The 115,343-nt window shown below is 52.4% G+C and carries 91 protein-coding genes and 4 pseudogenes (1 of these 95 running past the window's edge); 67 read left to right on the plus strand and 28 right to left on the minus strand.

Annotated features, from left to right (window positions below):
* The 3 genes and pseudogenes from CEK60_RS00540 to CEK60_RS00560 form a co-directional block, all read right to left on the minus strand.
* A pseudogene (locus tag CEK60_RS00540) lies at positions 1–577 on the minus strand (IS110 family transposase); the annotation flags it as partial.
* Positions 578–870: 293 nt separating this feature from the next.
* Positions 871–1,708: pseudogene (locus CEK60_RS22570) on the minus strand (IS3 family transposase); the annotation flags it as partial.
* An 18-nt stretch (positions 1,709–1,726) separates the two neighbouring features.
* Positions 1,727–1,972 (minus strand): HU family DNA-binding protein, encoded by a 246-nt coding sequence (locus CEK60_RS00560; RefSeq protein WP_089037356.1) that lies wholly within the window; start codon positions 1,970–1,972, stop codon positions 1,727–1,729.
* A 252-nt stretch (positions 1,973–2,224) separates the two neighbouring features.
* Here CEK60_RS00560 and vapB point away from each other — a divergent pair, with 252 nt between their 5' ends.
* Both vapB and CEK60_RS00570 read left to right on the plus strand, forming a co-directional pair.
* Positions 2,225–2,455, plus strand: a complete 231-nt coding sequence (gene vapB / locus CEK60_RS00565; protein ID WP_089037357.1) for a type II toxin-antitoxin system VapB family antitoxin — start codon at positions 2,225–2,227, stop codon at positions 2,453–2,455.
* Positions 2,452–2,865 carry a type II toxin-antitoxin system VapC family toxin gene (locus CEK60_RS00570; protein ID WP_089037358.1) on the plus strand — a complete coding sequence of 138 codons (414 nt, stop codon included), beginning with the start codon at positions 2,452–2,454 and terminating at the stop codon, positions 2,863–2,865. The genes vapB and CEK60_RS00570 overlap by 4 nt, the downstream gene beginning before the upstream one ends.
* A gap of 234 nt (positions 2,866–3,099) precedes the next feature.
* On the opposite strand, the gene CEK60_RS22575 is transcribed toward CEK60_RS00570, so the two are convergent.
* Together CEK60_RS22575 and CEK60_RS00580 are read right to left on the minus strand one after the other, a co-directional pair.
* Complete coding sequence (locus CEK60_RS22575; protein WP_157697971.1) at positions 3,100–3,276, minus strand: hypothetical protein; 177 nt, start codon at positions 3,274–3,276, stop codon at positions 3,100–3,102.
* A 90-nt stretch (positions 3,277–3,366) separates the two neighbouring features.
* Positions 3,367–5,529, minus strand: a complete 2,163-nt coding sequence (locus CEK60_RS00580; RefSeq protein WP_089037360.1) for a TonB-dependent siderophore receptor — start codon at positions 5,527–5,529, stop codon at positions 3,367–3,369.
* 341 nt (positions 5,530–5,870) lie between these two features.
* Here CEK60_RS00580 and CEK60_RS00585 point away from each other — a divergent pair, with 341 nt between their 5' ends.
* The 3 genes from CEK60_RS00585 to CEK60_RS00595 are packed head-to-tail and all read left to right on the plus strand — an operon-like array spanning position 5,871 to position 9,414.
* Positions 5,871–6,635, plus strand: coding sequence for an ABC transporter ATP-binding protein (locus tag CEK60_RS00585; RefSeq protein WP_198361437.1), 765 nt, complete (start codon positions 5,871–5,873; stop codon positions 6,633–6,635).
* Complete coding sequence (locus tag CEK60_RS00590; protein ID WP_089037361.1) at positions 6,632–8,062, plus strand: ABC transporter permease; 1,431 nt, start codon at positions 6,632–6,634, stop codon at positions 8,060–8,062. The genes CEK60_RS00585 and CEK60_RS00590 overlap by 4 nt, the downstream gene beginning before the upstream one ends.
* The gene (locus CEK60_RS00595; protein WP_089037362.1) at positions 8,059–9,414 is read left to right on the plus strand and encodes a DUF3526 domain-containing protein; all 1,356 of its coding nucleotides are present in this window, start codon (positions 8,059–8,061) and stop codon (positions 9,412–9,414) included. Before CEK60_RS00590 ends, CEK60_RS00595 begins: the two co-directional genes overlap by 4 nt.
* 87 nt (positions 9,415–9,501) lie before the next feature.
* Here CEK60_RS00595 and CEK60_RS00600 read toward each other — a convergent pair.
* From CEK60_RS00600 to CEK60_RS00615, 4 genes and pseudogenes are all read right to left on the minus strand, one after another.
* A pseudogene (locus CEK60_RS00600) lies at positions 9,502–9,639 on the minus strand (helix-turn-helix domain-containing protein); the annotation flags it as partial.
* Between the two features lie 180 nt (positions 9,640–9,819).
* A complete protein-coding gene (locus tag CEK60_RS00605) occupies positions 9,820–10,041 on the minus strand; it encodes a hypothetical protein (RefSeq protein ID WP_089037364.1) in 222 nt (73 codons plus the stop codon).
* A gap of 256 nt (positions 10,042–10,297) precedes the next feature.
* Positions 10,298–10,840, minus strand: coding sequence for an RES family NAD+ phosphorylase (locus CEK60_RS00610; RefSeq protein WP_198361438.1), 543 nt, complete (start codon positions 10,838–10,840; stop codon positions 10,298–10,300).
* Positions 10,837–11,196, minus strand: coding sequence for an XRE family transcriptional regulator (locus CEK60_RS00615; RefSeq protein WP_089037365.1), 360 nt, complete (start codon positions 11,194–11,196; stop codon positions 10,837–10,839). Before CEK60_RS00615 ends, CEK60_RS00610 begins: the two co-directional genes overlap by 4 nt.
* Before the next feature lie 495 nt (positions 11,197–11,691).
* On the opposite strand from CEK60_RS00615, the gene CEK60_RS00620 reads away from it, so the two are divergent.
* Positions 11,692–11,958 (plus strand): hypothetical protein, encoded by a 267-nt coding sequence (locus tag CEK60_RS00620; RefSeq protein ID WP_089037366.1) that lies wholly within the window; start codon positions 11,692–11,694, stop codon positions 11,956–11,958.
* A gap of 137 nt (positions 11,959–12,095) precedes the next feature.
* Here the strand turns inward: CEK60_RS00620 and CEK60_RS22755 are convergent, their stop codons facing one another.
* On the minus strand, positions 12,096–13,391 hold the full coding sequence (locus CEK60_RS22755) for a methyl-accepting chemotaxis protein (RefSeq protein ID WP_089037367.1): 1,296 nt from the start codon (positions 13,389–13,391) through the stop codon (positions 12,096–12,098).
* A 276-nt stretch (positions 13,392–13,667) separates the two neighbouring features.
* Here CEK60_RS22755 and CEK60_RS00630 point away from each other — a divergent pair, with 276 nt between their 5' ends.
* Complete coding sequence (locus tag CEK60_RS00630) at positions 13,668–15,680, plus strand: sensor domain-containing diguanylate cyclase (RefSeq protein ID WP_089037368.1); 2,013 nt, start codon at positions 13,668–13,670, stop codon at positions 15,678–15,680.
* A 744-nt stretch (positions 15,681–16,424) separates the two neighbouring features.
* Here the strand turns inward: CEK60_RS00630 and CEK60_RS00635 are convergent.
* The gene (locus tag CEK60_RS00635) at positions 16,425–17,306 is read right to left on the minus strand and encodes a LysR substrate-binding domain-containing protein (RefSeq protein WP_089037369.1); all 882 of its coding nucleotides are present in this window, start codon (positions 17,304–17,306) and stop codon (positions 16,425–16,427) included.
* A 106-nt stretch (positions 17,307–17,412) separates the two neighbouring features.
* Between CEK60_RS00635 and CEK60_RS00640 the strand changes: the two genes are divergently transcribed.
* From CEK60_RS00640 to CEK60_RS22590, 3 genes and pseudogenes are all read left to right on the plus strand, one after another.
* Positions 17,413–18,117 carry an SDR family oxidoreductase gene (locus tag CEK60_RS00640; RefSeq protein ID WP_089037370.1) on the plus strand — a complete coding sequence of 235 codons (705 nt, stop codon included), beginning with the start codon at positions 17,413–17,415 and terminating at the stop codon, positions 18,115–18,117.
* 80 nt (positions 18,118–18,197) lie between these two features.
* A complete protein-coding gene (locus tag CEK60_RS00645; RefSeq protein ID WP_089037371.1) occupies positions 18,198–19,106 on the plus strand; it encodes a DMT family transporter in 909 nt (302 codons plus the stop codon).
* 208 nt (positions 19,107–19,314) lie between these two features.
* A pseudogene (locus tag CEK60_RS22590) lies at positions 19,315–19,504 on the plus strand (ISL3 family transposase); the annotation flags it as partial.
* Between the two features lie 410 nt (positions 19,505–19,914).
* Here CEK60_RS22590 and CEK60_RS00650 read toward each other — a convergent pair.
* The 5 genes from CEK60_RS00650 to CEK60_RS00670 all read right to left on the minus strand — a co-directional run bounded on the left by CEK60_RS00650 (position 19,915) and on the right by CEK60_RS00670 (position 23,800).
* Positions 19,915–21,228, minus strand: coding sequence for an arsenic transporter (locus tag CEK60_RS00650; RefSeq protein WP_089037372.1), 1,314 nt, complete (start codon positions 21,226–21,228; stop codon positions 19,915–19,917).
* Positions 21,229–21,243: 15 nt separating this feature from the next.
* The gene (gene arsH / locus CEK60_RS00655; protein ID WP_089037373.1) at positions 21,244–21,972 is read right to left on the minus strand and encodes an arsenical resistance protein ArsH; all 729 of its coding nucleotides are present in this window, start codon (positions 21,970–21,972) and stop codon (positions 21,244–21,246) included.
* Complete coding sequence (arsC, locus tag CEK60_RS00660) at positions 21,959–22,381, minus strand: arsenate reductase (glutaredoxin) (RefSeq protein WP_089037374.1); 423 nt, start codon at positions 22,379–22,381, stop codon at positions 21,959–21,961. Before arsC ends, arsH begins: the two co-directional genes overlap by 14 nt.
* A gap of 6 nt (positions 22,382–22,387) precedes the next feature.
* A complete protein-coding gene (locus CEK60_RS00665) occupies positions 22,388–22,738 on the minus strand; it encodes an ArsR/SmtB family transcription factor (protein ID WP_089037375.1) in 351 nt (116 codons plus the stop codon).
* A gap of 534 nt (positions 22,739–23,272) precedes the next feature.
* Positions 23,273–23,800, minus strand: coding sequence for a hypothetical protein (locus CEK60_RS00670; protein ID WP_089037376.1), 528 nt, complete (start codon positions 23,798–23,800; stop codon positions 23,273–23,275).
* Between the two features lie 213 nt (positions 23,801–24,013).
* On the opposite strand from CEK60_RS00670, the gene CEK60_RS00675 reads away from it, so the two are divergent.
* The 6 genes from CEK60_RS00675 (at position 24,014) to CEK60_RS00695 (ending at position 34,320) form a co-directional block, all read left to right on the plus strand.
* The gene (locus CEK60_RS00675) at positions 24,014–24,511 is read left to right on the plus strand and encodes a superoxide dismutase (RefSeq protein WP_332459883.1); all 498 of its coding nucleotides are present in this window, start codon (positions 24,014–24,016) and stop codon (positions 24,509–24,511) included.
* Between the two features lie 222 nt (positions 24,512–24,733).
* A complete protein-coding gene (locus CEK60_RS00680; RefSeq protein WP_089037377.1) occupies positions 24,734–25,855 on the plus strand; it encodes an IS3 family transposase in 1,122 nt (373 codons plus the stop codon).
* 101 nt (positions 25,856–25,956) lie between these two features.
* Complete coding sequence (locus CEK60_RS00685; protein ID WP_232471440.1) at positions 25,957–27,807, plus strand: TolC family outer membrane protein; 1,851 nt, start codon at positions 25,957–25,959, stop codon at positions 27,805–27,807.
* A 69-nt stretch (positions 27,808–27,876) separates the two neighbouring features.
* The gene (locus CEK60_RS22595) at positions 27,877–31,464 is read left to right on the plus strand and encodes a hypothetical protein (RefSeq protein WP_232471441.1); all 3,588 of its coding nucleotides are present in this window, start codon (positions 27,877–27,879) and stop codon (positions 31,462–31,464) included.
* The gene (locus tag CEK60_RS00690; protein WP_269768704.1) at positions 31,364–33,892 is read left to right on the plus strand and encodes an Ig-like domain-containing protein; all 2,529 of its coding nucleotides are present in this window, start codon (positions 31,364–31,366) and stop codon (positions 33,890–33,892) included. The genes CEK60_RS22595 and CEK60_RS00690 overlap by 101 nt, the downstream gene beginning before the upstream one ends.
* 104 nt (positions 33,893–33,996) lie before the next feature.
* The gene (locus CEK60_RS00695; protein WP_089037379.1) at positions 33,997–34,320 is read left to right on the plus strand and encodes a tryptophan synthase subunit beta like protein; all 324 of its coding nucleotides are present in this window, start codon (positions 33,997–33,999) and stop codon (positions 34,318–34,320) included.
* Positions 34,321–34,373: 53 nt separating this feature from the next.
* Here the strand turns inward: CEK60_RS00695 and CEK60_RS00700 are convergent, their stop codons facing one another.
* The 3 genes from CEK60_RS00700 to CEK60_RS00710 form a co-directional block, all read right to left on the minus strand.
* On the minus strand, positions 34,374–36,278 hold the full coding sequence (locus CEK60_RS00700; RefSeq protein WP_089037380.1) for an EAL domain-containing protein: 1,905 nt from the start codon (positions 36,276–36,278) through the stop codon (positions 34,374–34,376).
* Positions 36,279–36,292: 14 nt separating this feature from the next.
* Entirely contained in the window at positions 36,293–36,997 is a 705-nt protein-coding gene (locus CEK60_RS00705; RefSeq protein WP_089037381.1) for a transglutaminase-like cysteine peptidase, read from the minus strand.
* Positions 36,998–37,125: 128 nt separating this feature from the next.
* Positions 37,126–37,797 carry an arylesterase gene (locus tag CEK60_RS00710; RefSeq protein ID WP_089037382.1) on the minus strand — a complete coding sequence of 224 codons (672 nt, stop codon included), beginning with the start codon at positions 37,795–37,797 and terminating at the stop codon, positions 37,126–37,128.
* On the opposite strand from CEK60_RS00710, the gene CEK60_RS00715 reads away from it, so the two are divergent.
* The 4 genes from CEK60_RS00715 to glyA all read left to right on the plus strand — a co-directional run bounded on the left by CEK60_RS00715 (position 37,796) and on the right by glyA (position 44,069).
* Complete coding sequence (locus tag CEK60_RS00715) at positions 37,796–38,647, plus strand: ABC transporter ATP-binding protein (protein WP_232471442.1); 852 nt, start codon at positions 37,796–37,798, stop codon at positions 38,645–38,647. The genes CEK60_RS00710 and CEK60_RS00715 overlap by 2 nt on opposite strands.
* Complete coding sequence (locus CEK60_RS00720; protein ID WP_089037383.1) at positions 38,640–41,204, plus strand: ABC transporter permease; 2,565 nt, start codon at positions 38,640–38,642, stop codon at positions 41,202–41,204. The genes CEK60_RS00715 and CEK60_RS00720 overlap by 8 nt, the downstream gene beginning before the upstream one ends.
* Positions 41,205–41,255: 51 nt before the next feature.
* Complete coding sequence (locus CEK60_RS00725) at positions 41,256–42,647, plus strand: hypothetical protein (RefSeq protein ID WP_089037384.1); 1,392 nt, start codon at positions 41,256–41,258, stop codon at positions 42,645–42,647.
* 156 nt (positions 42,648–42,803) lie between these two features.
* Complete coding sequence (gene glyA, locus CEK60_RS00730; RefSeq protein ID WP_089037385.1) at positions 42,804–44,069, plus strand: serine hydroxymethyltransferase; 1,266 nt, start codon at positions 42,804–42,806, stop codon at positions 44,067–44,069.
* A 106-nt stretch (positions 44,070–44,175) separates the two neighbouring features.
* Here the strand turns inward: glyA and CEK60_RS00735 are convergent, their stop codons facing one another.
* Together CEK60_RS00735 and CEK60_RS00740 are read right to left on the minus strand one after the other, a co-directional pair.
* Positions 44,176–45,612: a phosphomannomutase gene (locus CEK60_RS00735; RefSeq protein ID WP_232471443.1), complete on the minus strand. Its 1,437-nt coding sequence runs from the start codon at positions 45,610–45,612 to the stop codon at positions 44,176–44,178.
* A gap of 158 nt (positions 45,613–45,770) precedes the next feature.
* The gene (locus tag CEK60_RS00740; RefSeq protein WP_089037386.1) at positions 45,771–50,474 is read right to left on the minus strand and encodes an ExeM/NucH family extracellular endonuclease; all 4,704 of its coding nucleotides are present in this window, start codon (positions 50,472–50,474) and stop codon (positions 45,771–45,773) included.
* A 216-nt stretch (positions 50,475–50,690) separates the two neighbouring features.
* Between CEK60_RS00740 and CEK60_RS00745 the strand changes: the two genes are divergently transcribed.
* The 18 genes from CEK60_RS00745 (at position 50,691) to CEK60_RS00830 (ending at position 76,333) form a co-directional block, all read left to right on the plus strand.
* Positions 50,691–53,030 (plus strand): DUF4214 domain-containing protein, encoded by a 2,340-nt coding sequence (locus tag CEK60_RS00745; RefSeq protein ID WP_089037387.1) that lies wholly within the window; start codon positions 50,691–50,693, stop codon positions 53,028–53,030.
* A gap of 148 nt (positions 53,031–53,178) precedes the next feature.
* Entirely contained in the window at positions 53,179–54,948 is a 1,770-nt protein-coding gene (locus CEK60_RS00750; protein WP_089037388.1) for a type I secretion system permease/ATPase, read from the plus strand.
* Complete coding sequence (locus tag CEK60_RS00755; RefSeq protein ID WP_089037389.1) at positions 54,945–56,324, plus strand: HlyD family type I secretion periplasmic adaptor subunit; 1,380 nt, start codon at positions 54,945–54,947, stop codon at positions 56,322–56,324. The genes CEK60_RS00750 and CEK60_RS00755 overlap by 4 nt, the downstream gene beginning before the upstream one ends.
* Complete coding sequence (locus tag CEK60_RS00760) at positions 56,324–57,778, plus strand: TolC family outer membrane protein (protein WP_089037390.1); 1,455 nt, start codon at positions 56,324–56,326, stop codon at positions 57,776–57,778. The genes CEK60_RS00755 and CEK60_RS00760 overlap by 1 nt, the downstream gene beginning before the upstream one ends.
* A 9-nt stretch (positions 57,779–57,787) precedes the next feature.
* The gene (locus CEK60_RS00765) at positions 57,788–59,164 is read left to right on the plus strand and encodes an undecaprenyl-phosphate glucose phosphotransferase (protein WP_232471444.1); all 1,377 of its coding nucleotides are present in this window, start codon (positions 57,788–57,790) and stop codon (positions 59,162–59,164) included.
* Positions 59,165–59,302: 138 nt separating this feature from the next.
* Positions 59,303–60,742: a mannose-1-phosphate guanylyltransferase/mannose-6-phosphate isomerase gene (locus CEK60_RS00770; protein WP_089037391.1), complete on the plus strand. Its 1,440-nt coding sequence runs from the start codon at positions 59,303–59,305 to the stop codon at positions 60,740–60,742.
* 139 nt (positions 60,743–60,881) lie between these two features.
* Positions 60,882–62,057: a glycosyltransferase gene (locus CEK60_RS00775; RefSeq protein ID WP_232471445.1), complete on the plus strand. Its 1,176-nt coding sequence runs from the start codon at positions 60,882–60,884 to the stop codon at positions 62,055–62,057.
* A 41-nt stretch (positions 62,058–62,098) separates the two neighbouring features.
* Positions 62,099–62,350 carry a hypothetical protein gene (locus CEK60_RS00780; protein WP_089037392.1) on the plus strand — a complete coding sequence of 84 codons (252 nt, stop codon included), beginning with the start codon at positions 62,099–62,101 and terminating at the stop codon, positions 62,348–62,350.
* Positions 62,343–65,240, plus strand: a complete 2,898-nt coding sequence (locus tag CEK60_RS00785) for a glycosyltransferase (protein WP_198361439.1) — start codon at positions 62,343–62,345, stop codon at positions 65,238–65,240. The genes CEK60_RS00780 and CEK60_RS00785 overlap by 8 nt, the downstream gene beginning before the upstream one ends.
* A 51-nt stretch (positions 65,241–65,291) precedes the next feature.
* Positions 65,292–66,143: an ABC transporter permease gene (locus tag CEK60_RS00790; RefSeq protein ID WP_232471446.1), complete on the plus strand. Its 852-nt coding sequence runs from the start codon at positions 65,292–65,294 to the stop codon at positions 66,141–66,143.
* A 48-nt stretch (positions 66,144–66,191) separates the two neighbouring features.
* Positions 66,192–67,385 (plus strand): ABC transporter ATP-binding protein, encoded by a 1,194-nt coding sequence (locus tag CEK60_RS00795; RefSeq protein WP_089037395.1) that lies wholly within the window; start codon positions 66,192–66,194, stop codon positions 67,383–67,385.
* On the plus strand, positions 67,382–68,143 hold the full coding sequence (locus tag CEK60_RS00800) for a DUF4214 domain-containing protein (protein ID WP_089037396.1): 762 nt from the start codon (positions 67,382–67,384) through the stop codon (positions 68,141–68,143). The genes CEK60_RS00795 and CEK60_RS00800 overlap by 4 nt, the downstream gene beginning before the upstream one ends.
* Complete coding sequence (locus CEK60_RS00805) at positions 68,140–69,168, plus strand: glycosyltransferase family 4 protein (RefSeq protein WP_089037397.1); 1,029 nt, start codon at positions 68,140–68,142, stop codon at positions 69,166–69,168. The genes CEK60_RS00800 and CEK60_RS00805 overlap by 4 nt, the downstream gene beginning before the upstream one ends.
* A 551-nt stretch (positions 69,169–69,719) precedes the next feature.
* Positions 69,720–72,752, plus strand: coding sequence for a DUF4214 domain-containing protein (locus tag CEK60_RS00810; protein ID WP_089037398.1), 3,033 nt, complete (start codon positions 69,720–69,722; stop codon positions 72,750–72,752).
* A gap of 133 nt (positions 72,753–72,885) precedes the next feature.
* Positions 72,886–73,674 (plus strand): SapC family protein, encoded by a 789-nt coding sequence (locus tag CEK60_RS00815; protein ID WP_089037399.1) that lies wholly within the window; start codon positions 72,886–72,888, stop codon positions 73,672–73,674.
* A 202-nt stretch (positions 73,675–73,876) separates the two neighbouring features.
* On the plus strand, positions 73,877–74,437 hold the full coding sequence (locus tag CEK60_RS00820; RefSeq protein WP_089037400.1) for a hypothetical protein: 561 nt from the start codon (positions 73,877–73,879) through the stop codon (positions 74,435–74,437).
* Positions 74,438–74,536: 99 nt separating this feature from the next.
* Positions 74,537–74,749, plus strand: coding sequence for a DUF6447 family protein (locus CEK60_RS00825; protein ID WP_089037401.1), 213 nt, complete (start codon positions 74,537–74,539; stop codon positions 74,747–74,749).
* A gap of 405 nt (positions 74,750–75,154) precedes the next feature.
* Positions 75,155–76,333 carry an O-antigen ligase family protein gene (locus CEK60_RS00830; RefSeq protein ID WP_232471447.1) on the plus strand — a complete coding sequence of 393 codons (1,179 nt, stop codon included), beginning with the start codon at positions 75,155–75,157 and terminating at the stop codon, positions 76,331–76,333.
* A gap of 78 nt (positions 76,334–76,411) precedes the next feature.
* On the opposite strand, the gene CEK60_RS00835 is transcribed toward CEK60_RS00830, so the two are convergent.
* From CEK60_RS00835 to CEK60_RS00845, 3 genes are read right to left on the minus strand one after another with little or no spacing between them, the layout of a single operon-like run.
* Positions 76,412–77,248, minus strand: coding sequence for a glycosyltransferase family 32 protein (locus CEK60_RS00835; RefSeq protein WP_089037402.1), 837 nt, complete (start codon positions 77,246–77,248; stop codon positions 76,412–76,414).
* A gap of 41 nt (positions 77,249–77,289) precedes the next feature.
* Positions 77,290–77,883 carry a FlgO family outer membrane protein gene (locus CEK60_RS00840; protein ID WP_089037403.1) on the minus strand — a complete coding sequence of 198 codons (594 nt, stop codon included), beginning with the start codon at positions 77,881–77,883 and terminating at the stop codon, positions 77,290–77,292.
* A 4-nt stretch (positions 77,884–77,887) separates the two neighbouring features.
* A complete protein-coding gene (locus CEK60_RS00845; RefSeq protein WP_089037404.1) occupies positions 77,888–78,598 on the minus strand; it encodes a hypothetical protein in 711 nt (236 codons plus the stop codon).
* A 160-nt stretch (positions 78,599–78,758) separates the two neighbouring features.
* Between CEK60_RS00845 and CEK60_RS00850 the strand changes: the two genes are divergently transcribed.
* From CEK60_RS00850 to CEK60_RS00900, 11 genes are all read left to right on the plus strand, one after another.
* Entirely contained in the window at positions 78,759–79,772 is a 1,014-nt protein-coding gene (locus CEK60_RS00850; protein ID WP_089037405.1) for an OmpA family protein, read from the plus strand.
* Positions 79,773–80,118: 346 nt separating this feature from the next.
* Positions 80,119–81,078, plus strand: coding sequence for an HAD-IIB family hydrolase (locus CEK60_RS00855; RefSeq protein WP_089037406.1), 960 nt, complete (start codon positions 80,119–80,121; stop codon positions 81,076–81,078).
* On the plus strand, positions 81,075–82,295 hold the full coding sequence (locus CEK60_RS00860) for a glycosyl transferase (RefSeq protein WP_089037407.1): 1,221 nt from the start codon (positions 81,075–81,077) through the stop codon (positions 82,293–82,295). The genes CEK60_RS00855 and CEK60_RS00860 overlap by 4 nt, the downstream gene beginning before the upstream one ends.
* Positions 82,296–82,606: 311 nt before the next feature.
* Positions 82,607–83,473 carry an MBL fold metallo-hydrolase gene (locus CEK60_RS00865; protein ID WP_089037408.1) on the plus strand — a complete coding sequence of 289 codons (867 nt, stop codon included), beginning with the start codon at positions 82,607–82,609 and terminating at the stop codon, positions 83,471–83,473.
* A 27-nt stretch (positions 83,474–83,500) separates the two neighbouring features.
* On the plus strand, positions 83,501–83,692 hold the full coding sequence (locus tag CEK60_RS00870) for a YgaP family membrane protein (RefSeq protein ID WP_089037409.1): 192 nt from the start codon (positions 83,501–83,503) through the stop codon (positions 83,690–83,692).
* A gap of 18 nt (positions 83,693–83,710) precedes the next feature.
* Positions 83,711–84,172, plus strand: a complete 462-nt coding sequence (locus CEK60_RS00875; RefSeq protein WP_089037410.1) for a YeeE/YedE family protein — start codon at positions 83,711–83,713, stop codon at positions 84,170–84,172.
* A 10-nt stretch (positions 84,173–84,182) separates the two neighbouring features.
* On the plus strand, positions 84,183–84,605 hold the full coding sequence (locus CEK60_RS00880; protein WP_089040813.1) for a DUF6691 family protein: 423 nt from the start codon (positions 84,183–84,185) through the stop codon (positions 84,603–84,605).
* A 181-nt stretch (positions 84,606–84,786) separates the two neighbouring features.
* Positions 84,787–85,488 carry a response regulator gene (locus CEK60_RS00885; RefSeq protein ID WP_089037411.1) on the plus strand — a complete coding sequence of 234 codons (702 nt, stop codon included), beginning with the start codon at positions 84,787–84,789 and terminating at the stop codon, positions 85,486–85,488.
* The gene (locus CEK60_RS00890) at positions 85,485–86,831 is read left to right on the plus strand and encodes an ATP-binding protein (protein ID WP_089037412.1); all 1,347 of its coding nucleotides are present in this window, start codon (positions 85,485–85,487) and stop codon (positions 86,829–86,831) included. Before CEK60_RS00885 ends, CEK60_RS00890 begins: the two co-directional genes overlap by 4 nt.
* Positions 86,832–86,917: 86 nt before the next feature.
* Positions 86,918–87,613 carry a c-type cytochrome gene (locus CEK60_RS00895; RefSeq protein WP_089037413.1) on the plus strand — a complete coding sequence of 232 codons (696 nt, stop codon included), beginning with the start codon at positions 86,918–86,920 and terminating at the stop codon, positions 87,611–87,613.
* The gene (locus CEK60_RS00900) at positions 87,610–88,665 is read left to right on the plus strand and encodes a c-type cytochrome (protein ID WP_198361440.1); all 1,056 of its coding nucleotides are present in this window, start codon (positions 87,610–87,612) and stop codon (positions 88,663–88,665) included. The genes CEK60_RS00895 and CEK60_RS00900 overlap by 4 nt, the downstream gene beginning before the upstream one ends.
* A gap of 141 nt (positions 88,666–88,806) precedes the next feature.
* Here CEK60_RS00900 and dsbG read toward each other — a convergent pair whose 3' ends face one another.
* The 3 genes from dsbG to CEK60_RS00915 all read right to left on the minus strand — a co-directional run bounded on the left by dsbG (position 88,807) and on the right by CEK60_RS00915 (position 92,349).
* Positions 88,807–89,586 carry a thiol:disulfide interchange protein DsbG gene (gene dsbG, locus CEK60_RS00905; protein ID WP_089037414.1) on the minus strand — a complete coding sequence of 260 codons (780 nt, stop codon included), beginning with the start codon at positions 89,584–89,586 and terminating at the stop codon, positions 88,807–88,809.
* A gap of 71 nt (positions 89,587–89,657) precedes the next feature.
* Positions 89,658–90,473, minus strand: coding sequence for a TlpA family protein disulfide reductase (locus tag CEK60_RS00910; RefSeq protein ID WP_089037415.1), 816 nt, complete (start codon positions 90,471–90,473; stop codon positions 89,658–89,660).
* A gap of 106 nt (positions 90,474–90,579) precedes the next feature.
* The gene (locus CEK60_RS00915) at positions 90,580–92,349 is read right to left on the minus strand and encodes a sugar phosphorylase (RefSeq protein ID WP_089037416.1); all 1,770 of its coding nucleotides are present in this window, start codon (positions 92,347–92,349) and stop codon (positions 90,580–90,582) included.
* 238 nt (positions 92,350–92,587) lie between these two features.
* On the opposite strand from CEK60_RS00915, the gene nrdR reads away from it, so the two are divergent.
* The 12 genes from nrdR to CEK60_RS00975 all read left to right on the plus strand — a co-directional run bounded on the left by nrdR (position 92,588) and on the right by CEK60_RS00975 (position 107,437).
* On the plus strand, positions 92,588–93,091 hold the full coding sequence (gene nrdR / locus CEK60_RS00920; RefSeq protein ID WP_089037417.1) for a transcriptional regulator NrdR: 504 nt from the start codon (positions 92,588–92,590) through the stop codon (positions 93,089–93,091).
* Positions 93,091–94,257, plus strand: a complete 1,167-nt coding sequence (gene ribD, locus CEK60_RS00925; RefSeq protein ID WP_232471448.1) for a bifunctional diaminohydroxyphosphoribosylaminopyrimidine deaminase/5-amino-6-(5-phosphoribosylamino)uracil reductase RibD — start codon at positions 93,091–93,093, stop codon at positions 94,255–94,257. Before nrdR ends, ribD begins: the two co-directional genes overlap by 1 nt.
* A gap of 72 nt (positions 94,258–94,329) precedes the next feature.
* Positions 94,330–95,496, plus strand: coding sequence for a bifunctional 3,4-dihydroxy-2-butanone-4-phosphate synthase/GTP cyclohydrolase II (ribBA, locus tag CEK60_RS00930; protein WP_089037418.1), 1,167 nt, complete (start codon positions 94,330–94,332; stop codon positions 95,494–95,496).
* Positions 95,497–95,500: 4 nt separating this feature from the next.
* Positions 95,501–95,989 (plus strand): 6,7-dimethyl-8-ribityllumazine synthase, encoded by a 489-nt coding sequence (gene ribH, locus CEK60_RS00935; protein WP_009721753.1) that lies wholly within the window; start codon positions 95,501–95,503, stop codon positions 95,987–95,989.
* Entirely contained in the window at positions 95,986–96,489 is a 504-nt protein-coding gene (nusB, locus tag CEK60_RS00940; RefSeq protein WP_009721754.1) for a transcription antitermination factor NusB, read from the plus strand. Before ribH ends, nusB begins: the two co-directional genes overlap by 4 nt.
* Before the next feature lie 35 nt (positions 96,490–96,524).
* Complete coding sequence (gene thiL / locus CEK60_RS00945) at positions 96,525–97,502, plus strand: thiamine-phosphate kinase (RefSeq protein WP_089037419.1); 978 nt, start codon at positions 96,525–96,527, stop codon at positions 97,500–97,502.
* Positions 97,499–97,972 carry a phosphatidylglycerophosphatase A family protein gene (locus CEK60_RS00950; RefSeq protein WP_083006254.1) on the plus strand — a complete coding sequence of 158 codons (474 nt, stop codon included), beginning with the start codon at positions 97,499–97,501 and terminating at the stop codon, positions 97,970–97,972. The genes thiL and CEK60_RS00950 overlap by 4 nt, the downstream gene beginning before the upstream one ends.
* Positions 97,973–98,100: 128 nt before the next feature.
* Complete coding sequence (locus CEK60_RS00955) at positions 98,101–99,348, plus strand: DUF945 family protein (RefSeq protein ID WP_089037420.1); 1,248 nt, start codon at positions 98,101–98,103, stop codon at positions 99,346–99,348.
* Between the two features lie 178 nt (positions 99,349–99,526).
* Positions 99,527–101,986, plus strand: a complete 2,460-nt coding sequence (gene lon / locus CEK60_RS00960) for an endopeptidase La (RefSeq protein WP_089037421.1) — start codon at positions 99,527–99,529, stop codon at positions 101,984–101,986.
* A gap of 151 nt (positions 101,987–102,137) precedes the next feature.
* Positions 102,138–104,303, plus strand: coding sequence for a methyl-accepting chemotaxis protein (locus CEK60_RS00965; RefSeq protein WP_089037422.1), 2,166 nt, complete (start codon positions 102,138–102,140; stop codon positions 104,301–104,303).
* A gap of 139 nt (positions 104,304–104,442) precedes the next feature.
* Positions 104,443–106,287, plus strand: a complete 1,845-nt coding sequence (ilvD, locus tag CEK60_RS00970; protein WP_089040816.1) for a dihydroxy-acid dehydratase — start codon at positions 104,443–104,445, stop codon at positions 106,285–106,287.
* 97 nt (positions 106,288–106,384) lie between these two features.
* Positions 106,385–107,437 (plus strand): oxidoreductase, encoded by a 1,053-nt coding sequence (locus CEK60_RS00975; RefSeq protein WP_089037423.1) that lies wholly within the window; start codon positions 106,385–106,387, stop codon positions 107,435–107,437.
* 163 nt (positions 107,438–107,600) lie between these two features.
* Here the strand turns inward: CEK60_RS00975 and nudE are convergent, their stop codons facing one another.
* Positions 107,601–108,215: an ADP compounds hydrolase NudE gene (gene nudE / locus CEK60_RS00980; protein WP_089037424.1), complete on the minus strand. Its 615-nt coding sequence runs from the start codon at positions 108,213–108,215 to the stop codon at positions 107,601–107,603.
* Between the two features lie 70 nt (positions 108,216–108,285).
* Between nudE and yrfG the strand changes: the two genes are divergently transcribed.
* From yrfG to CEK60_RS01010, 6 genes are all read left to right on the plus strand, one after another.
* Positions 108,286–108,963 (plus strand): GMP/IMP nucleotidase, encoded by a 678-nt coding sequence (gene yrfG / locus CEK60_RS00985; RefSeq protein ID WP_089037425.1) that lies wholly within the window; start codon positions 108,286–108,288, stop codon positions 108,961–108,963.
* Positions 108,963–109,352 (plus strand): ribosome-associated heat shock protein Hsp15, encoded by a 390-nt coding sequence (gene hslR, locus CEK60_RS00990; protein WP_089037426.1) that lies wholly within the window; start codon positions 108,963–108,965, stop codon positions 109,350–109,352. Before yrfG ends, hslR begins: the two co-directional genes overlap by 1 nt.
* A 58-nt stretch (positions 109,353–109,410) precedes the next feature.
* On the plus strand, positions 109,411–110,286 hold the full coding sequence (gene hslO / locus CEK60_RS00995) for an Hsp33 family molecular chaperone HslO (RefSeq protein ID WP_089037427.1): 876 nt from the start codon (positions 109,411–109,413) through the stop codon (positions 110,284–110,286).
* A 310-nt stretch (positions 110,287–110,596) separates the two neighbouring features.
* Entirely contained in the window at positions 110,597–112,153 is a 1,557-nt protein-coding gene (locus tag CEK60_RS01000; protein ID WP_089037428.1) for a phosphoenolpyruvate carboxykinase, read from the plus strand.
* A 142-nt stretch (positions 112,154–112,295) separates the two neighbouring features.
* A complete protein-coding gene (msrB, locus tag CEK60_RS01005) occupies positions 112,296–112,793 on the plus strand; it encodes a peptide-methionine (R)-S-oxide reductase MsrB (protein WP_089037429.1) in 498 nt (165 codons plus the stop codon).
* A 529-nt stretch (positions 112,794–113,322) separates the two neighbouring features.
* Positions 113,323–115,343, plus strand: the 5' portion of a protein-coding gene (locus CEK60_RS01010; RefSeq protein ID WP_089037430.1) for a Tex family protein. Its footprint extends 355 nt past the window's final position; the window shows 2,021 of its 2,376 coding nt (coding positions 1–2,021); the start codon lies at positions 113,323–113,325; the stop codon falls past the right edge of the window.

The following is a 115,343-nucleotide window of genomic DNA, read 5'->3' on the forward strand; positions in this document are numbered from 1 at the left end:
CGTGACATCCCGGTACCCGTTCAAATCGGGACGCCATGCCGCCAGCGCCCGAAGCAACTGTATTCGCGCCATGTTCCTCGACAGATCGCGCAGCTCCCCTGGTGCCGAGACCACTTGAGTCTGGATCATCTGGAGGGCCACACGGCGAGCCGCGACCGCAGTTTTTCGGCAAACCTTCCGGACACGTAAGGACTCGATCATTCCGACACGTGTCTTCGGGGTGACAGTGCGAATACCCGCATAGGCCGCATGAGCGGCATTCTCTGCATCGATTGCGTCATCCTTGCCGCGCTTGCGCCGTACGGTCTTATTGAGTGTCGTGACTTCCAATATAGTGATGCCTGCGCGCTGTAAGTAGCGCAGCAGGCCAGCTCCATAGGTGCCGGTGCATTCGATTCCCACCCGGCTGAGATCGCCGAAGGAGCGCATCCAGGTCAGCATAGTCTTGTAGCCATGCCGGAAAGCTGTCTGTGCCAAGCACACGGTCATGGACATCCAAGACGGCGGCTACATGCAGCTCTTTGTGGGTATCAACACCGCCGATAATGACTGAGCGATCACTGGGTTGCTGACTCATAGTGGATCTCCAAGCTATTGATTCAGGATGGCTTCACCGAGTTCGATAGCCTGGACAAGACAGTAATGAGACAGGCTGTCAGGCCCTTCTTGAGTCACATGCTTCGACGAGGCGAAACCTCGCCGCCAGTGCTCCCGGGTCACCGACAGGTCCAGGAAAAGACACACTACCCGGGTTGAACGGAGTGTGGGTCAGGAGCCCCGGGAGCCCTCACGGCACCAGGTCTTCAGAATAGATCGATTACTATAAGTGCCTGATCAACCCAGAAACACCTGGCACCTTGTAGTCTTACTATCCGAATGCATCATCACCGCTCCTTGTAGCTTGCGTCGCCAGACTGCTGATAACAAAGCATCCAGTACCAACTCCGTGGTCATGCGAGACTTCATCGACCAGCCAACCACTTGACGAGAAAACAGGACGATAACTACCGCTAAGTAAAGCCAGCACTTCGTAAGTGCGGATGTACGTGATGTACGTCACCCAAGCAATATTTGGCGCTGTTACTTAAAACTGGCGGCCTAAATGGTTAGGGAATGCAATAGTCGGTTTTCCACCGCCATAAGCCGCCAGGGCATCGTCGATAGCCCGTCTGAGAGCGTAAACCTTCCTACTCATAAGACGCGCTAAACGGTGCTTCCCGTAAGCTTCGCCAGCTTCATGCAAGTCCTGGTAGACCTCGCGATAGCCATATACACCGCCGCTTTCAAGCCAGGAGTACTTGATCAATCCCAGCAGGCGCTCATCTTCCCGAGCTCGATTAGAGAGCGCTTTTTTACACCATGCTTAGTAACCGCTGGGATGAACTTCCATCATCTGGCACAAGCAACGTACCGAATATTGGCTCGCATTATGTTGAATAAACGCGTACCTCAGCCGGACTCCCTGGCGAAGTACGCGGTGGCCTTTTTTAATATATCTCGCTCTTCTGATATGCGTTTGAGTTCTGCCTTCAAACGACGGTTTTCAGCTTGGAGATCATCATCTTCTTGTCGTTGTTCTACCGGCTTATCGTAGCGCTTGGTCCAGTTGTACAGGCTGTGACCTGACACGCCTAGCCGCTCAGCGACCTCGGCCGCGCTCTATGACGGCTTTGATTTTGAACTCTTCAGTGTAGCGGGGATGGCTCATGGTCCCTCCTAGATACCTTTAGTATAAGGCCTGGAGGTGTCTATGAAACCTGGGGCGTTTCACCTGTCCTGTCCGCGGGTTACGACCAATACGTGCATCGCGTTGACGAGTTTCTAAGGTGCCAAAGCCAATTAATAAAAGCTTGCCACCATTGGCCATCGTGGTTATTACAGCCTCGATGAAAGCGTCCGAGACCCTGGTTGCTTTAGCTTTAGAAACATCTGCTGAAACAGCAATGTGGTCTACAAGCTCTTTTTTGTTCATGAGCCCAGTCCTTCATTTGACTTAATTTTTGAGCCACCCAGTGAACAATATATCGGTGGGTACGAGATGGGACAACGATCTGTAACCGTGTTTAATTTTTCGAGAATAGCCGTGGTTATCGATCTAAGCTTGGGTCGAGCCACTGTAGGAGGGGGCCTGCTGTGCGGAACGGGCATGCTGGAGCCTGATAGCTCATGAAATCATGCATATGCATGGTGTGGCTGCTACAGGGCATATGCGTGAGGTGGAAGAATGCGTACCGTGTCAATATTCAAGAATGGCAAGAATCAGGCAGTCCGGCTACCTGCGGACATGGCCTATGAGGAGATTGGGGAGCTGGAAATCACAAGGAAGGGTGATGTGATCACGCTTCGGCCTGCACAGCCCTCCTGGACGTCGCTGCATGACCTGCCGAAGGCTGACGACGACTTTCTGCAAGAACGGCCGACTGCCATGGGCGATGAAGGCAGGTTTCATCTATGACTACCTGCATGCTCGATACTTGTATCTGCTCATTCAGCATGCGAGGGCATCTAGCCTCGGTGATCCAGCGCTTGTCCCCAGAGGTTGAGAAGGGCAATCGAATAGTCGTTTCTGCTGTTACCTACGCTGAGATGCGATACGGCCAAGTCGGCAAGAGGGCATCACCAAAGCATAAGATGTTGATCGATGAGTTTGTGAAGCGACTTGATAGCGTGTTGCAGTGGGATCAGTTGGCAGTGGATGCGACAGTGGAGATAATGCGTGATCTGGCCGGTGCTGGCACGCCCATTGGGCCCAACGCCACTGCGATAGCAGGTCACGCAATTGCATCTGGTTGTACGCTGGTGACAAACAACGTTCGTGAATTTGGCCGTGTTAAAGGCTTGGTTAACGAAGATTGGGTTCATTAACAAGTGAAAAGTAAGGAGAGCACAATGGGACCTATGTCAGCAAAGCTAAGAGAACGGTACCAGAAGTACAGCCATGTAGTAGCAGTACCCCACGAGGCGAATTGGGCCATAGAGATCGGCACGGGTCGCCGGGGAGTGGAATTACTGAGTGATGATACAGGCAAAATACTAGAATTTTTGAGTGAGCAATCCGCATGTGGATATATCGCGGAAGCACTGGAAGGTCTGTAAGCCTCACGGACCATATAAGGCTGTCGCAGGCTTACCAATTTGGAAGTCAGCATCCGCCATGAATACCATGGCGATACCACCACCAGAGCATAGTTCGTGCCAGTATCCTGGCGATTGGGCGCTGGTCATGGTGACATGACCAGCGCCGATAAAAATGGCCCCAACAGGATTGCGATGCACCCAATCCAGACGGTGATATGCCGAGAGGGGCTAAACCTTGTGGGGATCATTCCGGCATATTACTTAAGCTTTCATACGTAGGGCCACGCCTCAAAAGCTGAACTTGGCAGACAGAAACATTTCACGACCACGGCCCACTTCCAGACCTCCGCTGTAATAGACCCCGGCGTAGTAATACCTGTCGGTCAGATTCCTGGCATGCAGACGGAAGGTTGTCGGCGTGTTGCCCAGCTCGGTTTCGTAGCTTACGCCTGCATCCCAGAGTGAATAGCAGGGAATGAAGCCACTGTTTTGCGCATCAACCGGACGGCTGCCTGCGTAGCTGAGCATCGTATCCACTGACAGGCCCGGCACCTGGGCGAAGTCATAGCGTGCGCCCAGGGCACCTTTCCAGCGTGGCGTACCTTCGCTGCGCTTGCCGAGTGTCGTGGCATCGGTGACGTCCTCCAGTTTGGCATCCAGATAGGCCAGGTTGCCCAAAACGGTCAACCCTGACGTGACACGTGCCGTGGCATTGAACTCGATGCCACGATGATGAAAACGCCCGTTACTGACAAAAGTATTGGCCGTGTTGAGATAGCTGGCATCACGCTCGATATCGAACAGCGCTACACCCAGATTGATATTCTGGTTGATGTCCGCCTTTAAACCGATCTCGTACTGCTCGGACTCGATGGCATTGGTCGGCTGATTCGCATTGTTGGCGTTGTAGGGAGCGTAGTCACCCTTCTCGAAGCCGCGCGAATAGCTGAAATAAGTCATCACGCTGTCGTTGGGACGGTAGATCAGCGCGCCAGTGGGCGCGAAGACGTTCTTGTCCTGGGGAAGTGCATCGGCCGACAGGTTGTCCGCCTTGTACCAGATGTAGCGCCCACCCAGCAGCACCTGGAACTGGTCGTTCAACGTAATCAGGTCACTGGCGAAGAGCGAGCTTTCCTTGATACGAGAATTGAAGTCGATCTCTTGTTCAGGGCCGAAGTCCCAACGCGGAGGCTGCATCGGATTACGGATGTTGCCCACTGAGATGTCGCCGACGCTGATGCCGCTGGCGCTTTCCACGAAGTCCCAATACGGACTCTTGTCTCGGAACTGGCGATATGACGCACCGACAAACAGGTCGTGATAGAGACTTCCCGTAGCGAACTCGCCTGCTAGGTAGGATTGCATCGACCAAGTGGTGAATACTTCACCGCGCGACTGGTACAGGTCGGCATAGCCGATGTCGCCATTGGGCTGGATATTGAATAGATCAACGTAGCCGCCATGGCGCTCGGCCCGCGAATAGTTGGCCTGGGTGACGGATGTCCAGTTGTCGTTCAAGGTGTAGTCGAACTTGGCTTCAAGGTTGTGAGCCTCAGTCACATGCCGGTACCACGAAGGCGACAGCGCGTCACGGCGATCGAACTCGGGCGGCAACACATAGCTGGATGGGTCCAGAGGGTCGGCGCGGCCGCTTTGATCCGTACGCAGCAGCGGATCTGACATGGCGCTCTTCCAGCTCCAGTCCGCATTAAATTGCAGCAGTGCACGATCACTGATTCTAAAGTCGGTGGCCAGGCCAGCAAACTTGCGTTCTAGATCACCGAAATGGTTGAAGTTGCCGATATTCTCGTAGCCAGCATTCAAACGGTAGCCCACTGCACCATCGGCCAGTGAATTACTGGTATCCACCGCTATGTAGCGCCCCTGCAACGACGAGCCTTGCAGCGTCAGGTTGGTGAACGGGTCACGTGTGGGGCGCTTGGGGATGTAGTTGATCGTGCCGCCGGGAGAGTTGAAACCGTACAGAAAACCCGATGGCCCCTTGAGCACATCCACGCGTTCGACTAGCTCCAGCGGTACGTCGTAATGCGGCGCCAGTGCCATGCCATCGCGACGGATTGTGTTGAAGTTATCCATCGCGAAGCCGCGCAGGCGGAAGTTGTCAAAGCCGCCGCCATAGTTGGAGGTCAGGACCGACGGATCAATCGCCAACACATCGCGCACCGTGCGCGCCGACGTGTCGGAGATGGCTTGAGCTCCGTAACTCTGAATAGCCAGCGGCACTTCCATCGTGTCCTTGGCACCGAAAGCACCAGCATTGACCTCGAATGCATTGTTCAACGGTGGTGCAGCGACCGTGACCGTATCAAGTTCCAGGATGTTGTTCTGGCCGCTGTTCTGAGCATAGGCAGGTGAGCCAGTAATGCTTGAAACAAGTCCTGCGAGCAGCGTTTTGCGCCAGATAGGAGCAATGCGTTCATGAGCCTTCATGTCAACCTTTCTTTTGATGAGTGAGTGAGGGCACCGTCTGACGGCGCGGGCACCGCTGTGATCGGAGGACAGGAGGCTGAGCACGGCGCACTGAGATGGTGCATTTTTATATGTTACGATATAACATTGGTATTATTAATTGCAACAAAGTTGCAATAAGCGTGACGAAGTCCGAGGGTCGGTTTTGCTGCGTGATGTTTTGCCCAGCGCCACGAATCAACAGCATGTGTTCGGTGATCTATCCGAGTTCTCGCAGTGACCAGAGGCTGAACCGAGGGTGCCTTGCCACACCATCAGCGCTTGCTTGCGCTCCCCCATCATTGATAAAAAGGTCTGGATTTTTGAGTACCCAACGTAACACTGCCACTACCGTTGAAGATCACCGTTATGTACTGGATGCAAGCGCAGTCATCACCGGCTACGGCAGCAAAACCATCTTGCAACAACTGGATTTGCACATCCGTGCAGGCGAAACCTATGCCTTGCTTGGGGCCAACGGCGCGGGCAAGTCCACCACGCTGAGCCTGTTCCTGGGCTTCCTGGCACCGCGTTCCGGCAGCGTCCGTGTGCATGGCATTGATCCCATCGCGCAGCCCGCTGAGGCGCGTCGTCATATTGCCTATATTCCCGAGAACGTCGCACTGTACGAGCATCTGAGCGCACGCGAGAACGTCGCCTATCTGCTCGATCTTGCTGGCCAGAAAGAGCGTCAATCTGTCATCGACAATGCGCTGATGGCGGCAGGCTTAGATGCTGCCGCGCTTGATCGTCGTGTGGGCGGCTTCTCCAAGGGGATGCGCCAGAAAGTCGCTATCGCCCTGGCGCTGGCCCGTCAGGTGCCTGCACTATTGCTGGATGAACCAACCTCTGGCCTGGATCCACAGGCCACTACCGAGTTCAATCGTCTGCTGGGGCTGCTGAGCGAACAGGGTGTCACCATCTTGATGGTGACGCATGACTTGCTCAGCGCTGCAGATGTAGCAGATCGTATCGGCTTTCTAGATGCGGGGCGTCTGGTCGAAGAAGTAGCTGCCACAGGAGAAGACCGCTTTGATGTACGTGCCTTGCACCGCCGCTATGCGAGACAGGCGGAGCGAACAGCATGAGTGGGGTTACGCGTATCGCCCGCGAGGAATGGCGATCTTTGTTTCGTGACAAGGTGGTCCTATTTGGCTTGCTGTTGCTGACCATGCTGATGCTGGTGGCCGCGCTGAGCGCTTGGGAGCATCAGCGCAATGCCAATGCCGAACGTGCTCGTTATCAGGCACAGGCCACTGATGAGTTCGAGGCGCAGCCGGATCGCCATCCGCATCGTGTCGCGCACTATGGGCATTTCCTGTTCCGACCACTTAGTACTTTGGCATCCTTTGACCCTGGTATTGATGCCTACACTGGCAACACCCTGTTTTTGGAAGCACATCGTCAGAACAGTGCCAACTTCGGCGATGTGCGGCAGTCCTCATTGCTGTTGCGTTTCGGACAATTGACACCGGCTTTTGTCTTGCAGGTGCTGGCACCGCTACTGCTGATCTTCGTGGGGCACGCGGGTGTCGCCCGCGAGCGTGAGACCGGCACCTTGCGCGTGCTGCTGGCTCAAGGTGTGGGGAGCCGCCAGATCGTGTTGGGCAAGCTGCTGGCACTGAGCGGTTTTGCAGGACTGGTATTGATGCCGGCAATGCTCGCGCTTGCATTGATTGGCACGATTGGCCAGGCACCCTGGGCGCTCGCACTGCTACTGACCATCGGCTATGCAGGCTGGCTGTTGCTGTGGTCGTTGATGGTGGTGCTGGCCTCCAGCCTATTCGCACGCGGCTGCGATGCTTTGCTGGTACTGCTAGCGGTGTGGGCTGTGCTGGTGATCCTACTGCCACGCTGGGTGCCTGATGTGGTGAACAGCGCCATCGAGTTGCCCACCCGTTTCGAGAACGAAATCCATGTTGAGCGTGAGTACCTGGCGCTGGGCGATGCCCACAATCCCGATGATCCGAAATTTGCTGCGTTCCGCGACAAGGTGCTGCAGGAATACGGCGTCTCGCGCATCGAAGACCTGCCCGTCAACTTCAAGGGGCTGGTGGGCATGGAGGGCGAGCGCCAGTCCAGTCAATTATTCAACCGTTATGCAGCGGCGGCCCTTGATCTACAGGCACGGCAGAATCAGAGGGTCGACCACTTTGGCTGGCTTAGCCCTTCGCTCGCCCTGCGGCGTTTATCGATGACGGCGGCGGGCACCGACCTAGACAATTTCCGACGCTTTCTGGAACAAGGTGAAGCCTATCGCTACGATTTGATTCAACGACTGAATCGTTTGCAGGCGGAAGAATTGACTTATACCGACGATACCAATCCCAACAATGAAAACCGCATTGCCCACAGCCATTGGCAAACCTTCCTGCCATTCCAGTTTCAACCTGAATCTACAACGCAGACACTGCAGCGCACCCTGTCGGCAAGCGGCATCTTGCTGTTGTGGCTGACAATACTGTCAGGACTGGTTTGGGTACAAGGCGGGCGTTTGAGGAAGGTTGCGCGATGAGTTGGCTCACTTACGAATGCCGCCTGTTGCTACGTTCGCGCCTTTCGATGGTCGCGCTGCTGTTGTTGCTAGTGATGACCAGCGTAGCGGTATGGTCGGGTCTGCATGAAGTCGAGCGCCAACAGCAGACTATTGCCCGACTGGCCCCACTGCACGAGCAGGATGTAGCTGCCGTGGCAGCGCAATATCCAGAAGGTGGTGATGCAGGTAGTCTGGCCTATTACACCTTCTATAACACATGGGATGCACCATCCGATGCGGCGTTCCTGGCGCTGGGCCTGCGTGACGCCGCGCCCTATGTGCTGCGCGTGCGCGCTCTGGGCTTGCAGGCGCAACTCCATGAGGGTGAAATCTTCAACCCCGAATTGACACTGGCGGGCAAATTCGATTTTGCCTTTGTGCTGATCTATCTGGCTCCGATTTTTGTCATTGCCTTATTGCATGATCTGGTCTCGGGCGAACGCCAGTCAGGGCGCTTGCGACTGCTGCTCTCGCTGCCTGATGGCGGCATCATGTGGCGGCGGCGTGTGTTGCTGCGCTATGCACTGCTGTTTACCTGCCTGCTCATACCGGTGTTGGTTGGCGCGGCGGTGGCTGGCACGGCCGCGCTCTCGGTGGGTATCACGCTGGTGGTGGCATCCAGCTATCTGGCCTTCTGGGTAGGGCTTGCGCTGCTGGTCGCCAACCGGGAGTGGCGTTCGGTGGCCAACGCCACTGCGCTGATGGGCGTATGGGCCATCCTGACGCTGGTACTGCCAGCATTGGCAAATGTAGGATTGGTGCGCGCCATTCCGGTGACGCAGGGCGTGGACCTGATGCTAGCGCAACGTCAGGCGGTGCATGGTGCCTGGGAAGTCCCACGTGAAGAGACGATGCAGCGCTTCCTTGCCAGCCATCCTGAGTGGAAAGACACAGCGCCGCTGCCAGCGGGTTTCCATTGGAAGTGGTATTTCGCCTTCCATCAACTTGGGGATGAGAGCGTTGCAGATCAGGCACGGGCCTATCGGACGGGACTACTGGCCCGCCAGACGTGGAGCGATCGTTTGGGTTGGTTGCTACCTGGTGTGGGCGTGCAAGCGGCACTGCACCGAACTGCCCATACCGATCTGCCGGCGCAGTTGGCCTACCAGGATCGCATTGCGGATTTCCATCGACAAATCCGCGAGTTCTATTACCCCTATATGTTTAACGATCGGCCGTTCTCCACGGCAGACTTCCAGCATCGGCCTGCATTTAAGCCGCTGACGCATGAGGCACAATGGCTTGGTGCGAATGTACTGGTCTTGTTGCTGGTGTGCTGGCTGCTTGCCGGATGGGGATGGTGGCGTATAGGGCGACTTAGATCGAATTGATACTGCTCGGCATATCGAACATGAGAACGGCACTTCGGTGCCATTCTCATTCCTACTTTTTGGAAGCTCAGCGATTCAGGTCAAGGCTTGGTTACGGAGTATTTCACGAGAGATGGTTGAAGGAGCTCGCCCCAGGAGCTGGGCAATATGCAGAAGGCTCATCCCTTGGGCTTGACCCACTTGGATGCTGGCACGTTCTTCAATACTGAGTTCGAGGTAAGACATGGAACAACACCTTAACGAAATGCTCAGGTGTTGCACTCAGTTTCTGCGGCCAAGCGGTTTATTGCTCTTGCTGTCGACAGGTTCCTGATAGGAAGAGTAGGCGGTTAGCTTTTAATGTTCTGCAAGTACGAGTTGCCAGAGGAAATCAAGCGTGGTGCCTGCGAAGTAGCCGCTAGAACATTAAAAAGCATTGTAAGTGCGCAAAAGCTCTTTTCGATGCTCCATGATGACCTTGACCGCTTTTTCATGGGCCTGACGTCGTGCCGCTAGCAAAAACACAGGATCTTGAAATACGGAAGCTTTCGCCTCAGGCTTTCCAATTATAACTGATTGACCTGAAACACCAATCACTTGAATGGGCTCATGTATTTCACTCCTGGGATTAGCTTTTTTATAGGTCATCAATGCCTCCAATTAACAGGTGCGTCACCAATAGAGCGTAGCAACTAGCTATTAATGATACATCTTTAGGTGACGCCGTCTCTCCACGTCAGGTACCTGGACTTTGGCTTTGACAAGCTGCCCATTAAGCGCATAGAGATAGATCCTTCCCCCGTCAGACGATGATATCAAAGTTTTATTTGATTATTTTATGCATTTTGGGAAAGATGGCATGGCCGAATGAGTACTAATACCTCTCAAGTATTGGCTAAGATATTTAAGGAGTGTTCGCTGGTTCACTTGGCAACCGTTCTTCATCATCTATCACCCGAACTTTGGTAGGCACTTTTTGTGACCACTTCCAGAATACGATGTTAATGTCACGATGGGTTGCTCCCTTTGCTTGAGATGGCACGCGAACGCCGGTGAAACCCTCTTCAATCAGCTGCGTGGCGATCTCCCAAGCAATTACTGGCTCGCGTCGAAGCTTCTTGTCCAGCCAGGCTTCGTGCATCCACTCCTTCGGATTAGGGCGCACTCGCTCTTGAATTGCTGGATCACAAAGATCTAGTAGGGGGCCGCAATCAACATTGTAGGTACAAAGCGTCAGTGGTTGGGTCTTGAATGGGAAGCCTTGCTGAGCCTCAAGCCAGGCGGTTTCAAAACGCTCACTGGTGTACAAAGCGGGGAGGCCAATTGGGTTCCAACGCCCCCCATTCCTAGCCGCGCCCTCCCCGGATTCAGGCGCATGTTGCCATCTAGGATTGTGGCCACGATAGACGATCCCTTTGTACTGAAACCCCAGTTTCAGCAGACTCACGCATAGCCTCCCTCTGCAATGTGAGAGATATAAGCTCGGACATCATCAGCACGACCATGGCTGACCAATTCTTCTGCCGTGAGGTCTCCAAGAGGGGGGATCGGGTAAGTGCGGTACCATGACCATGCCCCACTGATCGATCCAGCCCACGGTTCGATTCGCTTGAGGATCTCCATAGTTTGGCGTAGGCGCTGTTGCGTGGAGACTGCATGAAGACGGTCCTTGCGGATAATAGCGCTATGACTCAGACCGATCGCGTGAGCGAACTCACGCTTAGTGATATGCAGCTCATTCAAGAGGGCTTCTGCCATGATAAAGCCCTCATGGTCCACGACGTCTTTAATTTTGATGCTCATTTTTGTCACCTAAATTGACGCATATATATGCCATTCTATGTGGCAGGTTAGATTTCGTCAAAGCTATTGAAGAGCATGTGGTGCATCGCCAGTCGACCTTACTCGCTACAGCTGAAACTATGTGGTGAGGAAGGCTATTGAATCCCCTGCTAGCTGTATTGAGGAAAAGGAACAGGCCTAAAAGGCCAAATGGAACCGATCAATGGAATGGTTTTGAAGGGGAAGGGGCTTACCCATGAAAGAATAGTTTATTGGAAACCCCAAAAGGCCGAAAGGGTCTATGACTCCGTTAGCGGGTGATTCCAGCGTCAACAATTGTTTTACGACTGACGCAGACAACGATCTTTGGTCATGTCTCTGTCAAACGTCAGGGGGCGGGATTTTCTTCCTCTCTGGGTTTGATGATCCACAAGAGACTAGGTTTGATAACGCCCCTGCTCAAGGGGCCATTGCAATCGGATCAGGCGCATCAGCACACAATACTAATGCTATGATATGGGCACTGAGGCAACTGCTTCTGGCCAGAAGAACATTAGCATTGGCTATGCTAATACTGTTTCAGATAACCGCTCGGGCGCTTTTGGTAGTGACAATACGCTAAATGCTACTGGTGCCTTTGTGATCGGTAATAGTTCAAGCTTTACCCAGGCCGGTGCCGAATACACTTCTAGAACTACTCCTTCGGAAGTCATAGAAACACCTAATTCAGAAAATGCCTTTGCAATTCGACATGGCGCAAAATCGTTCTCTATTACCCGCTGATATGTCATCAGGAGGCTATGTCCCACGAACAGCTCAATATTTGCTATTGGCACTGGTGCCTCTGTAAAGAACTCCCCACACGCATATACCATCTGAAAAGCTGCCTTTGTAAATAGCTCACCCAGCGCCTACTTTCCTCATGACAAGCGTTCAACACTTGTCATTACATTTTGGGCACCGATATGGATGTCTTGGACGATTTTTTCGATGTCCAGTATATGCTGTTGGATCTGTCCGCTTTTTGCAGTCGCGCTCTCCATGCTGGCACTGGTCTCCATGACCATTGCGCGGTGCTCTGCTAACACAGCAGCAATGCGTGTGGCGGCTTCCCCCGAGCGATATGCTAACTGACGCACCTCGTGAGCGACCACAGCAAAGCCCTTGCCTTGCTCTCCTGCGTGAGCTGCCTCGATGGATGCATTTAAAGAAAGCAGTTTGGTATGTTCGGCAATTTGCGAAATGTCTTGAGAAAGTGATCCGATATTTTTTGCATGGTTGACTAAATCGGCAGAGTACTCGCGCGCCTGCACCATCTCAGCGACTGAGTCCTGGCACTCCTTTATAATGTCGTGAAGTTGCTCTAAGCCGACTGTCGCGATCTGCTTTGTCTGAACGGCGGTTGCTTGGGCCGAGACTACCGCTTGGTGGGTAGCCTTCGCGATTTCCTCATCGCGGGTCACGTCTGTAGCGAACTTAACCACGCGGATAACGTGCCCTTCGGGGTCGAGAACGGGGTTGTATGTAGCTTCAAGCCACAAGGTATTCCTGTAGGCGTCGATCCTCTCATACTTTCCTTGCCGGTATTCTCCAGCAGATAGGCTGTTCCAGAAGTCATGATATTCGGTGCTGCTGGCGTAATCAGCGTGACAGAAGATTCGGTGGTGCTGCCCCTTTATCTGGTCGTGATCATATCCAGTAGCGGCCAGAAAGTTACTGTTGGCCTGGATGATAGTTCCATCTGGTTTGAATTCAATGATCGCCATCGACCTGCTCAGAGCATTGACGGTGGCCTGCGCCGCCAGATGAGCTGTCTGTTTCTTTGTCACATCATTGGCGATTTTAACTATTTTAGTGACCCGCCCATCGCGGGGATAAATGACTGGCATGTAGGTGGCTTCAATCCACACATCTTCACCATAACGATTGATGCGGCGAAAGGTGCCTGACTGATGCTCTCCCCGTATTAGCGCATCCCAGAAATATCGGTATTGTTTGGTTTCAGAGACGCCTGGTGGACAGAAAATCTGGTGATGACTGCCAACCACATCGGACAGACTGTATCCCATAATATCTAGAAAAATCGGACTTGCATCGATGACAGTGCCATTGGGCTTGAATGAGATGCAGGCCATATTCTGAGAAAGTGCTTGTTCCAAAGGAGTCCTTGCGACCGTTGATGCGCTCGTTAGTAACAACGTCAGGAGGTTTTTCATAGGAATCTCATGCTGTTATCAGTGGAGTATGGTTGCGCAGTTTATAATATTACTGCTGAAAATTATTCTAAAAGCCCACTATCGAGGGAGCCTAGAGCTGGGTGCCTGCCAGTTTCAGTGAGCAAACGGAAAGTGCGTGTGATTACTCGGTACGAACAGGTTATAGTTGAAAGCTTCAGGCAATCAGGAAAAAGCTGGTAAACGCAGAAAAATCAACAATATTCCACTAGTATCTTAAAAATTAACGCCCACTTTATTCATGAATAAATAAACCCAATGTCGCTATCACCACAAAATAAACGCTATATCTACTCGCGCTTCGGGAGTTTTTTAAAGAAGTTTGTAATGTTCTCTTTTACTACTCTCCGGGGGCGCTTGCTGCTAGGAGCCGCTGCGTTATGGGGTTTATTGTGCGTAATACTGCTAACATCCGGTTGGCAAGCGGGACGGCTTCTAGTTAATGAGACTAATCACCAGCATCTGCGTTACGAAGCCGAACTCATTAGTAATACCATCACTTTACAAGTTAATGAGAGATTGACTGAGCTTGGCCGTTTAGCTCAGGGCATTTCTATGCCTATAGAGGGTGCCCTAAACGCGCAGCATGCACATATCTGGGGAAATCTTTTCGAAGCGTTGATTTTATTCGACCTTCAGAGCCAAATCGTTGATGAGTGGCCTGTCGATGGCGGACGCAAGGGAGCTGTTCTTGCCGACCGTGACTATGCGCGCTTTATGCAGGCTTTCAAGACGCCACATATTAGTGAACCCCTCATCGGCCGCATCACTGGATCCCCTCTGATTTTGATGTTAACTCCTTTATATGATGCAGAGGGCAGCTACACCGGATTTTTAGGTGGTTTGGTCAATATCAAGGAAAGTCGACTTTTCAAAAACTTCGATAGCCTGCGTCTAGGCGATGATGGTTATGTCACTATTACTGCTGCTTCCAGACAGCGGATTTATGCACCTCATCAACAGGAAGCCATTGTTACTCTTCCTAAAAATATTTCGCCAATCCTTGAGCAGGCTCTCATTGGCTGGGAAGGAGAAAGTGTCGAGAATTCGCTATCTGGAGAGCGTCAGCTAGTCGCATATCGCCAAGTCTGGCCAGCCAACTGGATCGTGGGTGTACACCTACCACAAGCCCAGGCTGAGGCTCCGCTTATTGCCGGGATGGAGAAAATTTCTTCCTATGCCTGGGGAGGGCTGATACTTATCTTTCCCCTTGTAGGAGGTGGAATTTGGCTTGCGCTACGCCCACTATCTCAACTCGCTAAACAGGTCCGTGAGCTTCAAGCCGAACGACGGTCGTTAGTGGATATCCCGACGCGTATGTCTGAACTCCGTAGGGTAATCGATGTGATTAACGAGACGGAATCCGCTCGTCAAACTAACTTACGCAACTTGGCTGAACGAAAAGCAGAATTACGCGCAACGCTCGCTGTAACTCCTCAGGGAATGTTTATCACAGATAAGCAAGGAAAATTAACCTTTATTAATGATGCGCTATATCAACTTCTGGGTGCCGACGTACCTCACGACTTATTTGCATGGAGTGAGCGAATCCACACTGATGACGATCAACATGACATTCGGGATGCGTGGCTCGAAAGCCTGTCTAATCAAAGTAATTTTACACGGCAGTTTCGTTTTCAGGGGGCTGGTAAAGAGCTCTATTGGCTTGATGTCCATACAGCCGCAATCCATGTAGAAGGGGGATTTATCGGCATTGTCGGGACGGTACGTGATGTCACTCAACACCAGCAAGATTATGCCCAGAAACGCTGGGAAGCGGAACATGATCCATTAACCGGACTCCTTAATCGTCGGGGATTGACACGACACCTGGAAGAGGCGCTATTTCAGTGGAAGACAACGGGCAAGCCTACTGCTGTTTTTCTTTTCGATCTCGACCACTTTAAACCTATCAATGATAATGGCGGGCACTCTGTAGGCGATCTTATGCTGCAACAGGTCGCAGAAACTATTCAGAGTGTGGTTCGCAGCAGTGATCATGTGGCACGGCAGGGGGGAGATGAGTTTGCTGTACTGTTAAATGGCTGCACCTTTGCTCGTGCAGTAACCATCGCTGAGACACTGCGGTCAAGAATTGCCTCTTGTTCGGTAGAATTCGAAGATCAGCGTTGGTGCGTTACTGCTAGCATCGGAGTAAGCCACTTCCAAGCAAGTGATGAAACAATAGAAGCTGTTCTTGATCGTGCTGATGCTGCTAGCTATCAAGCTAAACATGGGGGCCGCAATAAAGTAGTGAGTGACAGTATGTAGGTTTGAGAAACATTCTGATCTTCAAAAATGTGTGCTCACGATACAGGGGGCTATTGGCTCTTCTCAGCTATTAAAACACCTCACCACCTAATGGCAAGTAAGGAGTTTGTTAGAGTGCTGTATAGCATAACCGCGCGTTAGCACCCACATGCTTTAAACAGCCCGAAAGGTGAAGCAGAGGGTGGGTGAGCACTATTCCAGGTGTTGTCGGGGGAGCACACACGCCATCCGTTGTGCCAAGCGTCGTGGTGCCTTCAGTGATCGTAGGCAGCGCGCTCAGCTAGCTGGGCGTTAACACTGTTGCGATACTCAATATGTATGGTAGCTGCTGAAAATTTACAAAATAATAAAAAACATCACCATTTAGTGACGTTTGAAATTACCCATAACCAGAGTCGCCAGCACATTAGTTTAACACCGGCAACAACTCCAGTATCTTCCGAGTAGTTGCCACTGGCGCGGGAGAGAGCTGTAGTGTCGCCGTACTCTTTCTCCCAACAGGTACCGATAAAAGTGATTGAGACGCTATTTGAAAGTAGTGGCCTGACAGAAATGTGGATGGTCTGTAGTAATTATCATAGACATACCAGGAACGCCCGGATCTCCCAGATTAGCTGGCTGCCCAACAAGCTGCAATGTCAGATATACGGCAAGTCTCACGAGGTCTTTCTGGTTGATAACTTATTTTGAAGGTTTCCCCAACTGTTAACAGTAAGGCCACCGAAAAGGCTGCATCTAGCACTGCTAATCGACACGGAGCGCGAGCTGAGCCATGCACCAGTCCCATACCGCATTTTTCGGATCGAGATGCAGGGGTGACCGCTTGCGGACTAGGAAATAGCTGGGCTCTTTAATCATGGCCTCGTCCGTGACCTGAATTAGACGCCCAGTCTTAAGATCCCCCGCCACAAACGCTCGGCATGCCAAGGCCACCCCCTGGCCAGCCAGGGCTGCATCCAGGGCTAGTGTCGTCTGGTTGAATACCGCACCGGGCAGCTTGCCGTCGGCACGCAGAAACATCGGCCAGTGATCGTGCGCGTCATGCAAGAGCGGAAGCTCCCTAAGCCGTTCGGTAGAGAGGGGAGGCGGTAATTCTTTGACCAGATGGGGGCTAGCGACCGCGACCAGCTCCTGGTGGAACAGCAGCTCAGTATCCAGTCCGGATGGGAACGGAGGGCGGGTTAGCCGCACTGCGATGTCCACCTGGTCGCGCTCAAAATCGGAGAGCGCCTCGGTGGCGACCGTGCGCAATTCCACGCCGGGTAGAGCGGCGTTCAGCTCGGCTAGACGAGGGATCAGCAGCTTCGCGGCGAAGGTCGGCGTAACACTGATCGTGACAGTGTCCGGTCGATTCAGGAGTCGTCCGGTGGCGTCCCCGAGCGTATCGAAGGCGCGGGTCACGTCCGTCAGGTAGGACGCGCCCTGTGGCGTCAGCGCGAGGCCACGAGGTAGGCGCTGGAACAGGGCCTGGCCCAGATGTTCTTCCAGCGCGCGCACCTGCTGCGCAACGGCACCTTGAGTGACGCCCAACTCCTCGGCGGCGGCCCGGAAACTCAGTCGGCGGCCTGAGACCTCGAAAGCACGCAGGGCATTGAGAGGAGGGAGCTTGCGGCGGGATGGCGTCATGGCGTTGGCCTATAGTTTTTCTACAGTCTTACACGTTTATTTATCACGCGAAACTTCGGCTGTCACTTGACACAATACCTCCAGAACCTGACCAAAGGAGGTTGTCATGGCTGAAGAAAAAGTGGCTCTTATCATGGGCGGTGGTTCCGGCATGGGTGCCGCTACCGCACGCAAACTGGCTCAAGAAGGCTATCGTATCGCCATCCTTTCCTCGTCGGGCAAGGGCGAAGCCCTGGCCAACGAACTGGGCGGGGTCGGTGTCACCGGCTCGAACCAGTCACTCGATGACGTGAAACGGGTCGTGGATATGACGATGGCGTCATGGGGGCGAATCGACGCTCTGGTCAATTCCGCCGGCCATGGCCCACGCGCACCGGTCCTCGACATCCCCGACAAGGACTGGCACGAAGGCATGGACGTCTATTTCCTGAGTGCCGTGCGTCCGACCCGTCTGGTCGCGCCGATCATGGAGGCGCAGGGTGGTGGCACCATCGTCAAGATCTCAACCACCTGGGCTTTAGAGCCATCCAGCGTATTTCCGACCTCGGTGGTGTTCCGGGCAGGCCTTGCTAGCTTCACCAAGCTCTTCGCGGATGCCTATGCGGCGAAGAACGTGCGCATGAACAACGTCCTGCCCGGCTGGATCGACAGCCTTCCCGAGGTCGACGAGCGGCGCGACAGCGTGCCGATGGGCCGCTATGGGACCGTCGACGAAATCGCAGACACCGTGGCCTTTCTGCTGTCGGACGGCGCAGGCTACGTCACTGGCCAGAGCCTTCGCGTCGATGGCGGCGTGACCCGATCCATCTGACGACGCCTGTCCTCCCGTCACAACGAGCCGCCTTTCCTCCGGGAAGGCGCTCGTTGCACTTTTCCCGAAGGAGATACGCCATGTTGCGTGCCTATGCTGTGCTCGCCGCGCTCGGCATCATCTGGGGCTCGAACTTCATCTTCATGAAGTGGGCCACCGACCTAATCTCACCCATGCAGACGGTATTTCTGCGTGTGCTGTTCGGCTTCCTTCCCCTTGCCCTGGTGGCCTGGCGAGCCAGGGCCATGACGCGTGGTCAGTTGCGCCATCTGCCGCACTTCGCGGTCATGTCGGTGATGGCGACGACGTTCTACTACTACGGCTTCGTGGCCGGTACCGCCCTGCTGCCATCGAGTATCGCCGGGCTCCTGAGCGGTTCGATCCCTATCTTCACCTTCATTTGTGCCTTCCTGTTCCTGCGTCAGGATCGCCCGACCGCACAGATGGCGGCTGGCGTTGCCCTGGGCTTCATCGGTATTGCACTGAGCGCCCAGCCCTGGGAGGGCTCTGATGGCGTGGCGCTGACCGGGGTCTTTTGGATGCTGGCCGGGACGCTGAGTCTCGGGGTGTCATTCGTCTATGCACAGCGGTTTCTGTCGCCGCTGAAACTGCCCCCGCTGGCATTGGCGACCTGGCAGACGGGACTTGCGCTTATGACCCTAGTGATACTGACCGACTTTGACGGCATGGCTGCAATAACGACGGACTCGCGCGCACTCTTGGGAGCGGTTCTTGGCCTAGGTGTGCTAGGTACCGGCGGGGCCTTTTTCAGCTATTACTTCATCATCGAAAAACTCGGTTCCGTGCAGGCATCTGGTGCGACTTACATCGCCCCGGTGGTGGCCGTGATTATTGGCGTTGCGGTCGGCGAGGAAATCACCGGTGCCGCCATCCTTGCGCTGGCACTGATCCTCGGGGGCGTGTTGCTGATCCAGACGGGGAAGCGCAGTACCACATCTGCTCCCGTTCAGCACCAAGCTGAGGAGTAGACTGATTTCGGGGCGGCTTTTGCTGCTTCTGATAGCATTAGCGTGTCCATGAGGACAAGCATCAGGCCCAACATTCTTCCACTCCGTAAGCGAAGTGCTGGAACTGCCGCCTCATCTTATAGATAGAACGAGAACTAGCCCAGGCTGAGTGAGTGAGCCGGACTCTTCCGGCTCTGATAGCGCTTGGTCACCACAAAGAGAGCAATGCATGAGCAGTAGGCCCGACAACAACTCCACTTGCCGAATATCACGTTCTGGGCACCAGCATGATCTCCACTTTCAGGTTGAAGCTCCAGGCCCTGTGGCCTGCGAGGAATGCGGAGTAGAGAGAGCTTGTCAAATTCGGTAGGCGAGGTGTCACGTATTGTGACCTGCCCATACATAGTAAACGAGTCACCACTCTAAGTGGTTCGCCGTAGTACAGCTGTTGGGCGCGATGAACGAGGCTATTCGTTTGAGGTGATGCGAATCAGGATGTTCTATATCACCAAGCACTGAGTAGATCACCGCAGACTAATAAATCTCTGGCCACCATAACCTACAGCACTGTTTCCCCGAGCCCGAGAAGAGCTTCGGTGTTCATCTATCAGTCTTCTGAGGAAGTTAAAGGCTCGGGTGAGCAAGGACCTCTATCAACCACTTAATCCGGTTGCCTCTTTTATTTTAGGTTTGAACGCATTTTTGGGCGGTTATAAAGATGCTTAGTTACCAACTTTATTTAGACACCTCTGCCGCCTGAACCAGTGCCTCCTAGGTTGCAGGCGGCTATCGAGAAAGAGTGATCTCTCTTACTTACCAAACTGTAAGCCTATACGGAGGGTAATAAAACTGGTAGCCAGAAAGCCAAGGCGACTAGGGTGGCAAGTAATACTGGTGGTGTAATTAACAAACCTATTTTCATGTACTGGCCCCAGCCAATTTTGTAACCTTTTCCCGCTAGCACATGCAGCCAGAGTAGGGTGGCGAGACTGCCAATCGGGGTAAACTTGGGCCCCAGGTCATTACCAATGACGTTCGCGTATATCATCAACTCCTGCGTTACCGCAGGTACATTTGCCTGATCGATAGCCAGTGCACCCACCAGTGTTGAAGGCATGTTGTTCATGATGGATGCCACGATGGCCGAAAGGAACCCCGTACCAATGGTCGCTATGAAGTCACCTTGTTGTGCCAGCCACTCAAGCACCAGAGCACCGTAATGAGTCAAGCCTGCATTACCTAGTCCGTAGACGATGAGATACATACCGATCGAGAACAGCACAATTTGCCAAGGTGCATCGCGCAGCGCCCCCGTTACGGAGACAGTCGCGCCACTTCCCGCTTGCCACCAGCGCCCGGCAATGGCCATCAATAGAATAGCTCCTGCTCCCGTTACAAATGCAATAGGAATGCCTAGCGGCGCAGTCACAAAGTAGGCGATCAGCAGCGTACCCAGAAGTGGAAAAGCCGCACGAAATACCAGCAGATCTTTAACAGCTGAGCGCGGCAGGTCAAGATTCTCGAGGCTATAGTGCTTGGGTATTCGACGGCCAAACGCAATCCAAAGCACCATCAAAGTGGCCACGATGGACACAAGGTTCACCGGGACCATGACCGCCGCATAACGGTCAAAGCCAATATCGAAATAGTTGGCACTGACGATATTAACGAGGTTAGAGATGACCAATGGCAGGCTGGCGGTATCGGCGATAAACCCGGTCGCGATGATAAAGGCCAGCGCTGCAGGCGGCTCAAAATTCAGGCGTAGAAGAATTGCGATAACAATGGGCGTCAGAAGTAGGGCTGCACCATCATTGGCGAAAAAGGCGGCAATGACCGCCCCCAGTATTACGACCAGAGGGAAAAGCAAATGGCCGCGTCCATTACCCCAGCGTGCCACATGTAGCGCGGCCCAGGCGAAAAAACCTGCCTCGTCTAAAATCAGGGAAATAATGATCAGCGCGACAAACGTAAACGTGGCGTCCCAGACAATATCCCACACCACAGCAATATCGGATAAATGCACCACACCCACGAATAGTGCTACTAACGCGCCGCCCAGGGCGCTCCAACCGATACCCAACCCTTTGGGCTGCCAGATCACCAGAACCAGAGTGGCGACAAAAATAGCCAGTGCCAACATGAAATGACTTTAGCCTCAGTGAGTGTTTTGGTTAACGCGGCGCGAGAGTTCTTCTGCACTCTCGACACGCTCTGAGTAGCGGTCGGTAAGATAGGCGGACCTGTTCCGCGTCAGCCAGGTAAACTTCACAAGCTCTTCACACACATCGACAATACGCATATAGAACGGTGACGGCTTCATGCGTCCTGCATCGTCAAATTCGGTGAACGCCTTGGGGACAGAGGATTGGTTAGGGATGGTGATCATGCGCATCCAACGCCCGAGGATCCGCATCTGATTAACGGCATTGAAGCTTTGACTGCCGCCAGACACTTCCATCACCGCCAACGTCTTACCCTGAGTTGGCCGAACGCCGCCCAGCGATAGGGGGATCCAGTCTATCTGCGTTTTCATTACGCCCGTCATCGCACCATGCCGTTCGGGGCTGACCCACAGCATCCCTTCGGACCACTGGGCTAGGTCGCGCAGTTCCTGTACTTTTGGGTGATCGGCTTCTGCGTCATCGGGGAGCGGCAAACCCGAAGGATTAAAGGTGCGTACCTCGCAGCCATACCAGCGCAGCAGTCTTGCTGCCTCTTCTGACGTCAGGCGCGAAAAAGAGCGCTCGCGCAGTGAGCCGTAAAGCACTAGAACTCTGGGCGGATGGTGCGGCGCATCGTGTCCTGTAAGCGCACTGGTATCAATTGGATGAAGCTTTTGTGGGTCAATGTTGGGCAGCTCATCAACACAGTTAAGACTGCTCATTGGTATCACCAGTGATGTGCACAACTTCACCATCTTCTTTGGTAAATGTCGTTACCGGGTGGGCTAAAATCTCGAGCACGCGTTCTGAAGGCCTGCATAGCCGCGCGCCTTTTTCTGTTATCACGATCGGGCGGTTGATAAGAATAGGGTGCGCCATCATGGTATCTATCAGTTGATCATCACTCAGCGCCGGGTCATCCAGGTTGAGTTCTTCGTAGGGGGTGCCCTTGCGGCGCAGTAGCTCTCTTGGCGCAATCCCCACTAATGAAATCAGTTCAACTAGTCGCTCACGACTAGGTGGCGTCTTTAAATATTCAATGACGTACGGGACCTCACCAGATGCTTCGATCATCGCTAGCGTATTACGGGAGGTTCCGCATGCTGGGTTGTGATAAATGGTTGTTTCCACGTGTTTTCATTCCTTGCTATCAGTGAGGGGGGATTCATTAAAGGCTGCTATAAACGGCACGCAAACTTCGGGATGACCTGCACAGCAATCGCGAATCAAGAAATCCAGAGTTTGTTGCATGTGACCGAGATTGGCACGATAGATAACTGAGCGACTCTGCCGACGGGATGTGACCCATCCTGCCCGCGAGAGCACCGATAGGTGTGCCGACATGGTGTTATGTGGCACTACTAATTGGCGTGCGATTTCTCCAGCAGGAAGGCCTTCGGGTTCATAGCGCACAAGAAGCCGAAAGGCTTTGAGTCGAGTCTCTTGAGCTAGTGCGCCAAAGCTATCAGTAATGTTTTTTATATCCATTTGTCTAGCATAATGGACATGTTTTATATTTTCAATCTGTCATTACTGTCTGTTGGTCTGTCTTCATAACGAATTATTTAGGGTGCTGGAGAGGCATCCGTGATGCGTTTAAGGGCTCATGCGGTAGGCAGTCAATAGCTCGCACCCTCATGGTAAGCCGTACCTCGTATCCTGAGTGCTATACTGTCTTCTGTTTAGAGTGATGTTTTGGATATACGTATTTCATAACGATTTTTCAGTTCTGACGGTATTGATGAGGAGATCACCGATATCGTACCGGGCCTAGAAGAAGACTGAGTTTTATATGCGTAATCAGTTAAAACAATAATAAATTTAGTCAACAGCCATCCAGATAATAACGTTGGATTTAGTCTCAGGTGATACGGTATCGAATCATGGCTGTTTGGAGTTAACAGTCCGAATCAAGTCTTCTGACAACACCCAGCTGAGTTAGAAAGGATGAATGTGTTGGTAGCTGTCGCAGACGTGCCGCTGAATACGTCAATATCGACAGACTATCCACTCGGCCCGCTCTCAATGGATGATCGCTCCGCGTTCGGATGCTGAAGGGATACTGTATAGCCCTGCACGAACATCGAACTTGCGTTGTAATAAGTCAGCATTCGCAACCAAAACGCGATAATCAGGATGGGTTTGTGCCCCCGGGAAGAGTTGTTCAAGTGTGATGACCGCACGACCCAAATGTTGTATGCACTGCAAGCGTAGTTCCTGCGGCACGTTACGCTGTTCGGCAACCTCGATCAGGTGCTCCAATGCAGAGCGTGCGTAGCGGTGCATCATCTGTTTGTTACCGAGCTCATTAAATAGAGTGGCAAGATTGAATGCAGCGATGTTGTAAGTCATTGGTGCATAGTGGCAAGCAGCACTTTCAGAATGAGCCTTATCAAACATGGCACTAGCTTCAGTTAGCGCCCTCTCATAGTACCGTTGTGCATCGAGTAGGTTTCCGCGCTCAAGCGATTCGTTACCTGCTTGCGTAAACCTCGCCCACTGGCTGTCGATACTATCTCTGGGCATTGCGTTTTGAGTTGTTCTACGCATCGTAAACTCCTCTAGATTTGAAGATTCGATAGGCGCTTTCGACATTGGGGGTAGCGCCAACTAAAAGATCCCTTTGCTTTAAAAGTTAGCATTGGCTAAACTTTTTAGCAAAGGTTGAATTAATCTTTGGCAACAGACCTCGATAGCAATGGCGAAAGCGGCCCCGGCTGGTCACGTCGGGTACCACCGCTGATAGGAATCAAGGAGACTCACATGGCTTTTTTACTTCCCGAGCTGCCCTACGACCGTAGCGCCTTGGCACCGCATATGTCGCTCGAAACGCTCGATTACCATTATGGCAAGCACCACAACACCTATGTCACCAAAGCAAACGAGGCGATTAAGAACACCGCCGATGCATCGCTAAGCAACGCTGACTTGCCCGAGCTCATGATTCGCGAGAGAGAGGGATTTCTCTTCAACCAAGCTGCGCAAATCTGGAACCATACTTTCTTCTGGCACTGCCTAACCCCCGGCGGCTCCTCGCCTACAGGTGAGTTGATCCGAGAGCTGGACCGATATTTTGGCTCATTAGAAGAGTTCAAACAGCAGTTCTCGGATGCTGCACAGAAGGTCTTCGGCGCAGGATGGACGTGGCTGGTCATCGATGGAAATAGTCTCAAGATTGTCAATACACCCAACGCCGAGAATCCGTTGCTTAACGGGCAGACACCGTTGTTGACCGTGGATATGTGGGAACACGCTTACTAGATCGATCACCGCAATGCGAAGCCGAATTTCCTTGAAAGTTTTTGGGCACTAGCGGATTTTGAAAAAGTGGCACGGCATCTAAACCACTAATTGCACAAGGTCTAGACGGAGGGTTACGGGACCAAAGTTCCCGTAACTTTCACCGATATGCCGGCGACGTCACTCCCCAGATTGAGTAGCGCTACACTTTAGAGTCCGATCCTATGCGTAAGGAGATTGGACATGAAGAAGCGTTTCAGCGAAGAACAGATCATTGGGTTCCTTGGCGAAGCCGAAGCGGGGCTGCCCATCAAGGAGCTCTGCCGTCGGCACGGTTTCTCAGAAGCCAGTTACTATTTATGGCGTAGCAAGTTTGGTGGCATGAGCGTACCCGATGCCAAGCGACTCAAAGAACTCGAAGCCGAAAATACGCAATTCAAAAAAGCTGCTCGCCGAATCGCTACTGGAGATGGAAGTCACTCGCGAGGCGCTGGGAAAAAAGTGGTAAGTGCCCCTGCACGCCGAGACGTGGTGTGCTTTATAGTGTCACGTGGCCTCAGTGAGCGCCGAGCGCTCCGTGTCATCCGTATGAGTGCCAGTGCATTGCGCTATCAATCGGCTCCTGACCGTAATGAGGTATTGCGTGAACGCATTGTTGCCTTGGCCCATCGGCATCATCGCTATGGCGCTGGCATGATCTACCTGAAGCTGCGTCAAGCCGGTGAACGGGTCAATCATAAGCGCGTCGAGCGTCTCTACGCCGTGGCTCGGTTACAGGTGAAGCGACGCAAGCGCAAGAAAGTTCCCGCGTCTGAACGAAAGCCCCTTGGCCGCCCTTGTGCCGCCAACCAGGTCTGGTCGATGGATTTTGTGTTTGACCGTACGGCGGAAGGTCGCGTGATTAAGAACCTCACCGTTGTCGATGACGCCACCCATGAAGCCGTGGCTATCGTGCCTGACCGTGCCATTGATAGGCTTTCGTTAACACGGATTCTGGATCATCTGGCTATACAACGTGGCCTGCCAAGCGCCATTCGTACGGATAATGGAAAGGAGTTCTGCGGACGCGCCATGCTGACGTGGGCTCATCAGCGTGGTGTTGCCCTGTTTTTAATCGAACCTGGAAAACCCAATCAAAACGACTACATTGAATCGTTCAATGGCCGTTTTAGAGACGAATGTCTAAATGAGCACTGGTTCACCAGCCTGCATCACGCGAGAGTCATTATCGAGGCGTGGAGACGGGAATACAACGAGGAAAGACCGAAGAAAGGACTTAGAGGATTAACGCCTTCCGCCTATGCCGAGCAACTGGTTTTAAAACACGATAAAGTAACGTCAGACTCTAAACTCGGGTGCTACTGAAGATGGGGTGACGTCGGGGTGAGGAGAATTTAAATTAGCAAGTGCTTTATTTTGTCTATCTATAATATTGATTTATAACATATTTTCTCAGGAGTAAGGGAATGTTTCAGCGTGTGTCGGCCTTCAAGCTCAACCCCATGTCATTTATGCTGGCAAAGCAGGGGCTGGTAACCATTGCTTTGTCACTCATGGTGAGCGGCGTATATGCGCAAGAATTATCAGCCTCTTCACGGCAGTCCGCTATTGCAGACAATGTAACTGACGTTGTCAAAACTGCGATCGAGTACAACCCCCAGGTCAAAGCAGCGTGGAATGAGCTGCAGGCGGCTGAGCATGATGTTGATGTAGCACGTGGAAACTACCTACCTTCTATTGATGCGACCGCTGGTGTGGGGCGGGCTGATCGTGAAGTAGATGGCGTCGGTAGCTATTCAACTAGCTTTGCTGAATTAACGCTTAACCAGATGATTTGGGACGGGTTTGCGACTCGTAATGACGTTGAACGGCTAGACCGTGCAAAGTTAGTTAGTTATTACGAACTGTTAGGTGCTAGCGAGAACGTCGCATTAGAGGCAGTACAAGCCTATCTAGATGTGGAACGTTATCGCGAACTGGTTCGCTTGGCTCAGGAAAACTACCGTCAGCATCAGCGTGTTTATCAACAAATCGAAGAGAGGGTTCAGAATGGCGCAGGCAGAGGCGTTGATTTAGAGCAAATTACAGGCCGCTTAGCATTGGCTGAGTCGAACCTAATGACGGAAGCATCTAATTTACATGATGTTTCTGCGCGGTATCTGCGAGTTGTCGGCCAATTACCAACAGACAGTTTAGCGCCTATGCCAGGGCTTGAGGATGACTTGCCTCCATCGGTGACTGAGGCAGTTAATTTGGCTTTTGAAGGTAATCCTGAATTCCACGCTGCCATTGAAAATATTGAGGCCAGCCGAGCGCAACAAGAGGCTACTCGCGCTGCTTTCCAGCCTCGCCTAGATCTGCAAGGACGTACAGGCACTTACGATAATACTGACAATACTCCTAATCCTCGCGGTAGTCAGGATCGCCACAGTATAGAACTAGTAGCCAGCATGAATTTATATCGTGGTGGAAGCGATATGGCGTCATTCCGCGCTGCAGGTGATCGAATTGAGCAAGCGGTTAATCAGCGTGAGAATGTTTGCCATAATATTCGTCAAACAACGCAAATCGCTTTTAATGATTCTCGCCAATTGCGTGAACAGCTGAATTATATTAATCAGCATCGCTTATCCAGTGACCGTGTTCGCGGTGCTTACCAGCAGCAGTTCGATATTGGTGAACGTACGCTGTTAGATGTTCTTGACAGTGAAAATGAGTACTTTGAGGCAAGCCGTGCCTACGTAAATGCTAAGCAAAATGTGCTAGAGGCGGATGCCCGCACGCTGGCGTCTATGGGGCAACTGATGTTGACCCTCGACGTTGTACGTGAAGGAACCCCTACGCTTAACGAACTTGGTAGTGATGGTATCAGCATCAACCCAGATGCCATCTGCCCTGTCACTCATCCTGCTACTCCCTCATTAGCAGAGCTAACTAATAGCTACGGGAACGCACAAGCCCCGGTAGCTACACCCGATATGGTGCTTTCAGCCGATGCGCTGTTTACAACGGGTAGTGCCGAACTTAACTCAGGAGCGCATGCTGAGTTGTCCTCTTTTGCTCAAAAAATTCGTCAAATGTCTTCAGTAAATCATGTGGTTGTTACTGGCCATACTGATAGCAGCGGTACTAATGCATTAAATGCCTCCCTCTCTGAGCAGCGTGCTCGTAACGTTGCTGACTTCCTCATCGAACAGGGAATTGATCCAAATATTGTGCAAGTGCGTGGTTATGGCTCCCGCCAACCGGTTGCTTCGAATGCGACTGTTGATGGCCGTCGAGAAAATCGGCGCGTTGAGATAACGCTAGATATTTAAAACAGCTAAGCACTTGTTCAAAAGGCTCCTTCGAATGTTGGAGCCTTCATAGGATCATTGGGGGGAACAATGGAAACGGTCATCATTGAAGCAATCTCAGGCAACGCGTGGGTTCGTGATAGTAACGGAAACATAAGAGAGTTACGTGAAGGGGATGTCGTTCAACCCGGCGAGACAATCATTACGGATGCCAATGCAAGCGTAATTGTCTCTACGCCTCAGGGCGTGGCGCTTCAGCTACCATCTGGTAGTGAGCTTTCTCATGCAGATATCGTTCTGCATAGCCCCGAGCCTGATGAAGGCAGACATTTTTCTGAAGCAGAGAAGGCATCAAAAGCCGAAGTACAACTAGAAGAACAGATAGAAGAACAGCGCATTACCCAGTTGGATAGCGCTCACCTGTCACAGGGCTCGTCTTCCGCGCCCATTATTAGTAAAGACGGGTTAACGTTTGTAATGCTTGAGCGCATTGAGCTGCCGTTGCCGCCTCTTGCGTACGCTTATAACTACGAGCGGGGTGACGAACCTCTTTACCGCCTTAACGGTTGGGAAGGGACTAGCGAAAGTTTTGAGCCTATAACGTCAGCTTTGGAGGTGAGAGTTGAGTTAGAAGGCGCTAATGATGACGGCATCTATAGTCAGGATGAGATTGGTGAAGACGGCACCGTTATCGCCCAGGTCACTCTGGGAGAGGGCACCCAGGTAGGTGACACTCTGATTGTCACCGACAAAGACGGTAATGAACTGCTGAATCGTCCGGTCACCCAGGACGACTTGGATAATGGCGTTACGGTGGAAGTCCCGGTTGCCGAAGGTGACACCGATGTCAGCGTGACCGCTACAGTGACTGATCCTGCAGGTAACTCGTCTAGCGATAGCGACACAAAACCAGTGGCTAACGATGAGCCGCCACAGGATAACGAAGCCCCAGCGGTATCTGTTGAGCTAATTGGTAGCGGCGACGACGGCACCTACAGCCAGGATGAGATTGGTGAAGACGGCACCGTTACCGCCCAGATCACTCTGGAAGACGGCACCCAGGTAGGCGATACCTTGGTGGTGACCGACAAAGACGGCAATGAGCTGCTGAATCGTCCGATTACACAAGACGACTTGGACAACGGCGTTACGGTGGAAGTGCCGGTTGCCGAAGGCGACACTGACGTCAGCGTGACCGCCACGGTCACCGACCCAGCGGGCAATTCCAGCAGCGATGACGACAGCAAACCAATCGAGCCGATCGATGACGTACCGCCCGCAGTTTCGGTCGAGCTGACTGGCAGCGGCGGTGACGGCACCTACAGCCAGGACGAGATCGGCGACGACGGCACCGTTACCGCCCAGGTCACGCTGGAAGACGGCACCGAAGTCGGTGATACCTTGGTAGTCACCGACAAGGATGGCAATGTCCTCTTTGACGGAGAAGTCACCCAGGACGACCTGGATAATGGCGTTAGCGTCGAAGTCCCGGTCCCCCCGGGTGGCACCGACGTCAGCGTCAACGCCACGGTCACCGATCCAGCAGGCAATTCCAGCAGCGACGACGACAGCAAGCCAATCGAGCCTATCGATAACGTACTGCCCGCAGTCTCGGTCGAGCTGATCGGCAGCGGTGACAACGGTATCTATAGTCAGGATGAGATCGGCAACGACGACACTGTCACAGCCCAGGTCACTCTGGAAGACGGCACCGAAGTGGGCGACACCCTGACGGTCACCGACAAGGACGGCAATGTTCTCTTTGACGGAGAAGTCACTCAAGACGACCTGGATAATGGCGTTACGGTTGAGGTGCCGGTTACCGAAGGAGACACTGACGTTAGCGTGACCGCCACAGTGACTGATCCTGCAGGTAACTCGTCTAGCGATAGTGACACAAAACCAGTGGCTAACGATGAGCCGCCACAGGACAACGAAGCCCCAGCGGTATCTGTTGAGCTAATTGGCAGCGGCGACGACGGCACCTACAGCCAGGATGAGATTGGTGAAGACGGCACCGTTACCGCCCAGATCACCCTGGAAGACGGCACCCAGGTAGGCGATACCTTGGTGGTGACCGACAAAGACGACAATGAACTGCTTAATCGTCCGGTCACTCAGGACGACTTGGACAACGGCGTGACGGTGGAAGTCCCGGTTGCCGAAGGTGACACTGACGTCAGCGTGTCCGCCACGGTCACCGACCCAGCGGGCAATTCCAGCAGCGATGACGACAGCAAACCAATCGAGCCGATTGATGACGTACCGCCGACTGTCTCGGTCGAGCTGACCGGCAGCGGCGACGACGGTACCTACAGCCAGGACGAGATCGGCGACGACGGCACCGTTACCGCTGAGGTCACCCTGGAAGAGGGTACCGAAGTTGGCGATACCTTGGTGGTTACCGACAAAGACGGCAATGTTCTCTTTGACGGAGAAGTCACCCAGGATGACCTGGACAACGGCGTTAGCGTCGAGGTCCCGGTCCCCCCGGGTGGCACCGACGTCAGCGTCACCGCCACGGTCACCGATCCGGCGGGTAATTCCAGCAGCGACGACGACAGCAAGCCAATCGAGCCGATTGATGACGTACCGCCCGCGGTCACGGTTGAGCTGACCGGCAGCGGCGATGACGGCATCTACAGTCAGGATGAGATCGGCGACGACGGCACCGTTACTGCCCAGGTCACCCTGGAAGACGGCACCGAAGTCGGTGATGCCTTTGTAGTCACCGACAAAGACGGCAATGTCCTCTTTGACGGAGAAGTCACTCAAGACGACCTGGATAATGGCGTTAGCGTCGAAGTCCCGGTCTCGCCGGGCGACACCGACGTCAGTGTGACCGCCACGGTCACCGACCCGGCAGGCAACACCAGCAGCGACGATGACACTAAACCCGTCGATATCACATCCCCAGCGGTATCTGTCGAGTTGCAAGGGGCCGGAGATGACGGCACCTATAACCAGGATGAGATTGGTGAAGACGGCACCGTTACCGCCCAAGTTACCTTGGAAGAGGGCACCCAGGTAGGCGATACTTTGGTGGTCACCGACAAGAACGGCAATGTCCTCGACGAGCGAGAAGTCACCCAGTCCGACTTGGATAAGGGCGTTACGGTGGAAGTACCAGTTGCCGAAGGCGACACCAGTGTCAGCGTGATCGCCACGGTCACCGACCCAGTAGGCAATATCGTTAGTGACGACGATCAGAAGCCGGTGGATTGGGATGTCTCGATCGATGTGCCCAACGATAATGACGCCACCGTGCCGGATGGCAACATCAATGACCAAGTGGTATTCGAAAGCGGCTTGGCCGATGGTTCTGCCCCGAACACCGACGACACTCGGGTTGAGTCCAGCCTGACGCTGACCGCCCTGGATGGCTTGCAAGACACGGGTGCGGTGACTTTGTCCTACACCGATGTGGATGGAAATGAGGCGTCCCTCGAACTCAGCCGAGCCGAAGTAGAAGCACTGGGCGATACCCCACAGAGCCTGACCACCCAGTACGGCGAGCTGACCCTGAATGGCTACAGCCAAGCCGCTGACGGCACGCCTGGTCGACGGCGAAATCACCGTGGACGCCAGCGCCGAAGACCGCAACGGCAACCCGGTCAGCGACAGCGACAGCGGCGAACTCGACGCCACCGCCGGTACGCTCGACGTCACCCTGGGTGACCTGGCCGACAACACCGCCGTGGAGATCAGCGGTACCACCAGCGACGTCGCCGACGGCGAGACCGTCACCCTGGTGATCACCGACAGCGAAGGCAACGTGGTCAACGCCACGGCCACCGTGGGTGCCGACGGCAGCTACACCACCACCGAAGACCTCAGCAGCCTGGTCGACGGCGAAATCACCGTGGACGCCAGCGCCGAAGACCGCAACGGCAACCCGGTCAGCGACAGCGACAGCGGCATGCTCGACGTTACACCTCCAGCTGTCACCGTGGCACTGCAGGGCGCTGGCGACGACGATGTCTACAACATCGACGAAATTGCTGCTGGCGAGCCTAATAGCGTAGAAGCCTTAGTGACGTTCCAAGCGGGTACTAAGGTTGGCGATACGCTGGTCGTTAAAGATGCGGGCGGTAACACGCTGACCACCGTAGTGCTGGAGCAGGAAGACATTAATAACGGTGTTACTGTTTGGGTAGCTGTGAGCGAAGGTGCGACTAACGTCAGTGTTAGTGCCACGGTCACGGATCCTGCGGGTAATAGCGCCAGCGATGATGACAGTAAAGACGTCGCCAATGTAGCTCCAGAAGCCACGATCACGATAGATGCACTTTTTGGTGGGGATGACTTCCTGAGCAATAGTGAGTCTAACGAAGAGCACTCAATCAGTGGTTCCGTTGGTGGAGATGCGAAAGCTGGTGATACGGTTGAAGTCACGGTTGGCGGGGAGACTTATGTCACGCAAGTCAATCCAGATGGCAGCTCGTGGGTAGTGAATGTTTCCAGCGATAAAGTGGCTGGGCTATCTTCCGGAGATGTGACTGCTAGCGTTGTAGGAAATGACCAATTTGGTAATACCTATGAGGCAGAGACTGATCGGCCATTTGAGGTTCAGCCACCTGCGTCGCTCAATGTAGGAGGAAATGGAGAGGACACAATTGAAAGTGGCGGTGGTGATGATGTCATCATTGGCGACCGTGGTGGGAAGGTCACGATTGTAGACCCTGCCACTAACTACAACATTTCCTTGATCGTTGATACGTCCGGTAGTATGGATAATGCATCTGGCACTCCGGGGTTAGATAGAATGGAGCTGACAAAGCAAGCATTGACTCAATTGGCTCATCAGTTGAAAGATCATGAAGGAACTATCAATGTTCAGCTAGTTCCCTTTGCCAAATATGCAGGAAGTGGCATCACTATCGAAAACCTGAATGCCGGTAATGTGCAGAGCCTTATTGATGTTATTGATGATCTTGACGCCAGTGGTGGAACCAACTACATGGCTGCTTTCCAGAAAGCGGCTGACTGGTTTAATCAGCAGAATGCTAAACCTGATGCTGCTGACTTCGAGAATCTTAGCTACTTCTTGACCGATGGTGATCCAACGTTCTCCTTCCATCCCGTTTCTGGACAGGTAACTGGTCCGGGTAACTCAACCAATTACGACGTGTTTAAAGCTTCTGTGGATGCCTTTGCTGGGCTTTCTGGTTTGAGTTCTGTGAATGCCATCGGTGTTGGCAACGGGGTATCGCAAGATTATCTCAGGTTCTTTGACAATACCGATCAAGCTGGAAGTGCTACGGAATGGTTTTACAGCAATTGGTATGGTTGGCAGAGTGTTTCTGGTCCAATAGGTGAAGTAGATATTGTTAATACCGCTGCTGATTTAGCTGCGGCTCTTAAGGGAAGTTCCGAGTTCGATGAACTTGAGCCCTTAGGTGCTGACGTCATTACTGGAGGGCAGGGGGATGACATTATCTTCGGTGATACTGTCAATACCGACCACCTCGAATGGACGAACCAGGATACAGGTGATGTCTTCACTGCAGGAAGTCACGATGGCTTGGGTTATCAAGGGTTGCGAGAGTTCCTGAAGTGGGAAGTTAATAGCGGCACGGTGCCTAACGATGACCAGATTCTTGACTATGTTCGGGAAAACTGGGAATCCTTAATTGATACTGCTCGTGCTGATGGTGGTGGTAATAGTATCGACGGTGGTGCTGGTGACGATATCTTGATCGGAGGTGCTGATAACGACACTCTCATTGGTGGCGAAGGTAACGATTTGCTGTTCGGTGGCCTCGGCGCTGACACCTTCAAGTGGGAGTTAAACGACCAAGGCACTGTGGATAGTCCCGCCATTGATACAGTGATGGATTTCAATGCGAGTGAAGGCGACAAACTGGATATTGGTGAGTTATTGGATTATGAAAACGGTGATTCGCTAGATGCCTATATTGTCGCCGAAGAAGATAGCGGTGATACAGTGCTGTATGTCAACTCTGAAGGAGGCTTGGCAGGCGATAAGGAGAATGCTGATCAAGTTATTCGTTTAGAGGGCAAGAGCTTCTCTGACTTTGGTGGTGGCGGATCACAGGATGTCATCCTCCACATGATCCAAAATGGCAAGCTAGATATCGAATAATCTTTATCTACCCCAACAGGCCGCCCAATGGGCGGCCTCGTAGTTTTTAATGACGTGTTACGTTTAGCGACACTTAAGCGCTTTTACTTACAGAGGAAGCCGCTATGCTTTACATCAAACGCAATGCCCAAGGGGAGATCGTGATGCTCAGTAAGGAGCCATCGCCTGAGTGTAATGACACTATTAATGATGATTCGTCAGAAGTGTTTGCTTTTCTAGCTGAGCAAACGGGGCAGTCAGCACAATTTATTGCATCTGACTTAGCGTTTGTACGGGTAGTGGAAGATATGCTTGAAGTGCTGCTAGAGAAGGGAGTGCTTAGTTTTACTGACTTACCTTCGGCAGCGCAGAGTAAAATCATGGAACGTAAATCATTGCGGGCGAAGAATGATGTCAATTTGATTAGTGATGATGGTGGTATTATCTAACACGGCGTTACAGGATAACGCCGTGTTATTGCTGGTTGATTTAGCGAAGCTGCTTACACGCGCACGCCTGGGCCAGTCGCTCCGTCAACGCCTACGCTGAAGAGGTTTTCCAGTTCGGCTTGTTCAGTAACGCCCTCCGCTATCACCTGAATGCCAAGGGAGTGGCATAGGGTGGCCATACCTCGCACGATGGCTTGCTGCTCATGAGATGTGTGAATCCCCCCGATCAAGCTGCTGTCTATTTTTAGATAGGCAAGGCCGATGTCATGCAAATCGGCAAGCTTGGTGAATTCTGCCCCGACATGTTCAATGCCAAACCGGCAGCCTAAGGGCCTTAGCGCGGCACATAGGCCGCGAAGGCTACCAATAGCGTGGCTGTTCAACATAGCGGGCACTTCGAAGCACAGCTGTTTGGCAAGTTGAGGTTGTTTTTCGAGCAACATTCTTAGCTCAATAACAAACTCAGCATTAGTAATTGATGCAATTGAAAGGTTAATACCAAGAGCGTGTTCTGGGTTGTAAGCGAGTTGCTCAAGGGCTTTCTTAACCACGGCAATATCGAGCGCGGCCTCTAAGTTAAAGCGCGAAATCCAGGGAATAAACATACCCGCTGTTTGCCAGTGATTGGCAAGCTCTAGGCGAGCAGGGCATTCGTAATGGAGTATGTCATGGTGGGCATCAATAACTGGGAAATAAGCGAGCTGGGGCCCCACTGCAATCGCAGTATTTAGCGCCGAACGCCATTCGGCATGATTGCCAAAGAGAGAGTTATGCTGATGCTCTCGTATAGCCACTGTGGTGTGGGCGCTCGCGCTTTCGGCTTCAGCCAGAGCGTCATCTAACGTAGCCAATAAACCGCTTCGATCATCATGAGGGGTGTAGGCCACCACAGCGGTTGGCAAACGCAGGCCGATATTAGGTGCCTTGAGCGCGATGGTGTCGAGTGCTTGGTGAAGGCGCGGTGTGAGTACGCTGGTATCTGCTTCTAAAGGCAGCATGAGGATAAAATCACTACCGTTTAATCGCCCAATCAGCGCCTCTTCTGGCGTGGGGGCCAGCTGGGAGAGCTGTGACACTAACTCACTGAGTAACTGATCAGTGGCCTGGTGGCCTAGCTGCTCATTAAGGATTTCAAGTGACTCCACTCTGGTCATTATCATCAGCCCTGTTGCTCGGGCATCTTCACTCCCCAGTAACGACGACAAACGGCCCATAAACACATCGCGATTGAGTGCCCCTGTGACACGGTCGTGTTGCAGATGGCGACGTAGCTCATCCAGTTTTTGGCTTTCCTGGCTGAGCATTTGGTGCACATTCGCAGACAAAGCGTTCATTGCTTGGGCCACTTCACGTAGTTCTAATGTGCGGGGTTCTTTAATAGTGGTAAAACGCCGAGCGCTGATATCTTTTGCTTGGGCGACAACACGTACAAGAGGGTGCTTTATGCCGCGCACCACAACGGTGGTGATGGCGAGACTGATAGCACCGGCCAGTAAGAACCAGCCTGTAAGCTCAAGCATGATGCGCCATAAAGAGGCATAGGCGAAACTGTGCTGGCTTTCGAGTTCAAGCGTACCGAATTGTCGCCAACCGTCTTGAATAGTTGCCGTACCGATCGGCACATCAAAGTGAATAACGTTGCGGAACCAAGCAGGTACGTCACCCCTGTATTCGTTGGCTGAACGCTCAATGAGCACCTGCCCTTCGGTGTCTCGCAGGGTAATGCGGCGATAATAGCCAGTATCAAACTGTGCGGAGGTTAACAGTTCGAGCGTCACCAAGTCCTTATCGAGCTGACTCATGGAGAGTGCCAGTGCCGTTGCATTATCTTCGTTTTTAATGCGCACTTCCTGCTCAATATAGTCACGGCTCGAGGTGATGCTGATCGCAAGGCTGCCGATAAACGAAAGCAACAGTAGCGCAATAATAGCCAGCCAGAGCTGTTTAATCAGCGACATAGTGCTTAATCCTCTTAAATAAAACCTTGTGATTGCATTCGTTCAACGACACTGCGCCAGCGTGATAACCGCGCTAACGGGTCGGCACGTGATTGCGTTGTGCCTCCAGCCCATAACCCTTCGCTATTAAAACTGAACACTGGGTCTAGGTCGGTGCGCTGAGAAGCAGGGGTGATAGAAGGCACAATATTATCAAGTACTAATGGCTCGGCGCTGGGCGTTGAATAGTAGCCAAGTACCATGTGTGCCTGGGTGATCTGACTGCGGCCAATGCGTGCTCGAACATAAATCATGCGCAGGCTTTCGCCGCTAACACCTAGTTGCTTCAAGGTGATGTACTTAGCAATGGAGTAATCTTCACAGTCGCCTTGTGCTTTACCCATGGCCTCTAATGGTGTCGCCCAGTAGTCCTTTTGTCCCCATACGTGGATATCATCAATCCAACGGACTCGGCGATTAAAAAAGTCATTGACCTCGCGAAGTTGCATTTGCACCTCTTGCCCACGCAAACGCTCCAACAGGGCAAACCACTCTTCTAAAACAGCAAGACCGCTTTGGCCATACTGTTGCTGCATACTCTGCCGTAAACGTTGGGGGTTGAAGGCGGTTGCAGGCGAAGCGTGAAAACCTAACCCCGCACCCAGCACAACCGCGCCGACAGTAGCTAAAAACTGTCGACGCGAAAGTTGCTTAAATGGAGGGTGAGTGAGTACAGGCATAAACGCCAAGAGCAATGGTTAATAAGTATTAGACTACAAGCTGCGGCGTTGAAGTGCACTCTTTCCTTAGCGCTATCTCCTGATTAGAAAGTGCTCGCGTTAAACGATGAAATGAGGCTGTCGCTATCTTATTCGGCGGATGCTTGAAATACGCTGTTGAGCAGTGGTTCAAGTGCTGGCCAAACGTTGTCTAGAATAATTGGTTGAGCTGCTGCTGTGGGGTGAATGCCATCGTCTTGCATTAGTTGCTCGTTAAGCGCTACGTCTTCCAACAAGAAGGGCACCAGAGGTACGTCGTACTCATCAGCTAACGAATGAAAAACACCGGTAAAGGCATCACGGTAGGCTTGGCCATAGTTGGGAGGAATATCAATACCGAGCAGCAGTACATCAGCACCCGCCTGCTGGCTTTGTTCAATCATGCTAGCTAGGTTAGAGCGCATTTGAGTAGGCGGTAGGCCGCGTAACCCATCGTTGCCACCAAGCTCCAACAGAACGATATCAGGCTGCTGTTGTCCGATAATGCTAGCTAATCGTTGTGCACCACCGGACGTCGTTTCACCGCTGATACTGGCATTGATAACGTCTGCTTCATCTTCTAGACGCTCAGCCAATAACGTGACCCAACCCATTTCTTGCTCTATACCATAGGCGGCACTAAGACTATCGCCCATGACTAAAAGTGTTGGGCGTTGGTCGGCGTTGAGCGCAGGTGCGCTAAAGATGACTATCAGTGCCAGCAACCCTCCGGTTACCATGCGGTTCAGCCTTTGCCTCGCTACAGGGATGCCATGCTTCATGTCTTACTCCTCTGATCCACAAGCCAACTTGGATCCAAAAGCTAACTTGGACCCAACAACTAATTTGCCAACCGATATTGCCTCTTCGCATCAGCCCACCACCGACACCATCACCGCTAGTAATGTTCCTCACAAGCAAGTTCACCAGCCAGTATTACATGCTGAAAAACTTTCTAAACAGGTGAAAAGCGGAGAGCGTTCGTTAACTATCTTACACGACCTTTCGCTGAGCGTGGCAGTGGGAGAAAGTGTTGCCATTCTTGGTAAAAGCGGTGCTGGTAAGTCGACCCTGCTAGGGTTGTTGGCAGGGTTGGATACACCCAGTGATGGTGAGCTCACGCTATTTGGCCAGCCGCTGAGCCGAATGGATGAAGATGGGCGTGCCGCACTGCGTGCCGGAAGAGTCGGTTTTGTATTCCAAAACTTTCAGCTACTACCGACGTTGAGCGCATTAGAAAATGTGCTACTGCCGTTGGAGTTGTCTCCCCGAGCGGGAGAAACTCAGGCAGCGGCTCAATGGCTGGAACGAGTCGGGCTGGCTGAGCGCACAGAGCATCTGCCTAAGCAGCTTTCGGGAGGCGAGCAGCAGCGTGTTGCCATTGCACGCGCATTCGTTACTGACCCTGAACTCGTCTTTGCCGATGAGCCAACAGGTAACCTTGATCCCGATACGGGCGCACAGATTATTGACCTGCTTTTCACGCTGAACCGTGAAGCGGGCACGACGCTCATTTTAGTGACCCACGATCACGCACTTGCCCGTCGCTGCGACCGATGTTTGCGTCTGGCTAACGGGCAGTTGATGCCGTTCGAGCCAACCGCTGCTGCCAGCGGGGGTAGCGATGAGTGATATAAACTGGCGGCTTGCGGCACGTAGTTTGAAGCGTGACCTACGTGCCGCTGATGTTCGCGCGCTGTTTGTCGCGCTGGTGTTGGCAGTTGCGGCTTCTACCATGATCGCCTTTTTTTTAGACCGCCTAGAGCGTGGGTTAGAGCGCCAAGCAAGTCAGATGCTGGGCGGCGACTTAGTTCTCGAGCAGCGCGAGCCATTCTCTGAGGAGCTACGCACGACGCTAGAGCAAGCGGGCTTTACGCTGAGTGATCAGGTTGATCTGGTGTCAATGATTAGTCGGGGTGAGCGCTTTCAGCCAGCTAGCTTGAAAGCGGTGGATGATGTCTATCCTCACTATGGCGTTTCCCATGTGGATCGTGGCAACGGGGTTGAGCAGATTGCATCAGGCCCTCCGCCTGGGGAAGTCTGGGCAGACCCACGGTTAGCGCAGCTGATTGATATTGAGATAGGCGACCGAGTTCAGGTAGGCCAAACAGAACTGCTGATTAGTGGAATTATCGAGCGCGAGGCGGATCAGTCTGCCGGTTTTAGTAATTTCAATCCTCGTTTAATGCTCAATACCGCCGACTTAGATGCAACAGGATTGGTGCAGTTGGGGTCACGGCTCGAGTTTGAGCTACTTGCTGCTGGGCCTCCTGCAGCACTGGAGCAAGTGCAGGTCTTACTGGCCGAACTAAGGCGTAATGGGGTAGATGTACGTGATGTCCGTGTTGACCGTCCTCAGTTAGGCAACGCGCTTCAACGCGCTGAGAGTTATCTGGGGCTTGCCGGATTGGCGGCCGTATTGTTAGCGGGCGTCGCGGTGGCTATGTCGACTCGCCGTTACGTTGAACGCCACCTGGACACCGCGGCGTTGCTGCGCTGCTTCGGTGCTAGTCAATATCAGCTGGTGACTATTTTCACCCTGCAATTAATGGGTCTCGCACTAATAGCCGCAATTATTGGCGCGCTGTTGGGGCTTATTGGTCAAGCTGTGCTGCTGTGGCTGTTAACTAGTTTTTTACCTATGACACTGCCGCCCCCCGGCATTATGCCGCTCTGGCTGGGCATTTTTACTGCGCTTGCGGTACTGGTTGGTTTTGCTGGCCCCACACTGTTACGCATTAAGCGTGTCAGTGCGCTGAAAGTGTTGCGTCGTGAGCTTGACCCACTACCGCCGTCTGCTTGGTTAGTCGTGGGAGTTGCCAGTCTAGTGTTTGGTGGCCTGCTGTGGCTTTACTCAGGTAGCTTTTCGCTTGCCTTGGCGCTACTCATCGGTGGTGCGGCCCTGTTAGGGCTTTTATGGATGGCTAGCACGCTGTTGCTAAACGGCCTGTTGAAAGCTGTTCAACGGCTTTCCGGTGGAAGTGAGTGGGGCCAAGCGTTTCGGCTAGGCGGCAGGCAGTTGGCCCGCCGAAAGCAGGCAGGGCTTGGGCAACTGCTGGCGTTTTCGGTCACGTTTTTTGCGATGGCGATGATCGTACTAGTGCGGGGGGATTTATTGTCCACCTGGCAAGATCAGTTGCCGGCGAATACCCCTAATTACTTTGCTATCAATATTCAGCCCAGTGAGCGAGATGCTTTCGAAGAGGCGGTTGCTCCGCGGGTGGAGACTCAAAGCACTCTATACCCAATGGTGCGCGGAAGAATCAGTGCTATTAACGGTCAGCCGCCGATAGAAGCCGTTCCGCCTGATGCCAGAGGTGATAACTCGCTGCGCCGTGAACTGAATCTTACCTGGCAATCAGAGTTGCCCGAAGGTAATCAGGTCGTCGCCGGAGAGTGGTTTTCACAACCGCGTGAGCCACAGGGGTGGATGAGTGAGGTGGAGGCCACGCCTCAGGAAGCTGCTAACGTTGTGCCCATCTCCGTGGAAGATGGACTAGCAGAGCGCCTTGGCCTTGGGTTAGGCGACGAGCTAACGTTCTCCGTCGGTGGTGATACGATCACTACCCGTATTGAGAGCCTGCGCAGCCTTAACTGGGATAGCTTTAACCCAAATTTCTTCGTTATTTTTCCACCGGGCGTACTCGAATCGTTTGGCCATAGCTTTATCACCGCGTTTCACTTGCCAGAACAAGAGCAGAGTTTAATCCGACAATTAGTCAATGATTTTCCAGGCGTATCACTGCTCAACGTGGATGCCATCTTAGGCCAAGTGCGCGAGGTGCTTACCCAGGTCACCCGAGCAGTGGAGCTAGTGCTTATTCTGGTTCTGATGGCTGGTGTTAGTGTGCTTTATGCAGCACTGACGGCTAGCCGACCGGTACGTGCCCATGAGAGCGGCTTGCTGCGTGTATTTGGTGCAGGTAACCGAATGATTTCACGGGTACAAGGTGCTGAATATGCGCTGCTTGGTTTTGCCAGCGGTTTGATGGGGGCCTTCCTTGCAGAGTTTACCACTGCCGCGCTTTATCTCTATTGGCTTGATTTAACACCGCGCCTGCATGTGAGCTTATGGCTAGTTCTGCCCTTAGGGGGCGCATTACTGATTGGTATTATCGGACATGCCCTTTCTTATAGCCTGCGGCGTCAAGCGCCTGCGGCGAGCTTGGGGTTGCTTGGTGAGGCTTAACAAAACTTTACCAAGTGCTATGCTTAGCGCTTCTCACAAGGAGGTCATGACATGTCTGTGTCTGTAGGTCATCGCCAGCTTACTGCTGGGGTTTCGTTGCTGCTACTTTCCGGTGCGGTGAGTGCGTCACCTCAGCAGCTTGAAGCAGAGCTTCGTGAGCGGCTAGGTAGTGAGTCGAGCGCATTCACAGTTGCCCAAGTGTATGAGCAGCCTGACGCTATTGTCGCTGAAGATATTGCTATCACTTATGCGAATGGCGATGTGTTTACTATCGAACGTTACCTCGTTGAGGGGGACTATCATCGTCCAGACAATGTCGTTATTGATGGTATGGCCGTTAGCGAGGCAGGTAACTCATTGCCTTTTCTCAGCGTTGCCTCCATTGAATTGCCTAACGCCTCGCAAGCAGTGCCGTCGATTGATGAAATGAGTGCACCTGACATGGTATGGAAGGCACTGAATGCGCGTGATATCACGCTAAACCTACAGGGTGGGGCGGCGGATGAGTTTTTTAGTGAGCTAGATTCTCCTCCGTTTGAGGGGCAACTGCACATTGAAACGCTGACGTTTGAAGAGGTCAGCAGTAGCGCCATTGGCTTGTTCGATATGCAGGGCGTCAGTGCCGATTTTGAAGACTTGGAAAGTGGGATTAGTTCGGTTCTTTCGCTCGCTAATTTGCGCATTGAGCAGCTAACCGGAATCGATACACCTGGGGAGGAGAGCGTGGAACATGCCGCGTTGAATGGCATGGATCTGTCCGGGGATGGTTGGCGCGTAGCGTTGGATAGCGCCTGGGTAGAAGGCAATTCCTATGTGGGCGATGCGGGCTTCGAAGGCGCATTTTTTGATATTGGTGGGCTGCTGCCTTTATTGCCACTCGAGCAACGACAAGCGTTCGAAACCTTCAACAAAATACTCACAGGGGGAAGTGGTCAGTTACAAGCTGAAGGACGCAGTCACTCTCGCTGGGAGGAAGAGGGGGCAACCGACCGCTTGATCGCTGATGGCTATGTGCGCTTGAGTAGTGCTGCGGGAATTGAATACAGCCTTGATTTGCCAATCAGTTTGCCAAAAAGCGTTTCCATTGAGCAGGCAATGCAAAACCCTGCGTTGTTTGAATCAGCCACGTTGCATGGTGGTGAGGTCGTTGTGGCTTATACCGATGAAGGGTTGCTGCCGCGATTAACTACCGAGATCGCCGCGCACGAGAATATTACCGAAGCGCAAGCAATCTCTATGGCGGTGGGGCAGGCTCGTCAGCTTGAGCCCTTGTTAGGCTCGCAAATAACCAAATTAATGACCGGGATGGTCGACATTATGGCTGGCCATTCCCAAGCCTTAACGGTCAATGTTGCATTACCCAATCCGTTTACTTTTAACCAATTCATGATGAACCCGATGGCGAGTACTGAGCGGTTTACGTTCACCTATGAGCTAAAGTAGCGCGGTTGACCAGTTAGTCAGTTTTTTGATGACGACTGCAACATGAAATACGCTCATGCACGACCTGACGCGGATGCGATGAAAGTCGCGTCAGGCTGCGTTATGATAGCGGCCTAGTTTCCCCATGATGATCCTTTTGTAACGAGGTTCCCGCCGATGTTCAGCCGCGATATGACAATTGCCGGATTCGATGATGTGCTTTTTGACGCGATGCAAAAAGAAGTTGCACGCCAGGAAGCTCACATTGAATTGATTGCTTCTGAAAACTACGCCAGCCCCCGCGTACTGGAAGCGCAAGGCAGCCAGCTGACCAATAAATACGCCGAAGGCTATCCAGGTAAGCGCTACTACGGCGGCTGTGAATTTGTTGATATCGCTGAAAATCTTGCGATCGACTACGCCAAGCAGCTGTTCGGCGCAACCTACGTGAATGTTCAGCCTCACTCTGGTTCACAGGCCAACAGCGCGGTTTTCCAAGCGCTGGTAACGCCGGGTGACACCATCTTGGGGATGAGCCTGGATGCCGGTGGTCACTTAACCCATGGTGCCAAGCCTAACTTCTCTGGCAAGCACTACAATGCTATCCAGTATGGGCTGAACGAACAGGGCTTGATTGATTACGATCAGGTGGCTCAGCTTGCTCGCGAGCACAAGCCCAAAATGATCATTGCTGGTTTCTCTGCCTACTCGCAAATTGTCGATTGGGCTAAGTTCCGTGAGATCGCTGATGAAGTAGGTGCCTACTTGTTGGTTGATATGGCGCACGTCTCTGGCTTGGTTGCTGCAGGCATTTACCCAAGCCCGCTGCCCCATGCTCACGTCGTCACATCTACCACGCACAAAACCCTGCGTGGCCCACGCAGCGGCGTTATTCTCTCCGCTGAAAACGATGCGGATATCGAGAAAAAGCTGCAGTCAGCTGTCTTCCCGGGTGGTCAGGGCGGCCCGTTGATGCATGTTATTGCTGCCAAGGCGATCTGCTTCAAAGAAGCTATGGCGCCTGAATTCAAAGCTTACCAGCAGCAGGTGGTCAAAAACGCCCAGGCGATGGCCAAGGTGTTTATCGATCGCGGTTACGATATCGTTTCTGGTGGTACCGAAGATCACCTGTTCCTGCTGTCTTTGATCAAGCAGGGCGTGACCGGTAAAGATGCTGACGCCGCCCTGGGCCGCGCCCACATTACTGTGAACAAAAATGCGGTGCCTAACGATCCGCAAAGCCCATTCGTGACCTCTGGTTTGCGTATTGGCACCCCGGCGGTGACCACGCGCGGGTTCAGTGAGCAAGAGTGCAGTACATTGGCCGGTTGGATTTGTGACATCTTAGATGTACTTGCTAAAGGTGAGGACACTAGTTCAATCGAAGCCCAAGTGCTGGATAAAGTGGCCGAGGTTTGTGCACGGCTTCCGGTTTATAAATAAGCAGCTATAACCATTCTCCTTGGCTAAGGATAGCCACAAAGAACGGGCGGCCCATTCGGGTCGCCCGTTCTTTGTTAATGCTCCGTTCTTTTTAAGAATAAGGTCCTTAGTTCAGCTTTTCGAGAGCGGCCAAGCTCTGTTTTACCAGTGCGGCTGCGTCTGCTTGCGAAGCTGATTCGCTATAGCAACGTAGCTCCGGCGCATTACCAGAGGGGCGAAGATGCACAATATCGCCATTTTCAAGCGTAGCTCTTAGGCCATCGGTACTATTCACCACTGAAATTCGAGACTGAAGCCCTAACGTTTGCTGCATCAGCTCAGGCGAGGTTTGCCACTCGGCCAGCAACGCATGGCTTTTCTCTGTGGCGAAATCTTTGAGTCTATCGCTTGCCGTATAACGAGCAGGTAAGTCAGCGATTAACTGCGAAAGGTTAACCCCGCGTTGGGCGGCCATCACCATTAACGTAAGAGCAGGTAGTAGCGCATCACGGGTGGGTAGTGCGGCTAACTGACGGCCATCGTTTTCTAGACTGCTTCCCAATAGAAAGCCGCCGTTGGCCTCAAACCCAGCCACTCGCGCAAATCGCTTATTGAGTTCAGCCATACTGTCCAATACATAGGGTGAGCCGATACGCGTGCGCTCAACTAGCCGGAAGGCACCGCAGGCTTCTATCGCCGTATTGCAGCTTACCGGGACAGCCAATGCTTCGATTCCCAATGCACGGGCGCAGAGCAAACCTACGATATCACCACGCTGCCATGTCCCCGTTTCATCCCCCAGCAATGGGCGATCACCATCACCATCAGTAGACAACAGGGCCTGTAACTGGTGCTGGCTTGCCCAGGCACGACCTTGGGCCTGATCCTCGTCGCTAACGGCTTCGGTATCCACGGGAACGAAGGCCTCGCTGCGGCCCAACACCACCACATCCGCACCTAACTCGCTCAAAATATGCGCGCTTAAATCACGGCCTGCAGCGGAGTGCTGGTATAAACCTACCCGCCAACCTTTCAATGGTTCACCTGGAAACCACGCTGTGAAGCGTCGGGAGTATGCCTTGTTTGCTGCTTCAGAGATCTCGCTGCGTGCTGGTGCAGCGAGGGGAGGTATTGCTGCCTCGGCATTAAGAATGGCAATTTCATCAGCTTTGGTGATCTCGCCATCGGGGCGATAAAACTTGATGCCGTTCCGGTCAAACGGGATATGACTGCCGGTAATCATAATGCAGGGTATGCCATCCGCCATCGCTTTCAGCGCCAGCGCGGGCGTTGGCAATACGCCATAGTCATCCACCTCCACTCCCAGCGCATGGGCAGCGCTAGTGCAGGCGGCTGCCATCGCGGGGCTGCTGGGGCGGCGATCCATGCCTAACGCAATGCGCTCCACTGGAAAGGATGTGCGCATGGCGCTAATAAACGCCACGGTAAAGGCCGCACATACTTCATCGGTAAACTGTTCAACCAGCCCTCGCGCGCCGCTGGTACCAAAAGCAATGCCGCTGTCATCAATAATCGCGGTCGTGGAACGTACTGAGCTCAACATGTATCTCCTGGAGAAAGTGCCTGCCATGAGTTTAACACCCTAGGCGTGAAGCGCTACGGGGTGCTTTGGCTATTGAAGTGGACAGTTGTAATAGCAAGTTGCCAAGACAAAAAAGGCCCCCGCAAGCGGAGGCCATCAGCAAATGTCAGTCCTTTTTATTAAGCTTCAGCGAGGCCTAAATTCAGACCTACTAAGATAGGGTCATGGTCTGAGCTACGGAACGCATCATCGGCGTATAGGTTGTCATCCTGACGGTCGCTGGTGAAGTCGGTGTTGTAGTCCAAAGCAGATGCCTCATCCGCATTAATGTGCCAGGTCGTGGTGCCCGTGACCTGTGTTGCGAGCGTTTCACTGGCTAACGCATGATCCAAAGAACCCCAGAAACCATCAAAGACGTAGCTGTAATCATCATCAAGCAGGTCATAGCCAGCATTTTTCAGGGTTGTGATGGGGTCTTCCATGGCATAAGCATTCAAGTCGCCGAGAATCAGCACATCGCTGTCATTGCTACCGGTGGGCTGGGTGGATAGCCATTCAAGCAATTCCTCCGCGGCCTCGACTCGTGTGGGGTTGTTGTTGGCCTGTCCGTCGCCGATAGCCTCTTCCCCATTGACGACACTGCCTTTGGATTTGAAGTGATTAACCACCACCGAAAAGGTTTCACCTTTATTATCTTCGAAGGTTTGCATCACCGGTGCGCGGTTTGCAGCGGCGAAAGCCCCATCGGTTTTAGTGACTGCAGCGCCCGTAGGTGTCACCGCCTGACTGTTGTAGATGACCCCAACGGCAATGGCGTCATCCCCAGGGCTAGTGGTGTTGCCATTCTCATCTTCGGGGACGCTGTAAGCCCAAGTGACACCCTGAATGTTTTTATCCTGCACATCTGCATTCAGTGCATCAACCAACGTTGCGATGGCGCTATCGTCACCATAGCCGTTATTCTCGATTTCCATCAGCCCCACCACATCAGCACCGCTGGTATTAATCGCCTCAACGATTTTGGCTTCCTGGCGGGCAAACTCTTCGGCATTATTGGCACCACGAGGATTATGCAGGGTGCCATTTAAGGTCTCTGTTTTATTGCCGTTTTCATTCAGAGTCGTGAAGTAGTTCAATACATTGAAAGAGGCCGCCGTAATATCGGCCTCACCCAGGGCGTCCGTATCAGGTGTCGCCGGACGCTCAGCGCCGGTAAAGTCCAGACCTTCGACGTTTTGAACTTTCCACTCTTCGAAGTTGTAATCAAGCACGCCTTCGAGTGTCTGAAGCTCGTCGCCACCACGCAGCGGGTTAGTGCCAGAAAGCTCCTCACCGTTACGACCATAAATAATTGGATCAGCGTTTTGTGTCGAGTTCGCGTCATCGATTTTGATGGTGCGTGCCTCGGCATCTTCAAGCCACGCGCTATAGCCTTCTACATCAGGCTCGTTGACTTCAGTGAACTGCTCTAAGCGGCCTCCTGATGAAAGCGTGACTTCGCCATAACGGCCCAGCTCGTAAAGCTCGGTAACCACCAACGGCTCACCGTCCAGCGCTTCTATGGCGACTCGCATACCTTCAAAGGCTTCCAGGCCTTGTTTGTCGGTAAACGGCATGATGATTCGCTGGCTTTCAGGCAGGGATACATTGTTCGCCAGTACCTCAAGGCTGCCGCGTTCGGCGGTTAACTGCGTTTTTTCGAAATACTCTGAGACCTCGCCGCTAATACGAATTTGGTCGCCAGCAGAGATTTGTTCCAGCCACTCATCACTGCCGCTGCCTGCATATACAAAGATACCTTCTGAGGTCTCGGCATTATTGTCGTTATCGCTATCTTCCTCTTGCAGGAAGAAGCCATCCAAACCAGGCGCTACCATGGTGACGATGGCTTCAAGGGTAACGTTTTCACCCTCTAAAGTGCTGCTGCTCGAGTCACCCTGTATTGCAGAAATCAGCGTAATATCCACTTTTGGCTCATTGGCCAATCCTGGTGATGCAATAGCGGGTACATCACTACCATCACCGCCCAGTGCATCAGAGCTAATCGCCCCCTCAGTATCAGTGGTGGTGAATTTTCCTAAATCCACATCCCAGGAAGCGGCGTCAAACCCGTCGGTATCTGGGTAGGCCTCCGTTGCCACCTGGTTGCCATCAACACGTGGGTCACCTTGCCATAGCGTTACGGCATCGCCGCCACCGCCCAGGCCAGAAGCGTTTTCGGCATAACCGATTTTCAGGGTGTCGATATTATCCAGGTTGCTCCACGCTGAACGGAATTCCGCGACTGATTCGGCATCGCCGTCGACCATGACAATCGCGGATTCACCAGGAGCCAGCGAGCTTAGCCCCTTGATTTCAATAGCATCTACAGGATCGGCGCTGTCATCATCGTAGTAAAGCGGCATATTGCTGAAATCAAGCGCTTCAGAAGAACGGTTAGTGACTTCAAACCAATCAGCGGTGACGTCAGAGCCGCTTTGGCCCGACCATATCTCAGTGATGGCTAAGCCAATATCGCGCTCGCCCGGCACATAAGGAGCTTCCATCGTGCCCACATGAAAGTCAGTGGTGGCATTGGTGGGTAGTTCAGCGTACTCAAATGACCAATTCTCTGGGTTGCCAACGGCGCTTAATAGCTCCTCCGCCGTGCCGAAGCCATTGCCGGTAAAGGCGGCATTGCGTGCGCTGCCAACGGCAACCGCGGTGACACCCTCTTCAAGGCCAGGCGGCAGGGCAGAGTTATTAGAGGAGTCTGCAGTGTCCTGCCACGCATCGCTGTTTGTTTGAGCCGCGTAGATAAACGTTGGGTCGCTCGCCTCGCCGACGAAAGCAAGTACTTGGTCACCGCCGACCGAAAGATTAAACCCGTTATTACCCACGTCGCTGCTATTAGCAGGAGTGAATTGCGAAGAGTCCGCAGTATAAGTAACAACCGTGCCTGCCGGTACACCGCCTTCAGGCGCCGTCCACTTAACGGCGCCTTCGCTGGCGCGGAAGCCATCGCCTGCCCAGCCTGAGTCAGTAAAGGTAATTTCCGCACCTCCGCTGATACCTTTCAATGCGACGAACTGGAAGGATTTTTCGCTACCACTGAGCGCAGTAATCGCAATGTCACCGGGTTGAGGTGCAAAATCAGGCAGGTTGAATTCAATGCCTGTGCTCACAAAGCGCTGCTGTTCGGCGGGTAGATCCTTAGACTCTTGACCATCCTCTAACCAATCCACCGTGCCGCTATCAAATAGCACGCTCGCAGTAACGCCCGACTCGGTGATAGAAACATCGAAAAGTGATTCCGGCTTCGCCGTTAGTGCGTCCGGTAGGGTATTGAGATCCGGGCCGTCTATTTCACGAACGGCATAATCGCCATCCCATAGGTAAAGACCAAAGCCGACGTCGTCGTCATCGTTAACCGGGCCCGCCAGTACCAGATAACCTTCATCGCCAGCAGGTTCAATAGAACGCACCGCGCGGCCATCCAGGTCTAAACGCAGGGGATCGCCAAAGGAAGCTTCGTTAGCCTCACCAGAGACGAGGTCAATCACATTTTCAACGGGCACTAATTGTGCGAAGCCATCATCCAACGGCGAGCGGAGGCCAAGATAGAGGGAGTCACCGATAAACACAGCGCCTTCAATATTGACCCCTAACGAGAGGCTTAGCGCACTTTCACCAAGCCCATGGCCATTTTGGGCATCCCAGTCGTTAAGCTGGCTGGCTAAATCGGTAAACTGGCCCGTCACCTCAATGCTCAAATTCTCAGCATTATCACCGGTCACTTGAGTGGCGAAGATCATCGAGCGCTGGCTGCTCTCGTGGGAGCCTAGCCAGTAGTGGGTGCCTTGATAAGTTGCCACCGCTTCCAAGTCCACCTCCTGGGTGTCATTCAAGCCCAGGGCAGTATTCAGGTTAATTTCCGCCAGAGGGGCACCATCAGTGTCGCGCTCATAGAGGCGTAACACTTGATCTTCGTCATCCGCCACCAGCATTAGACCCTCACCCACGGCAATCGCTGCTGAAGCGTCAGAAGTGCCCGTGTGGTAGCGCTCTCCCAGGTTGAAGTTTGGGTTGCTTGGCTCAGGCTGACCGGGCTCTTCAGGTTCTGTTGGTTCTTCAGGTTCTGCTGGTTCTTCAGGTTCTGCTGGTTCTTCAGGTTCTGCTGGTTCTTCAGGTTCTGCTGGTTCTTCAGGTTCTGCTGGTTCTTCAGGTTCTGCTGGTTCTTCAGGTTCTGCTGGCTCTTCAGGTTCTGTTGGTACTTCAGGTTCTGCTGGCTCTTCAGGCTCTGTTGGTACTTCGGGGTCTTCTGGCTCGCTCTCGAGCTGCGCAATATAACGACTCAGTAGCGACTCAACATCATCCACGCTGGAGCCATCGCCGAGTAAAGGAGCTAATACACGTGCTGATTGCTGTTCAATGCTTTCGCTGCTGTTCATAAATGCTGTGACAAGCTCCTCACGAGGCAGCCCATCCGCCAGCAGCGCTGACCAGTACACTAAGCCTTCTGGGTCAGGCTCACGGTTCAAAACACTGTTGTAGAGTTGAGTTAGCCAAGTGGTATCGTTCAAGTTGGAAATGGTGTCTTCGAACTCATTAGATGCTTGAAAGCTATTGGAAATCTCTTCTAATGCTAAGCCGTTGCGGTACTCATTGACCCAGTACTTGAGGCCTGAAGGGTCGGCCGTACGTAATAGGTGAACACTATAGAGCGTAATAATAGGCTGGATTTGCAGCTGAAATTCATTGCTGGCCACCATTGAGTCAATAGTGGTTGCAACATCGGCAGTCCCGCTATCCAGGGCGGCAGTCCAATAATTAGCGCCAGCCTCATCCGGCTCACGCAACAAAATATCGTGATATAACGTAGAAACAAGCTCAAAATTGGTCATTTAACCAGCCCTTAAAGAATGAATAGAAGGGCTGAATTTATTACTGAGTCATAGCAATTAAATTACTTAAATGTTTTATTTTTATGATACTTAGGGGCTAAGCGGCTTATAGCAACGTGAAAAAACTTTTTCTTTAAAGCGTCATGTATTTGCAATGGCTAGCTGCGTAATCTCATGGTTGCCTATTTTCTCCATCGATTAAAAAAGGGAAACGCCATGAGTAACTTCCAACTTCAACTCCTGCACGCAGCCGATATGGAGGGGGGAGGGGGAGACCTGCTTAATGCACCCAATTTCATCTCTATCGTGGATCACTTAGAAGACCAATACGCTAACTCGTTGTTTGTTAGCTCGGGAGATTTAGTGTTGCCTGGGCCATACTTGAACGCTGCCGCTGATTCAAGCCTGCAGGCAGCCTTCCAAGCAGCAGTTGAAGAGATTTATGGGTTGGAAGCTGGCTCCATGAGCGGTATTACGGCCGCTTCTGGGCGCGTTGAGACTCTATTGATGGATCTGGTCGACGCGGCGGCCGTGACATTGGGTAACCATGAGTTTGATTTGGGTACCGGGCTGATCGAAGCAATGATTGCGTCGGTCGTGAACGGCGGTTCTACAGCAGACGTTGAGTGGCTAGGTTCGCAGTTTCCTTATCTGTCCGCCAACCTGGATTTCTCAGGCGATTCCGCTCTAAGCGGCTTAGCGACCGAAGAAATATTAAGCCAAGACGCCTTCCAAGCCACCTTGGAAGAGCTGTTGGCAGGCGCTAATAAGCCTAAGCTAGCTCCGGCGGTCATTGCTGAGCGTGGCGGAGAGAAAGTCGGCATTATTGGCGTGACTACCCAAATTCTGGAGAGCATCTCTTCACCTGGCGATGTCAATGTGCTGACCGGTGGCAGCAATGACATGCAAGCCCTGGCCGAGCTTATTCAGCCCGTCATTGATAACCTTGAGGCGCAGGGCATCAATAAAATCATCCTCAGCTCGCACCTTCAGCAAATTCAGTTTGAAGAAGAGTTGGCGACACTGCTGGACGGCGTAGATATCGTCATTGCCGGTGGTTCCAATAGCTTGCTGGCAGACCAGGAAGACCAGGATCGTGGCTTGTTCCCAGGGGCGGGTGAGCCCTATGACACTTACCCCATCGTGACTCAGGACGCTTCAGGTAACGATGTAGTCGTCGTTAATACTGACGGGGGCTGGCGCTACGTTGCAGAGCTGGTTGTCGAGTTTGACGAACAGGGTCGTGTGATTGCTGACGCCATCGATGAAGACTCTTCTGGTATCTACGCCTCTACCGATGAACAGGTAGAAGCGCTATGGGGAGACCTGGTAAGCGCCTTCGCCGAAGGCACTAAAGGTAATATTGCTAATGATTTAGTCGGCTCGGTGGGTGAGTTTGTTGCTGAGCAAGACGGCAATATCCTTGGTTTGACCGATGTATACTTAGTTGGTGAACGGGCAGCGGTGCGCACCGAAGAAACCAACCTGGGTAACCTAACCGCGGATGCCAACCTCTGGTATGCCAAGCAGCTTGACGAAGATGTCGTAGTATCGTTCAAAAACGGCGGTGGTATCCGTGAACCGATTGGTAATGTCGTCGTAGAAGGAAGCGACAGTGAGCCAAGCTACCAAGCCCCAAGTGCCAATTCCGCCATTGGTAAACCAGAGGGCGGCGTATCTCAGCTGGATGCAGCGTCATCACTTCGGTTCAACAACGACCTAGCCATAATCACTATCACACGCAGCAAACTGCTGGAGGTTCTGGAGCATGCGGTTGCTGCATCGGCACCGGGGGTCACCGCAGGTCAGTTTGCCCAGGTGGGCGGTATTCAGTACAGCTATGATCTTAGCCAGCCCGCTGGCGAGCGCATCCAAAATGCGGTCATTGTTAATGACGATGGCAGTACCAACGATGTACTCGCCGCCAATGGCCGCCTGGTAGGTAGTGCTGAAGAGGCTGTCAAAGTCGTCACGCTAGGCTTTTTGGCTGATGGCGGCGACGGCTATCCGCTAGGTGAAGACAGCTACCAAAACCGGATAGATCTTATGAGTGCCTTCGAGGATGACGGCCTCTTTGACTTCGCCGAAAAAGGCACAGAGCAGGATGCCTTCGCTGAATACATGGCCAGCATGTTTAGCGAAACACCGTTTAGTGAACAAGAAACCCCTGCTAGCGAAGATCTACGAATCCAAAACCTTGGTGAGCGCAGCGATGCTGTCTTTGATGCACCTGTCGATCCGCTACTACGCCTTTACGATGCCGCTTTTGACCGCACAGCGGATGGCAAAGGGTTAGGCTACTGGCTTGAAGTGAGTGAATCGGTCAACCTGAATGATATTGCTGATAGCTTTGTGGGATCAGAGGAGTTTGCAAGGCAATACGGTAGTATAGAAAACGATGCCTATATTGAACTGATGTATGAAAATGTACTCGAAAGGGCTTCAGATGCGGCAGGTCAAGCATATTGGCTTGATAAGCTAGATAATGGAGCTGAGCGCGGTGCTGTTATGGTTGGTTTCACAGAGTCAGCAGAGAGCGTGATGCTGTTTGGCTAATGAAGCAACCTAACTCTGTTGGGTAAGCACGTTGTTTATCTCACTCAACACTCAGTGCTTTCAACGCCCCTACCCTAGGCAGGGGCGTTTCTGTTATGCTGCCGCGATAATCCTCGCGTGACTCCTTTGATTCAACGGTGACCCTTCCATGGCAAAGCAACAGGAAGCAACGGATCTGCAGCGTGCGTTAAGCGCCTGTAAGGGTTCGTTTGTATCGGTGGGCTTTTTTAGCATGTTCGTCAATTTGCTCATGCTAGTTCCCCCCATGTACATGCTCCAGGTGTATGACCGCGTGCTTACCACGCAAAGTCTCGATACGCTCATCATGCTGACGCTTGTCGTCATCTTTCTTTTTATGGTGATGGGGGGGCTTGAGCTAGTTCGGTCAAGAATGTTGGTTAGGATAGGGAACCGATTAGATACTACGATTAATCAGCGCCTCTATGGTGCCATGTTTCGCCGTAGTTTAGTTGCTCCAGGGGCTCAAAGTGCTCAGCCGCTAAATGACTTGACCGGTTTACGACAGTTTCTAACTGGGAATGGATTGTTTGCCTTTTTTGACGCCCCTTGGGTGCCCGTTTATCTTGGCATTCTGTTTATTTTTCATCCCTGGCTAGGGGTGTTTGCTACCTGCGCGGGCATTATTCTATTTGCGCTAGCGGTGGCTAATGAAAAATCTACTAAGACCTTACTTGCCGAAGCCAATAGCGAGCAAATTCAAGCACAGAACCTAGCCAACTCTAACCTGCGAAATGCAGAAGTACTGCATGCTATGGGCATGCTGCCCGGCATTATGGGACGCTGGTCAAAGCGCCATCATGAATTCCTTGCTAAACAGTCACAAGCGAGTGACCGTGCAGGCGCTTTGACCAATACGTCTAAAGTAATGCGTTTGCTCTTTCAGTCATTAATTCTTGGGCTAGGTGCGCTTTTAGTGCTCCAAGGGGAGATGACTCCCGGCATGATGATTGCCGGGTCTATTCTAATGGGGCGTGCGCTGGCACCTATTGATCAAATGATCGGTGGCTGGAAAGGCTTTGTAGCTGCACGTGGCTCGTATAGCCGATTAAACGAGCTACTGACGCAGATACCCGATGAGCAGCGTCATATGTCTCTGCCAGCGCCGAAAGGCATTATCGATGTGGAGAACGTAGCGGCTGCTCCTCCCGGTGCACGTATGGCTACCATCCGAGGTATTAACTTTAGCGTCGCTAAAGGCGAGCATGTTGGCATTATTGGCCCAAGTGCGGCAGGTAAATCAACGCTTGCCCGCGTGCTGTTGGGGATATGGCCAACACAGGTTGGGGACGTACGACTTGATGGTGGTGCGGTTAACCAATACAACCGTGACGAACTTGGCCCCTACATTGGCTATTTGCCACAAGATATCGAACTCTTTGATGGCACCATCAGTGAAAATATTGCCCGTTTTGGGGACATTGACCCTGAAAAAGTGGTTGTTGCGGCCCAAAAAGCGGGTGTTCATGAAATGGTGTTAGAGCTATCCAATGGCTACGACACCGTGATTGCATCTAACAGTGGCGCGCTTTCCGGGGGGCAGCGCCAGCGCCTCGGGCTTGCTCGCGCATTGTATGGCAACCCAGTCCTCGTAGTTCTAGATGAGCCTAACGCTAACTTAGACGATGCTGGTGAAAAAGCGCTGGGCCAAGCTATTGCTCAATTGAAAACAGAAGGTACGACGCTCTTTGTTATTAGCCATCGTACCAGTGTTCTAAAAGGCATGGATAAGCTGTTGGTAATGAAAGAAGGTCAAGTCAGTATGTTCGGTCCTCGTGATCAAGTATTGGCACAATTTGCCAAAAAATCGCGCCCCCAGGTTAGCCAACAAAACGCCACTCGCCTTTCTGCTATTGCAGGCGGTCGTGGAAATGGTAGTGGCAGCGAGGAAACGACATGAGCCAGCAGAAAGACAAGGTTCCAGCTAATAGGGAAATTGATGTAACGCCCCAAGGCCCGGTTACCCTAGATGGCGAGGCACAAGAGGCATTGCCAACGAGTGATAAAGGTTATCGAAAACTCGGTTATGCCATTTTGTGCATTGCACTAGGGGGGTTCGTTCTTTGGTCTGTGACGGCTTCGCTGGCCGTCGCCGTTGTTGCGCCTGGCAACGTTTCCATGGAGTCTTTCAAGCGTTCGGTACAGCATCTTGAAGGTGGTATCGTACGTGAACTGCTTGTCGAAGACGGCGCTAAGGTGGAAGCTGGGCAGCCGTTGGTGATTTTGAGCGATACCCAGGTGCGTTCACAGCTAGAAATTGCCCAATCGCAATATTTTATCAACCGTGCAATGGAAGTACGTTTGTTAGCTGAGCAGCAGGGCGCAGAAATGCTTGAGATGCCAGAAGAGCTGATGTCGGTTGATAATGCGAGAATCCAGCAGATCACTGCTGTTCAGCAAAGCCTCTTTGCTGCTCGTCGTCAATCGTTGCAAGGCACGATGGATGCGATGGATCAGCAAATTATTCAAATGCAAGAGCAAATTGATGGGCTTGAGTCACGTATTCATGTTAACAATCAGCGTATTCGTTCGTTACGCTCTGAAGCAGAAGACTTCCGTTCGCTCTACCGCGAAGGGTTGGGCGATAATCAACGCCTACGTGAACTTGAGCGACAAGTGCTGCAGTACGAAGGTGATAACGCGGAGTTTCAAGCTAATATTGCTCAGTTGCGCTCAAGAATCAGCGAAAGTCGCCTGAAAAAAGAGACTACCCTGCAAGAGTTTCAAGCCGAGGTGGGTGAGCTACTGCGAGATGCGCAGACGCAAATAGCTGAGGCAGAGGAGCGCATTACTTCGTTAACAGACCAAGTAAACCGGACCGTTATTCACTCGCCTGCTTCCGGCACCGTGGTTGGGCGCAAGATACACACTATTGGCGCAGTCGTTCGCCCTGGTGACACCATTATGGAAGTTGTGCCCTCTAACGATGGTTTTGTGGTGGAAGCGCGTATACCTAGTCGCGATATCGACAATCTTTATATAGGCCAACTTGCTGAAATTCGTTTTTCTGCCTTCAATCAGCGCTTAACAAACGTTATTGATGGCGAAATTATTCATCTTAGTGCCGATAGTTTTGAAGATGAAGCGACTGGTCAGCGCTATTACAAAGCCCGTATTAGAGTAACGGAAGATGGGCGGCAGGATATGACGGAGCAAATGCAGCTGTTATCCGGTATGCCTGCAGAAGTTATGATTCGGACAGGCGAGCGTACATTTGCCAGCTATATTGCGAAACCAATTGCCGATATGTTAGCTCGCGCTATCCGGGAGGATTAATGATACGGACGCCACATTTTGCTCTTAGTGCGCTTGCGCTTACTGTCACGCTGTTAAGTCAGTCTGCATTGGCGCAGAGCGATATACCTGCTGATCAGCAGGCTCTTACTGAATTAGATGCGCTTGCTAATAGCGAAGCAGCTTCCCTAGCGTTGCCCTCATTGCCTGATCTTTTTTCCAGGGCTCTACGCCATGATGCAGACCTTTCACGTCAGCGTCATGAGTTAGATGCTACTCGCGAAGAAGTGCCGATGGCCCGTTCGCAACTTCTGCCACAGGTCACAGCGTCCGGGGGATACTTATGGCAAGACTCTACAAATATCCAAACGTCTCCAGATGAGTTTGGCCTAGATCAGCCTGCCCAGCGTCCAGGTGAAATTGATGAAACTTATTATCAAATTCAACTGCAGCAGCCGCTTTTCAGCTTGGAGCGCTGGCGCAGGATGGATGTTGCCAGCGCCCAAGTTAGCTCTGCTGAGCTTCAATTGGCTGTGGTTGAGCAAGAGCTAGCATTACAAGTTAGTGAAGCCTATATAAAAGCTTATTTAGCGTCGCAGCGATTAGGTTTGTTAGAGTCTCAACAAGATTCCCTTGAACTACAGGTACGCCAAGCAAGTCGTGCATTTGATCTAGGTGTTGGCAATCGGGTCGACTTATTGGAGGCTCAATCTAGGTACGATCAGGCTGTCTCTGACGCAGTTGAAGCTGAAAATGAGTTAGACAATGCGCTTAGCGAATTGGAACGCCTGACGGGTGTAATGCCAAGGTTTCAAAGTTCAGCGCCTGGTGAGCTGACCACTGTTACTCTCAATGGCGACATCGGTAGCCCCGACGAATGGATTCCGCGCACTGGCCAAAACCTAAAAGTCTTATTAGCCCAGCAAGAGCAGCAAGTTGCGCAAGCTGATACAAGCGCTAGGCGTTCGGGGTATTACCCAGAGTTAAATCTAAACCTTAGCTATTCTGACCGAGTCAGCGACGATGAACTAAGGGAGAGCGAAGATTATCGCGCGGGCGTAGAGCTGAGCGTGCCGATTTATCGTGGTGGTTATACCAACGCTAGTGTTCGGCAAGGTGAAAAACGCATTGAAGCGGGTCTGGCTGCTGTCGACAATGAGCGTAATCTTGCCATCCAGGAAGTGCGTAAGCGCATAAGAGCCTTAAATGGCGGAGAGCGCCGTTTGCAAGCGCTCAACCAATCAATTGAATCAAGTCAGCTATTTCTGGACGCTGCTGAACGTGGCGAACAGCTTGGCCTTCGGGATCTAGTCGATGTGCTGGATGCTCGGGCCAGCTTATACGACCAGCGTATAAAATACGTTGACACTGTTGGTAACTACGCTTTGGATATGATCTCTCTGCATATCGCAGTGGGTAGCTTAGAAAGCGACGATCTTAATCGCATTATGTCGCTACTGGCCTCGTTGTCCACTTCATCGCAGGTAGCGCGGTAGTCAGTAACTATGGCCGTTATTAAAACAAACCAGGGTAGCGAATGGTTACGGCGCGCTATGCGTTGTTTCGATGCGGCAATCGCCACGTTAGTGGCATTGGCTGCCTTTTGGTTAATGCCGGATATCGACTCCGACGGCAATGATTATCTTTTTTTAATACTTATTGGCAGTCTATTGCTGCCAGCAGTAGGCGAGCTAATTGGACTCTACCAGCCATGGCGTGGCCGCAGCCTATACACCATGCTCGGCATTTATGCGGTTACATGGCTTGCCACGATTGGTTTGCTTAGCTTATTGCTAGTTGCCATACAGGGCACGCAAAGTTTTTCGCGTTTGTGGATGGGGGGGGCATCACTGGCCGTGCTGTTAACCGGCAGTCTGATGCGTACTTTTTTATACAGCTATTTAAAGCGTCTACGTGCCAAAGGGCACAACTTAAAGCGTGTCCTGTTAATTGGTAAACAGGCCAATGTTGTGCGGCTTGAAAAGAGAGTCGTGGATACCCCCCAAGCTGGCTATATCGTCGTTGGTCACTATATCGACGAAGATGATGCGACCTTCTTTCATGAAATGGCAGATTTTGCGAAAGCCAATGTTTTTCAGCGTGAATTTGATGAAATATGGCTGGGCTATCCGCTCGTTCAGGGAAACCGTGTTCGTCATCTTATGCGCCTACTGGCAGGTATTCCTACCAGCATTCGTTTTTTCCCTGATTTGCCCGACATTCGCCTACTTAACCATCGTATTACCCAAGTGGCAGGGCTTTACTCGCTAGAGCTAAATTATACGCCTCTCAATGGACCCATGCGCTTTGTGAAAGCGCTTGAAGATCGTGTGCTGGGGCTTGTTCTCTTTTTGGTATTTAGTCCCGTCATGTTAGCCATTGCTCTGGCAATCCGTTGGAAAATGGGCGGGCCTGTGCTGTTTAAGCAGGAGCGGCATGGGTTAGACGGCAAGCGTTTCAAAATTTATAAATTCAGGACCATGCGTCTACATGAAGACAACAAAACTCAGCAAGCTACCTATGGGGATGACCGTATAACCCCTATCGGGCATTTTTTACGACGTACCAGCCTAGATGAGCTTCCTCAGCTCTACAATGTGCTGCAGGGGCGTATGTCGCTTGTTGGGCCACGTCCCCATGCGATGGACCATAATGATCATTATAAAGATCATATTGATATCTATATGCAACGGCACCGTGTAAAGCCAGGTATGACAGGTTGGGCTCAGGTGAGCGGTCTGCGTGGTATCACAGAAGACGTTAAGCTGATGGAAAAGCGTGTGGAATATGATTTGTATTATATAGAACGCTGGTCATTGGGGTTTGATCTTAAAATACTGATTATGACGCTGACACGTGGTTTTATTAATGGTCAGCCCTAATTAAGTCAGCCTGAGCGTTTGTACACCATTAATGGTTCATGATTTTGCAGCCTTGTTTAACGATAGGCTGCACAAATAGTTAATGATATTGAGGCGGGATGGTTAGCGCTAACCACTGGCTTATCTCAAGGAGGAAAGATGATATTACCTGTGATTTTGTCTGGAGGCTCAGGTTCGCGTTTGTGGCCCGTCTCACGCGAACACTATCCCAAGCAGTTTCTAAACCTGCATAAACAAGACGTTAGCTTGCTGCAGGAAGCAGCCTTAAGGCTCAATGATGTCTCAGGTGCGGGCGAGCCTATTATTGTATGTAACGAAGAGCATCGATTTTTAGTCGCCGAGCAAATGCAACAACTTGGGTTTGAGAAAAGTAAGATTATTCTTGAGCCGATTGGTCGCAACACCGCCCCCGCACTAGCTCTGGCGGCGCTTGCTGCAGTTGAAGCCAATCCAGAAGTTGAGCTGCTGGTGATGCCTGCTGATCACGTTATCAAGGATACTCAGGCGTTTGCCGAGGCTGTAAAAAAAGGCCAAGTACTGAGTCAGCAAGATAAGTTGGTTACATTTGGCATCACTCCCACGACGCCTCACACCGGCTATGGTTATATTAAGCGTGGCGAGGGGCTTGGCGAGGGGTTCTCAGTTGCCGCATTTGTCGAAAAACCTGATGCAGCAGTTGCTGAAGCTTATTTAGCTAGCGGTGACTATTTATGGAACAGTGGTATCTTTTTATTCAAAGCCAGCTGCTATTTAGAAGCGCTTAAGACTCATGCGCCCGACATTTTGGCTAATTGTCAGGCGGCGTATCAGCAGCGGTCCGAAGATATGGATTTCTTGCGCATTTCCGAAGAAGCCTTTGAGCAGTGCCGTAGTGAATCTATTGACTATGCCGTTATGGAGCATACCCGTCAGGCGGCGGTAGTGCCGATGTCGCCCGGCTGGAGTGATGTTGGCGCTTGGGACGCATTGCACGCGTTGCGTTCAAGCGAAGATAAGGAAAATGGCAACGCCATTCATGGCGATGTAATGCTCCATCAAACGCAAAATAGTTTGGTGTACAGCGAGTCTCGCTTAGTGGCTGCTGTGGGCGTTAATAACCTGATTATTGTAGAGACAGATGACGCCGTATTGGTTGCCGATCGCCGCCAAGCGCAAGATACCAAGCTTATCGTCAATGCTTTAAAAGCGGCAGGTCGCAAAGAGTCCCAATCGCACCAACAGGTATATCGACCATGGGGGCATTATCGCACTATGGTGTTGACTGACAGCTTCCAGGTAAAAGAAATTGTTGTGGTTCCTGGGGGGAAGCTGTCTTTGCAAATGCATCACCATCGCGCAGAGCATTGGGTTGTGGTGCAAGGTACTGCTAGGGTTACGCAGGGCGAGGGGCATGGTGATCTTTCCGATCTGCGTAGTTTCCTGCTCTCCGAAGATGAGTCCACCTATATCCCGCTGGGCACCGTTCACCGTTTGGAAAATCCAGGCGTTATTCCTCTGAAACTTATCGAAGTGCAAACCGGGTCTTACTTGGGAGAAGACGATATTGTGCGTTACAACGATAAGTATGGGCGCGAATAAACTGAAAGGCGGTCAATCAATCAGTTCTGTTTTTTACGCACATTAATTACCGCTGTGTTTGTCTTATCTTCTGGAGCTAACGCCATGCTTACTTTAAGCTATGGCGCTTTATTTCGTTCAATAGAAAAGGCCAGTCATCATGCAAGTAGGCCCTATGCTACGTTTTCAGCACCTGCGAGTTGCGATTGTGCACGACTGGCTGGTGGTTAACGGTGGTGCCGAAAAAGTGCTAAAAGGGTTGGCGGAGGTCTTCCCACAAGCAGAAATATTGACACTGGTACACACGCTTAATCACGACAGTGCTCCTTGGCTAACAAAGCACCGTATTCATACTAGTGGCTTGCAACGTCTGCCGTTTATTAAGCGCATTTATCGACATTGTTTACCGCTGATGCCTTACGCCGTAGAGCAGCTTGACCTGCGTGGCTTTGACTTGGTGATCTCCTCTAGCCATGCGGTAGCTAAGGGAGTGATTACTCATCCTGGGCAGATTCATTTATGTTATTGCCACACGCCTATGCGCTATGCCTGGGATATGAAGGAAGCTTACCTGGAAGATGCGCATTTCCGTTTGCCGGGAATGAACTTCTATGTGCGTAAAACGCTCAAGCGTCTGCGCCAGTGGGATTATTTTACGGCCACGCAAGTAGATGCTTTTTTTGCTAACTCGCAGAATGTCGCGCAGCGTATTGCTAAGTATTATCGCCGTGAGTCGGACGTGCTTTATCCTCCGGTGGATACCGATAGCTTTGCTCTCTATACCGGACCGCGAGAGCCTTATTATCTAGCGGCATCGCGGTTGGTGCCGTATAAGCGCATGGATTTGATCGTACAGGCATTTGCTCAGGACCCAATGAAGCGTCCATTGAAAGTGGTTGGTGACGGGCCAGAGCTCAAGCGTTTAGCGCGACTCGCAGAAGGCCACGAAAATATTGAGCTGCTGGGCTATCTGCAAGGTGAGAAGCTGCATCATCTTATGCAGCGCGCTAAAGCCTTTGTATTTGCCGCTGATGAAGACTTCGGCATTGTACCCTTAGAGGCTCAAGCCTGTGGCACGCCTGTTATTGCGTTTGGAGATGGTGGCGCGCTGGAAACTGTCAAAGGGTTGGAGCACAACGAGGATGCCACGGGTATCCACTTTGCCGAGCAAACGACAGCTAGCCTGGGGCAAGCGATTGAAATATTCGAAAAGTGCGATTTTTCACCGGCTGCTTGTCGCCGCCATGCCGAGCAGTTTAGTAACGCCTGCTTTACTCAGCGTTTAACAATGCTGGTGGATGAAAAGTTAAGCGCAATGTCGACAAAAAAGCACTGAAACGTATCCAGTGAACGATTTGAATGCACAAGGAGCGACGCGTGATCAAGGCTGCCATCAAACAGCGACTGCGCATTATCATAAAGAAGCTGATCAGCTACCCGACGTTTAAGTGGTTAGGGCAGCGTTTGCTGAGCCCATTTCCAAGATTAAGAGGGTGGGTCATTCGATTGGTGCAGGCGGGCCAGTATAGCGACCTTGCAGTGTCAACCCGAATCGAAGGTTATGGAGAGCGTCAGCAGCGGTTGATGGATGGCCTTGAGCGGCGCAGGAAGCAAGCCACTCATGAATAATGTCACGCTTTATATTGCCGATGCTCGCCATACAACGCGATTCACCCGGCTGGAAGATTGGTTGGCTGCGTTCTCGGATGCGTTCATGCAGGATGGCTCTGCAAACATCGCTGATGCTCATGTGCTGCTGCTTGGTTTTGATCAGACTGCTCTGATAGATTGCCATCGGCATCTATTTAAGCTTGGCATTGCGCCAAGGCGCTGTCATGCCTTGCTACGTGAGCAAGAGGACGTATTGGCGTCAGTCAGTGACGCTTTGGTGGATATTGTCGTGCAGCATATGGCGAATGCCATGAATCCCGCCGCCATCGTCAATATTGCCAGCGGCGAAACATTAACGGCTGCTTCTCCAGTTCCTCCGCCAACTACTGCGGCTAAGCCTACACTGGCATTTGTGTCACCCTTACCGCCGCAGGCTACTGGCATTGCCAATTATAGCGCGGAACTCCTACCGTATTTAGCGCCTCATTTCACACTTACGTTGGTGGTTGACCAGCCTGAGCTTGATGTTGAGCTGAGTCGTGCATTTGAGTGTATCGATCCAGCTACCTTTAGTCAGCGTGCCAGCGAGTTTGATTACACCGTCTACCAAATAGGTAATTCGCTTTATCACGCTTACCAGTTTGGTTTGCTGCAACGCCACCCGGGTATTGTCGTACTTCACGACTACTTTCTGTTTGATGCTGTTTGGTGGCTTAATGAAAGCGGACTGAAGCCTAATGCATTGCTCCAGCAACTCTACATTGATCACGGTTATCCGGCGTTACTTGCCCATGCCGAAGCAGCGCAAGATGCCCGAGGTGCCGAGCAGTTCCCGGTGAATGGTTTGGTCACTCATCAGGCTGGCGGGATGATCTATCATTCCGCTTTCGCACGTTCTCTGGCCGATCGCTGGCAGTTGGGGCAGCTGGCACCCACTTACTTGGTTCCCCATCTACGTCAGTTACCGATGCCGTTTGATAAGCAAGCAACACGTAAGGCATTAGGAATAGCTGTTGACGAGCGAGTCATCGCTAGCTTTGGGGGAGTTAATCCCAAAAAGCTGACACACGTGTTGTTAGATGCTTTTCTGGGTGATGCTGATGCACAAGCGCTTCCTGTGGCTAGTGCAACAGGACGCTCCGTACGGTTGGTGCTGGTCGGTGCTCAACATAGTGGTGAATATGGGCATGCGTTGGCGCGTCGACTTAAGCAACACCCCAATGGTCACCAAGTGACTGTTACCGGCTATGCTTCTCGCGAAGAGTATCAGCACTGGTTGCAGGCAGCCGATATTGCCGTCCAGCTACGCACGCAATCTCGAGGTGAGACCTCGGGAGCTATTTTTGATGCTATGGCCCATGGCGTTGCGGTAATTGCTAATGCTCATGGTAGCAGTGCAGAACTACCTGAGCAGTGTATTTGGCAATTAGCTGATGGAGCTGGAGAGCAGTTGGTCACGCCGCTGCGAGAAGCGCTTTGCCAACTGTGTTCTCATGACGATGAACGTGAGCTCCTGGGTCAGGCAGGGCGCGACTACGTGGCGACAACTTTGGCGCCAGAGACGGTGGCTGAGCAATATCGGCAGGCGATTATAGATGCGCCATTAGTAGCACCTCGTTACCGTTATGAGCGCTTTCTGGATCAGTTGGCGGCACATGCGCCGCTGAACGCGGCACTACAAACACCTGAAACGGCTAAGCAACTGACTCGGGTACTGAGCGATGTAGATGTTACCCCCGATGAATGTACGCCAAGGCTGTTGTTTGATGTCAGTACGATCGCTTGGGAAGATTTAAAAACAGGCATCGAGCGTGTCACGCGGCGTATTGCTGACCATCTTCTACGCCACCCTCCCGCTGGCTGGAGGGTTGAGCTGATTCGCTGGGGGGGAGACGATTTTTATCTCGCACGTGGCTTCGCGAGTGAGCAACTAGGCCTTACGCCCCCAGGACCTGACGTACCTATTGAAGCGCGTCCCGGAGATCGCTACGTAACGCTTGAATGGGCGCCGCCATTGTTAAAGCAGGCGGGGCATGTGATGCGTCGGATGCGTGCCTCCGGCGTCAGGTTCTATTTTACTGTTCATGATTTACTGCCGTTATCCCTGCCAGAGTGTTTTCCTGAACATATTCCGGCCACTATGAATGAGTGGTTTGCTTCTATAAGTGAGCTGGCGGATGGCATTACCTGCGTATCACGGCATGTTGCTGATGTAGTCGAAGCTGAGTTGGATCAGCGGGAAACTGCTAAAGAACACCGGCCCTGGGTTCAACATTTTCATCTTGGCGCTGATTTTAAGTCTCCTGCAAATAGCGCTGATGCAGCGTTAAGCAAAGTCGAGCGCCAGTGGCTTGAGCCGTTAGCGCAATGCCAGGGCGCTACCTTACTGATGGTTGGAACGATTGAGCCACGTAAAGGCCATCGTCAGGTGCTGGACGCACTGGAGCAGTGTTGGTCTGATGGTGCCGATATCAATCTGGTGATCGTTGGTAAGCAAGGTTGGCAGGTCGGTGATTTGATCCGCCGTATTAAGCAGCATCCGCGGCGAAACACACAGTTATTCTGGGCTCAGGGTGCCAGTGATACGCTGTTGGAGACTCTTTACCGGCGCAGTGATGTGCTGGTGGCCGCGTCCTATGGGGAAGGGTTTGGTCTGCCACTGATCGAGGCGGCTCATCATGGCATCGCTATCCTCGCTCGAGATATCCCCGTCTTTCGCGAAGTGGCAGGCAAGTACGCCACATACTTTAATGCGGATACGCCGCAAACGTTGGCTCAAGCACTTCAGGACTGGGTTCGGGACTGGCAAGCTAATCAGGTGGCAGGATCTGATGGTATGCCGTGCCTTGACTGGCAGCAAAGTAGCCAGCAATGGCTGGCGGCAGTGCTAAGCGACCATTTTCGCTAAATGATGCTAATTACTCTTCGAAGTTGATGATCCACCAAAGGAGCCATGTTCATGGCATTGCTTGGTAACAGCAAGCCACGCTTAGCGCTGGCGCAGCGACTGCGTCAAACCCTGAGCTGGTGGCGGCAGCACTTGCCGTTGATTATCCTGCTGACGCGTCAGGAGTTGGTAGACCGCCATAAAGGCTCAGTGCTAGGCCGGATATGGACGCTGCTTTCACCGCTGATTAATATCCTGGTGTTTGTGCTGATCTTCTCGGCCATTATGGGGGCGCGGCTTGAAGGCTTCGGCGCTGAAGTCGAGCGGTTTACCTATAGCATCTATCTGATCAGCGGCATTCTCGCCTGGACGGCCTTTGCGAAAAGTTTAAGTGCCATCACCAATCTGTTTATTGAACGGGCGGGGATGATCACCAAAGTCAATACCTCGCTAGCGGCGTTGCCACTCTCGGTACTGTTTGCTGAATTAGTGGTATATCTGATCAGCATGATCTTTTTTGCGATATTTTTGTTGATGATCGGGTTTTCTATTGACTGGCACTGGTTAGGGATACCCTTTGTGCTGGCCCTGCAGCTGGGCTTTACCTATGCTCTGGGATTTTTGTTGGCCATTCTAGCCGTTTATCTGAAGGATATTCGTGAAGGTGTCGCAGTGCTGTTACCCGTTTGGTTCTGGCTGACACCGATCGTATATGTTGACGATATTATTCCAGCTTGGGCACTGGGGTTGATTAGCCTTAATCCAATGTTTCAGTTTATTGACGCCTATCGTGAGCTGATACTGTATCAACGCCTGCCAAGCGTTGCAGGGTTGGCGACAATGCTGGTGATAACCCTTGGATTGATGTATGCCGCCTTCTGGTTGCTTAAACGCACCGAACGGGATTTGCGCGATTCGTTGTAATAAAGGTACAGCGCACATTGTTAGCGTTCAGCGCCTCAGGAGATGACTGTGATAGTTGTTAAAGATTTGCATAAATCCTTCAAGCTGTTCACCTCGCCACGTGAGCGTTTGAAAGAAGCCCTGACAGGCAAAAATTATCACACTCAGCATATCGCGCTGGATGGCGTCAGCTTCGAAGTTGCTGCAGGTGAAGTGCTGGGTGTTCTAGGTCGCAATGGTGCCGGCAAGTCCACGTTGCTGAAGCTGCTTACTGGTGTGCTGATGCCCGATGCCGGCAGTCTGCATATCGATGGCCGTGTCACGGGACTGTTAGAGCTAGGGACGGGGTTCAATCCAGAACTTAGTGGCATCGATAACATCACGATTAATGCCTTAATGCTGGGTATGAGCCACGCGGATATTGAGCGCCATCGAGACGCAATTATTGAATTTTGCGAGCTGGGTGACTATATCCATGAGCCGTTGCGCACTTACTCCTCGGGCATGGCCATGCGGCTTGGGTTTGCTATTGCGATTCACGCTGACCCCGCCTGCTTTCTGGTGGATGAAGCGCTTTCAGTGGGGGACGGCTATTTTCAGCAAAAATGCATTCAGCGTATTCGTCAGTTTAAGCAGGAAGGTGGGGCGATTCTGTTTGTCTCCCACGATCTTAATGCCGTGAAAGTGCTGTGTGATCGGGCGATTGTGCTTGAAGGAGGGCGTCTAATTTATGACGGAGACTCTGAAGGCGCCGTTAATCACTACAATCGCATTATGGCCGAACAGGCTGAGGGCGATGATTTGCGTGATGGGGAATCCGGTGCTTTTGGTACCCAAGAAGTGTTGGTAACCCATTGCCATGTTCAGGGGCAAGATAGTCAAAGCCCGATGATTGCGAGTGGCGAAGTTTTAGAGATTCATTTACGTCTCAAAGCAAATGCTACGCTCGATGATGTCGCTCTAGGTGTACTGCTGCGTGACCGTTACGGGCAGGATGTGTTTGGTCAGAATACCCATCAACACAAGATTGTGTTCTCTGTGGTAGAAGGCGAAGAGCGCGAGGTTGTGGTGCGTATTAAGGCGGATATTGCGCCAGGTAAATACACCCTTTCTGCAGCACTACATTCCAGTGACCACCATCTGGATGATTGCTACTGGTGGCATGACAGCCTTGATACCTTTGAAGTGGCAGGCTATCGCTACAGCAAGTTTTCGGGTTTCTGTCGATTAGACTGCTCTTTTGATATGGGGCCCTTGGTATGACAGACCCTGAGCGCGACATAGATGCTCTGATCAAGCAGCTCAAAGATGAATCGATGCTAGTGGATACACAGAATTCACTGGCCATCGAGAGTTGGTTCACGCTATGGCAAAAGCGCCTTGTGCCTATTTTTAAACTGCCACGTCATCGACTTTATGAACCACTGCAGCCGCGCCTGGCTGAGCTGATGAGCGCGCACCTTGATGATGAAGTGTTTGTAGACCGTGCTTACATCTTTCTGATTGGGCGCTCATCAGACCAACAAGGTGCTGCCTACTATCAGCAGATGGCTGCCTGTGAAGGACGAATTTCCACGCTGATTGAGCTACTGGAGTCTGATGAGGCACAGGCGTATACCAAGCAGCAACGGTTAAAGTTGCCTGGTCAATTACTGAGGCTAAGTCGTTGGCGGCAGCGTCTCGTTTGTCTTCCAGGTATAGGGCGCGGTGCTTGGCGATTGGTAGCGAGGCTAGTGTGGCGCCATTATGAACAACGCTGGCGTGAAGCAGGTGAGTACTATGACATTCTCGCCCATTACGGAAAGCGTCAGGAGGAGCATCGAGCGCTTGCCATGACGTTAGCAGAAATGGCGAATGTTCAGCAGCGTATCGTGGCACAGATAAATGCTGCGTCGTATGACCAATCATCAGGTAGTGCTCAATTTGCTAAATGGCTAACTGCTGAACAAGCGGTTGCGATGATGGATATGCTGAAGCGCGCTGAGCAGGAGTTGAGCAGTAACGAGGAGAAAACGCCATGAAGGTTTTGGTGACGGCCAACCATACTCCTTTTATTGCGGGCGGTGCCAACTATCACGTAGACGGGTTAGTCGCAGCGCTGAGACTCTATGGCCATCAAGTGGAGTGCCTGCGTTTGCCATTTCACTACGACGAAGCCCAAATTGAACGTCAGATGATGTTCGCCGAACAGTTAGATCTCAGTGCGCCAAATGATGTGGCGGTTGATCGTGTAATCAGCCTGCAGTTTCCTACCTACGGTGTACAGCATCCCGAGCATGTTATCTGGTTGATGCATCAGCACCGTGTTTGCTACGAGCTCTATAACCCCTCGCAAGCAAGCGCTGCCTTGACAGCCTTAAAGCCGCAAGTAGAAGCATTTGATCAGCGCCACCTTGGTGCTGCTAAGCGTTTGTATGCCAATTCGCCTCGTGTGGCTGAGCGTCTAAGTCACTACAACGGTTTGTCCGCAGTGCCGCTTTATCACCCGCCTTATCAGGCAGAGCAGTTTGTCTGTGGTGATGATTGGGGGTACGTATTTTACCCAAGTCGCCTAGAGCCGTTAAAGCGCCAATCGCTGTTAATAGATGCCTTAGCGTTGACGAAAACGCCTGTGACATTATTGCTAGCAGGTGAGGGGAGTCAGCGGCGCCAGCTGGAAGCTCAGATCGACAAGTTAGAGCTGAGCAACCGAGTGCGTTTTTTAGGGCATATTTCTGAGCAGGAAAAACTCACTTTGTATGCGCACTCATTGGCTGTGGCGTTCCCTACTTTCGATGAGGATTATGGCTATATCACTCTGGAAGCCATGCTGGCTTCGAAGCCCGTCATTACCTGCACAGATAGCGGTGGTCCTACAGGATTTGTCGAGCATGGAGTAACGGGGTGGCATTGTGAGCCAAGTCCTCAAGCGTTAGCTGACGTGTTAGATGAAGCCTATACTCATCGTGCTATGGCCAAGCGGATGGGAGAACAAGGTCGTGAAGCCTACCAGGCGGCAAACATATCATGGCATCGTGTTGTTACAACGTTAGTCTATGATGAGTAGAAACAGTGATGTTTGTTGCGCTTATTTATAAGTCTATCAAAATCAGTGATCTACCTAGGAAAGCCTGGTTTTAAAGCGTTGCTAGTGATTTCTTACTAGTATGCTCCTTCTGCTATAGAGGGCATCATTCCCATCTAGTATTGCAAGAGTTGCTCGCATCGCTTTATACTGATTATTAGCGACCAGTGTTCGAAAACGTGAAAGTTCGGAAATTTACTTCATGGAAAGGTTCTGACACCGCTGGCTCAATGGTAGCGCGAAAACTTTTAGTGCTTTGGCCTAAGGTAAGTTTTGACATTGAGTACGTACTTTGTAAGTAGCTTGTGGAGTTCTTGCTACCGTCGCAGAGAGATTGACTTATCTTGGTACGTGACATTACATTAGGCGTGTTCCAGCTACTGTTATGTAGTGTAAGAGTATCAGCAGTATAGGTTCGTACCATACGCTGAAACTGCACTATTTGAGGAACCTAGAAATACCTTGAGCGCTCAAGGTGATAAGAGCCGCCTATCGTAGGTGGTATCTTTCTTAAGCAAGGAGACTATAGTCCCATGGCAACACAAGAGAATTTGAACTTGGCTCAACAACTGTATGTAGCTTATTACGGCCGTCCGGCTGACGCAGCTGGCTTGCAGTTTTGGGCAGAAGAAATTGAAGCCAACGGAATTGACGCCGCCATTAGCGCTTTCGGTAACTCTGCTGAGTTCACAGAGCGTTTTGGTGACTTAGACAACGAAGAGCTGGTTAACGGTATTTACCAGCAGGCGTTTGGTCGTGATGCTGATGCTGAAGGCCTGGCTTTTTACACTGAAAAGCTTGAGTCTGGTGAATTAGATCTGGCGACTATCGCGCTGACAATCGTTCAGAACGCGACAGATACCGACGCTAAAGACGCATCTGCACTAGAAGCAAAAGTAGCGGCAGCAGATAAGTACACTGTTGCAGCTGGCGATAAGCATTCAGGCGAAGCGGCTGATGATTACGCGGCTGAATTCCTGACAACAATCGATGCCGATACCGACGTTGACGCACTGGACTTAGGCCCGGTTGTTGCTGGCATTCCTTCTGACGGTGGCGACGGTGACGGTGACGGCGGCGAACCGTCCGAAACCATTAACATCGACTTCAACAACACAGCTTCTGTTGGCGGTAATGGTTCTTTCATTATCGACGATGAAGGTCGCTTAGTGTTTGTTCCTAACACCGAAGATGCTGACGGCGGTTACGTTGCTGTTGAGAATGGCACTGGTGGTACTACCGTCAGCGATATCGGTAAAATCGAGTGGGACGAAGCTGGCCAAGTAGTTACCAGCTCTAAAGACTACACTTTCAATCTGGCTGACCAGCTGCACTCAGGTGAGCAGTACAAAGGCCTGTTCCTGAGCCCGGTATTGACCGCTGAAGACCGCAGCGCGGATTCCCAGCTGTTTATTGACCTGCTTGACCTACGTACCGCACAGACCAACCGTCCGCTGGGTGACCTGCCGGTTAACGGTTTCCGTTTCTCTGTCGGCGGCGAAACAGTTGTTGTGCAGTCTGAAGACATCTTCGCTGCAGAAACTTATCCTGAGCTGCTGACTGCGGTACAAAACGCGATTGCTGCTAGCGACGATCCGCTTCTGGAAGGCTTCCAAGCCACTCTGGGCGGCGAGTTCCGCGCTCAAGATGACCAAGGTGTTCAGGTTTCAGGTACCACGCTGGTACTGACCGACAGCAAAGGTCGTCAGATCGAAAGTGGTAACTTTACCTACAGCGAAGACGCTTCTGCCGGTGGCTTCACCCTGTACGGTGAGCAGAGCACTGAAGCGCCGCAAAGCATTCAAGAACTGATCGAAACCAATCTGAATCTGGATAACATTGGTTACGGCTCACAAGGCGGCTCTATCAACCTAGTTGGTCAGTCTAACTCTGACAAAGGTATTGAGCAGATGAACGTCACTGCAGACAACACTGTCTGGCTGACGCGTCTGGAGTCTGACTCTGCTGGTCGTAACGAATATTACGATGGTGTTGTTGATGGCTCTCAGTTCCTGAAAGAAATCAACCTGGAAGGTAAAGGTTCATTCCTCGTTGGTCAGCAGGATGGCGAAGCTGTTCTTGGTCTAGCTGATCTGGTTGGCGCTGACACAACAGCTTACGGTCTGGTTGACGTTCAGGACTTCAATGGTGGTAGCTATAACGGCGACATCAAGCTGAACGCTATCATCACTGAAGACGTAGTGGCGCGTGATCTGGATGCGATGGACGATGACGTCGATCCGAAGAGCGACAACGCTACCTTCAACTACACCACCGCTGCAGGCGACGACCAGGTTTCTCTGGCGCTTTCTGATGAGCTGATGGCGCGTGAAGATGCTAACGTTGTAGTCGACACTGGCGCAGGTGATGATGTCGTTGAGACATTCATTACTCTTGAAGACTCTATTAGCTTCGACGACTTAGCTGACCTTTCTGATCAGCAGCTGAACGCTAACCTGACCATCGCCACTGGCGAAGGTAACGATGTTGTTCGCACCTGGGGTGCAGGCGATGCCGTTATCGGTACAGGCACAGGTAACGATGTTGTCTATGCTGACAACTCTGGCTACCGTAACGATCGTTGGGAGTTCAACTCCACTGCCGCTGCTGGCGCAATGCCGACAGATGTCTCCAACAGCGATACTTCACTGTCCGACACTGCTAATGGCGTTAAGCAGGCGTTCAGCGTTGACGAAGGTGCTGACATCCAGGTTCGTGTATCCTTTAAAGGCCACGAGACAGTATGGGTTGACGTACCGAGCACCGACGGTGGCAACACTGGCGACACTATCAGCACCCTGCAGGTTAATCAGGCTATCAAAGACGCGGTTAATAACGACCACGTGCTTGCCAACCTGCTGGAAGCATTCGATGGCGATGGCAACATCCTGAACATTGAATCGCTGATCGATGGCAACAACCTTGACGCGTTGGATATCTCTTTCCGCGATCATAACAGCAACACTTCCTCTACCGATGGCCTAGCGGCTATGGATGCGCTTTACGGTGAAGAGGCAGGTAATGCAACTGCTAACGTTGCTGCTCAAACGAATGGCGGAGCTGACAGCGAAGCTGAGAGCGACAACACCATTGACGTTGGTGCTGGCAACGATGTTGTTGTGCTGGGTACCGGCGCATTCAGCAATGACACGCTAGTACTGGTCGATCAGTTCGGCAACAACGATATCGTTAACTTCACCGTTGGTGACGTTGATGGTCACGATATCCTTGACTTCACCAGCTATGGTGTTAACCGTGCAACTGTCGGTTCAACTGACTACAACGTTGCTAATGATGAAGTTAACCTCGTGTCTTTCAATGCAGCCGACTTCGATGCGGACACTACCTTCGGTAACCTGAATGCCGATGATATCCGTGACGCGATTGGCAATACTGTCGATAACGGCCGTGTTGATAGCATCGTGATGGTTGAGTCTGGTAACAAGGGCATGTACAAAGTCTTCGATATCAACTCTGCAAACGACTCTACTAGCTACACTGTAGAGCTGGTTGGTACTCTGGACTTCGGTGACTCTCTGGCGCTGGTTGATACCAACATCGCCTAAGCGACACTGCTCAAATGATGGGTGACTACTAAGTAAGTTGGTCACCTGTCATAAGCATCTGTTGTACACATAAGCCCCACTTAGCTTGCTAAGTGGGGCTTACTAATTTGTCTAAATATAAATAGGTAAGCATATGTCACGATATGTACCACTAGATGCTAATCAGCATGCTCAGGGTGGTTGGTTGCCTTATACGGATTATCTTTTTGCCGCTGATCAAACGTTAGTCGCTGTATCATTGGAAGAAGTGCCCCACATTCTGAAGTCGGTTCCCCTTGCATTTCGTGAGGTGGGCGCGGGTCGTTATCAGTTGGTGGCTGTTCAATCATTGACTCAAAACGTTAATCTTTGTGTGGCGCCAAACGGTCGCTGGCTAACGGGATATATTCCGGCGCTGTATCGTGCTTATCCCTTCCGGTTACAACCTAACGAAAACCAGCGCCAGTGGTCGCTTTGTGTTGATATGGATAGTGGTCTCTGGCTAGCAAATGCCGGTGAGCAGGGCAAGCGCTGTTTCAATGACAGTGGCGAGGATTCTGAGACGTTAAAGCAGCTGCGTAGCTTTTTAAACAAAGTGATGCAGGGGCAAGCATTGGCTGCTCGTGCAGTTAATGCGTTGGCAAATGAGCAGCTAATTCAGCCGTGGCCGCTGAAAACACAAGGCGATAATGAACAAGTTCAGCAAGTCGAAGGGCTATATCGCATTGACGAAAAACGGCTTAATGCCCTAGTGCCCGAAGCGTTATCAACGTTGCGTGATGCGGGCGGGCTTAGTCTTGCCTATGCGCAATTGCTATCTCAGCATCGTCTAAATAACCTAGCTGAACTTTATCGCCTACACCACACGGCTGCGCCGAATGTTGAAAGCTTAGATGAGTGGTTTGAGGAGAGTGATGACCTACAACTGAGTTTTGATGATTGATGTTGATTGATTAATTTCTTGCTTTCTGAATTAACGGTTCGATGGGGAGCAATATCTCGCTCATGACGACGTTTTGCCTTTTTTACTGAATAAATTTAGCTTTATAGGGTTGCTGCTTGGCTTTGAAAAAAGATTTTTTACCAAGCGAGTTGAATTCAGTAGAATATGGCGCTTATTTTAAAGGCGACGAGATTGGAGCCTAATGTCTAAAATGCCCAAAAGCGTCGTGCTGGAAGGACGTCGATACCCTACGTGGGTACTGAGTTCGCGTGCGCGTGCTCAGTTGGTGAACCTTCAGCAGGTAGACGCGCATATTGCAGAGCTGCGTGAGCGATTGGCGCATTACTCAATGGCTCGAACGCTTTGCCAGCAGCGTCTGCTAAGTGCACTACCTAAGCCTCTCGGTATACCTGCGGGCCGATGTTATTGGCATACGGTGCCAAGAGAGTGGGTTGAGCTTTCTGATGTGTCATGCCCTTTACACGCTGTACCGGGCGGGCATAGCTATCAGGAAGGTGATACGCTGGTCGTATATATTAAAGGGCTTGGCGTTGTTGGTTGGGGAGAGGTAACGGTTGACAGCTCTTCAGCCTGTCACTTCACGTGGCGTTGTAGAGTGGCGTCAATGGCAAGTGTTATACAGGCTAAAACGCTAAGCCAATTTGCGCTTCGCCATCCCACCAGGCCATCACAACGTCTGCCTAGTGATGCTAACATTGGTCGTTTATTTGAAATGCTGAATTCTCGATCACTTTCCAAGTGATAGGTGATTTTATATATCGTTTTTATGATCGATAAGTAATAGAAAAGATATGGCGATATTGTCGCATTAAATTTTATTTTGATTTATTAAGGAGCTTTTATGGAAAAGCAAGAAGCCAAGACAGTCACTATTGATGGTCAGGAATATAACCTTTCCGATCTCTCTGAAAATGCACGTAATCAACTGACAAATCTTCGTCTTACAGACCAAGAGATTCAGCGCCTTAACCAGCAGCTTGCTATTGCTCAAACAGCTCGCGCTGCCTACGCAAATGCACTCAAAAAAGAGCTGCCAGAGCAGCGCAAGCACTAAACCATAAAGCAGCGTTTTTGTACTGTGCGCAGCACCTCGGCGAGCGCTATTCCTGGAAGTGGACTATTGATCCAGGAGCAGGGTAATGGCTTAAATGTTCTGCTCGAACAGTGATATAAGAAACTTTATGCGCGTTAGTGGGGTAGGGTGCCGGAGGATGCTCAGGCCCCCTATCTTTGCTTGCCCACCTACTTTACTTGCCCCCTATTGCTTCCGGCTGTGTGCTATCTAACGATACCATCGTCATGTCTCTTATATTGAGCATGGCTGTGGCATCTTCAGGTGGGTGGTTATGCTACTATTCGTGGTTTCCATATAACCGCTGGGTCGCCTACCTTTATGTTTAGTCGTCTTTTTTTTCCTTCTGAGTCACTAAGAAGTGTTACTGGGATTGCGGTGTTTCTAATGGGAGCCTTGGCCCTCATTGTTCCATCGGGTTATTCCATTGGTCCTCTGTTGTTATTACTTGTCAGCATTTCCCTATTGTTTTTGCAATCGCCTTATTCACTCACTTCAAAAGACCGCTGGATAATTCTGACGTTAGTGGTCTACGGAGTGGTTGTGGGGGGGCTGTCCATTATAGATCTAGGCGCTAAGGGCTTTGATCGCCCATTACGCTTTTTGCTAGCCATTCCAGTATTGCTACTCATTTTACGCTTTCCGCCACGCCAGACATGGTTATGGAGCGGGTTGTCGCTGGGTGCCATAGGAGCAGGTAGCTGGGGGTTATGGCAACGGTTTGGCAATGGAATAGAGCGTGTTGGTGGCTATTTACATCCCATCCAGTTTGGCAATCTAAGCATGTTAATGGGCGTGTTATGTCTAGCAGGTTTGGGCTGGGCGGTACTTCAGCGTCAGCGCGTCATTTGGGTGGTTTTACTGTTGCTAGGGGCTTTGCTGGGAATGTTGGGGTCGCTGATGTCAGGTAGCCGTGGTGGTTGGGTGGGTCTGCCTGTCATTGGCTATGTTCTTTATCGTGGTTTTGGCCGTCAGTTACCGTTGGCGTTAAAAGTGAGTGTGGCTGGGCTGGTTGTGACACTGGCTACGTTGGTGTTTGTACTGCCTCAGACGGGGGTTCAGCAGCGCGTTAATTCGGCGATTAGCGATATCAGCCTCTATGTTTCAGGCGAGGAGAGCAATACCTCTCTTGGGCTACGTTTTGAAATGTGGCGTGGGGCATCGCAATTAATTATTCAGCGTCCGCTGCTAGGCTGGGGAGAGTCGGGGTATGAAGCGGCGATGCTTAATTTGGGGCAGCAACACAGTATCTCTCCAGTGGCGGCTCAATTTGGCCATGCGCACAATGAATTTATCGATGCGCTGGCTAAGAGAGGGGTAGTGGGGTTGGCTGTGCTTGTAATGCTCTACATGGTGCCACTTAAAATGTTTGCCTCTGGAGTGGTGCACGAGAACCTGCAAATACGAACATTAGCGGTGGCGGGCACGCTGCTTCCGGTTGCGTTCATTGACTTTGGGCTATCCCAAACCTTTTTAGCCCATAATAGCGGCGCTATGTTTTATGCGTTTTGGTTAGCTGTTATATGGGGATGTTACAGTGCTTACAGTAGAGTATTTCAAGGCTAGAACAATGTTATAAAGCTGAATCGTCTAAACGTCGGTTTATTACCAGCTGTGGCTGGATATAGGCCGACGTTTATTAACTTATGAGTCGTTTTTATGCGGCGAAGTTGTGGATTGCTCTACGGTTTCAGGAGCTACAATTGCAACTTCTTTCTGCTCCCTGGTCCATTTGCCCGCTTTTTTATCAATATACTGGAAGTGCTCGTTAGTAAAATTGCCTTGGTTGCAGGCGTGACGGTATGACACTGTGGGGACGGTGCGTTGATCTAATAGCTGAATGAATACGCCAGGACCAGTGAGCTCAAACACGTTGGTGAGAGTGTTCTCTTCAATGTTTTGCTGCACTTGATCAATCAATCTGCGTAGGTTGGGGTTACCTGGTTTGCTGGCGATGAAGTAATTGCTCAGCTCACCTTTACGGGTGGTGACGTAGAGTTCGTCAATATCACCAGGGACAACACGGGAAAGTGGCCAGATGGCATGTGCGTCAATATCAAGGTAAACGCCGCCGTATTTGTAAAGCACCATGAGGCGCCAAAAATCAGCCTGCGCCGCACCAATTTGTAACTTTGAATAGCTGGTGAATAGGGCGTCGTCGAAATTTTCTTTAATGAAGTCACTTCGCGCGTCGGTAATCATGAAGCGATATTCGAAACGAGGGGCCATGAGACGATTAAACAAGTAGTTCAGGTAAACCGGAAGGGTCACTCTATTAGTGAAGTTGGTCTGCCAAATAATACGTGGAATAGTCGAGCTATTTTTAGGTTTCAGCCAGGGCGCGGCATAGGCTGGCAGCGTGAAGCGCTTGTTCGGCAGCACGGCATGAAAAATATAGCTAAGCAGCTTGGTAATGTTTGCGCATAGCTTTATCAAGCGACTAGTGGCCACGATAAGTGGTTTGCTTGTGCGGGTGGGCATGTTCATCCTTTTCATTCGTATCGCGGCAAGAGGTGAATCGGCTACCAGCCGCCTTGGCCTTCCAATAAGCTTCGGGTGTTATTATCCAGCGGTAGTTTAAAGTCGGCGCTGCCAAGCACCATCGCATCACCAGCGCGAACGACTCGTGCACTCACATAGAGATAGTCCTGGCCTTGTGCATAAGTACCCATCAGTATCGAACGTGCATTGTGCTGGGCGCTAAGACGTTGGACTTGGCGGGATAAAATTAATTCACCAACGGTCTCTTCAATAAACATGCTGTCACGCATTTTGACTTCGCGTACCTGCATACCTTGCCTTGCGAGGGCAGACGCCATAATTTCTGAGCTAATACGGCCAAATGTCGACGATTGGCTTAAGTTATCAATACTTACAAAAGTAGCCGCAATCATCGGGCTGTGGCGTGTAAGGTCTGGGTTGCTGGCGACCATTTGTGCGGCGGCTTCATGGGCTAGTTCGGAGAGGTCTGGCTGAGGCTCGGCATTTCGCACGCTATTGTTATTGCCAAGTGCAGTGCAACCAGCCAAAAACAGCATAAGCAACGCAGCGATAAGCAGGCGAGCGCCAACTGCTAAGCCGCGCAGTGGAGACAGAGAGGAAGAGAGTGAAAGCATGTAATTACCAAGTATTGGTGATAGAAACAGTAGGGGTTACAGGCGCTTGAGGAACACGATGTGGTGCATAGTGACGTCGATCACCAGCATTTATGTAATAAATATTAGAAGAGGAGTAGAGAATGCGGTCATTATCAACGATCTGGGTAGTGATGATAACCTCCTCTTTGCCCTCATAAGTCCAACTGCCGCTGGTCGTATCTGCCACCATCGCCGCGGGAATTAATGCAAGTGCAGGTTCGCTCCAGTTTCCTAGTGCCATGCTAGCCACGGTCACGCCACCGGCAAGGGCGGTGTAAGCACCAAACGGTGGGCGTATATAGCCGCGATCACGATGCTCAACAACTTCAACGTCTACTTGGACGGTGGCGCCGCCAGTGCTGGGGTGTGTCATCACGCTTCCCCCACGCGACACCAGTTCGCTTGTTAATAGCGTACGAAAGCCACGTTCAAATTCGCCACCATAGTAGGCGCTAACGGATGTATGCTCTTGCGCTGGAATATGCAGGTCTCTAAAGCGAACCCGTTCACTGCGAAGAATGCCTGCCGCTTCGTGTTGGGCTAGCACTTCCCAGTGCTGAGCCGCTTGCATGCGCTGCTGCTCACTATAAGGGTAGGTAGTCGCAATGGGAGCCTGCGATGTGTTGGCATAAAAGCAGCCGCTTAGCACCAGGCTCGCCAGTCCAATACAGGCAGGGCGCAATAGTTGAACCATGGATGGTGACATTGTCGATAATGAAGCAGTTCTTGATGACATAGGTCGGGTGCGCACCTGATTGTTCCTTCTCGCTACGAAACGGCTTTTGATAGACTAGTTTGCCACGCTTACCCTATATCGGCCACGAGGTTAAAAACTTGAATGAGTGAACCCCCCCATGCTTGAAGACCACCGCGCTGGTCCGCGCCATGATTCACTGCTAACTGCCTATCCAGAAGATGAAAGTAATAGCGGTTGGATGATTAGCTATATTGACATCATGACGCTACTGGTAGCCCTGTTCGTTATTATTATTGCTGCGGCAAATGTGACAAGCCCATCATTGTTTCAGCAAGAAACAGCCGATGAGTACGGCTATGAGTCGTCACCTGCTAGAGAAATACCCTTGCCGGATGCGCTTGCTGAAGTCCGCCAGCAGCGCACGGTACTCGGTGTATCACCTAGTAGTGATACGCTCAGCCCGTTTGCGATTAGCGCTGCGTTGGGTGTGGCAGGGTTGCCTAAAGCTCGCACTGCTGTTGTGGAGGTGCCTCCTTTATTGGCGCGGATTGAAGAGGACTCGATAGATACGCAGCCATCGGCTGTCACTAGTAGTCTTCCGCAGTTGCTGCTGCCTACCGATGAGCGTAAGGCTGTTTCGCCGTTGGCGGATTACATGGTAGTGCTCACCGATCGCCCACCTATTAATGTACAAAAAGTGTCTGATGTGGCGATGAATAGCGCATTAGCACTTGATGAGAGATTGGCTGAGCGTGTGGAGGCCTCGACGTATCTACCTAATTTGGAAGGCGTTGAAGTTTCCCGGGTTGCCGAAGGGATCAGCCTGCGTGTACAAGATCGGTTGCTATTTCCCTCTGCCGATGCTCAGTTGACAGAAGGGGGCTCAACGCTAGTGGGGTCGTTGATGGATACCATTCAGCGCTTCGAGGGGGAAGTATGGGTGGAGGGGCACTCTGATAGCCAATCCATCAATACCCCAGAGTTTTCGTCCAACTGGGCGCTTTCAAGTGCGCGGGCGATTGCGATCGTTGAGGCACTGGAAGCCGCAGGGGTTGCTCCGGAGCGTTTACGAGCGGTTGGACTAGCCGCAACCCAGCCGCTAGAAGATAACGATACTGTTGAAGGGCGAGCGCGCAACCGTCGCGTTGAGGTAGTTATTCACGTGGACTAAGGAATAGATCAAAAAAACCCGCCGGGGAGGCGGGTATGAAAGGGCTTGTCTCACTGCAGCCCACTGGCATCAGGTGAGGGGTGTACAAGGTTGCCAGTGGGTACAATTTGAGTATAGCTATTTGTGGGCTTTTGCCAAGGGCTTGTCGAATTTTTTTCAATTTATTTGCGCGCTATTTTGGTGCGTCAAGATTGCGTTGTTTTGGTGCTTATAAAAAGACAGCTGGTTTTTATGAGCCAATCTTCTGATTATTAACAATAAAATTGTATTGGCATACAAACTGCTTGGTTGCTTATCTAAAAGTGGGCGTGTGTAACGACTTTTAAGATTGCAAAAAGGTGGTGCTATGACCGAACAAAGGCATACTGCGTTGCCCAGTGATGCTCAGTCACCTAGCGACTTAGACCCAGCGCTTCAACCGCGTTTGGTAGTCACCGACTTAGATGGTTCATTACTAGATCACCACAGTTATGATTTCTCACCTGCCAAGCCCTGGCTTGCCCGCCTTAAACAGCTAGGGGTTCCGGTCATTCCGGTTACCAGTAAAACTCGCGCTGAACTCATCCCTCTCCGGGAAGCCCTTGGGCTAACGGCGACCCCCTTTATTGCCGAGAATGGCGCCGTTATTGGTTTGCCGCCTGGTTGGTGTCATGCGCGTTTAGATCGCCCTGGTAATGGCCGGGATGGCGTCGTTATTAAACACACCGGCGTTGATAGTGGCTTCATTAAAGCGCGACTAAACGTTTGGCGTAAGCGCTTGGGTGTTCGGTTTACCCGCATGGGCGACTTAAGTCTTCAGCAGGTAATGGCGTTAACTGGGCTTGATGAAATCCGTGCGAAAGCTGCGCGGCAGCGGGAGGGGAGTGAGCCGCTTATTTGGGAGGATAATGCAACTGCACTTGAAACGTTCCGCATTGCGCTTGAAGGCGATGGCCTTGAACTCACTCAAGGGGGACGCTTTTGGCATGTGATTGGGCGCTTATCTGACAAAGGTGGTGCTGTAGAGTGGCTAATCAAGCGATTTACTGCATTACGAGGCAGCCAACCACTGTCATTGGGCTTGGGCGATGGCCCAAACGATATCACGATGCTGGACACTGTCGATCAAGCGGTGGTGATTCGAGGTTGCCACGCACTTAACGTTGAGCCGCACAACCGTGCGCTATATCGAACAAACGCGACTGGGCCAACTGGCTGGGCTGAGGGGGTAGCCCACTGGTGGGGGCGAGATAACGGGCGTCTAAAAATGACGCCAGTGAATGACACCGCTGCATCAGATTACAAGTCACGGGAGGCTAGCGTATGAGTGATTTCCATCAAAATGGTGTGATAACCGATTTTCACAACTTAACGCGTCGGCCAGTTGCGGCACTTGAACAGGAGCTTTGCCAGTTTGCCAAACGCCGCCCAATGGGGCTGATCTTACCCTCGCTTTTTTCTGAACTGGAAGGGCCTGCGCTGTCGGCGATTGTTGATGAGCTGGTGAAAGTGCCTTATCTCAATGAAATTGTCATTGGTTTGGACAGGGCAGACCGGGATCAGTTTTTATATGCACGGGAGTTCTTTTCGCGCTTGCCCCAGCACACTCGAATCTTATGGAATGACGGTCCGCGCTTACGCGCCATCGACCAAGAATTAGAACATCATGGTTTGGGGGCATTAGAGCCAGGTAAAGGAAGAAACGTATGGTATTGCGCTGGCTATGTGCTTAGTTCAGGTCGCTCGACCACTGTTGGTCTTCACGATTGCGATATTCTTACCTACGACCGTGGCCTTCTAGCGCGCCTTATGTATCCCGTCGCGAATCCTCGTTTTAATTACAGTTTTTGTAAAGGTTATTACCCGCGTATTGCCGAAGGAAAGCTCAATGGGCGTGTTTCTCGGTTGATGGTGACGCCGCTGCTACGTGCCTTGAAAACTGTCTGTGGCCCGTTACCCTATTTGGATTATTTAGACAGCTTCCGTTACCCGTTATCCGGTGAATTTGCCATGCGCAGCGATGTGCTTGAGGGCATCCGAATTCCCGCTGACTGGGGATTGGAAATCGGCGTGCTGTCGGAGTTGCAGCGTAACTACTCCCATCGTCAGCTGTGTCAGGTCGATATTGCCGACGCCTATGACCATAAGCATCAGCCCGTTAGTGAAGCGGATGCGACCAGTGGCTTGAACCGAATGAGTCTGGATATCGCTAAAGCGCTGTATCGTAAGCTGGCTACCCAAGGGGTTAGCTTTAGCAGCGAAGATTTCCGGACGCTCAAAGCAACCTACTACCGTTTAGCCTTAGACCTCATTGAAGCCTATGATCACGACGCGACAATGAATGGACTAAGTTTAGATCGCCACTGTGAAGAACAGGCAGTGGAGCTATTTGCCAGCAATTTGCTAGAAGCCGGCAATCTGTTTTTAGATAACCCCCGCGAACGTCCCTTCATTCCCAGTTGGAACCGTGTGCAAGCGGCGATGCCTGACGTGCTAGCCCGTATGCATGAAGCGGTAGAACTTGATAACCAGGGTGAGGTTTAACGCTCCATGCCTATTTTTTCTAGAAATATTTAAATTTATCAGTTGGTTGAGCTTATCAGATCTTAAAGTATATAAGGCTTTAAGTAGATAGAAGCTGGTGAATGTCGCTTAACCGATAATGTCATTCTCATCACGGCACCTCGTTGGCAGCGAGGTGCTTTTTTTTATCTCGCGGCTACTGGTAGGCGAGCAATATTGACCATGCTCAATAAATGGCTTTAAATTCCAGTAAAATATAAGCATATAACTTTTTTGTGGTCTATGATGGTTGCATAGCAATATCACTACTTGCCATTAGCGGGAGGCACAGAATGCAACACCCGATTGTTACTCACTTCTTTGATGAGCCCACTAATACCTTTAGTTATGTGGTGCAGGACCCAGAGAGTAATGCCTGCGCAATTCTAGATTCGGTACTCGATTTCGATTATGCCGCGGGGCATACGGATGTACGTTCTGCGGATGAAATTATTGAATTTATTCGCGAAAACCGCCTTGAAGTGACCTGGATTTTAGAAACCCATGTGCATGCTGATCACCTCTCTGCGGCACCCTATTTGCACCAAACGTTAGGTGGAAAAACCGGGATTGGCGCACACATTGTCGACGTACAGGAAATTTTTGGTAAAGCATTCAATGCGGGTACTGAGTTCGCTCGGGACGGCAGCCAATTTGATGCCCTGTTTAACGAAGGTGATACGTTCACCATCGGTAGTCTTCAAGCGCGCGTGCTTCATACGCCAGGCCATACGCCTGCCTGCCTTACTTATGTAATAGGCGACGCGGCCTTCGTTGGCGACACACTGTTTATGCCAGATTACGGCACCGCCCGCTGTGATTTTCCCGGTGGCGATGCGCGTACGCTGTACCGCTCTATCCAAAAGGTGTTGGCACTGCCGCCGCAAACGCGGCTGTTTTTATGCCATGACTATAAAGCGCCAGGCCGAGACGTTTATCAGCACGAGACCAATGTGGCAGAGCAGCGTGACGCGAACGTCCATGTACATGAAGGCATTACAGAAGATGAGTTCGTGAAAATGCGCACTGAGCGTGATGCCACGCTAGGCATGCCTAAACTCATCATTCCTTCCGTACAGGTCAACATGCGCGCGGGAGAAATGCCGCCTGCCGACGACAACGGCGTTGTCTATCTAAAAGTCCCTATCAACCGTTTTTAACTGATATTGATTATCGAGGAGCAGAAAATGAAAGCAAACGTCGGCGGTATCGACAAGGTGGCACGAATCGTTGTTGGTCTTATTCTGATCATGCTGGCGCTTACCGGCACCATTGGCGCATGGGGATGGATTGGCGTTGTACCGCTCGCCACTGGGCTGTTTAATTTTTGCCCACTGTATCCTCTGCTGGGCATCTCAACCTGTAAAAACAGGCATTAACACAGCAAGGAGACACCTGTGGACTGGATGGCAAGCCTGCAAGGGCTCGTTGGTGGTGTATTGATAGGCTTATCCGCGGTGTGGTTGATGGGAGCCTTGGGACGCATCGCCGGTATTAGCGGCATTATTGGAAACTTAATAACCCAGCGACCTAAAGGCGACAGCGCTTGGCGCTTAGCCTTTTTGGTTGGGCTGGTGAGTGGCCCGTTACTGGTCATGGCAATGGGAGGCGGGCTGGGCAACGTTGCCGATGCTCCCGGTGCGGTGATCGGTGCGCCAGCTGGCGGCGTGCCGCTGATGTTGATAGCCGGTCTGTTAGTTGGGTTAGGCACAGGGCTTGGCAGCGGCTGTACCAGCGGCCATGGCGTTTGCGGCTTGGCACGCTTATCCCCCCGCTCTATGGCCGCCACTGGGGTGTTTCTACTCACAGCGATCGCCACGGTCTATGTGATGCGTCATATGATTGGAGGTGGTGTATGAGGCGCGTGATATGAATAGTGCAACAGTAAAAACCGCTGCTGGCTATGTCGCTGGGTTGCTATTCGGGCTTGGGCTAGCTATCTCGGGTATGACGGATCCTGCCCGTGTACTTGGCTTCCTTGATGTGGCTGGCGCCTGGGATCCAACGCTGATGTTTGTGCTAGGCAGTGCGGTAGGCACAACGTTTGTGGGCTATCGGTTGGTATTTGCCCGTGGCGAGCCGCTGTTTAGCACTAATTTTCAGCTTCCAACTAAGCAAGCGTTAGACGGCAAGCTGCTGGGTGGTGCGGCGCTATTTGGCATTGGGTGGGGGCTTTCTGGCTACTGTCCTGGCCCTGCCATCGCCTCCATCGGTGGGATCTCATTGCCGTTATTGGCGCTGTTGGTCGCGATGGTGGCTGGCTGGTTTATTGCAAAACGTATTAGCCAGTAGCGTTAATGTATAAACCACTGCGATCGCCCTTGTCTCCCTAGGCAAGGGCGTTTTTGTAGCAGGTTTTTGTGAATGAGCTTTGGTAAATGAGTTTTTGTAATCAGTTTATGGCACAGCTCGCTAGCTTAATGCTGGGTTAACGTGCATTTGCCATGCTAGTAGTAATAAAAGGAAAACCGCCATGCACGTCTTACTCATTGAAGATGATCCACTTGTTGCATCAGGAATACGCTCCGGCTTAATGATGTACGACTTTGTCGTCGATCATGTGTCTACGATTCAAGCCGCGGGACAAATCATGCAGTCAGTGGTGAGTGATGTTGTGATACTTGATCGTGGTCTTCCCGATGGCGACGGCTTGCAACTGCTGCAATCGTGGCGCGACCAAGGCAACGCTACCCCAGTGTTAATGCTAACGGCGCGTGATGCGGTACGAGACCGTGTTGACGGCCTGCAGTGCGGAGCCGACGACTATCTGGTGAAACCCTTTGACCTTGATGAGTTAGTGGCCCGTCTTCATGCACTGCTGCGGCGAGTATCAGGCCGTAGCCAGGGTATGACGATACATGGGGTGCTAACGCTGGATCCCCATGCGCGTGAAGTGAAAGTCTCCGGTCAGTTGGTATCGCTATCACGCCGAGAATTGGTGCTTTTAGAGACCTTTCTGCATTCGCCACGCAGCGTGCTTTCTGCCGACCAGCTAAAAGATAGCCTTTATGGTTTGAGTGACGATGTAGAGAGCAATGCACTGAACGTGCATATCCACCACCTACGCCGAAAATTAGGCAGTGGCATCATTGAGACGGTTCGTGGGTTGGGCTATCGGTTAGGCAAGCCTGAGGCTGTTCACATTCCAGGTACGTCTTATAAGGGGCAGCAATGAGTTTACGAGCCCGCCTATTGCTCACTCTGGGGGTGACGTTGGCATTGCTGTGGGGTGTTGCTGCGGCTTGGTTACTCAATGATTTAGAAAAAAAATTCGTAGAAACGCTAGATCAGCGCCTTGCTCAGTCGGCACGCATGGTCGCCGGGCTCGTGCTTCAGCTGCCTGAAGATGTCTGGGAGCAGAGCCAATCTCACGCTTTGTCTATCCCTCCGATCGAGGGGTTGGCCTGTCAGGTGCACTCTCCACGTGGCGATATCATTGCCCGCACTCATGCCAACATGGAAACCATACTGACACCGGGTGAGCGCGGTCATGCTTACCGGCAGGAAGGCGATACTACCTGGCGTGTCTTTACCTATGAGCGGGGCAATCTGGTCATTACTACCGCCGACCGGATGGATGAGCGGGACATATTGCTAAGCGATGTATTTCGCGTCGCTGTCTTGCCGTTTGTGGTGGCATTAACAGGCAGTTTAATTGCGCTCTGGGTGGTTGTTTGGCGTGGTTTGGCGCCGCTAACAAGGCTGCGCGAATCGCTTGCCAGTCGTCATCCGGAAGCATTGGCACCCGTGTCTACCTATGGTGTGCCGAAAGAGATTAAACCGTTGATTGAGACGCTCAATGGGCTACTCGTAAGAATCCAACAAACCATTGTCCGTGAGCAGCGTTTTACCAACGATGCCGCTCATGAGTTACGTACGCCCTTAACGGCGATTAAAACCCATCTACAAGTAGCGCAGCGAGCCGACGGCGAAACGGCGAAAGAAGCGCTCAGATGCGCAGAGGCGGGGGTGGTTCGACTGGCGCATACGCTAGATCAGTTACTGACGTTAGCAAGAGTTGAAGGGCGCATGCGCTTTGATGATGGCGAGCCAAGTCAGGTAGGTGAGATTGTTGATCTGGCGATCGCCGACAGCATGGCAACCGCCGGGCAGTGCCAGATTACCTCCCAATTACCCCAAGTGTGCGTTGCTATGCCTAGAGAGCTGGCAATAACCGCACTACGTAATTTACTGGATAACGCACTGCATCATGGGGCAAGTGAGCAGCCTGTAGCGTTAAACGTGCAGTCTGCCGCTGATCAGCGTCATGTAACGTTCACGGTGCATGACCAGGGTAGCGGCGTCGATGACGCTACACTAAAACAGTTAACTCAGCGTTTCTGGCGCGTGAGCAAGCAGCAAGGTAGCGGTTTGGGCTTAGCGATTGTGGCGGCAATTGTTGAGCGTTTTGGGGGCTGGGTAAGTTTTGAAAATGTCCTGGCCGGCGGGTTTAGCGCCCACTTAACCATTCCTACGGCAGGGGATGAGCAACGAGAAGGATCTGAGGCTATTCGATAGCGCTCGCTGCGTTATCTCAGTCAATGAGCAATGGCTAGTCAATAACGGGCAGGTAAGTAAATAACGAACAGCAGTCAGGGGGATATATGAATAAAAAACCGTGGGGCAAGTTTAGTTTGTTGATGGGCACCAGCCTTATAGGCGGTAGCACTCTCGCAGGTGTGGCCTTTGCCGAAACAGGCGATGCCGAGCGTGGCCAGGCCGCCGCGGCAACCTGTACAGCATGTCATCAAGCTAACGGTAGCGGGATGAACATACCTGGAGGTGAGTCGTGGCCGCGTTTGGCTGGGCTTAATGCTGATTATATCGTTAAGCAGCTACACGATTTTAAAGAGGGACGTCGCCAAAACGCCACCATGATGCCCTTTGCTAACATGCTTAATGACCAGCAAATAGCGGATGTTGCCGCTTACTATAGCGCAATGCCTATCACCCCTGGCCAGGGTGGCGATGATGTGGACGACGCGCTATTGGCCCGTGGCGAACAGTTAGCTGAGCGTGGAGATTGGGATGCCTACATTGTGTCATGCAAGAGCTGTCATGGCCCGAATGGCACTGGCGTTGGGGAGGTGTTCCCCGGTATTGCAGGTCAGCACGCTGGTTACATAAGCAACCAGCTGCATGCTTGGCAAAATGATCAGCGCCATAATGATCCCCAAAACTTGATGGCAGCCATTGCCAAGCGCATGAGCGATGAGGATATCCAGGCGGTATCAGCGTGGTATGCCACCCAGGACGTTAGTGCCCAAGTCAGTAGTGAAGAAGGGGAGGTAGCGCAATGATTTTGCATAAAAAACGTCTCGTGCTAGCGCTAACAGGCTGTTCATTAGCTACCGGACTAGCCGTCAGCGCTTTCGCTGACAATGCTGCCGACCCATCGAACGAAGCGCCCTATCAGCGGTTAGTGGAGCTTGGCTTTCCTGCACCGCAAGAGGGCGAGTTAGTTCATGTTCCACCGACGATGGCAGACCTGGAAGACGCTGATATCCATCCAGAGCTAAAAAAGGTCATTCGGTATGGCTATGACCTATTTACCAACACGCAGCAGCTACGTGGTGAAAACGTTTTCAATGACATGAACTGCTCAAGCTGCCACTTAGGCGAAGGGCGTCAGCCGTTTAGCGCACCGGTCTGGGCAGCGGCGGTCACGCTGCCTGACTTCAGGGGTAAAAATCAGCATGTTAACAATCTTGAAGAGCGCATTGCTGGCTGCTTTGCTTACTCGATGAATGGTACGCCACCTGCCTATGGCAGTGATGAGATGCTCGCACTCAGCGCCTACCACCAATGGTTGGCTACTGGTGCGCCAATGTACCCCAGTCAGCCTATTTATGGGCGTGGTTTTCCTGCGCCAGACGAGCCAGATGAATCCCCCGATTACGCCCGTGGTGAAGCCGCGTACCAAGAAAACTGCGCCATTTGCCATCAAGACAACGGCGCTGGACACTATGAGAACGGCGAGTATGTGTTCCCCGCACCCTGGGGCGATGGCTCTAATAACTGGGGCGCAGGCATTGTCAGAGTCGATACCGCTGCAGGGTTTATTTACAACAATATGCCGCTAGGACAGCCACGCTCGTTAAGTGATCAGGATGCCTGGGACATTGCCTATTACATGACTAGCCAAGAGCGACCGCAAGATCCCCGTTACACGGGTGACGTTGCTGAGACACTAGAGCGCTTCGGCCCTACTTTTCATAAACGTTCGCTTTATGGGCAAGCCCGTGAGCATGACGGCCATGTCCTTGGCGACCATGCGAACTTTGGCGAAAAAGGCGATATCGAGCCATGGAACGTCGGTATGCCGCGTTTTGAAAACCTGACAGACGAGTAACTAGCTGAGGAGCAGCGATAGAAGCATCGCAACCAACGTATCCGGAAAAAAATAGTAGCCCGTGGTGGTATAACCCCACGGGCTAGTGATTGGTTTGAGGATGCTGGATGGGCGCTTTAAAACTCGCTTATATAGTTTGCTTTAAGGCGCTTCACCGCCCATCATTTCAATTAAACGCTCCTCGCTGGGTAAGCCTTGAATTCGGTCGATACGTAAACTGCCACTGTCTGTCTCGCGCTGGAAGGCGCTGGTGGGCGTAGCGTACAGGCCTAGCTCTTCAAAAAGCTGATTGTTGGCATATACCTGTTCTTCAATATCTCTAGGCTGAGCGCTTGCTGAAAGTGAATCGCCGCTGCTGTGGTCATGTAGCGCGGCAGAAGGGTCATCTGCACCTAATATAGTGGCCGCCAGAGCGGGACTGTTCGGCGCTAAGATGCCCACCATAATATGGCGCAGCTGCACTTCACCAGCCTCTACCCAGGGGCGGCTTTGTTGCCACAGTTGGCGACAGTAGGGGCAGTTAGCATCGGTAAAGGTATAGATAACCCGCGGCGCGTTTTCATCGCCATCTTGAATCCAGTGGCTCTCTTCCAGTAACGCCCAGGTTTGCGCTTCAAGCGGAACCCGAACATGCTCCTCTATCTGTGCTTCGGTGAGATCGTTGCCTTGATCATCCATTAGCGTGCCGATAATGGTGTGTTGGCCATCAGGCGTTAAATAAATCGCCAGCTCTTGGCCCTGCACGCTAGCACCGTAACCACGCATGCCCCCTGGCGCCTCAAACTGACCGTGAATCGTTATCCCCTGATTGGTGAGCGCTTGAACCGGTGCGGGCAGTTCTTCGGCATAGCCTGTCGAGATATTGCCAATGCCCGTTAATAGCAACAAGGTGCTTAAACGAGACAGGGAAAAGTATTTCATAAGTAAGTCCTTATGTGTGAAAGATACGCAGTGTAAGCCAGTAACGTTATGAGCAAAGGTAGGAGGTTGCCTCAACGTAATCGTTTCAAGCCTTGTTGAAGCGTTGCTCGGGAAAGTTCGCCAAAGTGCGTGTTCACGAGTTTTCCTTGCGCATTATAAAAAAGGGTAGTGGGCATGGCATGAGCCCCCGTTGCTCTCCCTAATGCATTGCTTTGGTCAAGCCACACATTATCAAGTGAAAGGTCATATTGATTCATAAATGTCTCAATGTGCTGGGCGCTTTCCCCCTGATTAACAAACACAAATGTGATGTCCTGCTGGGTATTTTGAGCTTCCTCAAAAACAGGCATTTCTCGAATACAGGGAGGGCACCAGCTTGCCCAAAGGTTAACAACCAGAGGCTGCTGCGTTTGCGTGGCAAGCTGAGGTAGGCTGGCAGGGTGGCCGTTCCGGTCTAATAAAGCGGTGGGAGGGAGTGGGCGCGATTGCTGTTCGATTAATAGCGTGCTACCAACCAGCATTCCCCAAGTAAGCAATCCCGCAAACAAGGCACCGCTTAAAGGCCTGCGTTGACGAGCAGAGCGCCAGAGAGCCCAGCTCGCGTAACTCAGTCCAGCAATAAAACCGGCTGCTAAATCAAAGCCACCGTCACGAATATCTAATCGGGAAATAATACCGTCATACGCTTCCCAGTAACGCACGACAAACACGACTCGGGCAGCCAGGAGGCCAATAAAAAATACCGTTATAAGCGTGTCGCTGACCGCTACGCGGTGTCGCCGCCCTAGTAACGCTCCTACCAGAAGCGCTATCAAAAAAGCCACTATTAAAACCAGCTGATGAAGGCTGAACCCCAAAGGGCCAATGACGATGCTTTGTTGCAGCATAATTAACGGTTAACTCAGTCAATGTTGAATGCTGCAGTATCTCAGTCGTCGATTATTTGACGATTATATTGGCTCATTGCTGAGACATTATGCCGCAATGCATTTTTCACGTATCTGCCACCATCCATCTTATTGCATAGGGAGGAAGCGTGGTCTCTTCCTGGGCGTTTTGCAGATCTAAAGCACGCCAAGCATGTTGGCTAAGTGTCTGCTCAAGTGCTTCTCCTACATTATCTAATGGCAGTAGCGTATCGGTGACATTAAACAGGGCAAGCAGGCGGCGGCCGTCGCTTAGCGGGCCTCGCTCAATGGCTAACACTTCAGGCGGCGTAGTCAGTACGCGTTGTGTGGCGTTGGGGTGGAAGCAGGGCTCTGTGCGCCGAAGTTCCAGCAAGCGGCTAAGCGCATGAAACACATCGTGGGTCGGCGTTGAGGGGCTTTCGAGTAACAGTGTTAGCTCATCACGCTGCCAGCGGCGTCGATTAATTGAGCGCAATCGGCCGCTGCGCTCCACTCCTTCGACATCGTTAAGCGTGCCGGTCAATGTATGAATATAGAGGGCGGGAATGCCCTGGAGCGTCAGCATAATAGCTTGGCTGCACAGGAAGCGGGCAATTTGCCAGGGGTCTGGTCCTCTACGCGTGCCGCGCATGGCCTCAAACCAAGTAATATTGATTTCGTAGGGCGAGTCACTGCCATCAGGATTGCTCCGCATGCTGACAAAGCCACCAAAGCGATGCATCAGTTCTAGCAGTGCATCTCGCTCATGGTCAGGTAGCACTCCTTCTAAAGGACGCACGCCAATCCCATCATGGCTCGCGGTGAAGTTTAAATAGGTGCAGTGTCTGGGCAGTATCGGCAGGCTGGCAAGCCATGTTTGAAGGGTAGTGGCTTCACCGCGGGTGAGTGTGTGCAATAACAAAGGGGGCAGGGCGAATTGATAGACCATGTGGGCTTCGTCTGGCGCCCCGTTGGCTAACCGTTCTAAGCCAAAGTAACTGATGTTTTCTGCGTGAGGGACATTGGTCTCGGTAATTATCAGCGTGCCCGGCGCTATTTCATCCACAATGGCGCGCAGTAAACGGACCACCGTATGGGTTTCGGGAAGATGGATGCATGGCGTGCCCAGACGCTTCCATAAAAATGCCACTGCATCCAGGCGAATGATACGCACGCCCTGTTGAAGGTAAAACAGCAAGATGCCAACAAACTCAAGCAATACGTCAGGGTTTTCAAAGTTTAAATCGATCTGATCTTCTGAGAAGGTTGCCCATACATGGCGCGTACCCCGACGCGTGGAAATGGGCACTAGCAATGGACTGCTACGTGGTCGAACCACGTCAGAAACATCGGTTTCTGGGTCTACTTCTATAAAGTAATCACGACCTGGCAAGCTTCCGGTTAAATAATCCACAAACCACAGAGACTCGCGAGACACGTGGTTTAGCACTAAATCGCCCATCACGTCATAGTGGCTTGCCAGCTCACGGATATGCTGCCAATCGCCTAGCTCTGGATTAACCTCACGGTAATGAATGACTGAAAAGCCATCATCGCTACTCCAGGGAAAAAAAGGCAGCACATGCACGCCGCTAATACGCTCCCCCAAATAGCGCTGAAGGAACTCATTAAGCACGGCAAGAGGCGGTGTTTCCTCTGCCACAATGGAATCACCGTAGCTAATGACCCATTGATCTTTTTCGCTCCATTTTGGTGCATTGTCGCCTTCAGCCGCGGTATTTTCAGTTATGGCTGGCGCCTGTGATGCACTGCGAAAGTGGTCAATGTGTTGTCCAAGACGGCGTTGTACCTCGCTGGCGCGGGGGCCGTAGAGGTGCGAAAGGAAATGGTGGACTGTCTGCTCAAATGGGGTCATAGGGATGTCCTCTTAAACAACCTACGACAAACGCTGCAGCTTGTGTGCCAAATCGTTACAATGCTAGGTTAACGCCGCGTTTAAAGAAGCGACTATTTTTGCTTGCAAGCGCCCTTAAACTGCATGTCGTTGTAGCGCGTGGCTACTCCGCTGCTAATAATAGTTTGCAATATTGCTTATATGTGCCGTTATCCGCACAAGCTGACACGCTGCACGTACTGACAACAGGTTGACTGCCATGCATTGCCCTTTTTGTGGTGCTAATGATACTCGAGTGACCGACTCGCGGCTGGTAGCCGACGGTGACCAGGTGCGCCGTCGTCGCCAATGCGCTAGCTGCCAAGAACGCTTCACCACGTATGAAACCGCAGAACTGATTATGCCGAGGGTCGTAAAATCCGACGGCTCACGCGAAACCTTTAACGAGAGCAAGCTGCGGGCAGGCATGTTGCGGGCGCTAGAGAAGCGTCCGGTGAGTGCTGAGGCAATAGAAGCCGCCGTGGAGCGTATTCGTCAATCGCTTCGTGCCCGCGGGGATCGCGAAGTTAATGCGCGGGATATCGGTGAAGCCGTCATGAAGGCATTAAGCAACCTGGATCAGGTGGCGTATATCCGCTTTGCATCGGTATATCGTAAGTTTCAGGATCTAGACGAATTTCGCGCTGAGATAGACCGTCTTTCTCAAGATCCAGGCGATCACCCTGCATCAGCCCACAGCGACCCAGATCGCGGAGAGGTTTGATGAACGAGTTGATGGAGAGAGGCTTTACCAGCGCTGATCATCAATTTATGGCGCGTGCTCTGCAATTGGCGGCGAAAGGGCTGTATACAACAGACCCCAACCCCCGGGTAGGCTGTGTTATTGTCCGCTACGATCAACACGCGGAAGGGCAGGTGGTTGGCGAGGGCTTTCACCTCCGTGCTGGCGAACCTCATGCAGAAATTCACGCGCTTAACGCCGCTGGTGCCAGGGCAGAAGGCGCAACGGCTTATGTCACGCTGGAACCTTGTTCCCATACAGGTCGCACTGGTCCTTGTGCCGGTGCGTTAGCGGATGCCAACGTTGCCCGCGTGGTCGTCGCAATGGTTGACCCTAACCCTTGCGTGAGTGGACGCGGTATCAAGCGGCTTCGGGAATCAGGAATTCAGGTAGATGTTGGGCTGTTGGAACAGGATGCCCGTGCGTTAAATCCTGGCTTTATTTCCCGTATGCAGCACAAGCGTCCCTTTGTGCGTTTAAAAATGGCCATGAGCCTGGATGGCCGTACTGCCATGGGCTCTGGAGAGTCACAATGGATTACTGGCCCAGAAGCTCGTAGCCAAGTGCAGCGTCTGCGAGCGCGTTCAAGCGCTATTTTGAGCGGCGTTGAGTCCGTCATTATGGATGATTCACGACTAACCGTGCGCGCAGACCAGTTGGGGCTCGATAACGCGGATACAATTAGTCAGCGGCAGCCACTACGCGTTATTTTGGATTCGCGTCTACGGTTACCGTTAGCGGCCGCTTGTCTTCGTGAACCAGGCCGCACATTGATTATTACCACTGAACACCACAGTGAAGAAAAACGCCAAAAGCTGGAAGCTGCAGGCGCTGACATTAAGGTACTGCCCGCGGCTCAAGAAGGCCGAATCGACCTCGCAGAGATGCTGAACTGGTTGGCTGAGCATGAGCAGGTAAATGAGCTGCTTGTTGAAACCGGCGCTACGCTGGCAGGCGCGCTGTTAGATGCAAATGCGGTGGATGAACTGCAGTTATTTGTTGCTCCCACGCTTTTGGGAGGCGAGGCTCGACCACTATTTGCGTTGCCCGGGATGACTCGCATGGCCGACCAGAAGCGCTTAACTATTAAAGAAATTCGAGCCGTTGGTAGTGACTGGCGCATCATCGCTAAACCATGCACTGACTAGCGCGCCGGGCCAGAGCAAGGTACCCTGACGCGCGAAATCGCATGTGTTGCGACCACTTATTTTGGAGATTCCATGGCGCATTCCTCTTCAGAGGGGTTGTCCCCTATCGCTGAGCTGGTGGAAGATATCCGCCAGGGCAAAATGGTGATTCTCATGGATGATGAGGATCGCGAAAACGAAGGTGATATCATTATGGCGGCCGAAAAAGTTCAGGCCGAGCATATCAACTTCATGGCACGTTATGCCTGTGGGCTTATTTGTATGCCCATGACTCGCGAGCGTTGCGAGCAGCTAAACCTACCGCTGATGGTGCGTGATAACGGCTCTGGATTTGGCACTAAGTTTACGCTCTCCATTGAAGCGACCGAAGGTGTGACCACCGGCATCTCAGCAGCTGATCGTGCGCGTACTGTTCAAGCGGCAGTGGCGGCGAATGCCAAGCCGACGGATATCGTACAGCCAGGGCATATATTTCCGCTGATGGCTGAACCTGGTGGTGTTCTACGTCGTGCTGGGCATACTGAAGCAGCCTGTGATTTAGCCTCTTTAGCAGGCTGCGATCCTAGCGGCGTCATCTGTGAAATCATGAATGATGATGGCAGTATGGCGCGTCGGCCTGAGCTTGAAGAGTTTGCTAAAAAGCATGGTATTAAAATTGGCACGATTGCCGACTTGATTCACTACCGTATCGTCAATGAACAAACGGTTGATGCGGTTGAAACTACCAGTGTGATGACGGCCCATGGGGAACTGGCGCTGCATGTGTTCCGGGACCGTATACAAGGTGCTCATCATTTGGCGTTAGTTAAGGGGCAACCAACGCCAGAGCAGGCGACAACGGTGCGTGTTCACTTAGCGGATACACTGCGTGATATCGTAGGGTTAATGAAAGATGAGCAGTGCCGTTGGGATGCCCATCGCGCGCTGGAAGAGATCGCTAATGCATCTGCGGGGGTCTTTGTGCTGATTGACGATGGTCGTCCTCACCAAGACTTGAAAGATCAACTCGATATTTTTCTGGATCGCGTGCGTCAACCGCGCACCAGCGATTCGGACGGTTCAGGTAACTACTTAACGATTGGTACTGGCTCGCAAATCCTACGCCATTTAGGGGTAGGCAAAATGCGGCTACTCAGCTCACCGTGGAAATTCTCGGCGCTCTCCGGTTTTGATCTCGAAGTTGTCGAGCGTCTAGGACCCAATGACACGGCGTATGAGCCAACTTCTCAGCAGGAATAAATTGATGCAATCCCTTTCGCAAGTTGAAGGCACTTTTGTGGATGTCGATGGCCGTTATGTCATCGTTGTAGGCCGTTTTAACCACCATGTGGTGGATAGCCTGGTGGAAGGCGCTATTGATAGCCTGACACGCCACGGCGTTGATGCGGACAATATTCATCTTGTCCACGTACCTGGTGCTTGGGAACTACCGCTGGCAGTAAAGCGTGTACTTAACGTCATGAAGCCCGATGCTGTTATCGCGCTGGGCGCTGTTATTCGTGGTGGCACGCCGCATTTTGAATATGTAGCTGGCGGCTGCAACACAGCCATCAACCACCTCCAGCTTGAGTTCGATACGCCGGTAGCAAACGGCGTGTTGACCGTTGAGTCTATCGAACAGGCGATTGAGCGGGCGGGCACCAAAGCGGGTAATAAAGGTACGGAAGCCGCAATGGCAGCGATGGAGATGGTCTCATTACTGCGAGCATTGCCGCTAGGAGACAACCAATGAGCGAACGTCGTGAGCGTAAGCCCTCTGCCGCGCAGCTAGGGCGCCACGCCGCGCGTGAGTTAGCGGTTCAGGGGATTTACCAGTGGCAAATGACAGGGAAATCGATCACCACTATCGAAGCTGAGTTTCGTAGCCAGGTAGCGGATGATGATCTGGAAGATTACGAAAACTGGGTGAAAGTAATGGAAATCGCTGATAAGGCGCTTTTCCATGAACTGCTGCATAACACGGTCCGGTTCAAAGCGGAGTTAGATCGTGAAATTGCGCCGCTGCTCGACCGACGCCTCGAAGACCTTGATGCTGTTGAGCTAGCCATCCTGCGCTTGGGTGCCTATGAGCTTTCTCGGCGGATGGAAGTACCTTACCGAGTAGTGATTAACGAAGGCGTTGAGCTGGCCAAATCATTTGGTGCCACCGACGGCCATAAATACGTGAACGGCATTCTCGATAAGTTAGCAAATCGCTTACGAAGTGCTGAGGTCAGCGCTCGCCGTCTGTAAGGCGAGCCTCCTGATAATGCGTTTAAGGGGCCTTTGTGCTTGGCGAATTTGAACTGATTCAACGCTACTTCATGTCGCCGCAGGAGGCGCACGCGACAGCTGGTATAGCGCTTGAAAATGGCGACGATGCAGCGCTTTTGGTGCCCCGAGCAGGTCAGCAGCTTGTGGTCAGCGTTGATACGTCGGTGAGTAACGTGCATTTTCCTCACGATGCGCCAGCACACGCGGTAGGACATCGCGCGCTGGCGGTGGCGCTCAGCGACCTAGCAGCCATGGGCGCGACGTCGCGTTGGTGCCTGATGGCAATGACGCTGGATAAGAGCGTCTTTAATGACCGCGAAGCTGCTGAACACTGGTTAGCAGGATACGCTGAAGGGTTTCACGCGCTTTGTCAGCAGCACGCCACTGCGCTGGTTGGTGGTGATGTCACCTCTGGGGCACTGACCATTGGTGTGACGGTGATGGGCGAAGTGCCAACTGGCCAAGCACTAACTCGCTCAGGTGCGCAGGTCGGCGATGTTATCGCCGTGACCGGTGCCTTGGGTGGTGGTGCCGGTGGCCTATCGCTTTGGCGCCAGGGCGAACGCGAATTGTCGCACCCACTGCTGGCTCGTTATTTGTTGCCGCAACCTCGCTTAGCTGCGGGTGTGGCACTGCGCGGTATTGCAACGGCGGCACTGGACATTTCGGATGGCTTGTTGGCAGATTTGTCGCACGTGCGTAAGGCATCTGGCATAGGCTGCGCACTAGACGTCGACGCGCTACCGTTGGCCGTAGGATTGCAAGAAACGTTAGGCCACGATGAGGCAATTAAAGCCGCGCTATCGGGTGGCGACGACTATGAGCTGCTGGTGACACTCTCACCAACGAACCTCGCTATCGCCCAGCAGCGGCTCGCCGATCTTGGCCTCTCGCTAACGGTGATAGGCCACTGTACCGAAACCCTAGGCGTGACTGGCGTTGCCGCCAGTGACTACGAAGGATGGCAGCATTTTAGCGGGGAAGCGCCATGAACCGAGCACCAGCGAGCGTATGGCGTCGGCCAACCCATTTTTTTGCCTTTGGCCTAGGCAGTGGTGCGGTCCCCTGGGCACCTGGCACCTTCGGGACGCTAGCAGCAATCCCTTTTTACTGGATGATGGCCGACCTCCCTTTGGCTTGGTATCTCAGCATTGTGTTTGTGGCGTTTGTAGTTGGGGTGTGGTTGTGTGACAAAACTTCCCATGACTTAGGCGTGCATGATCACTCCGGTATTGTTTGGGATGAGTTTGTTGGCTACTGGATAACCATGGCGGCAGTGCCCTTCTCGTGGGAGGCGGCTCTCTGGGGATTCATTGTTTTTCGTATTTTCGATGTCTTCAAACCGTGGCCCATCCGGTGGGCAGATCGGCGTGTTGCCGGTGGATTTGGCATTATGATTGATGACGTCATGGCGGGCATCTACGCGTGGAGTACGATGCATTTATGGTTTTGGCTACACTAAAAACCTACCTGCACAAACTGGCAGGTGAGCCACTTATAATAATAAATGGACTTAGCTGATTACCCGAAACTGATTACACAACGTCGGTGGTGAATGGCTCCAATCGTGGGGGTGTTCAAGGAGATCGCATGCGCAAGGAACGACTGATCGTGCCTATTCTCGCGGCCTTCGTGGTGGCGTGGGCAGTGGCACAACTGTTATCGAGCATTTTGTTTGAACGCAGCCTTCGTCAAGCACTAGAAGATTTGGAAGCGCGAGGAGAGTGGCGAGTTAGTCGCACGGAAAGCCGCCAAGGGTGGTTGACGTCTCAGGGAAAACTGCTTTTATCGCCCTTATTAGGGCGGCCATGGCGGTTAGAGCTTACATATCGTGCTCGTCATGGTGCGTTAAGTACCGACGTTGAAGGAACGCTACTGCCCCGTTTAGATAGCGTTTTGCAAAAAGCCGTAGGTGAGGTCTCTGCCCCGTCTATACCGCGCTGGCAAGGGCGCTATCATACGCTAAGTGGCCACAGTGAACTGCGTCTGGCACTTGCCCCTTTTGTGATCCAGCAAAATGGTCGTGAGCTATCGGTTCGTGGTGCCCGTATGCGCTTAGAAGGCGTATTTGGTGATTGGCGGTTGCGTGCGCTGCTCGACCAGCTCACGCTAACAGATGGCCCCGCTCATTTGACGCTGGGACCTTCGTCTCTTGAAAGCCGTTATACCTATATTGATGATGCCTACCACTTTGCTCAGCGCGACCATCTGCATGTTGAGTCGTTAGCGCTTCACTATCCTGGCTATGATATTCATGTGTCGCCGCTTGATGTTCACAGCCACATGGTGCTCGACGAACAAGAGCTTCGCTTGAATGGCGAACTAATCATTGGTGAGGTGAGCGTCCCAAGCGAAGCACCCGATACACCTTTGTTAAGCGGTCGGATTGAGGCCGAGCTTTCACGCTTAAATGCGGATGCTGTTCGCGCAACAATCTTGCGTTTGCGGCAAGAAGCCTCATGGGGCGACGCTAGCCTGCCAATGGCAGAAGGATTGCTGGTGCGTTTAGCCCCTGATTTAAAAGGTGTGTTGAGTGACTCGCCCCGTTTAGACGTTACAACGATCGCGATTGAAAGCCCGCTGCTAGGTATCAACGTTAACGCGGATGGTGCGCTCTTTTTTGATGCGCGTGGGCTTGATGAACTCATGATGACGAGGCTAGATAAGCCAGAAGAGCGCGCTCGCTGGTTGGATCGTATTGATGGTGATTTCACTTGGTACGATGCACCAACCGTGGCAGCCCTTTGGCTAGGCCTGCCTCTTGGTACGCGAGAACTAGAGTTTGATGTTGTTCGTGGCGAGCTGCGTGTTAATGGACGTCCGATGCCTCAGCTTTGAGCATAAGTGTTTTGAGTATCACGGCTTTCTAATAAACAGCGACGAGCTATGAAGCTGTTACCACTCTTCGAATACACTGCTTCAAATGGTGCCAAGGGTTGAAGTTCACCCCCTGTGCCCACATTCCTTAGACATTGCTAAGCGGATCAATCCGCTAGTCACTGTTATGGGAGGGCGCATGAGCGACCAGGATTACGACCGCGATCACGAACATCTCGATTGGCTGACGGACGATGAGTCCGACGCACCGCAAGACGATACCTCGAACAGTGAAGAGCACCGTTCAGACGGTGAGAAAGTTAATTCGTTAGTGCCTGCCAGCGATATGCTCCCAGAGCGTATCTATCTATTGCCGATTCATAATCGACCCTTCTTTCCCGCTCAGGTACAGCCGCTGGTCATCAACCGCGAGCGCTGGGAAGAAACCATGCGTCGGGTAGGCAATACGCCTCATCACACTATTGGTGTTGCCTTTGTTGGCGAGCAAGGTGTTGAGTCGTTGGATCACAACGGCTTTCCTGAGATTGGCACGGCGGTCAAAGTACATAAACTCCAGAGCGAAGATCAACAGATTCAGTTTATTGCTCAGGGGGTTAGGCGTTTTAAAATTCAGCGCTGGTTGTCTAAAGAGCCGCCTTATCTGGTGGAAGTCAGCTATCCCAAAGAACCAGTCGACGCTGAGAACGAAGAAACCCGCGCCTATGCGATGGCGATTATTAACGGCATCAAAGAGTTGCTGCCGATTAATCCGCTGTATGGTGAAGAGCTAAAACATTACCTCAATCGCTTTAGTCCTCATGAGCCCGGCCCGCTAACTGACTTTGCAGCTGCTATCACGTCTGCCAAGGGCCCCGAACTGCAGGATGTACTCGCCACGCTGTCGGTGGCTGAGCGTATGCACAAAGTTCTCCCGCTGCTGCGTAAAGAAATCGATGTTGCTCAGTTGCAAAGCGAGATCAGTGAGCAGGTAAATGCCCAGATGCAGGAGCGGCAGCGAGAATTTTTCTTGCGTGAGCAGCTTAAGGTCATTCAGCGTGAACTGGGTATTTCCAAAGACGACCGTGAAAACGACGTCGATACGTTTAGGAATCGCCTAGAGTCGCTGGTGGTGCCAGAGCGCGTTCAAGCGCGTATTGATGATGAACTCAACAAGCTCAGCGTGTTAGAAACCGGCTCGCCAGAGTACGGCACTACTCGTAATTACCTTGATTGGCTCACCTCGTTGCCCTGGGGCGTTACCAGCCAGGACAAGCTCGACTTGGCCCATGCCAGGGAAGTTCTCAACCGCGATCACGACGGCTTACACGATGTAAAAGAGCGGATTATTGAGTTTCTTGCCGAAGGTACCTTCAAGGGCGATGTAGGTGGCTCGATTGTGCTGCTGGTCGGCCCTCCTGGGGTCGGTAAAACCTCGATTGGGCGCTCTATTGCTGAAGCGTTGGGCCGTGAGTTTTATCGCTTCTCTGTGGGTGGGATGCGCGATGAGGCTGAAATTAAAGGTCATCGTCGTACGTACGTGGGCGCAATGCCCGGCAAACTAGTGCAGGCCTTTAAAGAAGTCGAGGTCGAGAACCCTGTGATTATGCTCGATGAGATTGATAAGCTGGGCCAATCATTCCAGGGCGATCCTGCATCAGCACTGCTTGAGGTTTTAGACCCTGAGCAAAACGTCGATTTCCTGGATCACTATCTCGATGTGCGCATGGATCTATCCAAAGTGCTGTTCTTGTGCACCGCGAATACCCTGGACTCTATTCCAGGTCCGTTGCTTGATCGTATGGAGCAGATCCGTCTTTCTGGTTATATCGCCGAAGAAAAGCTACAGATCGCTAAGCACCATCTATGGCCGAAGCTGTTGAAACGCGACAACCTGGCTAAGAAACGTATCAACTTAACGGATGCCGCGCTCAAGCAGGTTATTGACGGCTATGCCCGTGAGGCAGGCGTTCGCCAGCTTGAAAAACAGCTGCATCGTATTGTTCGCAAGGCAGCCGTAAAGCTGCTGGAAGAGCAGGTGGATACGGTAAAAATATCGGTTAAAAATCTGGAAGAGTTCCTAGGAGCACCGCTATTCCGCAAAGAGAAAGTGCTGAAAGGCGAAGGCGTTGTTACCGGGCTTGCCTGGACCTCCATGGGCGGCGCAACACTGCCTATCGAGGCGGGCAAAGTCCATGCGCTGGATCGCGGCTTTAAACTCACCGGCAAGCTTGGCGATGTGATGAAGGAGTCCGCCAATATTGCTTACAGCTACACCCTGGGCCACTTGCAAGAGTATGGTGCCGATGCCGACTTCTTTGACTCGGCGTTTGTGCATCTTCACGTGCCTGAAGGGGCGACACCCAAAGACGGCCCGTCGGCAGGGGTCACAATGACCACGGCGCTGCTTTCGCTAGCCAAGCATCAGGCGATTAACCGCCCCTTGGCAATGACCGGTGAATTGACCTTAACCGGGCAAGTCTTACCGGTGGGAGGAATTCGAGAGAAAATTATTGCCGCACGCCGCAGCGATATTTTCGAGGTGATACTACCCGAAGCCAATAAGCGCGATTACGAAGAGCTTCCCGATTATTTGAAAGAGGGAATGACGGTGCATTTTGCAAACCGCTATCGTGATGTAGCCAATGTGGTCTTCACGTAGACGCTTCAATCAACCGTTAAACAACCGTTTAGTTAAGCCGCCGCACCAAAGAGTGCGGCGTTTTTGTAGGGTTATTCAAAGATTAAATTGCCTTGCGGCGAGTGATAATAGAGGCAAATCAAAATTAAAAAAGTCCCTGGGGAGCCTCTGTATGCGCAATAACCAACCCGTCACTCAGCGTGAGTACACGCTTGACGATGAAACTGTGCTGATTTCACGTTCCGATTTGAAGGGCAATGTGACCTACGCTAACGCTGCGTTTGTCGAGGTCAGCGGCTATACCCGCGATGAATTGATGGGAAGCCCTCATAACCTAATTCGCCACCCGGATATGCCGGAAGCAGCCTATGCAGATTTCTGGAAGACGATTAAGTCAGGTGCGAGCTGGCAGGGGACGGTCAAAAATCGTCGTAAAAACGGCGATCATTATTGGGTCACTGCTAGCGTAGCACCGCTCAGGGATGGCGACCGTATCGTAGGGTATACCTCGTTGCGGCGCAAAGCCTCGGCTCAAAGTATTGCGCTGGCAGAAACCGTCTATAAAGAAATACGCGAAAAAGGTAAATCTCGCCGCTACACGCTGGCGCAAGGGGCGCTAAGGCGCCGTGGTGTGGGAGGCTTTTTGGCTCGCTTTCAGTTTAATAGCCTAAAAGCTAAGTTAACGGGCATGGTCGTAGCGTCCATTATCTTAATGGGGTTAGCAGGCGGCCTAGGGATGTACGGCTTAATGGTTTCTGGTGAGCGTCTTGATACGTTAAATCGCTCAGGGCTAGAAGCCGTCGCCAACCTTCAGCGAGTAGAGCGCCAAATCGGCCAGGTGGTGGCTCAGTTGGAACCTGCTGTTCGTAACCCTCGCCGGGTTGATGTTGATGCAGTTGCCGCGTCAGTTAGCGAATATTCTCAGTCAATACAAACGCTTTGGAACGAGTATCTTACCGACAGCAATGCCAGTGCTGAGCGTCTACAAGCGTTTAGTGCAGGATTAGCGACCTGGATCAGCAGTGTCGATACCACGGTGACGGCGGTCAGTGACGCAAATGGCTTTGCCGCTTTCGAAGCCTTTAACGACGGCGTACAACCTATCACAGAGCAGTTAAGAGAGAGCAGTAGCCAGTTAGTTAGCGATGAGCGAGCAAATGCTGAAGCGCTGGTGGGTCAGGCACAACAGGGGCGTCAGCAGATGCTGATTGCTCAAGTGGTGTTGATGCTCATTGGTTTGCTGTTGATGGTAGGTCTCAGTACGGTGATTTTAAGATCCGTGTTGCGCAGCGTAGAAGGGGCGCGGCATATTACTTTTCAAATTGCAGCAGGTAATTTGGCTGCTCGCGAACGCCGTGAAACGAAAGACGAACTGGGCGAGCTGCTTTATTCGTTGGATACCATGCGCTTTAGCTTGGCGAGTATTGTCGGTGACGTAGAGTATCGAGTGTCGGTTGTCACGCCGGCCGTTCAGCAAATTGCCGCTGAAAATGAAGAGCTGGCTTCTCGCACCGAGCAGCAGGCGTCATCACTGCAGCAAACGGCCTCAAGCATGGAAGAAATGACGTCCACGGTGCAGCAAAATACTGAAAATGCCCGCCAAGCGACGGAGCTGGCGGTGCAGAATGCCTCAAGCACCCGCGATACCCGAGAGCAAATGCAGCAGTTGGTCGCAAGAATGCAGCGTATTGCCCAAAGTGCTGAAAAAATGGCGGAGATGATAGGCGTCATTGACGGGATCGCTTTCCAAACGAATATCCTGGCACTCAATGCTTCGGTCGAAGCGGCACGTGCCGGAGAGCATGGCCGAGGTTTCGCGGTGGTGGCTAGTGAAGTGCGTAACTTGGCGAGCCGTAGTGCCGATGCGGCCCAAGAAATTCGCAAGATGATTGAAAGTACGACGCAAGAGGTCAGTGGCGGCCGTGGTGCGGTCGAGCAAGCGGAACGAGCCATCGACAATGTGATGCAGCAGGTCAGCCGTGTCAGTGAGCTGATGGAGTCGATTAGCACCGCCTCAAGCGAGCAAAGCAGCGGTATTGGCCAAATTAATTCCGCGATTGCTGAAATGGATAATGTGACTCAGCAAAACGCCACTAAAGTACAAACCATTGCGGCCTCTGCGGATAATTTAGCGCTAGAGACGTTTGAGCTGGCGAATGTCGTGGATGCCTTCCGCCTTGAAGGCGCTCAGGAAGAAAATATTCACTCTGCCCGGGAAAAACTACAGCAGGTTAATCAAGCGCAGCGTAAAGCGTCACTGAAACTGCCCTCAGGAGGAGGTGCTGCGGCAAGAGAGTTGGCTAGTCAAGACCACTCTGCACAGTGGGAGACGTTTTAACTGCGACAAATTGGCAAGGGAGGTTGCTCTCACCATCTAGTCTCCGCGGTGCGCTCATGCCACAATCTAAGGCCGCTGGATTCATTTGCCTGTCGCCAAGAATGCGGCAGGCCACGATAAAGATGTAGAAGAGGACACCATGCCCGAGTATCGCTCCCGTACGACCACCGCCGGCCGTAATATGGCCGGCGCCCGCGCCCTTTGGCGCGCCACCGGTATGAAAGACGATGATTTCCATAAGCCCATTATTGCGGTTGCGAACTCGTTTACCCAGTTTGTGCCGGGCCATGTTCACTTAAAAGACATGGGCCAATTGGTCGCACGTGAAATTGAAAAAGCTGGCGGTGTGGCTAAAGAGTTCAACACCATAGCGGTAGACGATGGCATCGCGATGGGGCACGACGGCATGCTCTATTCGCTGCCCAGCCGCGATATTATCGCTGATAGCGTTGAGTACATGTGTAATGCCCACTGTGCCGACGCGCTAGTGTGTATTTCCAACTGCGACAAAATTACCCCAGGGATGCTGATGGCGGCCATGCGCCTCAATATTCCGGTCATTTTTGTTTCGGGTGGGCCCATGGAAGCGGGCAAAACCAAGCTGCTAGATCACGGCCTAGATCTGGTCGATGCGATGGTTATGGCGGCTGACGATAGCGTTGATGATGAAACCCTGGCTGAAGTCGAGCGCAGTGCTTGCCCCACCTGCGGCAGTTGCTCGGGTATGTTTACCGCTAACTCGATGAACTGCCTAATGGAAGCATTAGGCTTGGCGCTACCTGGTAATGGTACCGTGCTGGCGACTCACTCAGACCGTCGGCGCCTGTTTGAAACCGCTGGCCATCGCATTGTAGAGCTGGCCAAGCGCTACTATGAAGGCGAAGAGGCCCACTTACTGCCCCGTGCGATTGGTAACAAAGCAGCGTTCAAAAATGCCATGACGTTAGATATCGCCATGGGCGGCTCTACGAATACGATTTTGCATTTGCTGGCGGCGGCCCAAGAAGCGGAAGTCGACTTCTCCATGGCGGATATTGATCGGCTTTCCCGTGAGGTACCGCAACTATGTAAAGTGGCACCCAATACCCAGAAATACCATATCGAAGACGTTCACCGTGCAGGTGGCATTATGGCTATTCTGGGCGAGTTGGATCGTGCGGGAGTGCTGGACACGTCAGTGCCAACGGTTTACGGCGATAGCCTAAAAGCGGCGCTGGAAGAGTGGGATATTATGAGCTCGCCAAACGCTGAGGTGGTCGAGTTCTTTAAAGCAGGCCCTGGTGGTATTCCAACCCAAACCGCTTTCTCACAAAGCGCCCGCTGGCCAAGTCTAGATGGCGATCGTGCGACCGGTTGTATTCGCGACCTAGCGCATGCGTTCTCAACAGAAGGCGGTTTGGCTGTGCTTTACGGCAACATCGCCCTCGATGGTTGCGTGGTTAAAACGGCAGGCGTTGACGACTCGATTCTCGTGTTCGAAGGCAAAGCCCACGTCGTTGAATCCCAAGATCAGGCAGTGGCCAATGTATTGGACGGTAAGGTCAAAGAGGGCGATGTAGTGGTTATTCGCTACGAAGGTCCTAAAGGCGGTCCTGGCATGCAGGAAATGCTCTATCCGACCTCGTACTTAAAATCCAAAGGGCTGGGTAAGGCCTGTGCATTGTTGACAGATGGCCGCTTCTCTGGCGGGACGTCTGGGCTTTCCATTGGTCATGTTTCCCCCGAAGCGGCGGCAGGCGGCGCGATTGGTTTGGTTGAGCAGGGCGATACCATTCTGATTGATATTCCCAACCGTACGATTAACGTGCAACTACCTGATTCAGTATTAGCGCAGCGTCGTGAGGCGATGGAAGCTAAAGGCAAAGACGCCTGGAAGCCCGTCGAACAGCGCCCTCGTAAGGTAACGCCTGCACTGAAAGCCTACGCATTGCTGGCCACGTCAGCAGACAAAGGTGCGGTTCGCGACCTTTCCAAGCTCGACTAGGTGTAGGTACTATGTAAAACAGCCCGTGCAAAGCGGGCTGTTTTATGTGGACTGCTTTTATGCCCAATGCAAACCGTCAAAACGACTAAGGAATGTAATGAAGGCGATTATCAACGTTGGCCTCGTTGGCTATGGATTTGCGAGTAAAACGTTTCATGCGCCACTCATTCAGGCAACGGAAGGCTTGGATTTAGTCGCAGTATCCTCTAGCGATGCCGCCAAAGTGCATGCTGACTTGGATGTTGAGGTTGAACGCCAAGCACTGGCGTTATGTCAGCGCAGCGATATTGATCTCATTGTTATCCCGACACCTAATGACACGCATTTTCCACTCGCCAAAGCGGCGTTGATGGCGGGTAAACACGTAGTCGTCGATAAGCCGTTTACCGTCACACTTTCAGAAGCCAAGCAGCTCAAAGCGCTGGCGATTGATAAAGAGCGTTTGGTATCGGTATTTCATAACCGCCGTTGGGATAGTGACTTCCTTACTATTAAAGCGCTGCTTGAAGCCGGTACGTTAGGCCGTGTCACCGGGTTTGAGTCGCGTTTTGATCGTTTTCGGCCTGAGGTTCGTGACCGCTGGCGCGAAAAAGCCACGCCGGGAGGTGGGATTTGGTATGACCTAGGCCCTCACTTGCTTGATCAAGCCTGTGAGCTGTTTGGGATGCCAAATGCCATCATGCTGGATCTAGGCGTGCGCAGAAATGACGCCAAAGCCGATGATGACTTTTTAGCGCTGCTGGAGTACGACGGCTGTCGCGTTAGCCTTAGCGCTGGCACGCTGGTTGCCGAATCAACACCGCGCTTCCGCATTAATGGAACGCAAGGCAGCTACCTTAAATACGGCCTAGACCCTCAAGAGGATCGCTTAAAAGCGGGAGAGGTGCCAACGCCTGCGTGGGGTGCCGATTCACCAGGTACGCTAATCCTTCGCGAGGGTGATGGCGAAGAAGCACCGCTAGTGCGTCACGAGCATGCTACCCAGGCGGGTGACTACCTGGCTTATTATCAAGGCGTATCCGTCGCGATTCGTGATAAAACGCCGCTGCCGGTTGATATCGAAGATGCGCTACGCAGCATGACGCTCTTGGAAGCTGGCCTAGACAGCCACCGCCAACGCCGCTGGATACCGTTGAAGCATCACTTGTAAGCAGTTGGGGCGGCTGCCACTGGGCGTCGTTCCGCCACCCTCCGCGGGTGCCTCACTCGCTCGTTCCTCGCGAGATTCGTTACCACGCGCTACATAACTTATTGAGCTGGCGGGTTTTGTAGTGCGGTGTAAGCGTCAGCGCACCCGCAAAAGCAGCGCGGCTTTACAACAAATCCATTGCGCTATTACGTTTCTCTTCGCGTAGCTTATCCCTTGCGATATAGAGCGCGGCGATGGCGCGGGCTTCGTGGAAGTCGTCACGTAATAGCAGTGCCGGTAGTTCCTCAATGGCATGGGTTTCGACAATCAACGGCTCTGGCTCGTCGCCTGGCAGGCGCTTGGGATAAAGATCGGTGGCGATGAGTACCTGCATGCGGTGGCGCATATAGTTAGGCGCAAGCGATAACTCCACCAGCGGTTCAATGCGATGCGCGCCAAAGCCGCACTCTTCCATTAGCTCGCGGTTGGCAGCAGTGACAATATCTTCGCCGGGGTCAACTAGCCCCTTTGGCAGCGTCAGCACGTAATCTTCAAAGCCCGCCGCATATTCACGAATAAGCAGTACGTGCTCCGGATCGGGCATGGCAATAATCATTACCGCGCCGCGGTCTGCGCCGGTTAAACGTTCAAACTGGCGCTCTTCACCATTAGAAAAGCGCAAGTCAAGCGACTCAACCTGGAATAAACGGCTTTTGGCGACGTTGGTTCGCGCCAAAATTTGCGGCTTTTTCAGGTAGTCATGTGGGGTATTGCCTGTTGAAGCGTCGTGGAGTGACATCATGCCTCCGTGGCTGCAAAAAACGGGTTACGCTACAATAGCATGCTTACTCTTTCATACTGGAGCGGCAATGATTGATTGGCGCGAGATTGATACTGTCTTACTCGATATGGATGGCACGCTGCTGGATCTGCACTTCGATAGCCATTTCTGGCTAGAGCACCTGCCAAAACGCTATGTTGAGCTTCATCAGCTAGACGCAGCGAGCCAAGAAGCGCTGCGTGCGCGCATTATCGGTGAGCAGGGCACGCTGAACTGGTACAGCCTTGCGTACTGGAGCCGCGAACTTGGGGTGGATATCGTGGCGCTGAAACGCGAAGTACAGCACTTGATAGGTCTGCGTAGCGATGCGTTAGACTTTTTGACCTGGCTGAAGCAAGCCCACCCCCGTGTCATTCTAGCGACCAACGCAGACCGTGCCAGCCTCGCGCTAAAATTACCGCTGACAGGGTTGGAAAACTACCTCGACGCCATCATCTCATCAGAAGATGTGGGGGCTGCCAAAGAGGAGCAGGCTTTCTGGTTTGCGCTTCAAGAGCGAGAGCCGTTTGATTCAGCGCGCACGCTGTTTATCGATGATAATGCACGTGTGCTCGAAAGTGCCCGTGAGTTTGGTATCAAACACTTACTCGGTATTAAGCAGCCAGATAGCCAGCGGCCTGAAAAAGAACTGCAGGAGTTTATTGCCCTAGACCGGTTTGCCCAACTGCTGCCAGATAACCTGCCAGGGCAGCGAGGAGAGCGTTAATGAGCGACAGCGTTCGCTTGGATAAGTGGCTATGGGCCGCACGGTTTTTCAAAACCCGTGCCCTAGCCAAAAAAGCGATAGAAGGCGGTAAAGTGCATTATGACGGTGGCCGCGTAAAAACCAGCAAAAATGTCGAGCTGGGGGCGCTTATTCGCGTTCCCCAAGGGTGGGATATTTTTGAGGTGGAAGTGGTTTCGCTTTCCGACCAGCGTCGCGGCGCGCCAGAAGCGCGTAAACTCTACGCTGAAACGGAGGAAAGCGTGCAACGCCGAGCCAAAGAAGCTGAAGCTCGTCGTCTCACCAATGAAGCCATGCAGCACCCACTCAAACGCCCTGATAAAAAACAGCGGCGTGACATCCAGCGCTTCCAGCGCCAACAGGGCGATTAAACACGCGCTTATTCGTCATGGCGGTAAGCCTTCTCTCTACTTCTCCGACGGTTTCCTTATGTCTGATCAAATCCAACGTTTTATGTTTGACCAAACCAACGTGCGAGGTGAAATCGTCACGCTCAGCACTGCCTATCATGAGGTGCTTGACCGCCACGCTTACCCGCCAGCGGTTAATGAGCTGCTGGGTGAGCTGTTGGCGGCGGTCGCTTTGCTAACCGACACGGTAAAACTAGACGGCACCTTAAGCATTGAAGTGCGAGGACGAGGCTCATTGGCACTCTTAATGGCCGAGTCCAACCCCGGTGGTGAGCTGCGTGCGATCGCGCGAATCGCGGAAGACGCTGTGCTGCCCAGCGAATATGCCAGTTTCCGAGAGCTGGTGGGGGAAGGGCAAATTGTGATTACCCTAGATCCAAAGGAAGGGCATCGATATCAAGGTATTGTTGCGCTTGATCACGCTACCTTGGGGGGCTGCCTAGAAGCCTACTTTGGCCAATCAGAACAGTTGCCAACCCGCCTTTGGCTCGCGGCTGACGGCGAGCGTGCAGGTGGGCTGCTGCTTCAACGCCTGCCCGATGCCTCACAAAACCAAGATGTTGACGCCTGGGAACGCAGCGTTCATCTCGCTGACACCATTAAGACTGAAGAGCTTCTAGGGCTGGAGCAGCGCGAAGTACTGTACCGGCTCTATCACGAAGAGACGGTTAGAGTGTTCGAGCCGAAAGCACTACGCTTTGGCTGCACCTGCTCGCGGGAGCGAATGAGCCATGCGTTATACACACTTGGCGAACAGGAGCTGCGCGATATTTTGCGCGAAGAAGGCGCAATCGATACGCAATGCCACTTTTGCCACACGAAATATCACTACACAGCCGCAGAGATTGAAATTTTATTAGAAAATCCGGACGCGCCACCCCCAGTGATTCATTGATTGTGTAGTCGCAGATGATGGCATGGGTATTGAAGTCGTATGTGTGCCGCGCTAGTCATAGCAAAGCCTATAGGATGCCTGCCGAACGATTGTTTGAAAATATACTGCGCTGCAACACAAAATGTAGTGTCATTGTAGTAGTTTAACTACAAGATATTTGATGAAAGCCCCCGTTTCCCGGGGGCTTTCTTTTTGCCATAATGCGCCGGACTTCAGCGCACTCAGCCCGTGGTATTGGAAACAATAAGCGGCTGAGGTGATTTCTCAAGGCGTCGTTGACGCCCGGTAAATTCGAGACCCAGGAATCGACATGACCACGACTCAAGCCGCTCCCCAAGCCCACGTTAATCTTAGCAGCGCCGAACTGATCGAGCGCGCCGTGGCCCGTGGTGAAGGCCGCCTGTCGGCTAATGGTGCGCTGGTGGTAAACACCGGTCTGCGCACAGGGCGTTCACCGAAAGATCGCTATATCGTCGACGAGTCCTCTACTCGCGATAGCATCGACTGGGGAAGCGTGAACCGCCCGTTTGATGCTGAGAAATTTTCAGCGCTGTGGGCACGTGTAGAAGACTATCTGGGTAGCGGTGAGCACTTCGTAGCTGAACTGCATGTAGGCAGTGATAACACGCACTACTTACCCGTTCGTGTTACCACAGAAACGGCTTGGCAAAACCTGTTTGGCCGCACCATGTTTGTGCGCCCGCAGGCATACAACACAGCGGTTAAAGATGAGTGGACGATTCTGAACGCCGCGGGCTTTGAGTGTGACCCCAGCCGCGACGGCACCAACTCTGATGGCTGTGTCATTATTAACTTTGCCGAGCGCAAAGTATTGATTGCTGGTATGCGCTATGCCGGTGAAATGAAGAAAGCAATGTTCTCGGTGCAGAACTACTTGTTGCCAGAAGCTGATGTTCTGCCGATGCACTGCTCTGCGAACGTTGGTGAAGACGGCGAAACCTGTTTGTTCTTCGGCCTTTCAGGTACGGGTAAAACCACGCTTTCCGCTGACCAAGCGCGTTACCTGATTGGCGATGATGAGCACGCGTGGGGCGACGGTATCGTCTTTAACATGGAAGGTGGCTGCTACGCTAAGTGTATCGACCTTTCTGAGAAGAACGAGCCGGTTATCTGGAACGCGATTAAGTTTGGTACCGTGCTGGAGAACGTTGTTCTTGACGATCGTCGCGAGCCGGATTACGCCGACGACAGCCTGACTCAAAACTCTCGTGCCGCCTATCCGCTAGAGCACGTTGAAAAGCGTGTACCGGAGAACCTGGCTGGTGAGCCTAACGCTATCGTCTTCCTGACCTGCGATATGTCTGGCGTATTGCCGCCCGTATCGATTCTTTCCAAAGAAGCCGCCGCGTACCATTTCTTGTCAGGCTACACTGCGAAAGTGGGCTCTACCGAAATGGGTTCATCTGAAGGCTTGGCTGCCACATTCTCTACCTGCTTCGGTGCGCCGTTCTTCCCGCGTCCTGCGCGTGAATACGCCGATCTGTTGATCAAGCGGGTAGACAAAAAAGATGCTCAGGTTTATCTCGTCAACACCGGTTGGACAGGTGGTGCCTACGGCGAAGGTGGCTCACGTTTCTCTATCCCGACTACTCGCGCCATCATCAGTGCTATTCAGTCCGGCGTGCTGCGTGATGTTGAAACCCAGCACATCGACGGCCTGAACCTTCAAGTGCCTGTAGCCGTGCCGGGTGTCGACTCTAGCCTGCTCAATCCTCGCGAGACGTGGGCTGACCAAGATGCCTACGACCGTCACCTGCAAGATCTTGCCACTAAGTTCGTTGATAACTTCAAGAAGTTTGAAGGCGTTAACTCGGCAATTATCAAGGCAGGTCCGCAGTTAACCTGATATGTACGATAGGGTAAAGATTGTCAAACGTTTGAATAACTAATCGAACGTTTGGGCAGTCAAGTAGTCAAAACGGGACGGTGCTAAGGCGCCGTCCCGTTTTTGTGTCTATGTGCTTGACGTATTAAGGGGGAGTGCGCAAATGAAACGTCGTCACTTTTTGGGTCTTGCGGGACTAACGGGACTGGCAGGTGCTCTTCCGGGCGTCTCGTTTGGCTTTCCGCGATTAGACCTTGAAGCAGCTCCTGGCCTTGAAAAGCTTGAATTAAGCGAAGAGGAATGGCGTGAACGCCTGACTGATGAAGCATTTTACGTGCTCCGCGAAGAGGGAACTGAGCGCGCCTTTTCAAGCCCCCTGGACGGAGAGGTTGGGGAAGGTGAGTACCGCTGTGCTGGGTGCGATCTTGTGCTTTTCACCAGCGCAATGAAGTATGACTCTGGCACCGGTTGGCCCAGTTTTTTCGAGCATGTTGAGGGCCACTTGTTAAGCAAGTTGGATTTCAAGCTGGTGTGGCCACGTACAGAGTATCACTGTGCGCGCTGCGGCGGTCATCAAGGTCATGTCTTTGGTGATGGCCCAGAGCCTACCGGTTTGCGTTGGTGCAACAACGGTGTAGCGTTGCGGTTTGTGCCTGCATAAAACATTATCCGAGGGTGCCTCGTTTGCTCGTCCCTCGCAAGACTCGTTACACCGCGCTACAGGGATGCAGCCATTGAACTCAGTGGTGTTGTAGCGCGTGGTAAGCGAAGCGCACCCGCGAGGGTAGTGCGAAGGCTGGAGTTGATCATGTGCCCATGGAGTGTCGCGGGTGCCTCGTTTGCTCGTCCCTCGCAAGACTCGTTACACCGCGCTACAGGGATGCAATCATTGAGCTCAGTGGGATTGTAGCGCGTGGTAAGCGAAGCGCACCCGCGAGGGTAGTGCGAAGCGGTGCTGGAGTTGATCATGTGCCCATGGAGTGTCGCGGGTGCCTCGTTTGCTCGTCCCTCGCAAGACTCGTCACACCGCGCTACAGGGATGCAGCCATTGAACTCAGTGGGATTGTAGCGCGTGGTAAGCGAAGCGCACCCGCGAGGGCAGCTTCCCCATCGTGGCCAATTCATGCCAGCATCGTGCGATTGTGGTACCTTGTCGGCACCTCGAATGCTGCATGAGTTAGTTGCACGTTATGGATGTCAAACAACGCATTATTTCACGCTTAGCCACTGAGCTAAACGTACGGCCTGAACAGGTCTCCGCAACGGTAGAGCTTCTGGATGGTGGCGCTACCGTGCCGTTTATTGCTCGTTATCGTAAAGAGGTAACGGGTGCCCTCGATGATATTCAGCTGCGCCAACTGGATGAGCGCCTGCGCTATTTGCGCGAGCTGGAAGAGCGCCGTGAAGCCGTACTAGCGGCTATCGATGAGCAAGGCAAACTGGATGCCACGCTGAAAGCAACGATTCAGGCAGCTGAGACGAAGCAGCGCCTAGAAGACTTATACCTACCGTTTAAGAAAAAGCGCCGCACGAAAGCTCAAATTGCCCGTGAAGCGGGCTTAGAGCCACTGGCGGATGCCCTGTTGGCCAATCCGCAGCTTAATCCCGAAAGCGAAGCAGCGCAGTACCTGCGTCCTGCAGAAGGCGATATTCCAGCCATTGAAGATGCCAAAGCCGCCCTTGATGGTGCTAAGCAAATTCTCATGGAACGCTTCGCCGAAGACCCTGAACTTATTGGCCGGTTGCGTGAACGGTTATGGCAAGAGGGCGAATTAAGTGCCCGCGTGCTAGATGGCAAGCAGCAGGAGGGCGCGAAGTTCTCTGACTACTTCGAACATGACGAGAAACTGGCCAAGGTGCCATCTCACCGTGCGCTGGCTATGTTCCGTGGTCGCAACGAAGGTATTCTAAGTCTGGCGATTCGTCTGCCGGGCGAAGAGGACGCGCCAATTCATCCGGCCCAGGTCGCCATTGCCAAACAAGTGGGTATTAGCGATGAAGGCCGCCCCGCCGACAAATGGTTGAGCGAAGTAGTGCGCTGGACGTGGCGTGTAAAGCTCTATACCGCGCTTGAAACCGAGCTGTTGGGTCGCCTGCGCGAGCAGGCAGAGTTAACCGCTATCGAGGTGTTTGCCGCCAACCTGAAAGACCTTTTGCTGGCAGCACCTGCAGGGCAAAAAGTGACGCTCGCGATTGACCCGGGCCTAAGAACCGGCTGCAAGGTTGCGGTGGTGGATGCGACCGGTCAATTTATCGACCAAGCGACGATTTACCCTCATGCGCCGCAGAATCGCTGGGACGAATCGCTCAATGTGCTCGCTAAACTGGTTAAACAGCATGGCGTTCAACTCGTTGCTGTTGGCAATGGTACTGCCAGTCGCGAAACCGACAAGCTGGCAGGTGATCTGCTGAAGGCGTTAGCGCCCGAACATCGTTTAAGTAAAGTCATGGTGTCTGAGGCCGGTGCGTCGGTTTACTCCGCGTCGGAATACGCCTCTCGCGAGCTGCCAGATCTTGATGTCACCGTACGCGGCGCCGTCTCTATTGCTCGCCGCCTGCAAGACCCGCTTGCAGAACTGGTGAAAATCGAGCCGAAATCTATCGGTGTTGGTCAGTATCAGCACGATGTCTCCCAGGTGCAGCTGTCGCGTAGTCTAGAAGTCGTGATAGAAGACTGTGTTAACGCAGTCGGTGTGGATCTCAATACGGCATCTAGCGCATTGCTTTCACGTGTTGCTGGGCTAAGTGCTGCCATTGCTGAAAATATTGTTGCCCAACGCAACGTTAAAGGTGCCTTCACAAGCCGTAAAGAGCTGTTGGAAGTCAGCCGCCTTGGGCCAAAGACGTTTGAGCAGTGTGCTGGTTTTTTACGCATCAGCAACGCCGAAAATCCGCTGGATGCCAGCGCCGTTCACCCAGAGGCTTATACGCTGGTAGAGCGTATTGCCAAGCAGAATAGTCGAGATATAAAAGGTCTGATTGGTGATAGTGCAACGCTAAAAGCACTGAAACCCGCCGACTTCGCTGATGAGCGTTTTGGTGTTCCTACCGTCAGCGATATTCTCAAAGAGCTAGATAAGCCAGGACGCGACCCGCGCCCTGAGTTTAAGGCGGCTGAATTCCGTGAAGGCGTCGAAACGCTCAAAGACCTGAAGCTGGGCATGGTACTGGAAGGTACCGTCACCAACGTGACCCACTTCGGTGCCTTTGT

Source organism: Halomonas sp. N3-2A (genome assembly GCF_002216165.1).
GTDB lineage: Bacteria > Pseudomonadota > Gammaproteobacteria > Pseudomonadales > Halomonadaceae > Vreelandella.

Bases quoted from the DNA above. Each gene is read 5' to 3' on its own strand.
- CEK60_RS00560 (WP_089037356.1), bottom strand. From the start codon at position 1,972: ATGAACAAAAAAGAGCTTGTAGACCACATTGCTGTTTCAGCAGATGTT.
- vapB (WP_089037357.1), top strand. From the start codon at position 2,225: ATGCGTACCGTGTCAATATTCAAGAATGGCAAGAATCAGGCAGTCCGG.
- CEK60_RS00570 (WP_089037358.1), top strand. From the start codon at position 2,452: ATGACTACCTGCATGCTCGATACTTGTATCTGCTCATTCAGCATGCGA.
- CEK60_RS00580 (WP_089037360.1), bottom strand. From the start codon at position 5,529: ATGAAGGCTCATGAACGCATTGCTCCTATCTGGCGCAAAACGCTGCTC.
- CEK60_RS00590 (WP_089037361.1), top strand. From the start codon at position 6,632: ATGAGTGGGGTTACGCGTATCGCCCGCGAGGAATGGCGATCTTTGTTT.
- CEK60_RS00595 (WP_089037362.1), top strand. From the start codon at position 8,059: ATGAGTTGGCTCACTTACGAATGCCGCCTGTTGCTACGTTCGCGCCTT.
- CEK60_RS00605 (WP_089037364.1), bottom strand. From the start codon at position 10,041: ATGACCTATAAAAAAGCTAATCCCAGGAGTGAAATACATGAGCCCATT.
- CEK60_RS00615 (WP_089037365.1), bottom strand. From the start codon at position 11,196: ATGAGCATCAAAATTAAAGACGTCGTGGACCATGAGGGCTTTATCATG.
- CEK60_RS00620 (WP_089037366.1), top strand. From the start codon at position 11,692: ATGGGCACTGAGGCAACTGCTTCTGGCCAGAAGAACATTAGCATTGGC.
- CEK60_RS22755 (WP_089037367.1), bottom strand. From the start codon at position 13,391: ATGAAAAACCTCCTGACGTTGTTACTAACGAGCGCATCAACGGTCGCA.
- CEK60_RS00630 (WP_089037368.1), top strand. From the start codon at position 13,668: ATGTCGCTATCACCACAAAATAAACGCTATATCTACTCGCGCTTCGGG.
- CEK60_RS00635 (WP_089037369.1), bottom strand. From the start codon at position 17,306: ATGACGCCATCCCGCCGCAAGCTCCCTCCTCTCAATGCCCTGCGTGCT.
- CEK60_RS00640 (WP_089037370.1), top strand. From the start codon at position 17,413: ATGGCTGAAGAAAAAGTGGCTCTTATCATGGGCGGTGGTTCCGGCATG.
- CEK60_RS00645 (WP_089037371.1), top strand. From the start codon at position 18,198: ATGTTGCGTGCCTATGCTGTGCTCGCCGCGCTCGGCATCATCTGGGGC.
- CEK60_RS00650 (WP_089037372.1), bottom strand. From the start codon at position 21,228: ATGTTGGCACTGGCTATTTTTGTCGCCACTCTGGTTCTGGTGATCTGG.
- arsH (WP_089037373.1), bottom strand. From the start codon at position 21,972: ATGAGCAGTCTTAACTGTGTTGATGAGCTGCCCAACATTGACCCACAA.
- CEK60_RS00665 (WP_089037375.1), bottom strand. From the start codon at position 22,738: ATGGATATAAAAAACATTACTGATAGCTTTGGCGCACTAGCTCAAGAG.
- CEK60_RS00670 (WP_089037376.1), bottom strand. From the start codon at position 23,800: ATGCGTAGAACAACTCAAAACGCAATGCCCAGAGATAGTATCGACAGC.
- CEK60_RS00675 (WP_332459883.1), top strand. From the start codon at position 24,014: ATGGCTTTTTTACTTCCCGAGCTGCCCTACGACCGTAGCGCCTTGGCA.
- CEK60_RS00680 (WP_089037377.1), top strand. From the start codon at position 24,734: ATGAAGAAGCGTTTCAGCGAAGAACAGATCATTGGGTTCCTTGGCGAA.
- CEK60_RS00685 (WP_232471440.1), top strand. From the start codon at position 25,957: ATGTTTCAGCGTGTGTCGGCCTTCAAGCTCAACCCCATGTCATTTATG.
- CEK60_RS22595 (WP_232471441.1), top strand. From the start codon at position 27,877: ATGGAAACGGTCATCATTGAAGCAATCTCAGGCAACGCGTGGGTTCGT.
- CEK60_RS00695 (WP_089037379.1), top strand. From the start codon at position 33,997: ATGCTTTACATCAAACGCAATGCCCAAGGGGAGATCGTGATGCTCAGT.
- CEK60_RS00700 (WP_089037380.1), bottom strand. From the start codon at position 36,278: ATGTCGCTGATTAAACAGCTCTGGCTGGCTATTATTGCGCTACTGTTG.
- CEK60_RS00705 (WP_089037381.1), bottom strand. From the start codon at position 36,997: ATGCCTGTACTCACTCACCCTCCATTTAAGCAACTTTCGCGTCGACAG.
- CEK60_RS00715 (WP_232471442.1), top strand. From the start codon at position 37,796: ATGTCTTACTCCTCTGATCCACAAGCCAACTTGGATCCAAAAGCTAAC.
- CEK60_RS00710 (WP_089037382.1), bottom strand. From the start codon at position 37,797: ATGAAGCATGGCATCCCTGTAGCGAGGCAAAGGCTGAACCGCATGGTA.
- CEK60_RS00720 (WP_089037383.1), top strand. From the start codon at position 38,640: ATGAGTGATATAAACTGGCGGCTTGCGGCACGTAGTTTGAAGCGTGAC.
- CEK60_RS00725 (WP_089037384.1), top strand. From the start codon at position 41,256: ATGTCTGTGTCTGTAGGTCATCGCCAGCTTACTGCTGGGGTTTCGTTG.
- glyA (WP_089037385.1), top strand. From the start codon at position 42,804: ATGTTCAGCCGCGATATGACAATTGCCGGATTCGATGATGTGCTTTTT.
- CEK60_RS00735 (WP_232471443.1), bottom strand. From the start codon at position 45,612: ATGTTGAGCTCAGTACGTTCCACGACCGCGATTATTGATGACAGCGGC.
- CEK60_RS00740 (WP_089037386.1), bottom strand. From the start codon at position 50,474: ATGACCAATTTTGAGCTTGTTTCTACGTTATATCACGATATTTTGTTG.
- CEK60_RS00745 (WP_089037387.1), top strand. From the start codon at position 50,691: ATGAGTAACTTCCAACTTCAACTCCTGCACGCAGCCGATATGGAGGGG.
- CEK60_RS00750 (WP_089037388.1), top strand. From the start codon at position 53,179: ATGGCAAAGCAACAGGAAGCAACGGATCTGCAGCGTGCGTTAAGCGCC.
- CEK60_RS00755 (WP_089037389.1), top strand. From the start codon at position 54,945: ATGAGCCAGCAGAAAGACAAGGTTCCAGCTAATAGGGAAATTGATGTA.
- CEK60_RS00760 (WP_089037390.1), top strand. From the start codon at position 56,324: ATGATACGGACGCCACATTTTGCTCTTAGTGCGCTTGCGCTTACTGTC.
- CEK60_RS00765 (WP_232471444.1), top strand. From the start codon at position 57,788: ATGGCCGTTATTAAAACAAACCAGGGTAGCGAATGGTTACGGCGCGCT.
- CEK60_RS00770 (WP_089037391.1), top strand. From the start codon at position 59,303: ATGATATTACCTGTGATTTTGTCTGGAGGCTCAGGTTCGCGTTTGTGG.
- CEK60_RS00775 (WP_232471445.1), top strand. From the start codon at position 60,882: ATGCAAGTAGGCCCTATGCTACGTTTTCAGCACCTGCGAGTTGCGATT.
- CEK60_RS00785 (WP_198361439.1), top strand. From the start codon at position 62,343: ATGAATAATGTCACGCTTTATATTGCCGATGCTCGCCATACAACGCGA.
- CEK60_RS00790 (WP_232471446.1), top strand. From the start codon at position 65,292: ATGGCATTGCTTGGTAACAGCAAGCCACGCTTAGCGCTGGCGCAGCGA.
- CEK60_RS00800 (WP_089037396.1), top strand. From the start codon at position 67,382: ATGACAGACCCTGAGCGCGACATAGATGCTCTGATCAAGCAGCTCAAA.
- CEK60_RS00805 (WP_089037397.1), top strand. From the start codon at position 68,140: ATGAAGGTTTTGGTGACGGCCAACCATACTCCTTTTATTGCGGGCGGT.
- CEK60_RS00810 (WP_089037398.1), top strand. From the start codon at position 69,720: ATGGCAACACAAGAGAATTTGAACTTGGCTCAACAACTGTATGTAGCT.
- CEK60_RS00815 (WP_089037399.1), top strand. From the start codon at position 72,886: ATGTCACGATATGTACCACTAGATGCTAATCAGCATGCTCAGGGTGGT.
- CEK60_RS00820 (WP_089037400.1), top strand. From the start codon at position 73,877: ATGTCTAAAATGCCCAAAAGCGTCGTGCTGGAAGGACGTCGATACCCT.
- CEK60_RS00825 (WP_089037401.1), top strand. From the start codon at position 74,537: ATGGAAAAGCAAGAAGCCAAGACAGTCACTATTGATGGTCAGGAATAT.
- CEK60_RS00830 (WP_232471447.1), top strand. From the start codon at position 75,155: ATGGGAGCCTTGGCCCTCATTGTTCCATCGGGTTATTCCATTGGTCCT.
- CEK60_RS00835 (WP_089037402.1), bottom strand. From the start codon at position 77,248: ATGCCCACCCGCACAAGCAAACCACTTATCGTGGCCACTAGTCGCTTG.
- CEK60_RS00840 (WP_089037403.1), bottom strand. From the start codon at position 77,883: ATGCTTTCACTCTCTTCCTCTCTGTCTCCACTGCGCGGCTTAGCAGTT.
- CEK60_RS00845 (WP_089037404.1), bottom strand. From the start codon at position 78,598: ATGGTTCAACTATTGCGCCCTGCCTGTATTGGACTGGCGAGCCTGGTG.
- CEK60_RS00850 (WP_089037405.1), top strand. From the start codon at position 78,759: ATGCTTGAAGACCACCGCGCTGGTCCGCGCCATGATTCACTGCTAACT.
- CEK60_RS00855 (WP_089037406.1), top strand. From the start codon at position 80,119: ATGACCGAACAAAGGCATACTGCGTTGCCCAGTGATGCTCAGTCACCT.
- CEK60_RS00860 (WP_089037407.1), top strand. From the start codon at position 81,075: ATGAGTGATTTCCATCAAAATGGTGTGATAACCGATTTTCACAACTTA.
- CEK60_RS00865 (WP_089037408.1), top strand. From the start codon at position 82,607: ATGCAACACCCGATTGTTACTCACTTCTTTGATGAGCCCACTAATACC.
- CEK60_RS00870 (WP_089037409.1), top strand. From the start codon at position 83,501: ATGAAAGCAAACGTCGGCGGTATCGACAAGGTGGCACGAATCGTTGTT.
- CEK60_RS00880 (WP_089040813.1), top strand. From the start codon at position 84,183: ATGAATAGTGCAACAGTAAAAACCGCTGCTGGCTATGTCGCTGGGTTG.
- CEK60_RS00885 (WP_089037411.1), top strand. From the start codon at position 84,787: ATGCACGTCTTACTCATTGAAGATGATCCACTTGTTGCATCAGGAATA.
- CEK60_RS00890 (WP_089037412.1), top strand. From the start codon at position 85,485: ATGAGTTTACGAGCCCGCCTATTGCTCACTCTGGGGGTGACGTTGGCA.
- CEK60_RS00895 (WP_089037413.1), top strand. From the start codon at position 86,918: ATGAATAAAAAACCGTGGGGCAAGTTTAGTTTGTTGATGGGCACCAGC.
- CEK60_RS00900 (WP_198361440.1), top strand. From the start codon at position 87,610: ATGATTTTGCATAAAAAACGTCTCGTGCTAGCGCTAACAGGCTGTTCA.
- dsbG (WP_089037414.1), bottom strand. From the start codon at position 89,586: ATGAAATACTTTTCCCTGTCTCGTTTAAGCACCTTGTTGCTATTAACG.
- CEK60_RS00910 (WP_089037415.1), bottom strand. From the start codon at position 90,473: ATGCTGCAACAAAGCATCGTCATTGGCCCTTTGGGGTTCAGCCTTCAT.
- CEK60_RS00915 (WP_089037416.1), bottom strand. From the start codon at position 92,349: ATGACCCCATTTGAGCAGACAGTCCACCATTTCCTTTCGCACCTCTAC.
- nrdR (WP_089037417.1), top strand. From the start codon at position 92,588: ATGCATTGCCCTTTTTGTGGTGCTAATGATACTCGAGTGACCGACTCG.
- ribD (WP_232471448.1), top strand. From the start codon at position 93,091: ATGAACGAGTTGATGGAGAGAGGCTTTACCAGCGCTGATCATCAATTT.
- ribBA (WP_089037418.1), top strand. From the start codon at position 94,330: ATGGCGCATTCCTCTTCAGAGGGGTTGTCCCCTATCGCTGAGCTGGTG.
- ribH (WP_009721753.1), top strand. From the start codon at position 95,501: ATGCAATCCCTTTCGCAAGTTGAAGGCACTTTTGTGGATGTCGATGGC.
- nusB (WP_009721754.1), top strand. From the start codon at position 95,986: ATGAGCGAACGTCGTGAGCGTAAGCCCTCTGCCGCGCAGCTAGGGCGC.
- CEK60_RS00950 (WP_083006254.1), top strand. From the start codon at position 97,499: ATGAACCGAGCACCAGCGAGCGTATGGCGTCGGCCAACCCATTTTTTT.
- CEK60_RS00955 (WP_089037420.1), top strand. From the start codon at position 98,101: ATGCGCAAGGAACGACTGATCGTGCCTATTCTCGCGGCCTTCGTGGTG.
- lon (WP_089037421.1), top strand. From the start codon at position 99,527: ATGAGCGACCAGGATTACGACCGCGATCACGAACATCTCGATTGGCTG.
- CEK60_RS00965 (WP_089037422.1), top strand. From the start codon at position 102,138: ATGCGCAATAACCAACCCGTCACTCAGCGTGAGTACACGCTTGACGAT.
- ilvD (WP_089040816.1), top strand. From the start codon at position 104,443: ATGCCCGAGTATCGCTCCCGTACGACCACCGCCGGCCGTAATATGGCC.
- CEK60_RS00975 (WP_089037423.1), top strand. From the start codon at position 106,385: ATGAAGGCGATTATCAACGTTGGCCTCGTTGGCTATGGATTTGCGAGT.
- nudE (WP_089037424.1), bottom strand. From the start codon at position 108,215: ATGTCACTCCACGACGCTTCAACAGGCAATACCCCACATGACTACCTG.
- yrfG (WP_089037425.1), top strand. From the start codon at position 108,286: ATGATTGATTGGCGCGAGATTGATACTGTCTTACTCGATATGGATGGC.
- hslR (WP_089037426.1), top strand. From the start codon at position 108,963: ATGAGCGACAGCGTTCGCTTGGATAAGTGGCTATGGGCCGCACGGTTT.
- hslO (WP_089037427.1), top strand. From the start codon at position 109,411: ATGTCTGATCAAATCCAACGTTTTATGTTTGACCAAACCAACGTGCGA.
- CEK60_RS01000 (WP_089037428.1), top strand. From the start codon at position 110,597: ATGACCACGACTCAAGCCGCTCCCCAAGCCCACGTTAATCTTAGCAGC.
- msrB (WP_089037429.1), top strand. From the start codon at position 112,296: ATGAAACGTCGTCACTTTTTGGGTCTTGCGGGACTAACGGGACTGGCA.